Genomic DNA, 115,343 nt, shown 5'->3' with positions numbered 1-115,343 from the left:
CGGTAAGTTCGCGGTTTACCACGGCTACCGGGCGACGACAGGATGTGTTCAAAAAAAACCGGGCGGCGCGGGAGGTTTTTACTCGCGGTGGCATTTTATACCAGCCGGGTGAGCTTTTGGTGCAGCGGGATTTGGCGCGGACTTTGCGGCAGATTGCACAAAATCCGCAGAGTTTTTATACCGGGGACATTGCGCGGGCGATCGCAGCCGACATGGCTAAAAACGGTGGCATTATCACTCTGGAAGATTTGAAAAACTATACGCCGATTTGGCGGAATCCGGTTTGTGGCAACTTTCGCACTTACGAAATTTGCGCGATGTCGCCTCCTTCTTCCGGCGGCGTTCATTTGTTGCAAATCTTAAATATTCTGGGAGATACGGATCTCAAGAGTTTGGGGAGGCAAAGTCCAGATACTTTGCACTTGCTGGCGGAGAGCATGAGGATTGCTTATGCTGACAGGGCTGAGTATTTGGGCGACCCGGATTTTGTGACGGTACCGGTCAAAGCTCTGACTAGCACCAATTATGGTAAATTGAGACGATCGCAAATCCAAATGTCAAAAGCCAGACCCTCTAGCGAGGTAAAAGCTGTTGACGCTGAAACTTTGAACCGTCTGCTGTGGGAGTCTCCCGAAACTACCCACCTCACGGTAGTTGACAAAGATCGCAATGTTGTAAGCTTAACCTTTACCGTGAATGGGGGTTTTGGGGCTGGAGTCGTGGCCGCGGGTACGGGAATTTTGCTCAACAATGAGATGGACGATTTTGCTGCTGCGCCGGGAGTGCCGAATTTGTCGTCTGGTTTGGTGAGCGGTGAGGCAAATGCGATCGCCCCTGGAAAAACTCCTTTATCCAGCATGACACCGATGATTGTCACGGAAAATGGCAAATTTCGCCTCGCTGCCGGTGCTCCCGGAGGTAGTACGATTATTACCACGGTGTTGCAAATTGTTCTGAATGTGTTGGTTTACGACATGAATGTCGGCGATGCTGTGTCTGCACCGAGAATTCACCACCAATGGCAGCCGGATCGCCTGATGGTGGAACGGGGAGGTTTTGAGGCTGCGACGCTTTCGGAGTTGCGGCGACGGGGACACCTGATTGTCGAACGCGACGGCTGGGGCAATGCCAATGCGATCGTCCTGACAGCAGACGGTTGGTTGGAAGGGGCTGCCGATCGGCGCGGGGAAGGAGAAGTAAGGGGATTTTAGTCAACAGTCAGTCGATTAGAGATTTGAGAGGGGGGCGAGACTTCGGCGACTCGACGATTTTAGATTGACTCCACAGATGAATCTGTGATGTTGAACTAAGGTCAAAAATTTTGCTCTCTCCACGACAGGATTCGGGGGCTTGTATCCGTTTTTTGGGCAATGTCATCTTTCATGAGTCATTAGCTATTAGTCATTAGTCATTAGTCATTAGTCATTAGTCATTAGTCATTTTGGCGATCGCCAACGGTATCAAAACCCGTTTTTTTGTCTCCAGTGCGTAAGTCCTGAAATTATTAGTCTGTGTACGTGTATTTTTGCATCCGTATTTTTGCACTGATGTTTATTGGCTGACTAACTGCCAACATTTACAAAAAAGAATAATCACCAAAAGCGTAAATTCACTTATGTGTAAAGTTATTGTAAAGGCACTAGACATTGATACTTATATAATGTAAAAATGAAGTTGTGCATAGGATCAGGTTTGTATCTTCCAGGAAAAATTTATGATAATTACTCACAAAATTGCTGCCTTAACAGCTACATTAACTACTGCTATGAGTTTGTTGGCAGCGCCAGCAATGGCATTTTCGGTAGGGGCAACTAATAACGCTGAGACTTTAAAAAATAATTTATTGGGGGCTAATACAGCCGGGCTGAGTAATTTCTCTGTTTCAACTACGGGTAATTCGGCTGCTTTTGGTACTTTCACTAATGACCCCTTCGGTTTGACATCAGGTGTTGTTCTGAGCACTGGTAGAGTCGCCGATATACGGGGTAAGAATCGGAAAGATAACTTCACGACCAAAAATATCAGCGATTTAAGCACGGACTTTGGGTCTGAAGGTGAAGAGGGGGATTTGACTCAGCTAAACCTCAGCTTTTTTGCTAATAGCACGGTTGAAAAGTTAGTCTTTCAATATGTATTTGCTTCTGAGGAGTTTCCTGAGTTCGGCAATTCTGAATTTAATGACGATTTTGAACTGCTGCTGAACGGCACTAATTTGGCAAAATTGAGCGACGGAAAAACAGTTACGATTAATAATCTTGTTCCAGATCCCTATAATCGCTCTACATATCACCCAGACTATATTGACAACCCAAGTTTGACAGGTATTGCTGCTAACATCGTTAAGCTCGACGGTTTTACTAAAGTTTTAGGTTTTGAGGGTTTGCTCAAGCAAAATCAGACGAATGTTCTCAGCATCCGCATTAAAGATGTGGGCGATGGCAAGTTAGATTCTGCTGTATTTATTAAAGGCGGTTCTGTGGAGACGGTTCAAGCTGAGCCGGTTCCCGAACCGATGACTGTGGGGGGTTTGATGGCGGGAGGCGCTATGCTGGCTGCTGGACGAAAGTTACGCAATCGCCGTGGCGGAAGTAATTAATAAGGGAAGGAAGAAGGAAGAAGGAAGAAGGAAGAAGGAAAAAACAGAACAGGAACCATTTTGGCGGTTGCTGTAATATGAATCTCGGTTAGCCGTCTTGGAGACAAAAACGGGGTTTGATGAACGAAAAGACCTTGTTGCAGTTCTTGAACCGGGAAAAAAAACTCGGTTTGTGCGATCGCGATCGGGTAATATCATCTCAAGTAATGTAACCGCTATGGGTACGCAGCGAGGAATGCAAGTCCTCATAAAATTCTGACGACGAACGTCCTCACTACCAACCAATTTTATTGCGGTTGTTCTAGCGGACATAATATAAGTTTTTATCCAAAATTCGCGGCGAAGGGCGAATTTTTGTGTATTTTTGGTTGCCGCAAATATTTCGGGTAAAACCCGACCCTGCAACAACTGACTAAAAACTAAATCATTTAGGGCTTGCTGAAAAAGTCCACAAATCAAATCTAGGTGCCAAACAGCTTGAAAAATGGGAGATTCGGAGATTGGTTCCCAAATTTACTCCACAATTTTCCACCGAAATCCAAGGATTTTGAGCCGAAAAACGTCATAACGAGAGCACTTTTTTGTGTTTAAAAATCTTGAAACCCTTGGCAGTCATAGCTTGTAGTTCTATTCAGCAAGCCCCATTTAGCTATGAACAGTACCGTCGGGTAGAATTGTACCTGTTAATGTAGTTCGAGTGAGTTTTACCATAACTCGATCGCCATAACCGATTTTAGCCCCTGTTAAATCCGCACCGCTCAAGTCTGCACCGCTCAAATCCGCTCCGATTAAATTTGTTTCTGTCAAATTGGCATTGATCAAACAAGCCCCTAACAGGTTTGCCCTGAACAAGTTAGCTTTGTGCAAATTCGCGCCTGTGAGGTTGACGTTGTGCAGAAAAGTATCGCTTAAGTCGGCTTCACTCAGGTTTGCATTGCTCAAGTTTCTTCCTGAAAAATCCTTTTCTTTTAAGGAAGCTCCTTTGAAGTTGGAACCGCTCAAATCGGGAGCTTGTGGCCCAGCTTGGCGGTAAGACTGAGATGACTGAGATGGCGGCGGCTGCGATTGGTAGCGGGACGCCTCTGAATATGGCCCTGCAGGGTTTCCCCCATAGTTTCCCGCATAATTTCCAGCATATTTTCCTGAAGAGGGTTCAGAAGAGTAGCGGGGTTCTTTTGGGTTGGCCGGTGGTGGCTGGGTGTTTTGGTGCTGGGTGTTTGAATACTGAGTATTTCTGTACTGATTGTTTTGGTACTGAGTGTTTTGGTACTGAGTGTTTTGTGGCTGAGTGTTTTGTGGCTGAGTGTTTTGTGGCTGAGTGTTTTGGTACTGAGTGTTTCTGTACTGAGTATTTTGTTGCTGGGTATTTTGTTGCTGGGTATTTTGTTGCTGAGTGTTTCTGTACTGAGCGTTTTGTTGCTGGGTATTTTGTTGCTGGGTATTTTGTTGCTGAGTATTTCTGTACTGAGCGTTTTGTTGCTGGGTATTTTGTTGCTGAGTGTTTCTGTACTGAGCGTTTTGTTGCTGGGTGTTTTGTTGCTGGGTGTGTTTGTGCTGGGTGTTTTGTTGCTGGGTGTGTTTGTGCTGAGTATGTTTGTGCTGAGCGTTCTGATTCTGACCTCTTGGTTGAATCGATCGCAATTGTTCGCGAGCTTGATTAATTTCCTTAATCTTTTCTTCAGCTTTCTGTAGTAGTCTGGGATTGTCTTTGGGGATGCGATCGGGGTGCCAAATGAACGCTAAATCCTTGTAGGCTTGGCTAATTTCTTCTCTGGAAGATCCCGGCAACAGTCCCAGCACTTTATAGTATTGGTCGAGGTCGTTCATTGTACCACCTTTCGCTTTAAGAAATTAGAAATTAAAAATTAAGATCGGAGCAAAAGCCGTTCTCAAAGCTTGCTTGTCCGATCGTACATTAGATGAACAATAACTCAGCTAAGCCGCTGCTGGCAAAAATTCTCGAATTCGCTGCAAGTATGTTGCGGCATCCTCCAGCATCGGAAAGTGAGCCGTATTCGGAATTATAACAAATTCTACTTTTTTGCTGAGGGAGGCTGCTTGCTCTCCCATGACGGCGGGGATAATTTGGTCGAATTCTCCGGCCACAAGCAGTGTGGGAACACTCAGCCGCGCAAATTCTTGGGGCATTTCCTCGGCGGCTCTTTTGCTGACTGCCGTCACCATTGTACCTATAGCAGCTTCCTCGTCTGCCATTAAAAAATCCTTGAGAAACGCCAGACTGACCTCTGTGGGCAGGGAACGGCGCAAAAACCGGGCCATAAATAGCCGATCGGCAAAGGGGATGGATGCCAACCAAGAGGGTCTAAATTTTACCACATAGCCACCGAATTTGTGAAAAGTTGTAAAAGATTTTTCGTCGTATTCAAAAATCCCGCTGCAAGTGAGAATTGCTTTTTCTACTTTTTCGGGGTAAAGGTTGAGAAATAAAGTAGCAATTGATGCACCTGTGGAGTGAGCATTGAGAAAGACGCGGCTTAAATTCAGAGATTCTAATAATTCAGCTAAGTCGCGGGCGTAGGTTTCGAGTTCGTAGCTTGACTCAGGAGGCTCTTTTGGCAAAGGCGATCGACCAAAACCTCTCATATCATAAAGCAAACAATCAAAATCATCAGCAATAGCCCGTGCCGTGCCTTCCCAGTAGCGCGCTGAGCCCGCCCAGCCGTGCAGAAATACCATCACTGGTTTGCCGCTGTGTGCAGCACTGTTATCTGCCGTTATCCACTCGTAATAATGTTCTACACCGCGAATTGAAATAAAAGACATGATATTGATTTGGATTCTTAGATTTGAGATTTTAGATCTTAGCTCATAATTGTTCAGTAAATACCCAAAATCCCGACTTATTTAAAAAAAAATCAGGAATCTCAAGATTATATCCATCAAAAAACTCGGCGTTAACCTGCGTCAATCCGCCCACATCTGCGGTCAAAAATCATACACATAGAAACCACCAGAAATCACAAAGCAATTTAATTTTGCATCCATCAAAAAAATCTGCGTTAATCTGCGTCAATCCGCCCACATCTGCGGTCAAAAATATCCAAAAATCTCAAACAGCAGAAGCAGCCAGCCAAAACAAACCATCCACCAACAGCGTGCTCAAAACAGCACCGCTGAAAGCGCGCCAGTGCAATTGTGCGTCGCGCAAACTCAACAAACCGACGGTTAGCAACACAGCAATTAAAAGTAGAGCGCAGCCTATGCCCCAAGGAGTGTCAATTTGCCCGATCGCACTTTGAAAAATCGGCATAGCGAATTCCGGTTCCGCGTGCATCACTTTGCGCCAGTAGGGCATCAACCCAGTCAAATAAAAATATAAATCAGTAATAGCCGTGCCAAATAGGGAGCCTAAGTAAAAATAACTGCCAACTTTTCCCCAAGATTTGTTCAAGCACCAAATAGCAAAAGGCAAGCCAATTGCTTCTATAGGTAGATGTAAAATAGGTTCCCATCTAAACCAGCCCCAATAGATGGAACCAGCCAGCCAACATCCGGCAAAGCCTAATAATAAGTCTCCCCAAAGTTGGGTTTTGGGGCGAAAAATTAGAATTAAACTGAGGACGAACCAGGGAATTGTGGAAAGCAAGCTGATGGTAGGATACAAGCGAACTAAGGGTGCTTGCACGAAGACGGGAATTGAGACTAAGAATGCTGAGGCGCAAAATATTAGCCACTGTTTGATGCTGTTTTTTCTGCCTGAAGAAAGAGGATTTTCTAGGCTAGAAACAGTGACAATAGGTGCGATCGCCGATGATGATACTAAATCTAAATTAAACAACTGATTGGACTCCGTACTGTTTCAATAGGTGGACTAAAAATTTTGCTGCGGTTGTGGGTTTTGCCGTTTCAGTACCGGCACAGGTTTGACTGATGTGCCAGCCTGTTGCTGTTTGGGGCGATCGCCACAAATCTAAATGTGCGAGCTCTGGATCTGCATAAAAGCTGTCTCCACCGCTGCCGAGAATGGCTGAACTCCAGTGCGTGAAGCTATCGTGGCTGATGCGGTGGATGGGAAAAGTGCCCCCCAGGGGTACTCCCCAGCCGTCTAGGGCGAAAAATGCCCCGACTTGGCCACCTAGTTGCTGCCACATCCAAGCCGCCCCGATCGCCCCGGCTACTCCTGCCGAAAAGCTGACAAATACTAAACTTTCTCCTGCTAATTCTTGGTTGCACAAAAAGTGCAATATGTCAATGGCTGAAAAAGGCGGAGATTTATGAGCGGGAAAAATCTTGACAGGGTAGAATGTTTGGGTATTTTGCCGGGGTTCTGCGTCTCCCCAAACCTCCGAAAGTCCCGCTAGGAAGCGATCGTTTAGTTTTGGGTCGTGGATTCCGGGGCAAATTACCAGTCTCATCGTGCTTCAAGAAAATTAATTAAGAGCTTAACATAACTTTACTTTATTGTACACCATAATTAATTATATGCCATACGGGGGGATAGGATGTTAAACTAATAACAGAGTCGTGTTTGAAGGGTATCCCCCCAAAATAAACGCTGGGAACGCTCCGAGACACCGAAACCGGAGGCAAGGTGAGGAAGTCTTAAGAAAACATAAAACTTAATGCCCTGTGTCCCAGACCCTGCGGCGTATTCTCTTGCCTTTCCTATCAGATTCCGATCCCCCCAGCCCCCCTTCTTAAGGGGGGAGAAAGAGTCTCAAAGTCCCCCTTCTTAAGGGGGATTTAGGGGGATCTCCGGGGAGTCTAGAAACCGGGTTTCTCTTCGCAATTCTGATTCATCCTTCCTGCGACTCTCCAAATCATTCAAATTGAGGAATACAAAGTGGTTGCTTCTCCCGAAAAAATTGAGTTCAAAACATCTGATGCACCGGCAAACAGCGATCGCGTTGCTGTATTGCTGATGGGTTACGGCGAAGTCGAAAGCTACGACGATTTTGCCAACTACAACGAACAAGCTTTAAATTTGCTTACGGCAAAGTTTGCGCCAGTACCGCTTTGGATTTATCCGCCGCTGGCCAAGATTTTAGCAATCTTTGACTTGCACGAGTGGAGTCACCAACACGGTCAATTCGTTTCGCCGCACAATGCAATTTTTGAACAGCAGCGGGCGGGTATTGAACAGAATTTACAGGAGAAATGGGGCGATAAAGTAAAAGTGTTCAAAGCTTTTAACTTTTGCGCGCCGTTTTTGCCGGAACAAGTAATCCCTCAAATTAAAGCAGAAGGATTTGACAAAATTCTGATTTATCCGCTGTTGGTAGTTGATTCTGTTTTCACCAGCGGCATTGCTGTGGAACAGGTGAATAAAGCTTTAGCACAAACCTTTGATGGCAAAGAACATTGGGTAAAAGGACAGCGCTACATTCCTTCTTTTTACGATGAACCTGCTTACATCCAGCTAATGGCGGATTTGGTTGAAGAGGAAATTAAGAACGATTTAGCTGTAGCGCATTTGCCTTCTCAGATTGGGATTGTGCTGATGAATCACGGTTGTCCGCACAAAGCGAAGGGCTTTACTTCGGGTATTGTGGAAAGTCAAGCTTTGTACGATCGCGTGCGGGAACGTTTGATGTATCGCTATCCTTTGATTTCGGTGGGTTGGCTGAATCACGACACGCCGCTGATTGAGTGGACACAGCCGGATGCGACGTTGGCTGCGAAGAATTTGATTGATTTGGGTGCAACTGCGATCGTCTTTATGCCGATCGGATTTGCGACAGAAAATCACGAAACTTTGTTAGATGTAGACCACATTATTGAGGGTTTGCAGAAACAGCGTCAAGGAGTTACTTATCGCAAATTGCCTTGCGTGAACGATCGTCCAGAGTTTCTGAAAATGGCGGCGGAGTGGGCTAATCCGCAGATTGAAGCGTTGTTGAGTGAAAGTGCGATCGCGGTGAATCCGAGTTTGGTTTCGGCGCAGCGCGAGCACAGTCATTCTCATGAAGGGCACGGGCATTCTCATGGGGAACACGGTCATTCTCATGGCGGGCACGGGCATTCTCATGGTGATCACGGGCATTCTCATTAATTAGGATCTCAGAAACCGGGTTTTTGCGACAATACTGCGTTGAAGACGACAGATTAAGTAAAAACCCGGTTTCTTTTGTTTGAGTGGGTAAATCGAGATTGATTTAGGTGAAAAGGGCGATCGCCCCTTGCTTTTTTTAGAGAAAGGGCGATTTCCTTTATTAATTTATGGTACTGTAAAACTTAACAATGGCAGCCACAATCTTGTTGGGGTTAGATAAAAATGGGAAGCAGTCTTACTGACCTAGTAATAAATCGCTGGCAATCTCTACCGAGTGACTACTCAGAAAACGATCTGGCAATGCACTTAATTCCTCTGATATGGGATGCTAGAGGTCTTAACTTCAATCAGATAAAAACAGGAGGTTTAGGTGCTGGAATAGGCTTAAAACCAGATTACTTAATATATAACAAATTAAACGAGCCACCTAGAATAGTTGTTGAAATTAAAAAGCGTACTAGCTTATTTCATGCCGCTCCAGACCTAGGCTTTTCCGATTTTTGCCAGCAGCAAAACCTTTATAAAGAAGCAGTAGGCTACCCCATTAGCGCAAAGAACAATGGCATTAAGCAGTACCTCGACAATACAAAAGTGCCACCTGAGTATCTAGCTGCTTACGGATGGGTATTTAATGGTGACTTCTTTCAAGTTTGGCGGCGTGTTGATGGGCTGGTTTTCCCTTTAACTCCTGTGCTAAAAGTGACAGCAGCAAATTTTCCTAAGCTTTTGCGTCAATTAGAGTATTGCTTGACTCCTCAGCGGGCTTTGGTAACAGCCATTTGGAATCAGAAAGGAGGCGTAGCAAAAACGACTAACACCATAAATCTAGGCGCAGCACTCGCTACAGAAGGCAAGAAAGTTTTGCTGATTGACTTAGACCCGCAAAATGATTTAACCCGAGGGTTGAAAGCCCACATTAAAGTTAAAAACTACTTGGAAAAGTGCAGTGATCAACTTGAACTTAAAGACTACAACACCGCCAAGGATATTTTGAGCGAGGCCGTTCACATCCGCAAGTTCAAGACTACTGATAACCAGCATTTTTCCTTGTCAGTTTTGCCGGGAGAAGAGGACGAATTGAGGAGTTTTCGAGATAGCACTAACTTGCTAGACCAGCTCAAAAGGTCATACATCAAGACAATTATTAATCTGCTTAGTGAGGACTACGACTACATATTCATTGATGCTGCGCCTACAATAGATGTCTTGTCAGTGGGGATGCTAGCTTCTTGTGACACTATTTTGATACCTGTGGATTATGACAAAAAATCACTCCATCATGCAGCCGAAGTTGACAAATTCATTCCTACATTGAGAAATTCAAGAGTTAATAAGGAGAAATTACCTGTTGTCCCCTGGAACCTTGGTTTAGTGTTCAGCAATTGTCCGGCTGAAAAGGGCAGTGTCCTCCAGAATCACATCAACGATACAATCAAAGAACTAAACTTTACTGGGAAACCATACAAGACTGAGTTAAAAATTTACGCTCAGACTAAAGTTGCAGAATTTTCACAAGCCCCAGTAATTTGCTGGCATAAATCCCCCATTACCAAACTCTACAAAAACCTCGCCCAAGAGGTATTTCTCCAGCACAACTTTATCGATAACTAGCAGGTAATTATGGCAATTTTTCACGAAGAAGAATTCGAGAATGAGATTCCACTGGGACAAGTTTTGCGATTACCGTGTAAGTTTATTCAGGGTAAGTCAAATGTAGCTGCAAAACAAATCGAAGCCATAGCAGAGCAGTTGAGTAAAACTGACAAAAATATTTTGCCTATTGTAGTTAAGCTCTTAGAGGAAGACAACTACCAATCAGTTTTCAATACTCAGATATTAGATGGAGCCCGTTTAGCTAAAAAAGATTTCGTCTGGTGTATCATTGTTGATGAGCCAATGCTGGAACAGATACAAATAGAAGCTGGGCTGGTTATTACTCCGCCTACAGTAGCAACTAACATCGTTGTCGCTTCCGAGCAAGAAATCCAGGAAGCACTAGAGCGCATCAAAGCTCAACAGCCTAGTTTTAAAAAGATTAATCCCTTGGAAACAGCCAAGAAAATCATTGAATATAGGAAGATAAAGAAGCCGAAGAACCTAACTTTTTTGACAACTTTAAAATGTGGAATCGGGAAAGCAAAAATTTCCGAAATATCCGATTTTTTAACCGTTGCGTAAATCCTGTGAATATCGCGCTAAGATGAAACCTAAAGTTTTCCCAAAATTTGAAAACTTGATACACTGTTAAACTCAACTATCTCCCTATCTGCAATTCTATTAGCAAACGGAAGTTGTATCAATGACACCATACACATTAAGCTTACCCGTTCAACTACAGCAAGAAGCCGAAAAATTGGCGGCACTCAAAGGCATTTCCCTCGATCAGTTTATTCTCGGGGCTGTAGCCGAAAAAGTGGCCGCTCTCAAGCACCATTATTCACTTGATGAATTAATCGAGGCGATCGCACCTGAAAAAATCCATAATGAGATTGATAGTGGAGTTGCTGTGGGTAATGAAATTTGGTAGCATAAAGGTGCTAGCAGAATCCCCACATTGTGAGAGGAAATAGACGCATCTATTGCCACCGAGCAAATTATCGAAGCTGCAAATTTCTAAACCGCTACTGCATCTGGATATCGATTATGACCCTCAAAGAACAACTTCTCCAAACCATTGAAACACTGCCTGATGACTTGCTAGCACAAACGCTGCAATTCGTCCAAACCCTTCAACATCCCATTCACAAAACTCCAGGAACTTGTGGCGGTGCAGCGCGAATTCGCGATACTCGCATTCCCGTCTGGACGATTATCGCCTACCAACAACAGGGCGCAACTGAAGCCGAACTTCTTTATAATTATCCAGGAATTACCATTCAAGATTTGCAAGCGGTTGCGAACTATTACGATCGCAACCGAGAAGAAATCGAGCTGTGGCTTGCTGAAAATGAATAACTGCTAATGCTAAAGTTTTACTCAAATGAAAATTTCCCGATCGCAATGGTCGATTTACTGCGATCGTGTGGCTATGATGTTTTGACATCCTATGAAGCCGGACAAGCCAATCAAAAAATTCCCGATGATAAAGTCTTGATGTACGCGACAAATGCAGGGCGCACAGTCATTACAGAAAATCGTCAAGATTTTATCAATCTCCACTTTACAACCTCAAATCATGCAGGAATTGTAATTTGTAAAGCCGATCGAGACTATGCAGGCAAAGTGCAGGTACTCCACGACTTTTTCACTCAAGATAAACAGCCAATGGACAATCGTCTGCTTCGGGTGATGAAACAGAACCTTAAAGGTAGACTCCAGACATTTATACTTCAGGAATACCCCAAATCTTCTTAATAATAATTGTTCAAGCCACACCATAACCAATATACGGACTTAGGGGTGATCGCCCCAATCAATTTTTATGGTGCGCCGCCGTGAGATTTTCTAGCTAGTTGAAATAGCTAACGGTGGCGGCGTACCCTACGCTATGGCGATCGCCCCAACCAACCGATCAATCTCCGCCTCAGTTGTAAAATAGTGAACACAAGCCCGCACGCAATCAGGATTCAGAATTGTCCGCACCATAATTCCCTGTTTCTCCAACAAATCAACTAACTGCTTGTGCGGCATCTTATTCATCAATCTAAACGAAACTAAACCAGCTTCCGGTGCAGATGTTCGCAAACATTCCACATCGGGAAGTTCCGACAAACATTCCCAGAGATACTTGCTCAAACGGCAAATTTCTGCATACCTTTCCTCGATCGTACCCCATGTATGTTGAAGGGCGATCGCACTTCGCAAACCCGCATACAAAGGATAAGCCGAAGTCGCAATCTCGTAGCGCTGCGATCCAGCCTTCCATCCCAGGACTTTAGCACTAGAATCAGTGACAATTCCCCGCCAACCGATAAACACCGGATGCAAATCTGCCAAAGCCGCCGCACTCACATAAAGCCCACCCAAGCCTTCCGGGCCGCACCACCATTTATGACCAGTAAAAGCATAAAAGTCAACCCCAGACTCAATCAAATCCAAAGGCAAAACCCCCACAGATTGAGCCGCATCAACTAACACTTTAACTCCTGCTTGATGGCAGACATTCACAATCTCAGTCAGAGGCAAAACTTGACCAGTATTCCACAAAATGTGACTAATTACCAACAACCGAGTATTTGGCTGCAAACTATCAGCAATTACCTCAACTGGAGATCCTTCATTCAAAGTTGCCGCCAGCGGACAAATCGCAACCTCAATGTTGAAACGGCGCTGAAGTTCCATTACACTAGCTACAATGCCCGGATGTTCGCAATCAGAAAGCAGCAGTCGATCGCCCGCTTTCCAATCAATGCCCCACAGCGCAATATTGCAGCCGACGGTGACATCCTCAGTCAGGGCGATGGTTTCAGCAGGTACAGCTAACTCAGATGCGATCGCCCGTCGCGTCAGCATCGCCTCCTGAACCACCCAAGCCCCCACCTCCCCGGAAAACGGCCCTCCAAGCTGCACCCGCTTGTAAGCCTCATAAATCGCCTCTAAAGCAGACTCAGGCAGCGGCCCTTGTCCGCCGTAGTTAAAATAAGCTTTATTGGCCAAAGCTGGGAATTGTTGTCGGTGAGTGTCCTTTGTCATATTTTCTGGGGAATTATTGATAACGTTAATATTGCATAAATGTCGATCGTCAAAAACCTCTCTAACAAAGGCTTCTTCTTCCTTCTTCCTCCGCTAAGTAATCGCACAGAATTAATTACATACAGCTTCTTTACGGAGGAAGGCTTGTAGCCAAAATTTTGTGTAATTAATTGTGTTCCACTACTTAGCATCTCTTTTGGGCATTTGTAGTGCTATTTGAACACAGTAAGTCGTCCTGAAACCTACTTTTTAGATGCCGCATAAATCCTCCCGACCAATGACCAATGACCAATGACCAATGACTAATGACTAATGACTAATGACTTCTAATTATTCTATGCCTTGCAAACACTAAATGTTAATAACAGACAAACTGCTACTTTCCTACCAGCGATGCAATCTCAGAGCATTTTTAGACACCTGCGGAGACTGGAAACAACTAGATCCTCCCAGCGACTTTTTGCTGAAACTGATGCGCGACAGCGGGACGTATCAGCAGCAGGTTTTAGAACACGAAACTTACCAACAACCATCATATCCTAGAGGGGATTGGGAAGCTGGGGCGGCTGCTACTTTGAGTTTAATGCAGCAAGGGGTCGATCGCATTTATCGAGGAGTTCTGATCCAGGGCGAATTCGGCCAAACCAACGGCGCAACAAATTCTATGGTAGGAATTGACAGTCAATATTTCCCCGAATTTGGCGAAATCCCCGAAACTCCCGTTGATATTTCATCCTCCAATCTTCCCTCTTCAAACATTACCCTAATCAGCCGCCCCCATTTATTAATCAAACAGCCGGGACAATCAAAATTTGGCGATTGGAGTTATATTACTGCGGATATTTGGCTTAGCAAGCGACCAAAACAAGAGTATCAAATTATCGCAGCTTTTCACGCCCAAGTTTTAGCTTCCGTACAGGAAACAATGCCCGAGACTGCGTGGATGATGCTGCGAAAAAAAGGGTGGTGGCAGGTGAATCTAGACCAGCGAACTCCTCAGATGTTCGAGATTTTAGATGACTGCATTCAGATGATCGACAATCGGGATAAACCAGAAGTGTTCATCTCCCGCCAAAAGTGCACTCTTTGTGGTTGGTATACTGTCTGTCATGCCGAAGCTGAATCTATTAAACATCTTTCTTTATTGCCGGGAGTCACTGCTGGCCGCTATGCTAGACTAAAAACTCTCGAAATTACTGATGTAGAATCTCTCGCTAATGCTAGTTCTGCATTGCTTGCTGATTATCCAGAATTTCCCGATGGAGTGGCTTTTGATGTGGTGCGGCAAGCTCAATCTCATTTGCTAAATCAACCGTTGTTGCGAGAGGAAGGAAGTTCGGCAACGGATTTTGTAACGGATGTAACGGATGTAACGGATGTAACGGATGTCAGGAAGAAGGAAGAAGGAAGAGGGAAGAAGGAAGAAGGAAGGCACGACACGGATACAGGGATTAACGATCGAGAAGAACGTAGAAGTGAGAATTCAGAAGAACTTAACTCATCTGAAATAGTACCAGATATTGTAGACAATATCTTGAATGACATCGCAATTGAGGAAGTAACAATTAGAGAAAACAAACCGGCCACATCTTCTATACCTGCGCCAATTCTCCGCAAGAAACCAATTCCGTATTCCCAATCTGTCTTTTTGCCGATCGCCCCAATCGAACTCTACTTTGACATTGAAGCGGAACCGGAGATGAATTTAGATTATCTCCACGGAGTCTTAGTTGTCGATAGGTACAACAAAACTGAAAAATTCCACGGTTTTCTGGCAGAATCAGCAGCAGAGGAAGGTGCAATTTGGGAGCAATTTTTAGAATTAATGTGGGCTTATCCTATTGCTCCGATTTTCCACTTTTGCGACTACGAAGTCAAGACTTTTAAACGCCTAGCAAGACTTTACAACACTCCAGCTTATTTGTGGAAACCAGTGCTGAAACGGTTTGTAGATATTCACAAGCAAGTGACACAAAAAGCGATTATGCCGGTGGAAAGTTATGCACTCAAACCTATTGCCCGCTGGCTGGGTTTTGACTGGCGTGATGCTAAGGCTAACGGTGCTCAGTGTGTCTGTTGGTACGATGATTGGCTCAAAACTGGCGATCGATCGATCTTAGAGGCGATCGTCCGCTACAATGAGGACGACTGTCGCGCTACTTACGTAGTTAAAGATTGGTTGACTAATTTTTTGCTGTATCAGAAACAGTGATTTTATGATTAAACGAACCGCGAAGGCGCAAAGGGTGCGAAGTTAGAAAGAGAAGAAGATAGTAAGATGCGAAAGTCAGCAAAAATAATTATATTTATTTCCTGTTTTGTGATAGCAGCAATTGTGGCAATTTTAATAAATTTGTCAGTCCAATCTTTCGCCCTTACCAAAATAGATTTTATTGGCAGAGCAATATTTCCTACTGGTTCTCCGTTTCAGGGGACGGAGATTGGCGGACTTTCGGGGATTACTTACGATGCCGAAAAACAAGTTTATTATGCCATTTCGGATGACCGCAGCAGCAAGAGTCCGGCGCGTTTCTATACTCTCAAAATAAATTTGAAATCGGGTAAATTGGAAAAAGACAACATTGAATTTACTGGTGTCACTACTTTATTAGATGAAAAGGGCGAAAGTTTTCCGAGTTTAAGTTTAGATCCAGAGGGGATAGCTTTTGCGGGCAATAGCGTGTTTGTTTCTTCGGAGGGAGATGTCGATCGCAACATCAATCCTTTCATCAAAGAGTTCTCCCTCGATGGTAAACTCCTGAAAACGCTGGCAATTCCTGAACTGTTTTTGCCCGACGACAAAGGCAGTAAAGGCATCCGCAACAATCTATCATTTGAAAGTTTAACTTTAACGCCCGATCGCAAATACCTATTTACAGCTACCGAAAACGCCTTGGTTCAAGATGGCGCCGTAGTTTCCCTCGAAACCGGGAGTCCGTGCCGGATTTTGCGCTACGATGCGGTGAGCGGCAATCCAGAAGCATCGTTTCTCTACATCACCGAACCGCTACCCGCTGGTGCGAATCCTGTGGGAAAATTAACTAGCAACGGTTTAGTGGATTTGTTAGCGATCGACGATAACCGCTTGCTGAGTTTAGAGCGTGCTTTCTCCCTGGAAACCGGCACAACTATCAGAATTTTTGAGATTTCTCTGGAAAAGGGCGATCGTATTGAAGCACTCGAAAGCCTCAAAAACCGTCTCAGCGAGGTTTCTCCCGCTCAAAAACGTCTGCTGTTGGATTTGGAAACCCTGAAAATTCCCCTAGACAACATTGAGGGGTTGACATTTGGCCCCGCCCTGGCGGATGCTAGCAGAGGTCTGATTTTGGTGAGCGACAACAACTTCAGTCCCCTGCAAGAGACTCAAATTTTGGGCTTCCAAATAAAAGTTCAAAAAACCTCTTGACAAAAGGTGAAGTTATAGGCATAATAGAAATTGTGCCTGAAAAAACGGCAAAACGAGGGACAGTAGTTCAATTGGTTAGAGCACCGCCCTGTCACGGCGGAAGTTGCGGGTTCGAGCCCCGTCTGTCCCGTTCAAAATAGAAAATGTTCAGATTGCTGAAAAAAGCTATCGCAATTTCTTATTGATTAGATATCAATGGGTAGTTGAACATTTCACTACTCAATAAATGGGTAGAGATACGGAAGTCTCTCGATATCATCTCAAATCAGGTGACATCTGGAGACTTTCGGTATGTCATCCGCTTACAGAAACAGCCTTGGACGCATCAAAATCCAAGCAACGGGGTTTTGGCCGTTGAGGCGGGTTGTAACGAATTATTCTCGCAAAAAAACCCGGTTTCTGGCCACCCGGGATTTCACTACTAAGAAAAAGTTGCGGAAACTTGATGTTATATTTTAGTTGTTGGTATATGAATTACCTAAATTTTAGCTACATAACGGGTTGATTAGGAGAATGCTTACCAAAACCCATTTATAGCAATCATTTGCGTAAACGATATTAGAGGAGGAGGGAAAATGCGTGACTCAGCCTTCGAGGGGTTAGACGAAAAGAGCTTTTTTGACCGAGTACAAGCGAAATTTGTGGAAAAAGCACCTGATTTATCGCAATCTCTCAACATTGCGATTATCGGCAAGGTAAGTTCCGGAAAAAGTTCCCTCATTAATGCTTTGTTGAAACTGAGCAGAAGAAAAGCTTTAGAAATTGCCAAGGTAGGAGCAGTTTCGGGCGTTACTAAAGATTTAACCATTCTAAAACTTGATGAAAAGGTTTATTTAATTGACTCACCAGGTCTTGACGATGTGCGTGCAGAGAATAGTGAAGTCACCAAGAAATTTTTGAGGCATATTGATGTTGGCATATTTGTAGTAACTGGTTCCTCAGATGCTTCACAAAAGAAAAGCCTAGATGACTTGAGGCAGCATTGTGATGAATTTTTTGTCGTTCTTAACAAAATTGATGAGTGGGATGATCTCGATCCAACGGTTGTAGACGATGTAGTCAATCAGTGGAAAAACGATTTAAAGGTAGACAAGATTTATCCAACTTGTACGAAGGGTTACGATCCTAAAAGCCGTAATCCCAAGATGGATATTAGAGGAGTTTTTCCGCTACGCAGTGACATTGAGGAATTTCTAGAAAAAAAGGGAAAAGACCTGCTGCTGGCAAGACACATGGCTGAAAAGCAGTCTTATGGAGTCAAAATAATTGCGGTAGCTTTGATAGCAGTGGCAGGTCAAGCATTTATTCCGGGCAGCGCAGCATTTATTACCGCAACACAGGCAGTTGCCATAGGGTCTTTGTATTACTTATACACTGGCAAAGTTTTGTCTTCTAAAGCTGCGCTCGCTATCCTGCCAACATTTTTAGCTGAAACAGCGGGTTCCAGCTTCTTTTTGTTTGTTAAATCATTTCTTCCACCTACAGGTGTTTTTGATGTGGCGGCGGCTGGGGTCGCAGTTGTTATCACTCTTGCACTATTGGCAACCGTTAATTCTATCCTTTCTAGTGATGCTAAGCTTGAGCAGGAAGAGCTTCTACGTTCAAAATTTAGAAGCTACCATGAACAAGCTAAAGATGTGTTGAGGGATTTAGCATTGACTGACATACGCGATCTGCCTGAATGGAAAGTGCTTGTTAGCAAATTTTTGGGTGGTCTCTAGTTTCCGCCTAGTCCAGCGCGAAGTTGTGGCACCCACTCCACCTCCATCAACGACTCCTAATATTCATTGCCCTTTCCTAGAAATCTCCTCACAAGTTCTGCAAACTATTTGCCTATAATTTAATTTAAAGATCGACTCCCAGCAGCGCTCAAAGGTGCGAGGAAATAAAGGGTCGGGCGATCTGATATGTCAGAACCAGGACGATCGGCACGAGGATCGGAATCGCAACTAGCAGTCCCCATTTGCCAAACCTAAGTTTTTGACCGTCCGATTTGAACAGGAAAATCACAGCGACAATTCCCATGACTACCCAGAGGCCGCCAAAGCCCATGAAGACTGTATATCCTGCATCTTGCATTGTTTTTACCTGCTTTCGATAGCAATCAATCTTTAATGTTAGTTGCAGTTGGTTCCTGCTGAAATCTGCAAATCGGTCGATCGCACTTACTAATAATGACTCATTTTCAGTTAGACCGGCAGCGGCCTTCAACTTCGCACTCAACCCGCGCAGTTCGATCGCTCATAATAGTTGCTAAGTCCTGCCTTCCGGTCAATTTCAGCCGCCAGTCAGCCCAAATTCCGTACAGCCAATTGGCGATCGCCCCGATCACTGGTAACTTAGTCACAGCATAAACCCATCCCATACCTAAAATCTCGTAGGTGCGGCGAAAAACCTCTACATTTTTAATTGCCGTACCGTCGGGTAATATCGCGTGAATCCGACCCATTGCCGTTTCGTAGTCGATTCCGCCGTGGGCCTCCGGGTTGTAGCCATCATCCGCGATATCCACAAACGACACTAAACCTCGCCCCGCGTCCTGTTTTTTTAAGAAATTAACCTCCCGCACGCACAGAGGACATTCACCGTCGTACAGCAATTCTATCTGCCAAGCAGCCGCAAAAGACTCGGGTGAGGGCGCAACAGATTCGGAAAACTCAGTTTTAGGAGCAGACATAGGGAAATATATTTTAATGTCGTCGATCGCACACAAACATTTTACAAGGATAAATAGTTATCAGGTGCGCCTTGCGTACTCCTAAAGCAGTTATTTGTGCTGTGAAAAATAGTCCCAAAGGTGAATCCAGTCTTGGCCGCCCGCAATGCTAATATCATCAAGATGCCCTCTGCTGCCTTGCCGGAGACTTTCGCCCGATCGCCCGATAGTCGAATATCAAACAACTCGAAGCAAAGCACCTGCCAAGCACAACTGTTAATTCGGCAACAAAATATAATAAAATTTAAAGTCTTAAACATCAGCTATTCCCCCAACCAGCAAATCGCCCCCAATCTAAAAGCAAAAATCTACATGAATGTCAGAGTCCGTCTAGCCCCCAGTCCCACCGGAAACCTACACATCGGTACCGCCAGAACCGCCGTATTTAACTGGCTGTTTGCCCGCAACCAAGGCGGCCAATTCATCCTGCGGGTAGAAGACACAGATGTCGAACGTTCTAAAAGCGAATACACCGACAACATCCTCGAAGGACTCACCTGGCTGGGTATGGAGTGGGACGAAGGCCCGAGTTTTCAGTCGCAGCGTCTGGAAATATACCGCCAAGCAGTCCAAACCCTTCTCGACAATGGACTAGCCTACCGCTGCTACACCACGTCGGAAGAACTCGACGAAATGCGGGAAGCACAAAAAGCCAACAAACAAGCCCCCCGCTACGACAACCGGCACCGCAACTTGACAAGCAAAGAGCGCGCAGCTTTTGAAGGCGAAGGGCGACAAGCTGTGATTCGGTTTACCATCGACGACGATCGCACAATTTCTTGGAACGACATGGTGCGCGACACCGTAACCTGGAAAGGTAGCGACCTCGGCGGCGACATGGTAATTGCCAGGGCATCCAGCGGCGGCGTCATCGGCCAACCACTCTACAACCTCGCCGTAGTTGTCGATGACATCGACATGGCCATCACCCACGTCATCCGCGGCGAAGATCACATCGGCAATACTCCGAAACAAATATTGCTCTACGAAGCTTTGGGCGCGACAATCCCAGAATTTGCCCACACGCCACTGATTTTAAACTCCCAAGGGCAAAAGCTTTCTAAACGCGACGGCGTAACCTCGATTTCTGACTTCAAAGATATGGGCTACCTGCCCGAAGCTTTAGTTAATTACATGACTTTGCTCGGTTGGACTCCGCCGGATTCAACGCAGGAAATATTTACACTGTCGGAAGCAGCAGAATTATTTACATTCTATCGAGTCAACAAAGCCGGTGCAAAATTTGACTGGGATAAACTCAATTGGCTTAACAGTCAATATCTCCACAAAATGCCAGTACCGCAATTGACAGATTTGCTGATACCTTATTGGCAGAAAGCCGGTTATGAGTTTGACTCCGAGGCAGACCGCCCCTGGCTCGAACAAATAGCTGCTTTGATCGGCCCGAGTCTCGTTCGCTTAACCGATGCTGTGGATATGTGCAAGTTGTTCTTCTCCACCACGGTGGAATACGAAGAAGAAGCCCTCGCACAATTGCAGCAACCAGGGGCTGCACAGGCTTTACAAGCAGTTGTAGAAGCGATGGAAACTCATTCGTCCCTGACATCAGCGGAAGCTCAGAAAATCACTAAAAAGCTCAGTAAAGAGAAAAATCTTAACAAAGGGCTAATTATGCGATCGCTCAGAGCAGCCCTGACAGGTGCAATGCACGGCCCCGACCTGATAGAATCTTGGGTAATCCTTCACCAGCGGGGGACGGCTAAAACCCGCTTGCAAGAGGCTATTAGCAACTTGAATTTGCCACTTGTTGGTGTCGCGGCCGAAACTCCTGCCCCAGAACAACAAAACGCGGAAACTGCAACCGAAACTTCTGTCGCACAACACCCGGCAGCGGAAGTTTCACCAGCCGAAATACCGACTTCAGCACCAGAGGTTTCAGCAGTCGAAATATCGGCTCCTGAAGCAGTGGCGGCGGAAGTTACAGCAGTCGAAATACCGACTTCAGAAACAGGCGAAGTGTCGGCTCTCGAACCAACCGACGGGGAGGTTGCAGCAGTCGAAATACCGGCTCTTGAAACAGTCGCAGCAGCAGTTGAAATACCTGCCGCCAACCAGCAAAAAACTATTGCGAGTGGAGAAATGACTTCATCAAACGAACCAGAAACAACCGTTATCATCACCGAAATTCCAGCCGAAAATGAAGCAGACAGTTCGATCGGTACAACAAAAGTCATAATTACCGAAGAACCGCCAAGTCAGGTCCAGCAGATCAAAGAACAAATTATCTCAATTTTGTCCGAGTTTCCCGCTTACATCGGTAGCTTTTACGAGCAGTACAAAAGTCCCCTGACAGTTGTCGGTGTAATTATAGCCTCGATTGTCTCTTTGAAAGTGCTTTTGGGGATAGTAGACGAACTCAACGACATCCCTCTGCTAGCACCCACATTCGAGCTAATTGGTATCGGATACACTGGGTGGTTTGTCTACCGCTATTTGCTGCGATCGTCCAATCGGCAACAATTAGGTCAAGAAATTCAAGCCTTGAAAGAACAAATTTTTGGCAAAAAGTCCTAATTTTTGCTGTAATTTGTTGAATTTGCGCCCGACATTGACAATTTTAAATAAGTTGTTAGTGTCGGGTTTTTAAATGACTAATAACTAAACCCCAGCCGCAGTAAAAGCCGCCCAATAATAAGGATTGGCAAAAGGATGGGGTTTGCGGTTGCGAATTTGCTGCAAAGAAGCCTCCGCAATCAGGCGAGAACTTTGAGAAAGCCGATCGAACATTTGCGAAATTTGAGGTTGAAAATCCGCCAGCAACACCTCCAATTCCTCGCTAGTCAAATCCCGCAGCCACCTTTGAGCGTCCCCCAGGGCGATCGCCACATCTCCCACCTGCAACCGAGAAAACCGTCCCAGATTTTCATAAAACTTGCTCGTCAGCAGCAGCGTAGAAACATCGTTCACCTTCCAAAGACTGCTAACCACACTAGACGTGCCAGCATACAACAAACCCGCCGACAAACCCACAAAATCTCCTCCAGCACCGCTAACTCCGCCAGCGGCCATTTCGCAACCCGATAAAGTAACTAAAAAATATTGCCGAAAATCCAGATTAAAAATTTCCTCCAAACTCAGAGCATCATTCCTCAAAAACACGGCAGATTTCAGTGGCCAAGCCAAATTAAGCAAACTCAAACAAGCAAAATGAGCGCATTTTTCCTGCTGCAACTGCCCTATTTGCTGGGGCAAATTCCCATTATTAACAGACATTTCTGGGGAAAAAGCCTCTTTAATTGCCGGCTTATGGCGCACAACTTCTGTACTGGCAAAATACTGGGAAATCTTGCCGATTTCAATGTTGCTGTAGAACGCATCTCTGGTGAAAGTTGGAATTGCCAAAAGGTGCTGCAAACCTGGTCTGTACCGACCCATAGCCGCTCCGTGTGCACTTTGTCTCAACAGCAATAGCTGACAGCTAGGAGCATAGCGAATTCCTCCGGCAAATCGATCGATCAAATAAGCAGCAGGCGCTGCAACGTCGCCAAAAGACGAACTTTGAGAAAAATCCGAAAGGCTGTACGTTTCCACATCAAAACCGCTGCGATCGCTCCACCCAGATCTAAAAATTCCCCCACCATCCTCAAACCCGTCTCTCCCCGCCAAAGGCAAAGCGTGGAGTGGCAAAGCGTGCAAAAATCGGTGCGGCACAAAAATCAGCCGATCGCAATTATCGGGAATCAGCGCCACCACTCGATCGATTTCCAGCATCGTAGCCAAGCGTTTGAGGCGAGCCGGGAGATGATTGATCCAGCGACCTTTTTGTTCAGAATAAGCGGTGAGGTACTCCTGGCCCCAACTTTCGGCAGCCAAAGCATTTTCCGGCGAACACAGGTGAACGGCGGGATATTGTGCAGTCTTTACCACCACAAAAGCCACCAGCAACTCCCCCAAACTCGCCCATACCACAGCAGCGCAATTGTCATCAGGCAACAATTGGCGAATTTGCTCAAAAGCGATCGGTTCAACTTTGTGAGCTAGGCTGAAGAAAGGATCGTTTGCCTGCACCTCCCGCGCAATCAACCTATCAAACTGCTTCCACAATTGATTTAAGTGCATGAAGTCCGAGTTCGGCAGTAGAGAACCGCTGCTCAAACCTTGGCTATCGCCCTCAGAAACCAAGGTCGTGTTCGGCTCAGGTTCTCCCTGTTCTTGGTGCCGCTGTTCCCCCGCTATTTCCAGTTGCAGCGACTCCAACTCGCTTCGCACCGCTGCAGGAATTTCGGCTTTTGGAGTCAAGTGGCATTTAACCAGCAGTTCTACCAAATTCCGGTTTTTGTGGCGTTCGGCGTATTCCAGAGCCTTAGCGTAATATTCAGGTTGGCTAGCGCCGAGTTCCAGACAAACTTGCACCAGGCATTTATAGAGTCCAGCCCAGGTGCGGGTTAATTTGACTTTTGCGGTACTCGTCTGATCGCCAAAATCGACTGTATCAACCCCAACTTCGCAACGCAAGAATTCCACAGTATCGACAGCAGCAGTCAAAACCCCGTAGGCGCGAAGCAAGTCGCCACGAACTCGGTAAGCTTGACCCAAATAAAATAAAATTTCAGCCCAGCGGTGGGGATAGGTTTCGCGAGTGTAGACTTGACAGGCGCTGTGATAGCAGCCGATCGCGCTTTCCATGTGAGACAAGTTTTCCGCCTCCGTCAGTTGCGAATAAGCCCTGCCGAGATAAATTTGCAGCATTGCCCAGCGGTTGGGATATGCCTGCCTGGTGTAGACTTCGCCCGCATTTTGATAGCAGGCGATCGCGCTTTTGAGGTTGCGGTTTTTTTCCCCTTTGACGTGTTCGCAGAAAGCGCGGCCGAGGTAGGCACACAGCATTGCCCAGCGTTCGGGAGATTTTTGGCGGTTGCAAAACAGCAAAGCATTTTGATAGCAGGCGATCGCCATTTCCAAATTTTCGGCTTTTTCCCCTTTCACCCGCCGACTGTAGATCCTACCGAGGTAAGTTTGGATCGAAGCCCAGACTTCGGGAAATTTGATGCGGGTGTAGACTTGTAAAGCATTTTGATAACAGCCGATCGCCATTTCCATATTTTCCACCGGATCGCCTTTGATGCGATCGACAAACACCCGGCCCAAATTCCTTTGAGTCGTCGCCCACTGCTGCGGAAAAGCTTCCCGAGTCCGCACCTGCAAAGCTCTCTGATAGCACGTAACCGCGTATTCGAGATTTTCAGCTCGGTTGCCCTGCAGCAACTCGCAGTAAGCATTTGCCAAATTATTTTGAGTTGTGGCCCAACGCCGGGGAAACACCTTGCGGTTGTAGACTTGCAAAGCATTGTGGTAGCAAGCGACTGCCAGTTCCAGATTTTGGGCTCGGTTGCCCCGCAGTCGGCGGCTGTAAGCACGGCCGAGATTGTTTTGAGTGCTCGCCCACTCTTGCCCGAAAGGCTCGCGGGTGCGAACTCGCAGCGCGTTTTGATAGCAGGCGATCGCCTGTTCTAGATTGTCTGCCGGATCTCCCCTGAGACGCTCGCTGTAAGCGTTGCCCAGATTGTTTTGCAGCGTCGCCCACTGTTCCGGGTACTGTTCGGGCGTGCGTACTTGTAGGGCATTTTCAAAGCAAGCGATCGCCTGTTCGATATTTTGAGCCTTATCACCTTTGGGACGATCGCTATAAGCGTTGCCCAGATTGTTTTGCATCACCGCCCATTCTTGGGGGAAGTCTTTGCGGGTAAACACCTTAGCAACTGTTTCGTAACCGGCAATTTCGATTTCCAAGTTATGAGCCTTGCTGCCGAGGGGAAACCGCCCAATTTTGTTGCTCAGATTGCCGATTAACGCTGCAATGCGCCTAGTCTCGGATTCTGTGGCTGCAGGGAGCACTAAAATGGCCCAGTGGCGCAGCAGTTGTGCGAAATTCTGGTCGAGTTTGTCTAAATTGTTTCTCAGCAGCGAGTATAGGTGCTGCGAATCCGCGCCGCGCGCCACTGCCTGCAATACTTCTGCTAAAAAAGCCAGATAGGCTGCCCCGGTTGCGGGCAATTTATAATTCCCTTTTGCAGATTCTAAGGGTGCGATCGCCCTTTGGAAAAATTTTGCAGCTTTCAGCAAGCTTTCTCGCGTCAGTGCCACTTCTTCCAAATAAAGCGTTTGCACGAACCCAAAGTCGATCGACTTTGGGTTCGTCCTCAAAATCAAATCTATTCCTGAGTCGCCAGGATTTTCCAGCAGCGCTTGGAGCATATTAACATCAGTTTTGCGACGCTGTTCGTCCATCGTGCATTCCGCCAAACTATTAACCATAGGAGCGCTGCTTCCGTGCAACCAATTAAATCCAGAAATCGGGAAATTTGAATCCCTAATTCTATTTACCCTCCTTTCGACTTAAAATCAATGGTAGGTGTGACTTGTTCAACCTAAATGAGTAGTAATATTCAAGGATTGCTAGCCTAACCCCCTTGTTAGTATAACTGAGTACACTTTTTGAAGCATCAATCAAGAAGAGTTGACGATCAAATAACTCTCTTAGCAAAATATCCAACCAATTGAACTCGCTGCGACACAAATTTTTGTCTGCTTGACAAGGACTAACGGGACTTAGACATTTTAAGGCCCCTTTAGGGCTGAAAACCTATCTGGACAAGCAAAATAGGTTGATGACCTAAAAACGCCTGAAACCTTTGTACATACTAGATTTATGCCTATTCGAGCTAAAAGTCTTTCTAGCTCTGGGTTTGACGCCATTTTAGCTTCTGTTTTTGTCTAAGTCCTGCTCATTAGCTTGATATAGTTTTACAATAGGTCTAAATATAGTCGTCTTCAAAGGACTTACATCGGCTTGCGGCCACGCAGGTACAAAGAAGCTGGGCTTCATCAAGAAACCCAGCTTCTAGTGTATGATTTATCAATCAGGAATCTGCTGTAAGTTTCTATCGCCACAATACTTGACCAATCTTAATATAGGCAGGAGAATTTGCAAGGAGCACACAAAAAGATTTATGGAAAGCGACTAGCTGTTACTTTGGAGAACGAGTGGAAGAGGGACGAGTTCTCGCAATAGCTACGTATGTTGATCGGCGACGCATTTGTTTTCTGCTCAAGGGAAAAACAATAGGTCAATGGGTTCCCGAAGAATCTTTATACGGATCTGTTTCCTCCGTAAAAGCCGAAAAAGAAACTCAAAAAGAAGCCAAAGATGATGTGAATACACTGATACAAATTGTCGAAAATGATAAACAAATTGTTGAAACCCAAAGCGTCAACATCGCAGACATCTCAACTTTCATACAAACAATTATTAGTGGGCTTGAATTTGGAGCAAAACTTGTCGTAGAGCCTCTATCTTTCTCATATAAAGTGGTTATTAGTAATTTGCTAGAAGCCCTACCATCATTAGTAATTGCGGTTAAAAATAAAATATTGAAGGAGGTTAATGAAATATGGAGTCGAGCTTGGAAATAAAGGGTTTTGACCACACTAATTAAAGGTGAAAAAGTTAATTTTAGTACATCTAAGAAAATAGTATATCAGTTAAGGATTGACTATCCTGATGAAACCAATCATCAACTTGCAGAACGCATTGTTTTTGAGAAGGCTGTGTATACAAGCATTACCGGTTTTATACAAGGCTTAAGTAGAAGTGGTGCAGGTAAGCTTCCCGAAGAAATTAGTGATTTTATTGCAGGGAATAAAGGATTTGAAACTCTGCATCAATTACTCAATAGTCGTCTAGTTAATTTTTTTGATACCAATAGCTTGCTGGTAGAGATGATTTACCAAATTTCTCTTATTTATGGTATGGAAAGCGGTGAAGGTGATATTTTAGTCATTTTAGGTGCTTCCTTTACCAAACTAAGTGCTGATTTCTTGGAGATGCCATTCTTGATTGGTTCAGTCTCTGATATAAATCCGCTAGTACACCAGTCAAAAATATGTTGGTATTTATGGAAGTGGGTAACATTGCTATTAATTACTATAAAGCTAAAAAAGAAACTGGTAAGATGCCAATAGGTTCCTTAGAAGCTTTATTATCATTAGAGAATCAAGCGTTGGCTTATTTGACAGAAACATCGTCAAAAGGTCCCGAACTAGAGCAAGCTTTAGCTAATGCTATTTCCGTTGAGGCCGTTGCTGTTCCACAATTATTTTCGGCTAAAAGCTAAATTGTTGAGAGAGTACAGCGGATTGTAACTTGATAGGTACTTCTATAAGGCGAGAGGGTTTTTTTTCCTCTGGTTGTACCTACGCGACTGCAAGCCGCTGTAAGCAATAAGAGGGGGGTTTTAACCCCACTCCGGGTGAGGAAACTAACTAAGCTAGAGTATTTCCCAAGGAAACGATCGCACTTTCTACTGCTTCCAAAGCTCGATCGACTTCAGCGGCAGTGACAATCAGCGGCGGGACAAACCTCAGCACTTTTGGCCCTGCAGGAACCAACAAAACTCCAGCGGCGATCGCAGATTTGACAATATCGCCCGAAGTAAGTTCGATGTCAGCTTGCAATTCCATCCCGACAATCAAACCCCAGCCGCGCACCTCAGCAATCAAATGCGGAAATGTGGCCGCCAGCTTGTTGAGGCCAGCTTTCAACTGTTCCCCGCGCTGCTGCACGTTTTCCAGAAGGTTTTCCCGTTCTAAAGTTTGGCACACGCACAAAGCGACAGCACAGACAAAAGGATTGCCGCCGAAAGTGCTGGCGTGACTTCCCGGTTCAAATACATCGCAGGAAGATTTGCACAGCATAGCGCCGATCGGGATACCGCCGCCCAACCCTTTCGCAGACGTAAAGATATCCGGTTCAATGCCGAGGTTTTCGTAGCCCCAGTATTTGCCGCTGCGTCCCATCCCGACTTGCACTTCGTCGAGAATGAGCAAAATACCTTTTTCGTCGCAAATTTCCCGAATTCGCTGGAAGTAGGCGATATCTCCGGGGCGAACTCCGCCTTCGCCTTGCAGCGCTTCCAGCATAATTGCAGCTACTTGGCGTTCGTCTTTGTCGAGTTGCTCGATCGCACTTTCGATCGCACTAATATCGTTATAGGGCACATAGTGAAATCCGGGAACCAACGGACTAAAACCCTTCTGATATTTAGGCTGTCCCGTCGCCGTAATCGTCGCCAAAGTCCGCCCGTGGAAACTCGCAACAGCAGTAATGATTGTCGGATTCGAGATATTTAATTTTTCGTGGGCGTACTTGCGGGCGAGTTTAATTGCCGCTTCATTAGCTTCCGCACCGGAGTTGCAAAAGAAGGCTCTGTCAGCGCAAGAATGGTCTACAAGCCACTTCGCCAGCTCGCCCTGTACGGGGATATAATAAAGGTTAGAAACGTGGTGCAGGGTCTGAATTTGCTGAGTTACCGCTGCAATCATTGCCGGGTGGGCGTGTCCCAGAGTGCAGGTAGCAATACCTGCCACAAAATCGAGATATTCGCGGCCCTCGGTATCCCAAACGCGGCAGCCCAGGCCCCGTTCTAGGGCGATCGCAAAACGCCCGTAAGTTGTCATTACATAGCTGTCGAAGCTCTCAGAACTGAAGGGACTGGCTTCGGCTTGCACGGTTGGTTCTTTTAGTAAGGTTTCTGGACTCACGAATCGCTCCTTAACACATAATATGCAGACCTCGATTGTACGGTAAAAATCCAGGTTAGCGGTGCAGGCTGTTAGTTTTGTCATAAAATCATAACAGTAACCTCAATTAATCCCTCACAAATCTACTGATGAGTTATTACATTTCTCCTAACTTTCTCGATAAAGTTGCGGTACACGTCACTAAGAACTTTTTAAATTTGCCCGGGGTAAGAGTTCCCCTAATTTTGGGAATTCACGGCCGCAAAGGAGAAGGCAAAACTTTTCAAACCGAACTGGTTTTCCGGCGGATGGGCTTTGAACCGGTGATGATATCTGGTGGGGAATTAGAAAGTCCGGATGCAGGAGATCCGTCGCGTTTAATTCGCTTGCGCTACCGGGAAGCGGCGGAGCAAATTCGCGTGCGCGGCGAGATGTGCGCCATCTTTATTAACGATTTGGATGCTGGTGCTGGCAGGTTCGATACTACTACTCAATATACTGTCAATACTCAGATGGTCAATGCCACTCTGATGAATATTGCTGATAATCCAACTAACGTGCAGTTACCGGGAAGTTATGACAGTACGCCGCTGCACCGAGTACCGATTATTGTCACTGGAAATGATTTTTCTACGCTGTACGCGCCGCTGATTCGCGACGGGCGGATGGAAAAGTATTATTGGGAACCGAGCCGGGATGATAAAATTGGGATTGTTGGGGGAATTTTTGAGTCTGACAAATTGTCAAAAACTGAGATTGTCGGGTTAGTTGATAAATTTCCCGATCAGGCGATCGACTTTTTTAGCGCTTTGCGATCGCGCATTTATGACGAACAAATCCGCGAATTTATTCACAAAATAGGAATCGAGCGAGTTTCCAAGCGTTTGGTAAACAGTTTGGAAGCAGCGCCAGATTTCCATAACCCGAATTTCAGCCTCGCTCATTTATTAGAAATGGGCAGTTTGATGGTGGGCCAACAAAAGCGGATTAAGGAAATGCGCTTAGTAGATGAATACAACCAATCGCGGCTTTTTAACGTTCAAGGAACCCCCAATCCTCCTGCTGCTGCTGCGCCCACGCAAAGTCAATTAAACGACCCCTCCTCGAAATATTATAAGGCTTACGAGGAGCCAAGTTCTGAAGTGGGTAATGGTCATGCGGCGCGGCTGAGTTGCGAGGTATTGGAACAAGTAAAGCAGTTGTTAGCAAGAGGCTGCAAAATTGGCATGGAATATGCAGATAATCGCCGATTTAAAACTGGTTCTTGGCAAAGTTGCGCGACGATTAAAAATGAACAAGAAAAAGATGTGGTTGCATCTTTAGAAACTTGTTTGGCGGAACACGGCGGCGAATATGTGCGGCTGATTGGTATCGATCCAAAAGTCAAGCGGCGGGTAGTTGAAACAATTATTCAGCGACCGCAGGGTTAAAGCTAAAGTAGTTAAAGTTATGAAGGACACAACAGTGTTGTGTCCCTACAGGCAATATCTTCTTACTCTCGCCGTAGACTAATGGACAGAGAGAGATGATGCAAACCAGCGGCGAATTAATTCTACTTGGAAACGGTAGCCTTCACTAACTTCCTCAATCAATTCGCGTTCTAGAAGTAAATTGAGAGCATCGGATTGCTCGGGAAAGTGTTGCAAAATAGTTAATCGGCTGACTATTGCCCCTTCTTCTTGGGCTGCCAAAAACTGCAAAATAGCTAATCCTGCTGCATCTGCTTGATTACTTTGAATCTCGGCAAAAAATAAACTGCCAACACTTAAAGCGTCTGGTATTGCTACTTCCACATCGGCTAAAGTTGCTAGTCGGCGGATAGATGGATCTTGCTCGTTTTTTAGTGCGATAATTTCAGCGCAGAGGAGTTGGATTAGGAAAGGGTGACAGCGGGTGAGTTGCAAGACTCGCTCAACCGCATTGGGTTCGTAACGCAGGGTAAAATCATGAACGGGTTGCTCAATTAATTGACGCGCTTCTGGTTGTTTGAGATAGCTGATATGAACGACTTGGACATTGATTAAATAGCTAGCCCAACGCTGAAATTCTTCTATTGTATGGCTACCAGCTAGCAGGACTTTGAAGCGGGGACGATGTTGAATCAGGTGACGCAACATTCCCAAAACATCCTCCTGATCAAAGCGTCCTTTTGTGATGGCATTATCTAGCGCCTCGAATTCATCCAAGGCAAGCAGGGCAATATTTTGTTGTAGCGCTTCTTCTACTTCGTCTAGCCATTCATCAAAGCGGGTGAAAGGGTCATCTTGCAGTGTTTCGCGGTCAAGAGATGGGAGAGTGAACGCACTTTGGCGCTGGGCTGAGTTTGCCATACTCCTGGCGATATTGTAGAGAAAACCAGCATAATCACTCGCTGATGAAACTGGCCCTTGTAAGTCTACAAACATGGAAATGATAGTGCTGGGTAGCAAGCGTCCCAGGTTGTTGAGGAGGGATGTTTTGCCCATGCGTCGCTGACCGTAGAGTAACAAAGGAGGGCGGCGGCGGTCTAGGAGTAATTGCTCGATGCGCGTGCCGATATCAGTACGTCCGGTGAAGATTTCCTGCTGTTCTGTCAGAGGTACGCCAATGATATACGGGTTGTCAATTTCTTGGCGAAGTTCGACAGCTTCCGCCAGTTCTTGCACATAGTTGGTGACTATTTCATACCAACGGATAGCAATGGGGCGAAAGACTACCGCATATTTGTCACCGCTGCGGGTCAACTCTCGAATTAAACCATTTAATCTTTCTTTTACCGTACTGAGGGCTAAACGCTGGTTGTAAGAACTATTTTGGTTTAGGGCTGCTTTTATGTCCTCGCTGATGCGACTAAAGCTACTTAGGAGAGAACTAACTGGGCTTTTCAGTTCTCCAAGGGCTAGATTGCGGTGGGCGTTAGCGATAGCGGCTACATCTTTACAACCTTCTAAGCCGCTTGCATCAAATTCAATTTGTACTACTTGTGCAACCCAGCGCTGACGACTGGTATTTAAATAGTTGAGTGCAACTTTGCCCTCTTCGGGATTCCGCTCCATTACTAAGAGAACGTGCTGGTCTAAGTTTATCAGGGGAAGGTGCTGCCACTCATCCCAAAAAGCAGAATGCCAACGTAACAAACTGGGTTTAGTAGCTGTGCGTCGTTTGTCTAGTTGGTAGAGCAGAATATTCCATGCTGTCAGGAAAGGATAGAGTAGCACTGGCAGCCATAAGTTGATAGTGCCTACGCCCGAGGCCATGCCCAACGCCACGCCCCACGCCACGCCGGATCTCGCGCCGGACCCCACGCCCCACACCAAGCCCCACAACACGCCCCACGCCAGGCCGAACACCACGCCGAACACGCCCAACGCCACGCCCGACGCCACGCCCGACGCCACGCCGAACACGCCCAACACGCCCGAGGCCACGCCCGACGCCCCGCCCCACACCAAGCCCGACGCCACGCCCCACACCACGCCCCACGCCACGCCCGACGCCACGCCCGACGCCACGTCCAACGCCACGCCCAACGCCACGCCCAACGCCACGCCCCACGCCACGCCCCACCCCACGCCAAACTCCACGTCTAACCACACGTCCAACGCCACGCCTAACGCCACGCCCAACGCCACGCCCCACGCCACCCTTGCTGGTGGAAAACCCAATCCGCACAGCACCAAAGTAAGGGTTAAACCAGCCAAAACAGGCAAGATGAGATTTCCTTGGATTAGCAATCGCCACAAAGCCAGGTTCCGCCAGCGCTGTTTACTAATTAAAATAAGTAGAGAAGGCTCAAACTGTAAGTCGGGGTCAATGCGGGTTAAATGGTTACGGAAAGCTGAGGGGTGAATTATCATCCACCAGAGGAGTTGCAGGCTGCCCAGAATTAGGTTGGGATGCTGTTCAGGTGAATCGGTGTAAGCGTTGCGCGGCACTTTTGGCGATGTCATTTAGATTGGGAATTTTTATCAGTTTTCTCAGTAGAGTATCAGAGTTATTTGTTTTCTATCATTTCATAGTTTGAACATCTGGATAAGCCAAAATTTTTGAGTCAGCCGTTAATAACGGACATCCATAAATTTTGGCAGTTGCTACAATTAGTTGGTCAGCAGGGTCTCGGTGAAAACCTGTTAACTTGGTTGACTCAACAATGATAGGAATTGTCAGGTTCAGTAGCTGCACTCCTGGATAAGCCAAGGCAGCACTCAACCACTCATCAACTGCGAGTGACAGAGCGAGTCTGTTATTCTCTACCAAGTTAGCAACTTCCCAACAAGAAATCATACTCACTCCTAAACCTTGAGATTGGTATTGTTGTATCCACTCTCGATGCTGCTGGGTTAGTCGCGGATTCTTGTCCGCCCACCAAATCCAGATATGGCTATCCAGTATTATCATTGCAGCGCTTCCCATTCTTCGAGAGGTAAAGCAGGTTCAAAGGGGTCATCGTAGCGATCGACCGTCCCTTGCAAGGGATAATGCAAAGTATGGATAATTGTCTGATTAACCCAATTAAGATAATTATTTAATTCTTCATAATCCTGCAATTCTTGTAATTCTTCGGAAGTGAGTTCAGCTACATTTCTTTTAGCCGTTAATATTCCAATTCGCTCCAGGAAAAACCTAGAAGCGCGAAATACCAGCACTCCTTGTGCTAACTCCACCCTAACAGCTCCTTCTCTTGGCAAAGTTTTGGGTAAACGCTCCAACCTTATCGGTAAATTAGTTGTCATAGTCTCGCTCTAAAAATGTTAGTTTTATTTTATATAGATTGTAAATCAGCAAAGGGTTTTAGTTGCTCTAACCCAACTTCACGCCAATCATCCTCAGTTTCCCCCTCTTCCAGACTAAATAATCGTTCTCGACAAAGAATTTGCAGCAGCAGAGGCCAGCATTTACTTTGAGTCAAAATCCACTCGACATCCTCAGCCGGAAAAGGAATGGGCGAACTGGCTATCAACTCCCGTGCTTCAGCTTCAGTCAAAGCAGCCAGAGTTGTAGTATATCCAAAGATATTGAAAAAAGGCGAACTATGTCCGGTGCTAGTCGCTAAGTCGATCGGCGATTCTGGAGTTGCCAAGACAAACCCTAAATTCCCATTGGTTTGGTTAGTCGCCAAAGAGCGCAAACTCTCCCAAAACCCATCATCTAATTCGGGACAGCGCTGTAAACCTACACCAATTTCATCTAATAGGATGACTGTAGGCTGATGTAAATTACTGCTAACCACATCCATAAATCTATCTAAGTCGCAAGGGCTGGGAACTGACATTTTTAGGGATTCTAAAATGTAGCGCAGCAGCCCTTCCCGATTTTGCCGTCGCGAATCTTGAAAATCTACGAAAATCCAACGATAGTTTTCTGGAGAGGGCAACCAGTCAGATTTTTGACCGGGACGCAACTGTTCTGTTGGGGTGGTGGTAATATTTTTCAAGTATTGCAGCAAAGAAGTCTTGCCACTGCGCTTCTTGCCGATAATGGCAGCATTTTGCAGGGGACGGCGTTTCAGTAAGTCGAATAGGCGTTTTAGTTCCTTCTGCCGCCCGAAAAAGTAGCGCGGATGGGTGATGGGAGTTCCAGTGATGAAAGCTGAGGTTTCCTCGAAGATAGGCTTGGGGATAGTTTCGTCTATATGTACGATATTTCTCCACTCATACCCCAATCTCTCGCTAATTTCCAGAAAATATGAGTAATCAACAGGTTGTCCCGTCAGAAATTTCTTGACTGTGGATAGCCCAATGTCCAATTCTTCAGCCAAAGCCTTCTGACTCGGAAAGCCGTTGCGTCCTAAAGCCGATTTGACTTGTTCGATACACCCTGGAGAAACTTTGAGCGATCGCCCCATGATGCCTCTACAGAAAATTACTAAGTCGAATTATAGATTTAATCTCAACTAAAAGTCAACGAACAAGTCAACTCCTCAACCTTCTAACTCGACTCTGAATTCAACCTTGCTTGATTTTAAATAGGAGTGTAGAGTTGAATTTAGAGAAATAAATGTCAAACAAGAAATTACATTCCAACCAACCACTCCGTTCTGATGATTACCCAGAAATGAAGCGAGATGTCATTCAAGAATGTTTGCGTCAAGCTAAATCCTGTACTAACGTGATTCTTGGGTTAACAATAGTAAGTGCCTCCATCAGTATTTTCGGCATCGTACAGTTGTTTTCTGGAAAAGTCACAGAAGGCTCAGTTGCCACCGCTTGCGGATTAACATCAAACATTGTCAGCGTTGGGTTACTCAAGTTTACAAAAGAAACGAACGACCGACTCGAGCGCTTAGCCAAAGAATTCAAAGACGACGATTAAATAAAAATAGTTAAAGTAGGGTGGGCCTTCCGCACCTGACAAATTACCAATTCAACTAATGCGCGCTTTACAAGTCAAAGTAGGGTGCGCCTTCCGCACCTGACAAATTCAACTAATAGGCACCTGACAAATTCAAATTAAATTCTGCAAAAATTTATCAAAAGTTGCGCGATCGGGCATAGCACCTTGAGCACCCACTTTAGTTGTGCACAGAGCGCCCGCTGCTGCGCCCCACCGCACCGCCTCTGACAAGGACAGACCGGCATCTAATGCAGAGGCTAACCCGCCGTTAAAAGCATCGCCAGCAGCCACAGTGTCGATCGCCTCTACAGCAAAAGCCGGTACAAAAAAGGTTTCATCCGCCGTAACAGCAACAGCCCCGCGATCGCCCAATTTGACAATAACATTCTTGACACCACGCTCCTGCAAGTGTTTGGCAGCTACAATCGCTGTTTCGGTGTCATTCACCCGAAAACCGACTAACTGGCTGGCTTCCACTTCATTCGGCGTGATAATGTCAATTAGCGGATAAAGTTCCAGTGGCAAATCCGCCCTAGCCGGTGCTGGATCGAGAATAACTCGCACCCCCGCTTGACAAGCAGCTTTCGCAGCTTTTTGGACAACTTCCAGGGGAATTTCTAACTGTAAGAGCAAAGATGTAGCTGCTGTTAACAGTTTTTTGAGACGTTCTATATCTGCTTCACCGACATTATTATTCGCGCCCGGAATCACAATAATATTATTTTGGCCTGTCTCGTCTACGGCGATAATTGCCACTCCTGAATGAGTGTTTTGGTCTATTAATACATTGTCTGTATTTACCCCATAAAATTGTAAATTTCTCAATAATTCTTCAGCAAATTTGTCGTTGCCGACGCGACCGATGATGTGGGTGGAAGTGCCGAGACGGGCGGCGGCGACGGCTTGATTTGCTCCTTTGCCGCCGCCGGTCGTGAAAAAATTGCTACCGATGATAGTTTCCCCTGGCTGCGGCAACCGGGGAGTTTTTGCTGCTAGGTCGATGTTGATACTGCCGAATACGATGATGGTCATAATTTAAATTGGGAATTGCGCATGGGGCATGGGGGATTATAGAATTGGGAATTGGTAATGGGTAGCAACTCGCAAATAACCCATAACGAATAGACATCTCCCATAATTATCGTAGAACAGGCAGGATGCCTGTTCAAAATCTGCTGTTTAGGAGAAGTCTAATAACAACAGTCAACAGCCAACAAACAACAGCTAACAGCCAACACTCAACAGCAAACAACCAACAGTTAACAACCAACGGCCATCAAACGTGCTAGAACAGTTATGGTCTCCACCGGTCAATTCAATGGCTGCAATTACTCTCGATCGCAATCCCTGTGTCCTGCTAGTTGAAACAGACGAAGTTCTCGCCGGACACTTGAGTCTCGACTTAAAGTCCTCCGGCTACGAACCGGTAGTGGCTTCTAATACCGCCACAGGCCAACATTTAGCTCATGAATTGCAGCCAGCTTTGATTGTAATCGATCGCATACTTGGCCCTGAGTCGGGGCTGTCACTGTGTTCTTACCTCAGAAGTATTGGCAATCGGGTGCCGGTACTGCTATTGGTCGGTCGCGATACAGTTGACGATCGCGTAGCTTGTCTGGAAGCTGGCGCGGATGATTATTTTCTCAAACCTTACCGCACTGAGGAGTTTTTGCAGTTGGTGCGCTTGTATTTGCAGCCGGATAACACCAGCAACGAACAATTGAGGTTTGGCGATTTAGTTTTGGATTTGGCCTCTAGGCGGGCCCTGCGCAACGGACGGGCGATCGACCTGACGATGAAGGAATTTGAGCTGCTAAAGTATTTGATGGAACATCCCCGCGAGGTTTTGACGCGGGAACAAATTCTGGAAAATGTTTGGGGTTACGACTTTTTGGGCGAGTCGAATGTGATTGAAGTTTACATCCGCTATCTGCGCCTCAAGATTGAAGATGAAGGCGAAAAGCGCTTGATTCAGACGGTGCGCGGTGTTGGCTACGTGATGCGCGAATCTTGAAGCAGTCAGTTGACAGTTGAGAGTTGACAGTTGGTTCCTCTGTCCAATTGCCAATTCCCAATCTAAAATCTAAAATCTAAAATCTAAAATCATTATGAATTATTTAGGTAATTTGCTGAGTATTGCGGTAATTCTATTTTTGCTGGGATGTTCGCCGACTTTACCTGTTGCGAATACTGGTGCTACTGGTATTTTGGCGTCGCAGTCTCCGACGGCGACAACATCCGGTCAAGTGCTGGCTGTTTCTGCTAGAGCTCGGATAGCCGATCGCCCAATCGAACTCGAAGTGGCGAAAACAGTGGAACAACAGGCTATGGGTTTAATGTACAGAACTTCTTTGCCGGATGACAGAGGAATGCTGTTTGAGTTTAAATCGGCACGGCAGGTCAATTTTTGGATGAAAAATTGCAAGATTTCTCTGGATATGATTTTTCTGCGGAATGGGGTGGTTGAGGCGATCGAAGTTTCTGCACCTCCTTGTACTGCCGATCCTTGTCCTACCTACGGGCCCAACACTGTTGTCGATCGAGTTATTGAACTCCGGGGCGGGCGAGCTGCTGAACTCGGTGTCAAAGTGGGCGATCGTATTGAAATCGAGTTTTTCCAGTAAAACTTCGGACTCTTTCAGTAAAACCTGCAAAAAGACACAATCCCCGGTTCCCATCGCCCAGAGAGCCCCTACCTTCGGAATACCGGAGAAAATTTAGAAACTTTACAAAAATTGATTAAATCTGTTAAGATATTAATGTAAGATTCAGTACAAACACCGAAAGATTTGCTACGATGTCGATCTCAGTCAGTCAGGACTTGAGCTTGTTTCCGGAAGCTGTAGATTCTTGGTCGCAGGTATGAGACGAGTCAGCGACTCGTTACCAATCCTGAGAGACGATACTCAGCCTCAAGGTGTAGCAACACGAAAAGAAATTCTCTGGAAGTTCTGGCGATCGAGCTAAACCTATCTAAAGTAATATGCTACGAGCCAAGTTAATTGGCGGTAATTGGCAAACTTAACTTCTGGTAGCAGTTTCGGGTTTGATCGAAATATCTAATTTTGCCGAAGTAGATTTGCGGATTCTGCATTTTGGCAGATGAAGTTAAACTCTGAACTTGGTTTAGTAGTTTTAGGTAGCAGAATTTATTCTGATTCGCGCTGCAAAGATGCCGAGGTATTCAGTTTAGGTTCGATCGCGATCACTCTTTCGATCGGGCCGACATCAGCAAAATTGCAAAACCTTTCACTTTTTGGGAAAGGTTAGCTTTACAGTAGCACTCAGAATTACGTTTGGCAGTTCAACCGCTAATACTGTTTTAACAGCTATGCACGGTTAAAAGACAGATTTAAAACTGGCTTATTACTAATCACAAACATCAGGTTCACATCAGAAAATGGTGTCCTATACTTGGAGACAAAATTACATGGCACCCGCTACTTACACTAAATTAATTCGATTTTTACAAGAAGATTTGGCGATTTCTCCCGCTTCAATAGCCGTAGCCGAACGTCGCGGCGACAAACAGCGGCAGCGCGATAAAGACCCGAATTCGTTGCCGATGGTTCTGTGGCAGTACGGTTTAGTCACTCTCGATCAGTTGGATAAAATCTTTGATTGGTTGTCCGAAGCATATTAAAAGGATTTTAGATTTTAGATAATAAAATCCAAAATCCAAAATGCTTTAATAACTTAGATTAAGATTCTGCCAAAAGTTTCGCAGCAGCGGCAACGCCGGCACCAGGAGTATAGCCTTCATGGCCCAATTCTTGCAATACGACTTCCAAGGCGGAAATAGCTGCTAGAATATCGCGATCGCACACAAAGCCCAAATGACCGATTCGGAAGATTTTACCTTTCAAATGGTCTTGTCCGTCGGCTAGAGCAATATCAAATCTCTTTCTCATCAAAGTCCGCACTTTTTGAGCATCTACAGATTCAGGCGGCATCACCGAAGTAATCGCAGGGCTGGCTGCACCGTCAGCCGCGAACAACGGCAAACCTAAAGCTTTTACAGCAGCGCGAGTAGTTGTCATCAACCGTTTGTGCCGCGCGAAAACGTTTTCTAACCCTTCGGCTTTCATCATCTGCAATGTTACTTGCAGTCCAAAAAACATATTGACCGGCGGAGTAAAAGGAGTGGTATTTTTGGCAGCGTCTTTGCTATATTTGCCCAAATCCAAATAATAGCGGGGCAGCGTCGCAGTTTTGTAAGCTTTCCAAGCTTTCGGACTAACAGCCACAAAACCCAAACCTGGGGGAATCATGTAAGCTTTCTGAGAACCAGAAGCAATCACGTCAATTCCCCAAGCGTCCATCGGTACGTTGGCAGCACCTAAACTGGTGACAGCATCGACCATGATTAAAGCTTCGCCGTGGGCTTTGACGTGGCGGTTGATGGTTTCGAGGTCGTTGAGAACGCCCGTGGAGGTTTCCGAGTGGGTGATGATGACAGCTTTGATTTGCTTTTCTGTATCAGCTTCCAGTTTTTCGCGGAAATTTTCGGGGTCTAATTGTTGGCCCCACTCGGCTTTGATGATTTCGACATTTAAACCGTAAGCTTCGGCTACTTCGGCCCAGCGTTCGCCAAATTTACCGTTGGTGCCGACCAAAACTCGATCGCCCGCACTCAAGAAATTAATTATCCCAGCTTCCATCGCGCCGGTACCAGAAACGGTCAAACTCAGCACGTCACTTTTGGTTTGGTGCAGCCATTTGAGGTTTTCGGTACATTCTCCAAAAATCGCGTCAAATTCCTTGCTGCGGTGGCCCATCGGGTGTTTAGCCATCGCCAGCAAAGCCGCTTCGGGCACCGGTGTCGGGCCGGGAATCATCAGCATTAATTTGTTGTCCATAATCCTGTCCTAACTTTTTCTGTGGGAGTTAATAGAATAAATCAAAAACTGAAACTTTAAAGTCTGCACTCTAAGTTTTTTAACTTTTAATTTTTAACTCCCGTAGAGTTAGTTTCATTTAAAGACCAGCGGTATTCTACCGCTAAGTTCGATCGCTGGCAGCTTTGTTCTAATTGCTTTTGAATGGCAAGGGCTTTACGCAGTGTAATAATAAGTTGGTGAACTTGTTGCTGCTGCGGCGATTGTGGACTGACAGCAAACATTGTTTTGCGTTCTAACAATTGAAGTAGCAATTCATAATGAATGTACGAAGGCAGGGGAATTGGCTCCATGAAAGCTAACATACCTCAGCGAACAGACACCCCATTGCAATTGCATGGAGCATCACAGGTGGACATTAGATGCCTGATTTTTTATCGGTTTGCTAGCCGTACAAAAACCCCAGCTTTGCCGATCAAATTTTCGGGGGCTGGGTGCGTTGGCTGCGCTAAATTTCGCGATCGACTAACCAGAGCGAATAGATTTAATTGGTTTTTTGCCAGCTATTTCTATGAAATATAGCTGGGGACGCTAATTTGTCATAAATTAAGCGCCGGAGTCGATACAGGCTAGAAATTCTGATTATTTACATACTTAATCAATTTCTATCAGAATTCAGGGGTGTTTGTCAAGCGGTCTGGCCTTTTAGGTTTGCGGATGAGCCTTGGCTAGGGAGGCTAAAGCAGCGCCCGGATCCGGCTGTTTGACTAAAGACTCGCCGATGAGGACGGCTTGGACTCCGGCGCTGGCCACTCGGTTGAGGTCGTCTGCTGTGTGGATTCCTGACTCGCTGACGGTGAGGATGTTTTTTGCTTGGATGTCGGTTTGGCGATCGGCTAATAGTTGACCGGTGGTTTCTAGGCTGACGGAAAAGTTTTCTAGGTTGCGGTTGTTGATGCCGATTAATTCGACGCCTTGTAGGGTTAATACTCGATCGAGTTCTTCGAGAGTGTGAACTTCGATTAAAGCAGTCATGCCCAATGTCTTGACAATTTTTACAAAGTATTGTAAGTCTTTGTCAGATAGAATGCTGGCAATTAACAATACAGCATCTGCGCCGTGAATGCGGGCGAGATAGATTTGGTAGGGATAGATAATAAACTCTTTGCAAAGTAGCGGCAATTCGACGGCGGCACGGATTTTAGAAAGGTTGTCGAAACTGCCTTGAAAGAACTTTTCATCGGTGAGTACGGAGATGCAGCTAGCGCCGTTTTGTTGGTATGCTAGGGCGATCGCCACGGGGTCGAAATCTTCACGAATTACGCCTTTGCTGGGGGAAGCTTTTTTGACTTCGGCGATGATTGCGGGTGTGGTTTTACCGTTTTTGAGCGCGCCGAGGAAGTCGCGGATGGGGGGCGCAAAGGGGAGTCTTTTGTGAAGTTCGGCTAGCGGGGTGCGATCGCGCTTTTGGGCTACTTCTGCTTCTTTTTGCCAGACGATTTCTTCGAGGATGTGGCGGGGTTCGGAGTCGGGTACGGCGATTTCGTAGCTGAGGTAGAGTACGGAGACTGAGGTGCTGGGGGGACGGCGGCGGATTTGAAGCATGGTAAGGGGGATTAATGGCGATCGCGACAAGTTTACAACTATTATATAATAGAAGTCTTTATCTGGCAATTTCTCAACCAATTTTTAAGATAGTATTTACCATAGAAGTAGGGGAAGTGTTATTAAGGAATCAAATTATTAAACTGCTTGTTTTTGATAAAAAAAGTGAGGCAATACTTCAATGGATACCCGATTGAGATACCAAGAAATCATCAAAACCATACTTCGGGAACACGCTAACTTTCGCAATACTATACCTGACGGCTATCAGTCTCAAATTTTATTTGATGATGAACGAGGAGGCTACTTAGTCTTGGATATTGGTTGGAATGAGAACAAGTACCTTCACGCTACACCAATTCACATCAATTTAATTGGCGATAAAATCTGGATTCAATATGATGATACGGAAGAAGGAGTGGCTACCGATTTACTAGCAGCAGGTGTTCCTAAAGAAGATATTGTACTCGGTTTTAGGCATCCTCAAGTGCGGCAATATACTGAATTCGGAACTGGTTTGAGTGGTAAAGATGAAGGAATTGTTGCTGAATCTGCTGTTGTGCGATCGGCCTAAGTCGATAAATTATTCGGCAATTGAAATCGCGTCTAAACAAACGAAGTTTGCTTGGGCGGACTAAGAGATATGAAAGATTGTAATTAATTAAATATAAACAAACTCGGATTGACATCAAAAAACTTTCCCAAAGCCTCAGCTTGTTTTTTGGTAATTTCTAGCTGGTTATTAATGATTTGAGTTACTATCTCAAGTGTGTCCATAATTTCTACTAAATCCGCTGGCTCTAGATTTCTAGCATCCATCAAATGAAGAAGTCTTGAGTGGGGCGTTGAAGCATTTATTTGATAATGCGTTTCTTCAAAATCTTCAATGAGTTTGACTAATAGTTCTAGGAGAGTATCTTCTTCGGGGGTTAGATTGTTCCGAGAAAGCAAGCTTTCAACTATTTCTAAAAATATTTCGTTTTCATCTTCATTTTTGATAATGCGAGGTTGATATTGAGATAGCAAGCTGCTGTACCTGTCGGAGTCAAAAGTAAGGGTCATTTTTCCAGTTATTTTTGTCATATTCTGCATGAGTCAAAATGTACTTGATATAAACAATCTGCTTTTGATAGTTAAGACTTACAATTAAGCGATATTTATTTCCTTTGACATTGAAAATTGTAAAATTTCCAACTGCTTCAGCTTGAGGATAAATAGTTTGAACTTCAATAAGTTTATTCCAGTTGGCTTGACTAGCAATTTTGTACCAATCATCGAGGGCTTCGCAGGAATCAGCATGATTTTGGCAGTAGTCTCTTAATTTTTTGCGACTGATAACGTGCATTTAGCGATCGTTCAGATGTTTTGCATATACCTAATTCTATCAGATTTAAGTGCGATCGGCTCAAACCCCAATTTTACTAAAAGGGCGATCGGGCTTCTTGTTCTATGTTGGGGAATAGTTCGTTTTGACATACTCTTTTAGTATCGGTGCAAGGGTAAAAAATGTGCGTGAAGCGTAGCTATCCCGTAGGGAATCGTCCTTCTGGATTTTTTCAATTAATGAACGCCGTCCCAAGGATTGCATAACTTTCAAAAATTGCGATCGGGATAATCGCATATTCTCTGGCACTTTTGAGATGGAAACTGGCGCGGTTTCACTAGCTAGCCATGACATTACCTGTTTTTCTGACTCGGATAAGCGATTAAATGGCTGATGCAGTAAAGATTCTAAATCACCTAAAAATAGTGGCTCGTCAGATAAAAATTCTGATAGGCTGCCGTCAAATAAATCTTGAATCATTGTAGCAACTATTTTTAACCACAAGGGATTGCCTCTGTATAGTTCAATTAGTTCTGACCATTTTTCATGTTCCGCTAAACCTTTTTCTCTGAGGATTTCCCCCGCTTCACCACCTAAACCATTCAGTTGTAACGATCGCACTGGTTGGTTTTTGCCTTCTAATACGGCAATTTCTCTGGGTGTTTCCCAACTAAGCAACACTAAGCAACTGTTATGAGATAATTCTGCTACTTGTCGAAATAGCGTGCCGTAATCTTCGTATCCAATTTGGTAATTGCCAGCGAGTTGTCCGCTGCTATTTACCATTTGTACGTCATCGAGTATCAGCAGACAGCGGTATTTTTGCAAGTATTCCAGTAGGGGCAATCCCCCTGCGATCGTCCCATCCTCTGGCGCGGATACGGGGGCACCGCCCCTACAGAATAATTGAATTATATTTGTTTGAAGTATTGACAGGGGTGGAGATGTGGCGAGACTTCGCCAGATGACGAAATCAAATTCATGTTTGATTTGTTGGACAAGTTGTGCGGCGAGTGCGGTTTTGCCAATGCCGACTATGCCGTGTATGGCGAGTAGGCGGGTGTTTTCGTGGAGAATCCACTGTTTGAGGGTGGTGAGAGAGGTGGTGCGATCGTAGCAAATGCCAGATTTAGGCATTTCAGCTAAGAATTGACGCAATTTTGGTTCATTGTTGCCTTTGTTTAGAGGTTCTTCATCAATTGGTGAGTTGGGGACTTTTGGGGAATGTGAATTATTTTCACAGAAGTTGACTTCACCAATTTGTACAATATCTTTATTGAAGTTCCAGAAATTTGAGAATTTTACTTGCTCCAATCTGACTCTAAAATTTCCTTTATTGACTTCTTCGCCTAATACTTCTGATAGTAGCTTCCATAATGCAGAGGCAATATCTTTAATGTGACCTTCACTACAGTGAGATTCATCGGCTATTTTTGAGTATTTCTGACCTTGTAAAGTTCCCCGCAGTATCACTTCTTGCAGATTGTCTAAGTGTTTTCCCGTATTGATAAAAACTAGGTCGTCGGCAAGTTTTAAGACTTCTTGAACGTCCATAGGTCGGGTTAATGCTGGGGTTTTGCTTATTATATCCTACTCGATCCGACTTTTTCCGACCCGATCGAGTTTGTCCAGCTTTTTCTGGCGTGGGTAAATGGCAAATGATATAAAAGTGCTTACTTTATCCGACTTTTTCCGACTGGACAAGACTGAGATTTTAGAGTCACAATCATATTTAAGAGGCACTATTATAGCTTTCCCATAGGAAAAAAATGACTACACAAGCATTATCCCTCCCCCAAGCAAACTTAGAAATGGTTCTCTGGCAAGTAGATGCCGATTCAATGAGTAGTAGCGATTTGTATGTCTGGTTAAATGATCTCGGCTTGCCCCACGAAGTCACCATCAGATTGCACGAGTTGGCTACCTACACGAAAAAATCTGGTAACAAAGTTTTGGCTGTAGGGAAAATTATTCTGCTCAAAATTATCGAGTTTGTCAAAGCACATCCTAATTTAGCTACGGGCATTGCTATAGGAGTTGCTGTGGGACTATTGGTACGTTCAGTACCAGTTATCGGCCCAGTGTTAGCGCCATTGGCAGCAGTGCTAGGTATAACTGTTGGTGCGATCGCTGGACATAGACTAGATCAAGGCTACCGTCAAGTAGATGGGATAGTTGGAGTAGCACAAGACATTATTGAACTCGCCAAATTGTTTTTTCAACTACTGATTGATGTTTTTAATGCAGTTTTTATCAACGTTATCACTGCTTAAATAAGAAAATTTGAAACAATCAGGAGGCTTAATATGTCAGGAAATAAAACCCTAACTAAGGAGCAAATCCTTAAAGCGATCGAGGAATTGGCAAAAAATCCAGATGATAAACTCGGAATTTTAGCTGAGATTGGGATTGGTGTGGTAGGTGCTGGTGCTGCTGCGGGTGCTGTTGCCGCTTTCGGCGGTACATCCATATTATTTGGGCTAATAGCGGTTGCACCCCCAGTAGGATTGGTTGTTGGCGCTGCTGCTTTAGGTGCAGCAGCTCTCGTTGGAGCAAAGAGGATCATCTTTGATGGCAATTTCAACGAAGGGAAAAAAGCAGAAATGCTCCAACAGTTAAAAGAACAGCTAAGAGAGGTTGAAGCAAAAGAAAGAGCATCTAAGGTTAGAGACAGTGACAAGACAAAATTTATCGTTTCCTTGAAAGAACCAGTTAGGCTTAATCTAATTACCCCTCAAAGGGCTCAGGATTTAATGAGGGCTGTCGAAAGTGGTCAAATACCTATCACAGATGCAATTAAGATGGTTCAGGCTATAGTTGAAGCAGCTCAACCCCAATAGTCTTTTAAATCCACGACCTGAGAATGCTAAGCATAGGCTATGTTGTTCTGGTATTTCTGATAATTAACTTAGCTGCTGAAAAAGCGATCGCCCTTATATGATTGAAGTGCGATCGCTCTTTTTTCGAGTATCACTAATTCTGTTTCTCCAACACCATAGGAGATTTTTACCGCTTTGACAACCATTCATCAGACAAGCTATACTCAGTAGGAAAAAATTGGAGATCGGTTTTTGGTATAATCAAAGAATCGCGATCGCAGACAAGCCAATGGAATCTATTGAATGCAGTAACTGTGACAAATCACCAAATTTGGGATGAACTTGCTCAACTATTAGCACCGATCGCCCTAAATCACCTCGTCACCCAACATTTAGAATCCTGTAATTACAAAATAAGAGGTTACTGGGATAGCAATAATAAGTTCTATGAAGAAATTGCTTTTATTCATCCCATCTGTGCTGAGTTGATCGGGCGATCGCTCGGCACAAACATTATCAACAATCATCCGACTTCTGACTGGATTAAGCTTAAATTTTTACTCAAAGCAGATTTATCTGCTAGCGAAAACAACCTAGTTAGCGATGATGACGATGAGGAAATTGGCGAACTAACTCTGATTTTAGATACGAATCAGACAGTTATTGATGAAAACTGGCTAATTGATGTCGAATCTCCTTTTGTTGTTGCCAAAAGTCAGCCGGATTTGCAGCAGACAAGCTAGTTTGCTAATATGTCAGATTTGACATATAATCTAAAAAAACCTAAAATATAGATGGTAGATTCGGAAAGCAAACCCCTTGTCTGGCTTAGTGGGGAAGTAAAAACACCGCCTTTTTCTACTGAGGCGCGTATTCAAGCCGGATTTTTCCTGCGAAAGCTACAGGATGGCGAAAGCCTATCCATGCCTTTCTCTCGCCCTATGCCAAGCATCGGAGCTCATTGTCACGAGATCCGTCTAGCCGATTCAGGGACAAGCAAGGATTGGCGCATCATTTATCGAATAGACGTAGATGCTATCATTATACTCGATGTCTTTAACAAAACCACGAACAAAACACCGGATTTTATCATTGAAAAATGTAAAAAACGGTTGAAACAATACGACCAAATTTGAATTGATATCAGGAAGGTATTTTTATGGACACAGCTAAACGCCAACGCCTACAAGCAGCGGGATGGACTATCGGAACAGCAGAGGAATTTCTAGGACTTTCAGCAGAAGAAACAGCCTTCATAGAAATGAAACTTGCACTGAGTAAAGCCATCAAACAAAACCGGATTAACCAACAGATGACGCAGCACGAACTTGCTCAAAGAATTAAGTCCAGCCAATCAAGAGTTGCTAAAATAGAAGCTGGCGATCCTTCCGCTTCCCTCGATCTCCTGATTCGCACCTTGCTTACCTTTGGTGCTACACGCCAAGACATAGCTGACGTGATTCTTAACAGCGGTTCCTCACAAATATCTCATCTTAACTGAATTACTAAAAGTACGCACCAGCGTTCGCTTTCGCGTTCCCCTAGGGTAGCTATCCCGTCGGGAATTGCACTTTAACTTAAACCTTAACCGCCGCCCATCTACCAGCGCCCCAACCAAGATAGCAGGCATTCAGGGCGCTCCACTTCGGCAAATTCCTAACCTTTGGTAGATGCCGATTCCATCGCTTAGGCATAGAATCTGACTTGACCTATTGACTAAAACTCTTGTGAATACAACAGAAAAAATCACCGATGTTTGGAGTAAAGTCCAGGCAATGGCCAATGATTTCCTGATTTTATTACCAAATATTGTACTGGCACTGATTGTTTTCGCAATTTTCTGTTTTATTGGCCAAACCCTGAAACGAACGGTCAGAAAACTAACCAGCGCTCACCGTCAAGCTCGCAATTTAGGATTAGTGCTGGGACGATTAGCACAAGGAGCAACCGTTCTTACAGGATTGTTTATTGCTCTGTCGGTTGTCATTCCCTCCATCAAAGCCAGCGATCTTATTCAGCTATTGGGAATTAGTGGTGTGGCGATCGGGTTTGCGTTTCGCGATATCCTGCAAAATTTTCTGGCGGGTGTTTTGATCCTGCTGACTGAACCTTTCCACATTGATGATCAAATTGTATTCAAAGACTTTGAGGGAACTGTAGAAAATATTCAAACGCGGGCGACGATAATAAAAACCTATGATGGTAGACGGATTGTAATTCCCAACTCGGAACTATTTACTAACTCTGTAATCGTGAACACAGCCTTTGAAAATCGCCGTTTGCAGTATGACATCGGCATTGGCTATAGCGATGATATTGATACTGCAAAACAATTAATTTTAGAGGCAATTCATGAAGTAGATGGAGTGCTGAAAGATCCGGCTCCCGATGCGATCGTCGTAGAATTAGCTGGTAGCAGTGTTAACATTCGGGCCCGCTGGTGGGTGCAGCCACCTCGCCGTGCCGAACTCTTAGATTTTCAAGACCGCGTATTAACTAACATTAAAAACAAGCTAGTAGCAAATGGGATCGATCTGCCCTTCCCAACTCAGCAGATTTTGTTCCACGATCAGACAGAAGACACAGATGGCGATCGCAAGCGTCAGCGCGAAGGCTGGCCCGCCGGACAAGCTGAAGTTCCCAAATCGCGCAGTATCAGCCGCGCCCTCAGACAACTGGCCGCAACAGAGTTTCAACGCACTAAATCTGAGGATGGAAAAGTAATTTCCAACAACAAATATACTGAGGAGCAAGATCGGTGAAAAATACGAAATTGAGCAACTTGTGGGAGTCCTTAAATTCGAGTTTCTGGTTTGTTCCCAGCGTCATGGTTTTTTTGGCGATCGCACTTTCGTTTGTCACCATCGGGATTGACCAAAATCAAAAAACCAAGCTGATTGGAGAATTGGGTTGGGCCTATACTCTAGGCCCGAGCGGCTCGCGCGCGATTCTTTCGGCGATCGCCAGTTCAATGATGAGCGTTGCTACTACAGCTTTTTCAATTACAATCGTTGCCCTTCAACTTGCATCTTCGCAGTTTGGCCCTCGCTTGCTGCGTAACTTTATGCAAGATAAGGGCAACCAAATTGTGCTGGGAACGTTCATTTCCACCTTTGTGTATAGCTTGATGGTGCTGCGAACAATCAACGGGTTAGAAGAACATGAGTTTGTCCCCCACCTAGCAGTAACTTGCGGCATTGGTTTGGCGATCGCCAGCATTGGCGTATTGATTTATTTCATTCATCATTCTGCCTTATCAATTCAGGTCGATCATGTGATTAAATTAGTTGGTGAGGAACTTGATAATGCGATCGATCGACTGTTTCCAGAAAGTATGGGAACCAGTAAAGCTAAAAACAAGCAGCAAGACAATCCATCGGATATTTCCGCCGAGATTCCAGCTAATTTTGAGCAAGATGCCCGTCCAGTTTCAGCAAAGAATGGTGGCTACATTCAAGCCATTAATAATGACCAACTAATGCAAATTGCTAGCGAGCATAACCTGCTGTTACAAATTCAACAGCGTCCCGGTCGCTTTACTGTCGAAGGAAGTGAACTTGTACAAGTCTTTCCTGGAAAACAAGTAAACGATGAACTTACATCCAAGATTAACGGTGCTTTTCTGATTGGATCGCAGCGCACGGAGCGGCAGGATGTAGAGTTTTCGATCGACCAACTCGTTGAGATTGCAGTACGCGCTCTTTCCCCAGGAATCAACGATCCGTTTACGGCTATCCGCTGTATTGACCAACTGAGTGCGGCCCTTTGTCGTTTAACCCAAAGAGAAATTCCCTCTCCCTACCGCTACGACGACAGCAACCAGCTTCGGATGATTGCAGAACCCATCGCCTTTACTGACGTGCTCGATGCAGCCTTTAACCAAATTCGACAGAATGGAAAATCGAATGTAGCTATCACGATGCGGTTGCTAGAGGCGATCGCAGTTGTGGCCCGTTTCACCGATCGAACCACACACCGAACAGCACTCAGGCGACACGCCGATCAGACTGAACGCGCCAGCCAGCAGGCAAATTTCGATGAATTAGATCGCAAAGACATTCAAGAGCGATATTTAGCAGCATTAAAAGCTATTAAGCAGGATTGAGCTAGGAGGAAAAATGTGGTAATTTGTAGTTATGGCAAGCCCTTCAAAGTACCATTTTCCCTTTTTCCTCTGCCATCAAAGCAAAATTCCGCAGATTTTTCCCAGCAAAATATTTGCCCTCCTTGACAAAATCGCCGTCGCATATTACCGGAATTCTTTCCTGATAAGCTTTCAGTGCCAAAATCAAATCATTGTCTTGCAATTCGAGATAGATTTTCTGCAACTTACCCACCACAAATCCCATCATTGCAATTTTACCAATTTTCTCCCCTCCTTGGCGATCGACTTTGACAATGAATCCTTGAATCTCAGTATTTTCTAAACAAGTAATTAAATCGCTTAAAATCTCTAATTGAGAACGCTTTTCTACCTGTTCCAGCTTTTTGACAGCATCTCCCATCCTAGCTGGATAATCCGCAAAATCCCGCGTCAGAGGCAATCCGATATCAAACAACTCTCCCGCCTCATTTTTCTTGACCCAAATCGCCCCTTTATTGTCATAAATTCGGCTGTGTTCTTGCCAGCCATGTTTTTGTAAATATGCTATGATTACATTGACATCTAAATTCTTAAAAACTTCAAAATCCCGTACAGTTACTTTCATGGGATATCTCCTTGGCTAATGCGCTGCATAATGGACTGTAGAGCCTCTGCTGTAAACTGATTGTTGCGGGGCAACTCAACAGTCACGCGACTGGTATTTTGAGTTTCCGGCATTCCCCGCAAAGATAACCAGTAGGCACAATGCCTGAGCAACATTTCCTGTTCTGACTGTTGTATCCATTTCCCGATATTTTCCGGTACTAAAACCACAACTAACAGGCGGGGAATAAAGGCAGTCACTCTCAAGTCGTTGTAATTTTTGACATTGAGCGGATATCGAACACATTGGGCATTGAGTACATCTCTTGACGTACATTTTAACTGCAATTCGAGACGGTGTGGCTGCACTGGATCGCGATCGACAGCCTTGATACAGAGGTCAACGCTATCATAATCATTTTCGGGTTGATCTACCGAACAGCCAGCGACTGCTGCCACAGCCCGCACGTAAGCTTTACTAAATTGTTCTTTTCGCTGATTCAGTTCCATTTAAACACAATTCTCAAAAAGGGGCGATCGCGATCGCATATTGATGTCAACAAATACATCAAACTCAGTCTCCTGTTGCTCCAATGAGTCCCTCGATCCCCCCTAGCCCCCCTTAAGAAGGGGGGGACAAGAGCATTCAAAGCCCCTCTTAAAAGGGAGAAAAATGGATTTCAAAGTCCCCCTTCTTAAGGGGGATTTAGGGGCTCTCCGAGGATTTTGGTTTTACACAGAGATGTGTACACGGTAGCTTAAGAAGGGGGGGAGAAGAGCATTCAAAGTCCCCCTTCTTAAGGGGGATTTAGGGGGATCGAGACTCAACTACAAACGAAATTAATCAACGGTTAAAACTTGAATTGACAGCCTTCGGAAGCCACCGCCCAAATTAATGACCGCCCGCCGCCCCAGCCGCCCGTTTGAAAGCTTCATCCAGCACTTCCGAAAGCGTCGGGTGCGTGTGAACTCGGAATGCTAAAGAGTTCACAGAATCGCGCTGGGCGATCGCATTTGCAGCCTCCTGAATCAAATCCGAAGCGTGCAAACCAAAAATGTGAACTCCCAACAATTCCCCATTATCTGTCCGGTAAATCACCTTAGCCATACCGTCAGTTTCACCCTCCGCAATAGCCTTAGAATTTCCCTTAAAATAAGTCTTGACAGAAGCAACCTCAAACCCTTCGGCTTTTCCTAACTCCTTCGCCGCAGGTTCATTCATTCCCACATAGCTAATTTCCGGGTGAGTAAAAGCCGCCGCTGGGATACTCAAATAGTCAACTTCGCGAGTGCGGCCGCAAATGTTTTCGACTGCTGCAATTCCCTGGGCAGATGCAGCGTGCGCTAACATCATTTTGCCATTAACATCGCCGATCGCCCACAAATTCGCGATCGGTTCTCCCGCTACCAAAACCTGCATCTTATCGTTAACGGGGATATAACCGCGCATGGTTTCCACGCCAAGAGTTTCTAACCCCAAATTCTTGCTCACCGGAACTCGGCCAGTCGCTACCAAACAAGCGTCAACTTCCAAAATTTCGACAACTTCCTTCGTTTTGAAATCAGCTAACTCAATAATTACCGGGGAACCGGGAATAATCTTCTTAGCCAACAAACCCACTTTTGTTTCAATATCGCGGGGTGCAATTAACACTCGTTCGGCTAATTTAGCAATATCTGGGTCAAAAGTCGGCATCAATTGATCGAGAGCTTCAATCATCGTAACTTCGCAGCCGAGGGCTGTGTAAATATCCGAAAACTCTAAACCGATATAACCGCTGCCAATAATTGCGATCCACTTCGGTAGGGATTCCAATCTGACAGCATCATCGCTGGTAAATACAGTTTTGCCGTCAATTTCTATCCCTGGAGGGACGAAAGGAATCGAACCGGGAGCGAGAATAATATCCTTGGCGGTAATAGTTTTCTCGCCTTTATCTGTTTCGACGGTAATTTTTTGAGCACTGGCAATTTTGCCCCAACCTTGGATGACATCCACGTTCAAACGTTTGAGGCTGTTGGTCAAGTCGCCGCGAAGTTTGCTAACAATAGTATTAGCGTGATTGGCGATCGCTCCGCGATCGAAATCCACGTTTCCCAACTGAATACCCAACATCTTGAGGTGGTGGGCATTCCGCAAATCCCGCACCCGCCCGGAAGCCGCCAGCAGCGCCTTAGAGGGAATGCAGCCGCGGTTGACGCAAGTTCCGCCCATATCGCCCGCTTCGATAATTGCCACTTTCAGCCCGCAGCTAACCGCGTGTATGGCCGCGCCGTGTCCGCCCACGCCAGCGCCGATAATTGCTAAATCGTAATCAAATCCCTGAGTCACCTTAAAATCTCCTAATGCCTTTGAAATCTTAGGACTCAAGCAACAAACACCGTCTCTCCGTCCTTTCGAGGTGGCGCGTTGCCATCGCAACCTTTGAACAGCGGTAATAATTGCATAAGTCCTGTGTCCTTATTCTCGACTAGACTAGGGTTAATTAGACAACGAAAGAGCCCTAACTGAGATTTTTTCAGGGTCGATGATTTTGAGCTGGGTCTACACAAAGTCTCAAATCACTCAGTAGGCGGGTGTACAGTTAAATACAGTTTGAAGGCTGACAATGCCCGCTGCGGGTTTGATATTGGGGCAGCAACTTGGGCCGCAGGCATTCCCACCGCCCGGTTAAATTCTGTCCCCCTGCTTGTTTTAGTCGGTTTTCATGTCTAATATCTGCACGCGCCGGGGCGGACAGAGTTTGTTGGCAACTTTTCGACTCTATGGAGTGGCTTATGACGGATGACGATGACCAGAAAGATTTACGCCGGGCCTCGGCTCAATCATTTTTTGAGTCCCTGGATGAATTGTTCGATTCTATAGAGTCGAACAGCAGTCAAGCTGCACAACCTAAATCTCCACCGCCTCCGGCGAAGTCTTCGAGTCAGTCTTCGAGTCCGCCGAAGATGACTAGACCTGCGAAAATTAATTTGTCGGATTTTGAAGATGCGATCGCCGATTTGGAACAGTTTATCCAGAGCAAACACCAGAAACGCCCTGAATCCAATCAATAGTGGGATGACACATTTTCAAGTATTGACTGTTGACTGTTGACTGTTGACTGTTGACTGTTGACTGTTGACTGTTGACAAGCGAAAAATTTTAGACCGAAGTTCCAGCTCCCAGATTCATCTGTGGAGTCGATTTTTAAATCTAAAATCTAAAATCTAAAATCGACTGGCTGTTAACGGTGCTTTAAGCTTAAGCTGTTTAGGTTGCAACCTACAATATATTCATATTTCGTTGAGGATTGTTTTACAAGAATCAAGCCAGATAAATTAGCTCAATTTACTATTAATAGCCTTATTTTTAGGCTTTGAGTGCTGCGGTAATTGCCTCGATCGCACTTCGATCGCGCGATCGCCGATCGCACTCAAAGGCAACTCCCATTCATCAATATCCATATCATTGCGGAACTTCACCGCAATATCAGCACCGTTAATAATCGCTCCCAACAGCCGCGGCCCGGATTTATGCGACTCGTCCTCCTCAGATTCCAGCAACTGATCTGCAGCCTCAGACAACATACTAGACAAAGTGTAACCAGGCCGCGCCACCAAAATCATACCGTCCGTGTACGGTTCCAGCGTCAGCGCGTCGTTGCACTCGCTCAATGCCGGAGAATCCACAACCACAAAATCAAAGCGGTTGCGAACATCCTCAAACAATCTCCGCATTTCGCTTGATTCTAGTACGGCGGAGGCTTGTCGCAAAAAGCCCGGACTTGGCACGACGTATAGGTTCTCTACCTCTGGAACCAAAAGGACGCACTCGCTAAAATTGCCGTAATAGTGCAAAGGTTCCACCGCCGCCAGAGGATCAGCGGCGATTTTTAAAGATTCAACGTTAGAAGGCGATCGCAAATCTGCTTCAATTAGCAAAGTCCGTTTACCCGATCGAGCCGATGCAATTGCCAAATTATAAGCACTAAAACTTTTCCCCTCCAAAGGCGCCGCCGAAGTCAGCAACACCACCTTCACAGGTTTGTTCCCGATCCGGCGCAAATTAGTACGCAACCGCTCGTAAAATTCCAAATAGGGAGAATTTGCCTCCAAGGCGAGCGGCATTATTTCATCGCCGTAGGAATCAAACACCGTCACTTCAGGCAAAACTGCCAGTATCGGCACCTCTTTTTCCACCAAAGCCGCCCGCACTTCTTCCCAACTGTAAAACTTGCCGTTGAGCATCCCCAACAAAAATATCAACCCCCCGCCCAGCAGCAATCCCACAAATCCGCCCACCGCCAGCATCACGGGCAAACCTCTCTTGTTTGACTCAACGTCATCAGTTTGCGGCCATTGGGCGATTCTCAAACTCCCCGTTGTCTCAGCTACCGCAGCCTCAGCATCTACCAAAGCCGACTGCATCTTGTCGTAGAGAGCTTTTTTGAACCCCACTTGCTGGGCTAACCGCGCTTGTTCTAACTGCTTGTTGGGGATTGTCGCGTGTTCCCGACGCAATTCTTGTTCAGTTTTCTCGATTCCTTGGAGTTGCTGTTGCACCGTATCCCGCTGCGTTTGCAAACCAATCAAAGTTTGAGCTAACTGCTGTCTGGCCGGATCTAAAGAAGAGTCTACCCGAATTCGAGCGGCACTTCTGAGCGGAGCCGCCACCCCGTTACCGCCGAGTACCTCAGATTGCCGCTGCTGCAACTGCTGCTCAAAAGCAAGTTTTTGTTTGAGCAATTCTACAATTTTCGGGTGTTCCTCCTGCAAGTCGCTGCGGAGAATTTTGAGCTGAGATTCGATCGAAAACAATTGCACTCGCAGTTGGGCAATAATTGGATCGGCAGAGAGTGCTTGAGCGACGTAAGCTTGCTCCACATTCAATCCCAAGCGATCCTGCAAACTATTAATTTGAGCTACAATTCCTCCCAACTGCACGCGGAGTTGCCGCTGCTGCTGTTGGCTGCTGGTAATCGCTAGCGGCAAAGCACCGCTCTGAGCTGCTAAAATTGAAGTTCCTTCTCGTTTTTCGTATGCTTCAAGTTTTGCTTCCGTCTCTCGGAGTTCCTGAGTTACTTTCGGCAAACGCTGGTTAATTTGGTCGATCGTTGCTCGCAGTCTAGAAGTATTAAATGTTTCGCTGTACTCCACCATTTCCTTCATCAGCGCCTTTACTACCGCTTCTGCTTTTGTACGATCGGCATTTTTGTACAATACTTGAATCAAAGCGCTGGGGTCATTATTCTTACTGGGCATCTTTACCTGCACGTCTTTTACCAGCTTGTTAGTCAAAACTTCTACTGCTTTTTTTTCTTCTTCTTGATTTACTATTGCCGCTTCTTCTTCTTCTTCTTTGTTTAATTTTTTTTCGGCTTTGATGAGTTTTTCTGCTGCTGGTTTAACCACCATTGTATCCAGCAGCATATCTTTAGTTATTTCTTGTCCTTCCTGTTGAATTTTAGTAGTAGTCGATGAAAAAATCACGTTCGGTCTGTCGTAGGCCAGCGTACCTATGGCAACGTAAACTGGCGCCGCCTTTGGCTGCAAAGCCACTACTCCCGACACTCCCACAGTCACCGCGAGAGTAGCCAGTCCCACCCACTTGTATTGGTCGAAAGCAATTAAATAACGTTTGACAACAGATAAAGTCATAAGGATTTTAGATTTTAGATTTTAGATTGCTAATTGTTAACGATAAATCATAACTAATGACTGATGACTTCTGCCAACTGCCAACTGCCAACTGCCAACTGCCAACTGCCAACTGCCAACTGACTACCTATCATTACGTGACGGGCCGAACAGATCTGTTACCCCATTTCTCAACTGCTCAAAAAACAGAATAAATCCCAAAGTATCCCGGAATGGTCGAGTAAAAGTATTGATTACATAACCAATGCGCTCTACCAAATTCCTACCAATAACAATCACATCATTATCTTCGAGCATCGGGTTCTGAGAAACATTGCCCTCCAAAGCAGCTTTAGCATCTATCGAACGGTTGATTGCTCTACCTTGCTTTTCGTCGAACCGAATCAGGGCTATTTTCCGCAAGTCAGCAAGATTAGCAGGCAAGTTGTTGAGAGCATCCAAAAACCTGCTGCCATTTTCTACGTAGAACGAAGTCAAACCACCACTAGCGTAACTCAAAACTCGAACGTAGATCCGGGGCTTAATCAGAGTAGACCGCGAAACAAGAGCTTTGTCGTAGTCTAGGTTTTTGGTACTAGCGTCCAATTGGGGGATGACAATCACATCTCCCGATGCCAAAGGAAAATCGAACAAATCGTTAGCGTTTGCTAGGGGAGTGTAGAGGTCGATTGGTTCCTCCACCGAGGAGCCGTCCATCAGCGTCCGCCGCACTCGCACCGCCCGCAAATCGGCTTTTCCCGTGACTCCCCCCGCAATCACCAAAGCAGCCGAAATTCGACCAGAACCCGCCGGAAGCGTGTAAAAACCCGGTTTGCCAACTTCTCCGGTGACAGTGATTTGGACGGGGACAGCAGCAGCAGCGAGGCTGTACCTGGATGCTAAATCTTGATCGGATTTGCGATCGGGCGTAACCTGTTTATACGGTACAACGATCGCATCTCCATCTTCCAAACGCAAATCCGGCGGAGCAATACCAGTTTGCAGCGGAGTCAAAATATCAACAACTTGCTCAGCCACAGCACCTCCCGGCAGAGTCCGCCGCACCCGCACCGCCCGCAGTTCCGCCGTCGGAGTAGTCCCAGCAGCAGCCGCCAGAGCAGCAGGAAGCTGGGGGGTTTGCAGCGGATAAAAACCCGGTCTGGCCACTTCCCCCGTCACCGTCACCACCACGGGGCGCTGAACCAGCAAAGCAGCCGAGACTTGAGGATTTTTGATAAATTGGCCAAAGCGCTCCCGGAGGCGCTGCTGTGATTCTTCGACAGTAAGATCACGCACATTTACTGTTCCGATTAGCGGCAGTACAATTACCCCTTCAGGGCTGATTGCACCCGTAAAACCTAGCTCTGGGAAGCGCTGAACTTGAACAGAAATCTGGTCTCCCGGGCCCAGGCGGTAGGGCCGATTCCGAAAAGCTGGGTTAATATCCCGGTTGAAGTTGGCTGGCGGCGGTGGCGGTACACGCAATGGCGGTGGCGCCACGAGTCGCTCGTCTCTTGGAACAACAGATTGAGCTAAAGCCGTTTCCGAAAAATTTTTGCTATTAAAACCCCAGAATACAGCAGCAAAAGATAGAGTCCAAGCAGTTGAATACAGGCCTGCCAAGGAAAAAGCGAGGCGATTTTTAATTGTGGATTTTTCCCGCTTTTTGAGAGGATTTAAAAAAGTAATATTTTGAATAATGACCTGATTTGTAAGTTTCATCTAAATATAGCGACGAGAAAAAACAATAAGATATTTTAGGGGCGAGTTGAATCCGGATATTTACCAGAAAAAATTGGTTTAAAGCCGGAACCCTTATAGGGAGAAATTAAAATCAGACTATTCATTACTCCAATCCTCTTCCTTCCAGGTAGAGGTCGCTATCAACTGTCAACTGTCAACTATCAACTATCAACTATCAACTGTCAACTATCAACTGTCAACTGTCAACTGTCAACTGTCAACTGTCAACTGAATAGGAAGCAGTTGATTTTGGCAAAACCAGCCCACGCCCTAGGCTGATTTATTTGCACCTACCTGCTTACTCAAACCGAAAAGTTTCTGTCATTAATTTAGCCTGGACATTTTCGGCAAGAGATTCCACCAATGGTTGAGCTATCTTAATGTCGCCCTGCGGTTGAATGGGAAGGATGATACTGACAGCAACCCAAGAGGCGCGGCGGTTCGATAGCCGAGCAATGCTGTCTTCCCAAAACCAGCGACTGGTTGCTGGAGAACCCCCGTTAGGCCAAGCGTACCACTGCACGACAGCAAAAGTTTGTTGGGGAGTCCAGCTTCGGAAAAACCTCGCCTCGACAGTAGGCGGTGGCTGGTCGGGTATTGGTGCTAATTTAACAGTAAACCTCAAAGTGCGATGAGAATCGGTTTGCCATCGGTGAAATCCATCGATATCTAGCCATTCCACTTGGGGCTGGTTTTTGGGGTAATTTTGAGGCAACAGCAATAAAATGGCAATTGTTTTATCCTTTTTAATTTCTTCAACTAACCATCTGTGAGTGCCAATTTGGACGTTATTCTGAACGGCTATAACCTGCCACTCAGGAATTTTTATCCCGTTTTGGCGCACACTTCTTAATTGCTTAAGGTTGGCAAGGGTTGGCGGGTTTGTCCAAGGCCATCTTCCCGTCGCGTAGCCGGGAATTGCTACTGCTCCAACTAATACCAGCAAAAACACCAGTACCATAATTTTAGATAATTGATACCACCGCAGTAGTTTCTGTGCTGAAATCATCTGTTTCATTAATTGCCAGACTGACTTGGGAAATACTTGTCCATCCCGTTGAGGAGAAGTACCAATAACCCTAGTATACAAGCAGAATATAAATCTCCGCCCCATCCGGCGTGCAGCCAAGTAAAAAGCGCCTCTCTTTGGGTTCCGTGAAAGTAAGTTAGCAAAGTATTGCGAAAAATGTTGGAAGTGATGCTAATGATGGATGTAATCACTAGAAACAAAAGACTTTTTTTGCGAGAGTTCCAAACTCCCGTCCAATCCAGCAAAATTAAGCTGACGTAAAGACTGGTAAACAGCATTTTTAAGCCTGCACAGTGTGGAGCAACTTCTACAATGCGCTCGTTTACGTACAGATAAATTGCTTCCACTCTCACGTTGATACCAATCTTAATTAATATCCAGCCTGATGTTTCAGCAATGAATTGCTGTAAGGGCAAGGCGTAGGGTTCTATGAGGTAAGGAATGTGGTTCGGCGAGGCCAGAAATACGAATAAAAGCGGCATCGCCTGCAATTGTAAGCCGGGAATTCCTTTTAAAGATAAGCAAATGCTGGCCAGCATTACGGGGAGGGATAAATTTACTAAATCGCTCAAGCGACTCAGATAAAAAAGCGTGGCTAGTACCAGCAAAAAGCCTCCCAAAGGATGCGGTGAGTTGGGCAAGCTGCGCCAGCACTTTCGGTTCATCCAAGCAATATAAGCTGCGTAGGGCAAACCAATTAGTCCGTGGCTGAAATATTCGTGTTCGAGGCTGATGCTTTTGTTGAGCCAGCCGTCGTACCAGTGTACTAGCAGGGGGGCGTACAGCAGCACTAGGAGTACCGTGATACCTTCCCCTAGGAGGTATCGCTTGAAAACAATGCGAATTTTGCGCTGGATGTGCATGGTTTGAGAAGTTTTAAGATTGCCGCGCTGGATTCGCAACGCTTTCGGGTTTTAAACTGTGAGTTAAAGATTTGTTAATTCCCCACCAAAACGCTTTGAGAACCGCACCCTACTGCTTGAAACACCTCCTGCATAAATTTTATGAACAATTAGCAATTCAACGATCGCCCGATCGCCTGTACAACCTGCTCGATCTGAGTATTGCTCAATCCGGGATACATTGGCAATGATAAAATTTGCTGGCACAGGATTTCTGCGTGGGGGAAGTCGCCCGGATTGCCTAAGTTTTGGTAGGCTGGTTGCAGGTGGCAGGGTACGGGATAGTGGATGCCTGTTTCAATCCCTTCTTGGGCGAGTTTTTGCTGGAGGGTATTGCGGTCGATCGGGCTTTTCTCAGTAATTTGGATCGCATAGATGTGATAAATGTGACCTGAACTGCTGTGATTGGCGATCGGTACAATGCCTTTGTGTTTCAGCGGCTCTAATAAAGTATTGTAATGTTGGGCGGCTAAGTTGCGATCGCGATTCCATTTTTCTAAGTAAGGTAATTTAACATTGAGTACAGCCGCTTGCAAATTGTCGAGGCGGCTGTTGGTGCCAATTTCTGTATGTAAATATTTGCTAAGAGCTCCGTAATTGCGGAAAGTACGCATGGTTTTTGCGAGCTCTGCATCGTTAGTAATTAACATCCCGCCGTCGCCAAAACAGCCGAGGTTTTTGCTGGGATAAAAGCTGAATGCTGCTGCTTTCCCAAAGGCACCCGCGCGGTATCCTTCTCTTTCGGCTAAGTGCGCTTGGGCGGCATCTTCAAATATGATTAAATCGTGCCGGTTAGCAAAATCTAAAAGCTGCGTAGGCGACACCATTTGACCGTAGAGGTGTACGGGGATAATTGCTTTAGTTTTTGAGGTTATTGCTGTTGCGGCTGCTGTCAGGTCAATCAGGGCGGTTTCCGGGTCACAATCTACCAGGATAGGTATTGCTTTGGCTTGAATGACGGCGATGATGGTGGCGATAAATGTGTTGGCGGGTACGATAATTTCGTCGCCCGGATTAATGCCGCAAGCTTGGAGTCCCAGGGCGATCGCATCTGTTCCGCAAGCCACTCCTACGCCGTATTGTACTCCAGAAGCTGCTGCAAATGCTGTTTCAAATTCGGCAAGTGCGTGGCCTAAAATAAAGTCTCCTCGCTCGATAATTTTTCCAATTTCTGCTACTATTTGGGGTTGAATTGGTTGGTGTTGCAGGGAGAGGTTGACAAATGGAACTTTGGGCGGGCGACTACTCATACACCAGAGGGAGATTAATTATTTATATTAACATTTAAGTGCGGATATTTTTTTAAAATTTTCTACCGCAGAGGGCGCAGAGAGCGCAGAGGAAAAGAGGAGAAAGCCGATCGCACTTTTTGGGAGTTGTCAATTAAATCAAGGTTTTTCGGTAATATAGAATGAGAGAATTTTGCAGCAATCGAAATCATGGAATACAAAAAACTCGGCAACAGCGATTTATCAGTATCTAAAATTTGTTTGGGTACGATGACTTACGGCCAGCAAAATACTGTGGAAGAGGCGGCCCAGCAGCTCGATTTGGCAATTTCCAAAGGAATCAACTTTATCGATACGGCCGAAATGTATCCGGTGCCTGGAAAACCGGAAACTCAGGGAAAAACAGAGGAATATATCGGGGAATGGTTGGCGAAACAGCAGCGGGATAAGGTTATTATAGCGACGAAAGTGGCGGGCAGAAGCACTCGGTTAAAGTGGATTCGGGAAGGAAAAAATCAGATCGATCGCCCAAATGTCGAAAAAGCCCTGAACGATAGCCTGAAGCGCTTGCAAACTGACTACATCGACCTCTATCAAATCCACTGGCCCGATCGCTACGTGCCGCTATTTGGCGCGCCAGATTACGATATTACTCAAGAACACGAAACTGTACCAATTTTGGAGCAGTTAGAGGTGTTTGCTGACTTGATAAAAGCTGGCAAAATCCGCTATTTGGGTTTGAGCAATGAAACGCCTTGGGGAGTTTGCGAGTTTTGCGAATTGGCACAAAAACACGGTTTGCCGAAAGTTGTTTCGATTCAAAATGCTTTTAGTTTGAGCAATCGGACTTTTCACATGAATTTGGCAGAAACTTGCCGTTTTAAAAATGTGGGATTGATGGCTTACAGTCCTTTGGCTTTTGGAATTTTAACGGGTAAATACTTGAACGGAATTCCCGAAAATTCGCGGCTGGCTTTGTTTGCTGGATTCGGTCAGCGTTACGATAAAACTAATCTGAATGATGCGGTGAAAGCGTATATTGAGATTGCGCGCAAACACGGTTTGACTCCGGCGCAGATGGCTTTGGCTTATGTGCGATCGCGCTGGTTTGTAAGTAGCACTATTATCGGTGCAACAAGTCTCGAACAGTTGGAGGAAAATCTCGGCAGTTTGGATGTGAATTTGGATCGGGAGATTGTTTCGGAAATCGATGCGGTGCACGCTAAGTATCCGAATCCGACACCGTAATCCTAATTATACCAAATCCGGGTTTATAGATGAATCGGCGGTTGAAACCGCTTCTACACACACAAAGTCCGCCTGCGCGGACTAAGAGTTTGAGGGAAAAGTTAATCCAGATTTGGTATTAGTAGGTTGGGTTGAGGTAACGAAACTTACGTTTCACTTCGCCCAACTTACCACTGGTTGGGAAAAGGTGTTTGAGTTCGATCGCGCTCAAGTATTAGATGCACTCAGAGGTTTTCTGGCTGAAGTGATGCAGCTAGCTGTAGATAAGGGTTACATCACAGCCGAGGAGAAGGATGAGTTTATTAGTCCGGCTTTTTCTGGTAATACCGATGCTGTGGTGTTGAGTAAGTAGTTGGTTTGGATGGTGTTTTGGGCGATCGCTCTGTTGCTGAGGTGTTACGAGTTGTTACAGTTTCATCCAGTCATGCAGTAAAAGTGAAATACTGCTAATTGTTAAAAGTGAGCGATATTTTTTAAAATTTTACTCTATGGAAGAAACAGTCCACGACAACTTTTTTAAAAATTTTACTGTAGTAACAGCAACTATATCTGCAGCAGATGATCTTCCTGAAAAATCCGGGATTTATGCTTTTTATCACGCTTTTGATTTTTTAGAAAATAACTTGTCTGATGGTGTAGATAATCGTTTAAGAAGTACAGTATTTAAAACGAAATTTTCGGAAAAACATAATAGAAGTAAGTTTATTGTCGATACTTGTGGAGAGTCAGTTGGTTTGTCTCAAAAAATGGTGCAATTTATCCAAGCGGTTTCTCAGCCTAAAGAACGAAGAATTTTAAAAAGTCTTCTGATCTCATGTAGCATTTTCCAACGCCCCGATTACATTGGCACAGCAAGCAACTTAAGAGATAGATTTATCCAACATTTGGATCGAGACGATGGCTTTTTATCAAGGTACGGAAACTCCAGAACCCCTGATGAATTTTTATTTGTTTGTTTACCTTGCCCAAAAAACATTTCTAGAGAGTTAGAAAGTCTGTTAATTCAACTATGTCAACCTAAGTTTAATACACAGAGAAGTTAGAAAATGGAATTAGATAATCAGTCTCCAGAGACGATAGAATATAAGGCAATCAGTGGTAAGTTTGGTGAAGTTAGGTACTTCATAACAACTCTAGATCAAAGTGATGCCGTTGAAAATATTAGATTTGCTGATGAAATTCAAGGCAGTTGGAGCTTTTCTGAAAGAGTTCAGAGAAAACTAGATGAAAACAGAGCGAATACAGAAATATTTTCTTATCTAGCACAGGGTGGAATTCGCTTTTTTAATTCAATTGTAGTTGTACTTTTGCCCAACTCGAATAACCAAAGAGAGTTTTGGGACTTTTCTGAAGTTAGTAGTCAGGGAAAAACAGTTGAAAAATGGGTCAATTTAAAGCTATATAAAAACGTAGCTAGAATTGTAATTGATGGTCAACATAGACTTCTTTCATTAAAGAGATACTGGAACGCCTATACTAAAAAAGAGCCTTTAAGTCCTCAACAAATAAATGAGAATTTTAAGTGCGACGAAACTTTTGACATACCAGTTGTTTATCTAGTATTTGGTAATCTTGGTAGAGTTGGTCATGCAGACTTAAGCGAAACAGTAAGAGATGAAATAATCAAAGCAACTCGCAATATTTTTACAGTGATCAACAAGACTGCAAAATCAATCGATAAACAAACTCAATTATTGCTGGATGACAGTAAAATATCAGCATTGATTCCTAGAAAACTTTTAGAGGAAGAAGTGCTTGAAGATAAATTTGTTAAATGGTCTTCCAAATCAAGAAATTTGACCCAATCAGAACCCTATCTAACAACTCTAGATTTGGTTAGCCAATGTACTATTGAACTATTGAAAGATTATCAGAAGCAAGCTTTAAAGAAATCATTCAATTCACCAACTGAGCGTAATATAGCTCTGGAAAATTATTACGAATCTCATCCTAAACTTCCTGAGATAAGTACAAAAGCATTGCTTAAGTGGTTTTTCACTGAACTTCAGCCATTCAAGGATTGGGTATCACAGATTAACTACGTTGGTATCAATATTCCTACTCAACCGGAGCAATCTAGATTAAGTGCCAGCCAAAAAGCAACTATAAAAGACTTACGAGATTCTAACGTTTTGTATACTATATTAGGGCAAAAAATTCTGTTTTCCGCTGTTTCAAGGTTCCTAATGAAGATAAGAATAGAGTACCGTATTCCTGCGATTCTTGATGCGATATCGCTTAGTGTTACTAAAATGGATAAAGAGGGATTTTTTAACAGAAATGCCCCCCATTGGTCTAGTGTTCTAGTGCGACCAAATGAAAAACTAACCATGATCACTACAGGATCTGGGACTGATAAATGTATAGACCTGATCAGAATGATATTGCTAGATTCCTCTGAGGGCGTGAGAGACTTGATAAAACGTACTAGAGATGATGTCAGCAGCGAGGTTAACTGGAATGAATCTTTGATTTCCGTTTGGAGAAAAGATTTTCATGTGATATTACCTGAAGTTGAATTTATTGATGAGCAGATAGAGAAATCTTCTGAATCAGATGATTCTTTTGCTGAAGTTCGAGATTCGCTTGACTCTTTTGAGGAAGATGAAGAAGAATCTGATGAAATTGAAGATGATGAGGATATTTTCAAAGAAACGGAAGAAGTAAAAGATTAAGCTATCAACTTGACGAGGTGTTCAAATATAGCGATGTAACAAAACTTTTTTCGACAATTGCCGAAGAAGCCGGATCTGCCGGATGTCCGCGCAAAATTTACGGCATTACCTCCTCTGGGCACGATCGCGAATATGCAGCAGATAGACTAGAAATATCATAGAAAGCGCGATCGCCCTTTCCATCCAAAAAATAGGACAATGGTAAAGGGCGATCGCACTTCACCCTAAAATCTTTCTCAACTAAACCCATGAGCACAATTCGCTTACAACTAGCCGAATACTTGAAATGTCGAGGTTTCACCCCCGAAAACTTAGTCGAAGCTGTCGGCGAAACACTCAATCCTGAAACCGTATACCAACTGATCGAAAAAGCCGAAAAGCTCAACCATTTAGACTTATCCGTCCTCGCCGCTATTATAGATGGCTTGAGCAAACTCAATGGTTTTCCAGTTGGCATCCCAGAAGTGCTAATATTTTTTCCTGACATTTCCGAGGAAGCATTGGCAAAATCGCCTTGGCGTCAACTTTACCTCGTCGATAATGAAATTCCCCCCTATGATTGGGGAGATGTAGACCCGATGAAACTTGGTCAACCCGTGCGCTATATACCGGGAGTAGGTGCTGTTATTCTTGAAGACGAAAGGGTATAGCAATAAGCGTGGCTAATAGATTCACCATCCGCGATATTTTACTGGTTGATTTCCCTCCTCAAACGCCTGCACTGCACGAACAGCAAGGAATACGCCCTGCAGTAGTAGTGGGGAGGCCAAGCAACACAGGTACGATCCGTTTTGAGCTTGTGATTGTTGTGCCGATTACCAGACAATCAGGAGATTGGACTGCACAAAATCCAATTTTATACCCAAGTCTTCAGGCTGGAGTGGGAAATCTAACCGCCGACTCGATAGTATTGCTGGATCAAGTACGCGCTGTAGATATTCGGCGAGTATTGCGGTATCTTGGCAGTTTAACCGCAGAAGAGTATCAGCCGATCGCAAATGGAATAAAAGCTATGTTTGGCTTTTAAATTATTCCTCCATTATCTAAACGTTTATCGCGCAAATGCTTAATGCGATTCCCTACGGGATAGATTCGCACGCGCGTACTTTTTGCTTTTTTTCCTGCAAAAACTCGGCAAAATCGCATACTTCAGCCACTAAATCTTCAGATAAATTATCCAAAATAGACTGTAAACGCTCTCGAACTCCCATCATTTCGCTAGCAGATTTTACTAATTGCAACTGATGCGGATAAACTGTTTCAACACCTATCGTTTCCATAAATGATTCTGGCTCATCCTGAGTTGCGGCAACAAAATCTCCGCCAACTTCTGCTTTCACCCAGCCGCCAAATAATTCGACTAAATAAGCTTCACCGTTCTTGAATACCTCAACAATCGCCCCCGCTGTTTCTGGGGGTGCAACTCCGCCATCTGCGAGAGCGATTTCTTCGGTTAAATTAACTGCATCAAATAACTGAAATTTGCTCATTGCTGTCCAATCTTTAACCCGCGAAGGCGGGTTTTGTTCGTGTAGACGCGGTTTCAACCGCCGGGTTTAATGTCCCAATAGCTTATCCCGCAAATGCTTGATACGATCGCGCAATTTACCCGCCTCCTCAAACTCCAACTTCTTAGCCGCCGCCTTCATCTGCGCTTCCAACCGCCCGATTAACTGAGGAATCTCATCCAAAGATAACTCATCAACCCGTTCGTAAACCTCCTCCAACTGCTGAGAATTCAGCTTGCGCGACACATCCAGAAACGCCAAAATCGCGTTAGTCGATCGCTTTTTCGCGATCGGCTGAGGCGTAATCCCGTGCATCTTATTGTACGCTAGCTGAATCCCCCGGCGCCGATCCGTTTCGTCGATCGCCTTAACCATGCTGTCAGTCAACTTATCCGCATACAAAATCGCCTGTCCCCGAATGTGGCGCGCCGCCCTTCCAATCGTTTGAATCAACGAACGTCCCGATCGCAAAAACCCCTCTTTATCCGCATCCAAAATCACCACCAGCGACACTTCCGGCAAATCCAAACCTTCCCGCAGCAAGTTCACACCAATCAACACATCAAACTTGCCATCCTGCAAATCTTGGATAATTTCGATGCGTTGAATCGACTGGATTTCCGAGTGCAAATACCGGACTCTAATCGCCCTTTCCTGCAAATATTCGGTTAAATCTTCCGCCATTCGCTTCGTTAAAGTTGTCACCAAAACCCGCTCATTCAGGCTGACTCTCTGATTGATTTCCCCCAACAAATCGTCAATTTGTCCTTCCGTCGGACGCACGAAAATCGTCGGATCGACTACTCCCGTCGGACGGATTACCTGTTCGGCAACTCTTCCTTCAGAAATCTCGATTTCCCAATCTCCAGGCGTAGCAGAAACAAAAATGCACTGATTCTCCTTTGCCCAAAATTCCTCTGCTTTTAAAGGGCGGTTGTCTGCCGCGCTGGGCAATCGGAAACCATGTTCGATCAATACTTTTTTGCGCGCTTGGTCGCCGTTGTACATCCCCCGAATTTGCGGGACTGTAACGTGGGATTCATCTATCACCAACATCCAATCTTTGGGAAAATAATCAATCAAACATTCTGGCGGTTCTCCCGCATTTCTGCCTGCTAAATGCCGCGAATAATTCTCAACTCCGTTGCAGTATCCTACCTCGCGCAGCATTTCCAAATCGTAGCGGGTGCGCTGTTCTATTCGCTGAGCTTCTAAGAGTTTTCCATTTTTTTCAAATTCTGCCAGTCTGTCTTCTAATTCGAGTTCTATTCCTTGACAAGCAGCTTCTAATTTATCATCAGCAGTCACAAAGTGGCGGGCTGGATAAATATTTAAAGCGGTTGTACTTGCCAGGATTTTACCAGTTACGGGGTCAACATAGCGAATGGCATCGATTTCGTCGCCGAAGAATTCGACGCGAATAATTCTATCTTCGTAGGCGGGGCCGATTTCTACAACGTCGCCTTTGACGCGAAATTTGCCTCTGCCTAAATCGATGTCGTTGCGGCTGTATTGGACATTGACTAAATCTCGCAAAACTTGCCGCTGGTTGACTTCCATTCCTACTTGCAAAGGGATAGCAGCTTTCAGGTATTCTGCGGGCATTCCCAAACCGTAGATGCAGCTAATTGATGCTACGACAATTACGTCGCGGCGTTCAAATAGCGATCGCGTGGCGGAGTGTCGCAGCATATCGATTTCATCGTTAATTGCTGCGGTTTTTTCGATGAATGTATCGGTGACGGCGATGTATGCTTCAGGTTGGTAGTAGTCGTAATAACTGACAAAGTATTCGACTGCATTGTTAGGAAAAAAATTGCGAAGTTCATTGCACAGTTGAGCTGCCAAGGTTTTGTTGTGTGCTAGAACTAAGGTGGGTCTGCCGATTTTTTCAATAACCGAGGCAATGGAGAAGGTTTTGCCGGTACCTGTCGCGCCGAGTAAGGTTTGAAATCGATCGCCCGCTTGGATGCCTTTGACGAGTTGCTCGATCGCTAGCGGTTGGTCGCCTGTGGGCTGGAAGGGCGCTTGCAATTGAAAAGATCCTGCCGCAGTTACCATAGGAAAATGTAGCTATTACCAATAAATCTTAACAAAAATGCAGAGATTCTGCAATTTCTTTAAGAAAATAGTTAGACTTTGTAATATTATTTTAATCATCGGCCGAAATAGAAAGCAAAAAGCCCAGAAAGCGGTTGTCCGAACCCAGCAATCAACAGCAATAAACGAGGAAAAGAATTATGGATACGAGGAGCACAGGTACAGGCAAAGGCAAAGCGATCGCCCGCCGCGGCAAAGCAAGTTCCAAAAGCCAAGCGACAGAACCCACGGATGCCAAAGCAACAGGAATTCAACTTTATCGGCCTCAACTCATGCATGACAACCGCCCCGTCGGCCCTGACGATTTTACCATCAGCGAGACCGTCTCGATCTCGGGGAATCGCCCGATCGGCACTAGCACCCTGCACCTCAGCGAAACCTACGGCATTGTAGGCAATCGCCCCGTGGAAGCCAGCGACTTGGAAGTGGTTGGTACAATCGGGAGGCGCCCGATCGGCTCCAGCGCCATGCAAGTCAGCGAAATGTTCAGTATGTCCGGTGCCCGCCCAATTGGTATCAGCACTCTGCACATTGACGAAGTTTACTCCACAATGGGAGGAAACCGCCCTATTGCTTCAAACGAAATTGACGATAGCTCGGCATTAATGGGCTTTTTAGATTAATTAGTCAGTTGTTATTTGTTAAGCTGTTGCGGCATTTAAATTGTCTGTCAAAAAACAATCAAACAATTAGTAGGGTGTCCCGCCCGCCTAGAATATGCAATTTAAATGCGCGACAGCTTAGTAGTTAGTTGTTAATTTTTAGTTGTTATCGGCTACCGATAACTAATAACTAATAACCACTGCCAACAGTCAACAGTCAACAGTCAACAGTCAACAGCCAACAGTCAACAGTCAACTAGCTACTTCTCGATACCCTGATATTTACTCAACAAAGCAGCAAAGCGCTTGTAATCCACAGGCTTCCTCACATACTCCGCCGCTCCCAATTCCAAACCCTGATTTTGGTCGTCCAAAAAAGTTATCATAATCACTGGAATATCAACCAAATCTTGATCGGCTTTCAACTCCGACAGCACCGCCCAGCCGTCCATACTTGGCATCATCACGTCCAGAATAATCGCGTCGGGCAGCAACTCCTTAGCCAACAGAAGCCCCCCTTGACCGCTAGCCGACGATCGCACCAGAAATCCCTGTTTCGACAAGCAGCGGGTCATCAAATCCCGCGCGTCTGGATCGTCGTCAATCACCAGCACAGTAGCAGCATCCGGCAGATCCAGCGGTTGCGATCGCACTGCTCTTTGCTTCGCTTCAGTCGCCGCTACACTCGTTTCTAAATCGTCGGAAGACTTCGGCATTTCTGCGATTTCTCGATCTTCCTGCGCTTCTTTCGGGCTTTTTACCGCAACCGGCAACCGGATCGTAAAAGTAGAACCGCAATCAAACTCGCTCTCAACCGTAATGTCACCGCCCATCATCTGGCAAAACCTCCGGCTAATTGTCAGCCCCAAACCGGTGCCACCGTACCTGCGAGTAGTAGAATCATCGGCTTGGGAGAAAGCCCCGAACAGCCTCGACAACTGATCGTCAGTCAGCCCGATGCCAGTATCGGTGACTTGAAACACGATCGCAGAATTTTGACACCCAGAGTTCACGATAGAAAGTCCTTCAGAATTGTCAGGAGGCAAAACTTCCGATTCTTCTTCCTTCCAAACATTAATCGTAATTTTCCCTCGATCGGTAAACTTAGCAGCATTACTCGTCAAATTCAACAGCGCTTGTCGCAACTTCGAGGAATCAGAATATATCGTGCCAATATCGCGATCGCAATTGACGATCAAAGTGTTGCCATTTTTCCCTACCAGTGGTTGAACCGTAGTCACAACCTGCTCGATCAACTTCCACACATCGAAAGTTTCCAGAAAAAGAGTCATCTTTCCTGCTTCAATTTTAGAAATATCAAGGATATCGCTAATAATATTTAGCAACTGTTTGCCTGCAAGATTGATGCTTGCCAAATCCATCACAAACTCTTCTTCGCCTAGTTCGATCGCCTCTTCTTGCAGCAGCTCGCTGTAGCCAATAATCGCATTCAAGGGCGTCCGCAACTCGTGAGTCATATTTGCTAAAAATGTGCTTTTCGCCCGGTTGGCAGCTTCCGCAGCGTTCTTAGCAACTTCCAATTCGCGCGATCGTTCCTCGAGCTGCCGCTGCCGCACTTCCAAACCGTTGAGCAAACTGCTAATTTGCTGAGCCATTGTATTGAGAGTAGAAGATAGCACCCCGATCGCGTCATTAGAAACAATAGGCGATCGAGCCGTCAAATCACCGCTCGCCATCAGTTCAGCAGTTTGCCGCAGCAAGCCGAGATTCCGAATAATTGCCGACACCGACACCAAACCGACTATCCCCGCGATCGAACTCAAAACCAAAGCCCCCAGCAGCCAGTGCTGAGTGCGGCTCACCAAAGCCAGAGTTTGCTGCACCAGCACCACCATTGCTGCCTCTGGAACCCCCGCCGCCGGAGCTGACGCAGCGTCTATTGTCAGCAAATAGTTCTTCATCTCCACAGAACCCATCCACCCGACTCCCACCGCCATCCAAGTTATCAGTACCAAGATGACAAACAGCCCGATCAAAGAAGCCCGAGTTCCCAAAGAAATCTGCCTCGGAGTAAGTGCCGCCGCCCAAGGATAGCCCTTGAGAAAAGGATCTGGCGGAACCGGTACGCCCGAATTCCAAATCTCTTCAATTTGACCGTCCAACCTCACCTTACCAATCCGCACAGTTTTCCAGGTATGCTGTGTTTGGGCATCTATTTTTACCTTGCCCGAGGGCGCTGCAAACTCAATATTTTTAGCAGCCGCCCTGACTTTAACCACATCTATCGAACCAGCTTTTTCTACTGCTTGCTTCCACAGGTAAACACCCAAATAAGCAGCTTCGATCGGGTCATCCGTGACTCGATTTTCCCCGTATCGGGCTTTATAAGCCTTGACAAATTTACGATTTTCCGGTGTATCCACCGTTTGAAAATAGTTCCATACCACCAAATGTCCAGCAATATTGGACGGCCCGATCGCCCGCACTTCCTCTTCTGCTATACTGACCGACATCACCTGCAAATCATCGGGTTTCACGCCAGCTTCCCGCAACTTTTGGAAAAAAGCCACATTGCTGTCCCCGTTGAGAGTGTTGACAATAGCATCCGGTTTCACTGCTAAGATATGTGCGATCGCCTCGCCCACTTCCTTAGAACCGAGTGGCAGATACACTTCCCCCGCTAACTCTCCCCCCTGTGCCGCCAGTTGAGCTTTCACAATCCGATTTGCCGTGCGGGGAAAGATATAATCCGAACCCAACAGGAAAATTTTCCGCTTCCCCTGTGCCAGCAAGTAATTCACCCCAGGCACAATCTGTTGGTTCGGGGCAGCACCAGTGTAGAAAATATTCGGACACTGTTCTAGCCCTTCATACTGCACCGGATAGAACAGCAACCCTTTGCCCTGGTCGAAAGCCGGCTGTACAGCTTTGCGGCTCGCCGAAGTCCAACAGCCAAATACCACCGCCACCTGCGCTTCTAAGAGCAATTGCTTAGCTTTTTGAGCAAAAGTCTGCAAATCGCTGGCTCCATCTTCTATAACCGCTTCCAAGGGGCGTCCGAGCACCCCTCCCGCCGCATTAATTTCCTCAACAGCCAACAGCGTCGCATCTTTAACAGAAATTTCGCTGATGGACATCGTGCCCGTCAGCGAATGCAACACGCCTATTTTGATCGGCTCACGAGTCGAGCCGGCTGCTTCGAGGGGGTTACTGCTCCTTGCTCCCATAGGGTTTTAGATAATTTTTACCGAAAAATGGGGTTTAAAGCTCCGCACTTAAGTGCGGCTTTTATCTAGGACTTTCCTTGATAAAAAGTGCTGAGATTTGATATAATCATACCATGATAGTAAGAAAAGCAAAGCTGAAAAACAAAACGATAGAGCAATACGAGAGATTAATACTGTGCACTTGATGAAGCCATCCGAACAGGCGAGTTCATTAGAAAAAAAAGCTTTAACAGTTGACAGTTGACAGTTGACTTCGGAGTGCGAAGTTTTTAGGCAGGGGATTTCAGCCCCTGCCTAAAAACAATCCACCTAAAAATGGGGGCTGAAATCCCCTGTGCTTTGGTCAGATTTTGGATGGACAACGCAGATGTTAGCAAGACCATCTTGTACGCACTCTGCAAAGATATGCCTGCATAGTTCGCTTTCGCGAAAAAGCTCAATTCAGCCGCCCGTCAAGCCAGTGCGGAACGCGCTTGGGCTTCTATATCTAGCTTCTATAGCCGCTGTAAAAAAGGCGAGAAAAGGAAGGGTTATCCCAAATGCAAAAAGCACTGTCGCTCTGTAGAAGACATCTCCTAAAACAATCAAAGCCTCTGTGTAGTTAAGCTCTAGGACGTAAATGTAATCATCCTAAATTAGCTAGTGTGTACGATAAAACCAGACTTTGAGATATGTATTGTTGATAATTGTACCAAAATATTGAGTTAGCTGTATTAATTTCAATCTGACGCTTTCACCGCTTTTTCTAATGGTAGTAGCGCTCCAATTCGCAACTTTACTCTTCCACAAATCGTTAAAATTACTGGCTCATATTTTTGGGGATTTAATCTAAATCTTTCTTGGAAAACTTGAAATCTCTTGACAGTTATAATTCCATGTTCGACAAAAAATTGGCGACCCAAAAACGCTTTGTTTTGTTATTTTTGTTCAGTTGTTAATTCTGATTTTATGTTTTTTTTAAATGGGAGTTGTTATTAAATCTTCTCCAACGTAAGCTTGATCTCCCTTAAATCTTTGTTGAGGGTCAAACTCTGAGCGATATTCCCGAAATAAGGTTATATCCCTTTTAGGTTCAGGTTCCCCTGCCACAACATAAACTATATCTCTATCATCTGGCATGAAAATTATTTAACTTTTAAATGTAAGTTTTTGCGGCATTTAAATTGTCTGTTAAAAAACAATCAAACTCTTGTGGGGTGGGCGTCCCGCGCGCCTAAAATATACAATTTAAATGCACGACAGCTTAGGATTACTCTTCTTGCCTGAAAAGTATTTTTCTTGTTCATCACGAGTTCCAGGTCTTTCTCTGACTTGTTCGTAGGTATCTACTATTAATTAATATTCTGTGAATATTTCCTTAACTATTGCATGGTCAGCAGCGTTTTTTTACTTGTTCCAGCAAGCTAGATGGTAGCAATTCTCGCAGGCGCCCAAACCAATAGTTAAATGTATCATTAGCTGTAGACTCACTTACTCCAAACTGGATGCCCCGAAGTTGAAATGTTTTCCTCCGCCTAAGATAGAACCAAGTTAAAATTATTTATTCGGGAATAGATAGTTTTGGTTTTCGACCGACTCCACCAGCAATAATTCTCACTTTCTTGGATTCTAGTAAAGCTGGTTTTTCATGATGTAATCGTTCGGCATTTGGGAGCAATTGTTGTAACTGTTCATACACCAGACCAATTAATCGCTGTGTTTCTTTATGATTCTCTTCAATATGATTCAGGATGTCGCTCATGTTTCTGTGTAAACAAATGTCTTTTATGTTCTTTTACTACATAATGTTACTATTTTGGAGAGGGCTTCTGTTAGTGATTGGTAAATCTCTAACTAAATGCGTTTTATTTTGATGAATACGGCGGCTTGTTTGTCCACGTCGTGGGCAAATTTGTGTTTTATTTTTGACGATAAAGGCTCAAATAATTGTTGCTTCTGTCTCTAAGCTATCCTCGACGATTACATTAGGTATATTCAGTATTTTTGTCATTAATTTTTTCATATTAAACTTAAATGCTCGCTGTCTTCATAACATTTTAGCATATAGCAATCCTAAATCATTTGTGTAATTCTTGTAGGGGCAAACCCCCCGTGGTTGCCCCCATGAGGCCGGGGTAGGCACTCTTAGCACTACCCCTACATCTTTTTACGACTCCTTCCTGCAAGGATTGCTATACTAAGTACGGAAAAACCATTAATTGCTTGAATTGCTGCTACAAACTAACAGCAATCAATATTTCTTTACAATGTTCGGACTCTGGACTTCACAAACGATCGTCAAAAATTGATGGTTTTTGAATCCTGAATGTAAACTTTTGCGTAGATATACGTATACCGGGGAGAACATTGGCCTCCTCAGCTTCACAGAATCTTCATAATTATCCCGTAATAATACGGTAAATTTATAAAGAGTACGTAAAGATTGCCCTTAAAGGTAGCCAAAACCACGATTCTGTAAGTTAAACTGGGAGCCAGCCCAACCACACTTACGTAATGACCACACAATCCTGAAAAAACGCAATTTTATATATCCTAAAGGCGTTGAAGGGATGTCATAACCAAGGGGTGTTAGTCGGACATATCGACAAACAGTTTTTAAGCCAACTAAATTGCAACTCAACCAATAAAAATTGCTCATAACCGGGTTAGTTGTAATTCAAAAAACATTGAAACATTTTTTTTACAGGGTAAGTTATGAAAAAAAAAGTAGGGGTTAAAAATCACATTTTTAAAACCAGAGAAGCCTTGGAAAATTTCCCGGCTATTCAGAAAATCTTTGAGAAAATCGGTGGCGAACAGACATTAGTTGCCCAATTAAATACAGCCTGTGAAATTTGCGAGTTTCAGCTAGGAGATCAAATCACTCAATATCAAACATCAGATAGCAACAATTTCGTTGAAAAGGAACACAGCGATCGCAATTTTTATTTAGTTTGCGAGGGAAGAGTCAGGCTGCTAGCGGTAGAAGCGTCTCACCAGCAGGAGATTTCGGCGGTGGTACTGGAAGTCGGAGCAATATTTGGGACAGATGACCGATTTATTGACAGCGGACTGGCTTACAGGGCAATTGCGGCCGGCACTTGCCAAATCGGTCGAATTGCGGACACCACAATGCAGCTTATTTTAGAGGAATTCCCGCAACTGCAACAGCACTTGCAGCAAGAATTTCAAGAGCGACAGCGGTTAATATTTTTCAAGACACAAACAGATTTGCGCTCGCTCGCTCCCCACCAACAACAGCTTCTGTGGCCGCACTTACTTCCTTACATAGAAGAAAGCCGAATTCCTGCCGGAGTTTCCCTCGCTGATCACTGCCAAAACTCCAACAATCATTTTTGGCTCCGCAGCGGTCAAGTTCAAGGTCAAGCACCGCCGATTATCGGCAGTAACTGGGAACATTCAGACGTAAAGAGCGACTGGATAGCGGTAACAGATCTGCTAATTTACCAGCTTAGCAGCGAACAGTGGGAAATCGCCAAATCCACAATTAGTTCCGAAAGCAATTCCCGTCCTAAAATCATCCGCAAACCTCCAATTTTAAGCTTAGTAACGCCGCCCAAAGATGCCATATCTACCTCACAAACCGAGCCATCAAAATTAACCGCAGTTGCTCAGAAAAAGCCCGCAACCGGAATCTTCAGCTTTCCCAAACCCAAGCGGCGCCGCTGGTTGAGCAGCAGACACCCATTCATTCAACAACAGAGCACAGCAGATTGTGGAGCTACTTGCTTAGCCATGATTAGCGAATATTGGGGTAAAAAATTCAGCCTAAATTACTTGCGCGAATTGGCAGAAATCGGCCGCAGCGGCGCGTCGCTCAAGAGTCTGGCCAAAGCAGCCGAAAGGATGGGATTTCAAACCCGTCCCGTGCGAGCTTCTTTAACTCCGCTGCGAAATCAAAATCCCTGGATTGCTCACTGGCAAGGCAATCACTACGTGGCAGTTTACCGCTTTAAAAATCAACAGGTTTTAGTGGCAGATCCGGCTGCGGGGAAGCGGTGGATGAGCATTAAAAGTTTTACCGAAAATTGGACGGGGTACGCTCTAATTTTAGACCCGACAGCGGAACTATACCGCAATCACACTGCCGAACATCAAGGCATCAAAGTTAAAGATTTTGTTGGCATAGTCTGGCCCTACCGGGGTGCGATCGCCCAAATTCTGCTTCTCTCCTTGTTGCTCCAATTATTTGGTTTAGTTACTCCCCTATTTACCCAAGTAATTCTCGATCAAGTGGTTGTCAGCAAAAGCGTAGTAACTCTGCACGTTTTTGCGATCGGACTGCTGCTGTTTAGTGTTTGGCGAACGCTGTTGGGTGCAACAAGACAGTATTTGCTGGATTATTTGTCGAACCGCATTGACCTGACTTTAATTAGCGGCTTTATCAGTCACACTCTCAGTTTGCCGATTAAGTTTTTTGAATCTCGTCAGGTGGGCGATATCTTGACGCGGGTTCAGGAAAATCAAAAAATTCAGGCATTTTTGACTCGCCAAGCTATTACGGCTTGGTTGGATGCTTTGATGGCTGTGGTTTACATCGGGCTGATGGTTTACTATAACTGGCGTCTGGCGTTGTTGGTGCTGGCGTTGATTCCGCCGATCGTGATTTTGACTTTAGTCGCAACTCCATTTCTGCGAAAAGTGTCGCGGGAGGTTTTTACCGAAAGTGCTAAGCAAAATTCATCTTTGGTGGAAATGATTACTGGGGTGGCGACGGTTAAGGCAACTGCTGCTGAGCGAGAAATGCGCTGGCGCTGGGAAGACCAATTAACTTGCATGGTTAATGCTAAATTTCGCGGGCAGAAGTTGGCGAATTCTTTGCAGGTGATCGGGGGTGGGATTAATACTTTGGGGAGTACGGCTTTGCTGTGGTACGGGGCAATGCTGGTGATTCAAGACGAGTTGACGATCGGTCAATTTGTCGCTTTTAATATGATGATTGGGAGCGTGATTTCTCCTGTGCTGTCTGTAGTGGGACTTTGGGACGAGTTTCAAGAAGTGCTCGTTTCGATCGAGCGTTTGGATGATGTATTCTCTGCCCAACCTGAAGAAAGCCCTTACAAGCCAATGCTGGTGCTGCCTCGCATTCAGGGAAACGTCAAGTTTGACAATGTTTCTTTCCGCTATTCTCAGGATGAGGAACGCAATACGCTGCAAAATCTTTCCTTTGAGGTGCAAGCTGGAGAAACTGTGGCAATTGTCGGCCGCAGCGGTTCCGGTAAGAGCACTTTGGTAAAGCTGCTGCAAGGTTTCTATTATCCAGAAAAGGGGCGGCTAACAATTGACGGCCACGATATTCGGCACATTTCTTTGCAGTCGCTGCGAGTTCAGTTGGGTGTTGTTCCTCAAGATTGTTTCTTGTTTTCGGGAACGATTTTGGAAAATATTACGCTGTATAAAAACGGCAACGATGCTACTTCTGCAAGCTTGGAAGAGGCGATAGAAGTGGCGAAGCTAGCAGAAGCTCATGCTTTTATTCAAGATATGCCGCTGGGTTATCAAACTCCTGTGGGGGAAAGGGGAACGAGTTTGTCTGGGGGCCAGCGGCAGCGAATTGCGATCGCCCGCGCTCTTTTGGGCGATCCCCGAATTTTGGTTTTGGACGAAGCAACTTCTTCGCTGGATACCGAATCTGAGCGCAGGTTTCAGCAAAATCTCGCCCGCATTAGTCGCGATCGCACTGCGTTTATTATCGCTCATCGTTTGTCTACGGTGCGTAATGCCGATCGCATTTTGGTTCTAGAGAAAGGCATTTTAGCCGAACAAGGCAACCATGACGAATTGATGGCTGAACGCGGACTTTACTATCACCTCGCTCAGCAACAACTCGATATTTAAAGTCAGTTGACAGTTGACAGTTGACAGTTGACAGTTGACAGTTGTCATTAGTGCTGTCCCCCTCGCGAACATTAGTCATTAGTCATTAGTCATTCGCAACCAACACAAGACTAAAGATAATTTCCAATTTCCAATTGCCAATTCCCAATTGCCGATTCCCAATTACCAATTACCAATTGCCAATTGCCAATTTCTAATTACTAATTTGGAGTAAATACCATGCTTTCAGAAGATGACAAAGAATTATGTGCGGCTCCTGATGAGATAGCTGAAGTCTATGGGGGCGTAGCTTCAAGGCAAGAAAACGAAGCCCGAAAAAAAGACCGCTCTTTAGAAGTAGTCGAATCTCAAAATCGCTCTTTTCAAACTGATGACGGTATCAATATTGCCAAGTTCCGGCAGCCTGATGCTAATAATTGGTCTACTTCTTTGCACTCGGTACTCGACCAGCCACCAGTATCTTTCCCGCAGCGGTTGATATTAGGAGGAATGGTTTTTTCCGTAGCTTTTGGAGCGTGGGCAACTTTGGGGAAAATTGACGAGGTTGGTCATGCTCAGGGCAAATTAGTTCCCAAAGGCGCTGTTTACAAAATTCACCCGACGGATACGGGAAAAATTATTAACCTCGCTATCAAAGAAGGTCAAAAAATCAAAGCTGGACAATTATTGGCCGAATTAGACCCGTCGAATGCCCAGAGCGAGGTGGAGCGTCTTGATAAAATTCTGGACGCTGATCGAATTCAATTGGTACAAGAGGTGAGTTCGATCGAGAGAACTCGACTGGAAGTTGAAGCGAGCGAAGCTATTGCTGCTGCAGACCAGCGGGGGGCTGAAGCTGCGATCGCCCGTGCTCGCGCTTCAGCCGCCACCACGCAGTCTCAAATCGAGCAATTGCAAGCAGATTTAGTGTCTCAGCAAGCGCGGCAACAACAGCTCAAACCTCTGGAAAAGAATGTGCAAGACTTGCTATCGCAACTGAAAACAGATATTAACTCCCAGCAAGGGCGGCGCGATCAGGTGAAACCATTGCAACGCAAGACTCAAGAATTGCTCGCCCAATTGCAAGCAAAAGTGACTGCTCACAAAGAGCGGATCGCGCGTCTCAAACCTTTGGTAGATGAAGGAGCACTGTCAAAAGACGTATTGTTTCAAGCTGAGGAAGCTCTACGAGAAAGCGAAAATGCGGTGATTAGAAGCCAGTTGGGGGAGACAACTCAGGCTGACGATCGAGTATTTGAAGTCGAGCAAACCGTTCGCGACAGGCAAAGTGCTGCTATCAGGAGTCAACTGTCTGATGCAACTGGGGTTAAGGAAAGGCTGTTTGAAGTCGAGCAAAGTTTGCGCGATCGAACTAGCGCCATTTCTAGAACCCAAGGTGAATTAGCCCAACAACTCGCAGAAGTCGATCGACTGCAAGCCGAAGCCGCCAGCAAACAAGCCGCAGCGCGCCAAACGCAGTTAGAAAAAGAGCAAAAAATTCAGCAGTTGGAAATGCAATTAAATCAAGTCAAATCCAAAATTGCCGAAACCCAAACCCTGCTCGCTCAAGCAAAAAATCAGCTCAAACAAAGATTTCTTTACGCACCCGTCAGCGGAGTGATTTCCGCGCTCAACATTCACAACACCGGCGAAGTAGTTCAACCGGGTCAAACTATTGCAGAAATGACTCCGGATCACGCTCCGCTAGTGCTGGAAGTCAGTTTGCCAAACCGAGAAGCGGGATTTGTCAAAGCTGGAATGCCGGTGCAAGTCAAATTCGATGCTTTTCCTTATCAAAATTACGGCGTGATTCCGGGAAAAGTTTTATCTATTTCGCCGGATGCCAAAACAGACGAGCGATTGGGTGTTTTTTACCGGGTGGAAGTGAGTATCGATCGAGACTCAGTGAAAGCCAAAAATCAAACCTGGAAACTCAAAGCTGGCCAAACAGCTACTGCGGAAATTGTCATTCGCCAGCGCAGCATAGCCGACATTTTGCTTGACCCTCTCAAGCAGCTACAAAAGGGCGGCATGAGTTTGTAGAACGTTAGTTAAGTGGTTGTTGTCCTTTGTCACTCTCTATACACAAAACAGGATAAAACAATGAATTCCCAATTTCACCATTCTGCCAATCCTTCTCAAATTGGAATCAAACCAGAACAATTGGATGAGATAATTTCAGCCATCCTGGCAGGAAAGTATTCTTGGGCTTGTTTTTTACTTTTGCGGTGCACGGGTTACAATCCTCTGGACTATATCCCTTACCGTACTTCCAACCGCTTGCTTAAGGAAAACAGTCAAATCAGCAAGTCGAGTAAATCCGAAACTAAGCCTGCATTGGGGAAAATTGCGGATTTAGATTATGTGGAAGTGGTGAGGGAAAAACGAGCCGGAGTTCGAGGGGGTGATGCAATTCCGATGGGTAGCGAGTTGCAGTCAGATACCGCAGGTTTTGTAGCTGAAGTCGCAGGCGCAGGTTCACATATCTCGGCGCCGGGGGTTGATGTTCACAATCAAGGATTTTGGGCTGGATGTAAGACGCGCTGGTTTAATTGGGCGGGTAAGTAATTTAGTCGATTGACCGACAACCCGATTGCGGGCGTTGGGTGTACCAATTTTTTGGTTGACTCACCGCGGGCGATCGGGTTTTTGAGTATCTAACATCCGCGCTTTCGATAAATCTGCCAAAATGGCAACACGCTGGGGCGATCGTACTTGATAATTTGTTATCTGGTACGCCTTTTATTGTCATTGTTCGCTGTGCGTCGCAATCGCAGAGACTAGGTGATTGCGACACGCAGTGAACAATGACAATAAAGGGGATGAGTAACCCTGATTTAGTATTATAAATTGAGCCAAATACTACAATCTTCCCGTCTCGTCAATAAACTATCAAACGAGGCTGGTTTTTGGATGTCAAAATATATCGATCGGCACATCGATTAGGACATTCACTCCGCTCATCAATAGAGTCTAAAATCCTTGCTTCATAAACGGTTGGATTCGGATACCATAACTGTCAACTGTCAACTGCTATATATCGATCGCCTCTAGTTTGCGAGCAAATAATTAACATAGATTCATGAAGCTGACTTTACAATTTAATTTTCACAAATCTGCCAAATTGGCAACACAGCTCTAATTAGTCCAGATATATTAGGTACATCGAAAGAAAACAACGTTCCTTCGAGCAACTAATCAAAAAAAAACAGGAAAAAGCAATGATTATCTCAGACCTCAACCACGTCGAAATCGTCTCCGAATCAACCCAAGTAGAAGGCGGATACTACTACAACTTCTACGAAAATGATTTCGTCAAACTGCAGATTGTCTCGAAGCCAGAAATCAAAGGCAATAGCGCGATCGCATTAGCAGATTCTAATGCCTACGGCAAAAATACTTTCGCTAAGAGTGTCACCTACACTGAAACCGCTCAGGGTTACTATTCCACAGCTTCCAGTGCCTCCGTAGCTGGTTCCCTAGGTTCCTACTTCTACTGGTAGTAGTTCTACCCTACAAACAGATAGCAGAAACCGCTGCAAGATCGATATCTTAACAACTTTCAGCGGTTTTCTATCTATTCCGTGAATGTCAAGGGTAACTATAGCAGTTGACAGTAGACAAGTGACAGTTATGGTATCCGAATCCAACCGTTTATGAAGCACGGATTTTAGACTCTATTGATGAGTTCCTGAATGTCCTAACCGATGTGGCGGTTGCTATACAACACAGTATTCAGGTTGTGATGAATAGAGTGGATGGCAAAATTAATGATTATTTGCGACTTGGATTACCAGGAAGAATTGATTGAAGAAACTAATATTGTCGGCGGTGTCTATGCCTACGCAGATACCAGTGCATTCGCTAGTAGCGGTTCTGGTTCTGCTAATGGTGATGCTGTGGCTGTTGGTCAATCTACTTATGCTAAAACTCGAACTACTACAACAGTCTCGCAAGGTTTCACTGACTCCCAGGCTCAGGCTTACGCTTATGCTAAAACTGGAAAAAATTATGCACGAGCTGAATCAGACAGTTTTGCTCTGTTTATCGGTTATTGAAGAATCACAATTTAAGCAAGTTTGGTTTAAGAAAGTTTAGTTTAAAAACCGAGGCTCATTATGTTGATATCGGATTTGTCCTACCTCGAAAATGTTTCAGAAAACGACTTAATTTTAGGTGGTACTGCATAAGAATTGGATGCCTTTTCATCAGTGGACAGTGGAAACACTTTGACTACTACAGACATTATTTTTAGAAACAAAGGTCAAGTTACGAAAGCAACGGGTATAGGAACAGCTATGGCGATTGGCACTAATCCTCTAGCTGGTGTTGATGTTTACTACGCAGGCTTTGATAAAGTCAAAGTAAAAATTAAATCAGAAACAGGAGCAAACTATGCTTATGAGACTGTTACTGTAAAGGCGATGGACTTGCCATACTAACTTTGATGGCTTGTACTAAGGGCTTAAGCCCTTTTTAGCTTTTAATGATTGACCACTGCATCACGGGTACGAACGGGTTTCAGCCGAGGAAAGAGCCGATCGCCCCAACTCGCTGAATGCCAATTCTAATTACTTCCGCATCATGGCAGGTGCAGGGCGATCGCGATCGCCCTGCACCTGCCATGACTCCGCATCAATTCGATCGCGATCGTATTCAAATGGGCTAAATCCGTCGCCTTCCAGGCTGATGCAAGCCCCTCCAACCGCCATTCCAAGTCCCCTCCCATCCGCTCAACCACAGTCATCAAAATGCTGCCAAACCCCGCTCTGTTAATCACAATTCAGGAACGGGAGCAGCGGTGTGTCAGGAGGCGATCAACACCAGTAAGCGCGCCCGGATACAAAGAGTATAAAAATTGAAAACTTGCGTAAGTTTTATAATTTCAAACAAATCTGCCAAATTGGCAACATACCTCTAATTAGTCCAGATATATTTAGGTAAATCGAAATAAAACACGGTTTTTGCTCATCTTTAGCAGTCCGCCCTAATATTTTTTGAGTACGGGCGAGTGCAAGGAAGGTGCAGTTTAAATTTATACAAGCCTTTTGAGAGTGATGGTGATGGCTAAATCAAATGCCATTGGCAATCAGTAGCGATCGCCCAGATTGGTATTGGTAACAGTTTGGTCGCGTCCTATTTTCGGGATGCACCAAGGTTCATTTATTAAAAACATTTCAGTCTTTAATCTGAAGTCAAGAGCAATTGTTTCACACTCTTTAAAATCCTACATTGGCATTCATTGAAATTGGGAATGTCGGTGTTCGTGCAAGTGCTTTTCGTCTTTACATACAGGTAAAAGGAGATAAATCGCGATGCCTCCATTAGATTCATTAGCTCCTGAGCCCTTAAATAATATTGTTGGAAACAACAATAGTTTAAACACCTTGAATTCGTTGGCGAATAACCCTGGTGCGGGCAGCAGCAGTAGTTCCAGCACATCTAGTGCCTTTGTAGATGACAGCGGTGCAGGCAGCACCAGCAGCGCGACAGCCACTTCCCCAGCGGAAACCAGTACCAGTAGTGAGACTGCTTACGCTGCGGGGGCTACCTCTAGCAGTGGCAGTGCACAAGCGCAAACTTCTTCCGTTGCTCCGCCAACTACTAGCGCCACAGCTTCGGCTCCAGCAGCAACACCAGCGCCAACACCAGCAGCAACACCAGCGCCAACACCAGCGCCAACACCAGCGCCAACACCAACACCAGCGCCAACACCAACACCAATACCAGCGCCAACGCCAACACCAGCGCCGTTAGGAGACAGCAGCGGTGCTAGCAGTAGCAGCACCGCGACAGCGACTTCTCCGACAGGGAGCAGCAGCAGCACTCAGACAGCATCGGCTCCCGGCGGTACTTCTAGCAGTGCGAGCGCCTCAGCTAGCAGTGGTTTAGATACTCCGCCAACTACTAGCGCCACAGCAGCAACACCAGCGCCAACACCAGCGCCAACACCAGCGCCAACACCAGCGCCAACACCAACACCAGCGCCAACACCCACACCTGCACCAGCACCAGCACCTGCACCAGCACCTGCACCTGCACCTGCGCCAGCACCTGCGCCAGCACCAGCACCAGCACCAGCACCCACACCTGCACCAGCACCAACACCCACACCTGCACCAGCACCAACACCCACACCTGCACCTGAGCCAGCTCCGGCTGCTACAGACTCTGCACCGGTAATTAATATCACAGCGCCAACACCCACACCTACGCCAACACCCACACCTACGCCAACACCCACACCGTCAAATAATGACGGTGCAACGTTCACCCCCGCGACTGGCGGCACTTCTAGCAATTCAAGTTCTTCTAATTCCTACTCAGACATTACGGGTACTGGCGGCGAGAGTACGATAATTTCTGAGCCAACAGATAACAGTAACAGCAATAATTCGATCGCACTTCCCGATCACAATACGAACAACAGCAATGCTGAGACAACCCCGCCTCCAGAAATGATCGCCCCAGAAAACTATCCGGGCGCATTAACTATCAGCTACGACAGCAACGGCGACGGATATTGGCTCGGCACCAGCGATAGTGATGTGATTACTTGCGGTAGCGGGATCGATCAAATTTTTGCAGGAAGCGGCGACGATATTGTCACAGGTAACAGAGGTGATGATGCGATCGATGGAGGCGATGGAAACGACACTTTGCGGGGAGGAAAAGGTCAGGATTTACTGATTGGCGGCAACGGCGACGATTTTCTGTGCGGCGACTTCGGCACCGATACGTTGATTGGAGGTAGCGGCGCTGATACCTTTGCCTTTAGACCCGAAACAGCTAGTGCAGAAGCTAATCCATTGTTAGCAGATCTAGTCGTTGATTTCAATCCCGCTCAAGGCGATAAAATTGGGCTGACAGGGGGACTTTCGGTAACAGACTTGACACTCGTCGCGTTTGATACGGATGGTGACGGTACGACAGACGCGACTCTGGTCAAGTTTAGTTCAAATAATGGCGATCGAATTTTAGCTGTTGTTTTGAGAACAGTTAACGCAGCGGGTGCAACAACTTTGAGCAATTCTGATTTTATTAGTTTGCCAAATGACATCTTGTAGCCAAGGGTTAAATTATTAACGCTAATTACCAGCGGCTAGCGTCGGGGGATGAAGTTAATAAAGTTATATAGGTTGAGAGAGAAAGATGAAAGATTTTTACGGGCCATTGATTGAAGCAAGTGAAATCATCGAACAACTCAGACAAGAGCAGCAAATAAAGACATTTAGTCAAAAGGTTTTGCAGAAAAAAGTTATTGAGAAAGCAGCCCGGGAACGGGGGTTAACTGTGACTCCCGACGAAATTCAAGCTGTGGGCGACCAACTCCGCCGCGAGAAGCGTTTGGAGAAAGCAGCGGATACGATTTCTTGGCTGGTAGATCAGATGATTTCTGTAGAAGACTTAGAAGCCGGAATTTGCGATCGGCTCCTCAGCCAAAAACTAGCCGAACACTTGTTTAGCAAAGAAGTAGGAAAGATTTTCGTTCAAAACAAATTGCAATTTGATCAAATAATTCTTTATCAAATAGTTGTTGCCAACCCGCAGCTTGCTCAGGAACTATTTTATCAAATTCAAGAAGGAGAAATTAGCTTTTTTGATGCGGCTCACCTTTACGATATTGACGAAAATCGTCGGCATATATGCGGTTGCGAAGGCAAAGTTTATCGGTGGGGTTTAAAACCAGACATAGCCGTCGCCGTCTTTAGCGCTAAACCCGGAGAAGTGATTCGTCCAATTAAAACAGAGCTAGGATATCACTTGTTCCTGGTTGAAAAGTTTCTCCCGGCGGAATTAACCCCTGAACGGTATCAAGAAATATTGCACAATCTGTTTAACGAATGGTTGGCTAACGAAATCAACTATTTATTGTACACTTCTAAAGTGTAGGTGGCACGCGGAGCACAGAGAACCCTAAGTAGTTTGACGGGCGAATTATAGCGCTCTCGGTGGGGTTGTGCATGGAGCCCTCATATAGAGGTTCTACCTAAGCCCTATAACTGTTGCGCTTAACTTGGCAATTTGGATTTAACTATATTGCAAAAATTGATAAACTGGCGAAAAGTAGTCAGTTGTTCTGGATGAACTTGAATTCTGGTCAATAGCTGTTCCAAATAAAATGGCTTGAGTACATCTCCCGGTCGTTTCTTAGAATACGTAATATTTTTAGCTTCAAATAACGCTCTCAAATAAGCTCCGTGAAACTGAGCATGAGTATTAAACTCTTGATATCAGCCCATGTTTTCGGGACAGTTCACTGAAACATCATAATATCTAGTATAATCTAATAGAGCTTTATCTTGAGGATTTTTAGAATAAATTTTGCGATTGCCTAGCAGCCAACTTTCCAAGCATCGATTCTGAAATATCAGCACAAGTTCTGCATTGTTTAATTTCAATTTTTGCTGACTTAAAAACTCATCAATTTCAGTTTCGAGTTCAGAAACAGTATTTTCCTCGGCATCCAGACACACTACAAAATAGCTGTATTTTCCGTTTGAGTTGATTTTCTCTATCGCAGGCGGGATAAAATTGTATAATGAAGGATATCCTTCGCCACTAATCAAGTAATAATTTTTTTGAGTCACATCATCGCAATTGTCAACTCGCTGCAATTCCGGTAAAAGATGAGCCAACCAAGCAGGATAAACTTTTCTCTCCGATTGTGTTCCTTCAACTAAAAAATACAGATTCATTCAACTTTGATTCCTTCGCTATATTCTTCAAGATTAATCAGTTGCATAAAAGCTTGATGCCTTGATTTTCCCAAGTTCAAATCTTTTGCATCTATGGCAGTTACGATCCCACCTTTGCGAGTGACTATTTTCCAGTGTTCCATCCCAATATTATTGATTATGTAAGGATGATGGCTGGTGAGAATGAATTGAATATTTCTATTTTCCACAATCAAATCTGTCACAACATCGATACAGTTAATTCCCAAGCTGTTTTCAAATTCATCAATCAGGATTACCGTGCCTTCGGGCGACAAGTACAGTTCGCTAATATGAATGAGAGTTTTCAACATTCCTGAAGAAATATTGTTTTGGAAAATCCAATCGTTAACACCCTTTTCTTTGATTTGAATAGGAAAACGGGTAAAAGATGGATTTGCGTTATCTTCTAATGCTTCTAGTTTAATATCTTCTACCTGCTCGAAAACATCGATAAATTTAGTTTTTATTTTATCGAAAATATCGGGACAAGGGCGAGCTATTAAAGCCAGTTTAAGAAGAATTGGCATATCACTTGCTTGAACATTTTTCAAAGCAAAATTATTATTGGAAATTATCGATAGTACCCTTACAGGTATACCATAAATTCCATTTAACAAGCTAGAATTGTCGCTATAAATGATTTCATTAAAAGCCTGCTGGACAGGTGAAATATCTTCTTCTTGATTTAAAATTTCAACGGCACTTTGAAACGGCGATAATTTGGGCGTTGTCTCGCCTTTGAATTTAATTTCATTATTGCTTCTTTCTATAATTACATTTCCCTCTCTGGATAGATGTTCTCGAACTATTCTAAATTTATTAATTTCGTCTTCCTCAGTAGGAATGATAGCAGGGACTTTTTGCGTTTCAAATTCGCCTTGCCAGCGATATTCTACATTGTTTACTGTCGAGAATGTAACGTCCCATGCTAAACCGTTTAACGAAGCACCATTAGCTATTCGCTGTAAATTCAAAATTCCTTTTAAAATTTGTGTTTTGCCGACACCAGAGACACCAACTAATAAAGCCAAGTTGGAAAAATAGATCGGTTCAAAACGCCACTCTCGTAAATTATCCCAAAAAGCTACTTTTTTAATTCTCATTTTCCCCTCCTATCTATTAATTATCTGCGTCCATCAGCGTTCCTCTGCCTACATCGGCGGTTAAAAACCGACATAATTTTGCCGCCACCAAGCCCGCACAAACTTAATCTCCTCAAACGTATAACGTTCTTCCAAAAACTCATAAATGGCTCTCAGTTTTTCATCCCCCATAACTTCAATTGCGTACACTATCGCCTGCTGGCGTTCCGATTCCACCAACAAATTTATATCAACTTCCCTGCCCATTTCCATCAATTCTATCAGATGCCCAGAAATAGTATTAGGACTCATCCCCCGCGCATTGGCTATTCCTTGAACTGTCAAACCTTGTCGGTATAATTCCCAGGTTTGCATCTGCGAATAAGACGCAACGTTGGAAAGATTGGGAAGATTAGCGGCATCAGAAGATGCAGCACCACTTGGCAATCCTTGTTCTTGGCAAAAAGTGCGTATGGCCTCCAAGAAAACCTTGCCGTACTTATCTCGCTTGTTGCTACCAACGCCGTAAACTTCCTCGAATTCGGTGAGATTCTGCGGGCGTTTTTCTGCCATATCTCGCAAGCTTTTATCGGCAAAAACTACGTAAGGTGGCACAAATTGTTCGTCGGCAATTTGCTTGCGTAGCGTCCGCAGTATGGCAAATAAACCTTCGACTTCTACTGCCAAGGAACGAACTTTTCCCTGTACTTCCCGCTGCGGTTCAATGGCGATTTCCACTGTGCGCTGACGTTTCATAATTTCCCAACTTTTTTCATTCAGTTTCAAAATGGGAAAGCCGTCTGTTTTTTCGTCTAATAAACCTTGATTTATCAGCGAACGGCTCAATTTTTTCCAATCCTCTGGACTTTTATCTTTGCCAATTCCGTAAGTAGAAAGCTGCTGGTGCTGGTATTGCAATATTTTTTGATTTTTTGAGCCTCGCAGTACGTCGATAATATGATTCATGCCAAATTTCTCTTGGCATCTCGCGATGCAGGAAAGAAATTTCATTGCTTCTATTGTCCAATCTTCTACTGGTTTTTTGTTGCAACAGTTATCACAATTGCCGCAGTTGCCGGGAAATGAATCGCCGAAATAATTTAATTGGACTGTGCGGCGGCACTCGCTGGATTCTGCGTAGTTAATTACTCGCCGTAACTGTTGGCGGGCTATTCTTTGTTCTTGTTCGTCTGGTTTTTGCTCAATGATGTATTCGATGGTTTTGACATCGCCGAATCCAAAAAACAAGGTGCAATGGGATGGTTCGTTGTCCCGGCCGGCGCGGCCTGATTCTTGATAGTATCCTTCGAGATTTTTGGGTAAGTCGTGGTGAATTACAAACCTTACGTCGGGTTTGTTGATGCCCATCCCGAAGGCGACTGTTGCTACCATTACTTGTACGTCGTCGCGAATGAAGCGGGTTTGATTGGTGGCGCGATCGACATCGTTCATGCCGGCGTGGTATGGTAGGGCTTGGATGCCGCTTTGCTGCAATTTGTAGGCAACTTCGTCAACTTTTTTACGGCTGAGGCAGTAGATGATTCCTGAACCGCCTTTTTTTTGGATGATTTGTAAAACTTCGGCAAAACTGTGCTTGGTTTTGGGGCGAACTTCGTAGTATAAATTGGGGCGGTTGAAGCTGGCGACGTGGATGTAGGGATTTCGCAGAGTTAGCTGCTGGATGATGTCTTGGCGGACGCGCTCGGTGGCGGTGGCGGTTAGTCCCATAATGGGAATGTCGGGATATCGATCGCGCACCCGTTCCATTTGCCTGTATTCTGGTCGAAAGTCGTGCCCCCATTCCGAAACGCAGTGGGCTTCGTCGATCGCAAATGCCGAAATTCCTAACTTATTTGCTACTATATCTAAAAACGGTAAAAATCTTTCACCCAGCAAGCGTTCGGGTGCAACATAGAGCAATTTAATCTTACCTTCGAGAATCGCTGTTTGGCGCGATCGGGTTTCCTGACTGCTCAAAGTGCTGTTGAGAAAAGTCGCCCCAATTCCATTATCCTGCAAAGCTTCCACCTGGTCTTGCATCAGAGCAATTAACGGCGAAACAACCACAGTCAATCCCGGTTTCAACAGTGCCGGTAATTGAAAACACAAAGACTTGCCACCGCCCGTCGGCATGACAATCATCATATCCCGTTTTTGTAAAGCAGCTTCGACAATTTCCTGCTGTCCCGGACGGAAAGAGTCATAGCCAAAAAAATGTTTAAGAGCTTGTTCCAGGGACAGTGGCACAGAAGATATTGGCGGATTAGACACTGACATTTGCAGTAGTTGGTTGTTGGCTTCTCAACTATTCTATGCGTTTTGAGCGCAAATACAGTTACAATAATTGAGAATCTCAATTTAAGCAGAAAAACTGATGCCGAAAGCAATTTGGAATGGTGCCGTTTTGGCCGAGAGCGACAAGTGCGAAATTGTAGACAACAACTATTATTTCCCCGCCGATGCCATCAACCGTGAGTATTTCAAGGACAGCAGCACTAACACTACTTGCGGTTGGAAAGGTGTTGCTAGTTACTACAGTGTCGAAGTCGGCGGACAAGTTAATAAAGATGCTGCGTGGTACTATCCTACTCCGAAAGATGCTGCTAAAAATATTGCGGGGTATATTGCTTTTTGGAAAGGAGTTAAGGTAGAGGCTTAAAGCAGTTTTGAGTTAATCTAATCAGAACCCAACTTCTTGAACAAGTCTGGGTTCTGGGCCTTATTTCACTATTCTCAAGAACAGGCAAGATGCCTGTTCCACAAAGAGTGAATTTTATTGTATCTCCAAAATTAATCTTTTTCCCAAACGGCGACAGCTTCCGAACCCAAACCACGGCGAACAACAATCGGTTCGCTTTGTGTCAAATCGAGAATTGTAGAAACTTGATATCCCGGATCTGAACCGTCATCGACAATCACATCTACTAACTTAGAAAAACAGTCAAAAAGTTCAGCTTTGCCAAAACTTTCTGCTTTTCCTGCTGGCACGGTTGCTGCACCTTCATCATCGGTGGTAATGTGAGCGGATGTTGAAATAATTGGATTTCCCAAGGCTTCCAACATTGTAAAACAAAGCCGCTGGTCGGGAACGCGAATTCCAGTGGTTTTCCGCTTCGGGCTCATTACCAACCGTGGCACTAACTTGGTAGCGGGCAGCAGAAATGTATAAGGCCCCGGTATTAACCGCTTGATAATTCTGTATGCTTCATCGCTGACTGCAGCATAGTCGGTGATATTTGACAGAGAGGAACACAGGAACGTTAAAGGCTTATCATTGGATAGTTGCTTGATCTGCCTGACTCGTTCTACCGCAGACTTGGAGTTGAGATCGCAGCCGATCGCGTAAACTGTATCTGTCGGATAAAGCATCACGGCCCCATCTTTTAGAGCTTTTGTAATCTTCTCGATCCGGTCTCTTTGGGGTGCAACTGGATGCACTTCGTAAATAGTTGCCATGTTAAGATATTGCAGGCTAAGTGGGCGATCGAAATATCGAGTGAAACAATCAATGCTAAAAATTAATTGTTAACAATGAATAAAATAGCTTATTTTGACTGTCCAACCGGCATTGCTGGCGATATGTGCATCGGAGCTCTCATCCACGCCGGCGTTCCTTTAGACTACCTAATCGAAAAACTCAATTTGCTCGGCATTTCGACAGAGTACCAGTTGCGGACGGAATTAGTCCACCGGAATACTCAACAAGCAACTAAATTTTATGTCGATTTAAGTGCCGATGTATGGTTAAAACCAGAAAATCCCGCTACCGAACTCGATCCCTCGGAAACGGAATCCCCGACTTTTGACGCCCGTCACCACCACCATCACGGGGAAGAACATTCTCACAGTCACGGGGAACCAGATGCCGAAATTAGCCACACTCATCACCGCAATTTGCCCGAAATTGAGCAAATCATCGTCTCTGCAAAATTGCCTCCGCGCGTGGAAGCCTGGAGTTTGGCCGTATTTGGCAAATTAGCAGATGCAGAGGCTGCAGTACACGGTATCCCCGCAAGCGAGGTTCACTTTCACGAGGTGGGGGCGACGGATGCAATTATTGATATTGTCGGTACTTGTTTGGGTTTGGATTGGTTGGATATTCAGGAGTTTTACTTTTCGGCGATGCCGACTGGTGGCGGTACGGTGAAGGCGGCCCACGGTAAGTTAGCGGTGCCGACGCCGGCGGTGATGCGGTTGTGGGAAACGCACCGAGTGCCGGTTTACAGCAATGGGATCGATCGCGAATTGTGCACTCCTACGGGAACTGCGATCGCCTGTACTCTCGCCGCTAGTTTCGGGCCGCCACCGTCGATGCAAATTCAGGCGATCGGTTTGGGTGCAGGTTCTCGAATGCTGGCAATTCCTAATATTTTGCGCCTCTGGATTGGGGATAAGGAAGAGGGGGAGAGGGGGAGAGGGGGAGAGTGGGAGAGTGGGAGAAAGACGGCTACTAATTCCCAATTCCCCATTCCCGATTCCCAATTACCGATTACCAATTCCATAGAAACTATTGCGGTATTGGAAACACAAATTGATGATTTGAGTCCGCAGGCGATCGGCTATGTTTTTGATGCTTTGTTTGCCGCCGGAGCTCTGGATGTTTTCACTGCCCCAATTGTGATGAAAAAGTCGCGCCTGGGGGTTTTGCTAACTGCGATTTGTCATCCCGACTTTCAGGATGCTTGCGAAGCAGTTATCTTTCGCGAAACTACTACTCTGGGAATTAGGCGATCGACTCAACAAAGAACGATTTTACACCGAGAAATCCAGACAGTTAAAACAGAATACGGCGAAGTGCAAATAAAAGTTGCGAAGTCTGGAAAAACGATTGTTAATGTACACCCAGAATACGAAGATTGCGCGGAAATTGCCAGACTTAAAAATATTAGCTGGCGGGAAGTTCACCGCTTGGCGCTGCAAAGTTGGTACGATCGCACTTAATCAATTACAGTGACTTACCAGAAAGAATTGGTTTAAAGCCCCAAGCCTTGTAGGGAGAAATTAAAAGAAGACTATTCATTACTCTAATCCTCTTCCTTCCAGGTAGAGGTCGCTATCTTGCGGTCAACCCTTCGACTTCGCTCAGGGCAAGCTTTAACAGTTGACAGTTGACAGTTGACTTCGGAGTGCGAAGTTTTTAGGCAGGGGATTTAAGCCCCAGCCTAAAAACAATCCACCTAAAGGTGGGGGGCTTAAATCCCCTCTGCTTTGGTCAACTGTCAACTGAAAAGAGGAATTTAGTCCCTGACGGGCTGACAACCCGTCCGACCCAGCAGGCTGGAGGAATATCTAAATCAGAGGAATCAAAGCCTCTGATATCGGTTTTGAGATGGCGAGATAAATTCAGCTTTTTCGTCAATTCAGACGTAGTTTAGTTTTTGGCTAATTAAACTAATATTTAAGCACACTAAGTACGGAAACCCCAAGAGTACCCGTCCCCATCACTCGGGGCAACCGCAGCAACCTTTTTCTTCAAGCTATCAAAAATTTGGGTTTAAAACCCTGTCCTTCTAGGACAGCTTTAATTTCTTAAAACTTTTTTCAAAAAGTCTGGTAAGTTCCGATATCTGGGGTATAGTATAAAAGTCAAGGTCAAATTCCTTTGCCATCGTGAAACAGGATATGAGACACACTTTCAGGCATAAACCGGGGGACCGAGAGCAGCGAAAACTCTTTAAACAGCTAGAGGCTGAATTCAGTAAGCCTTAAACCAGTCAAAAAAAACTATTTTTAGGATTGTTAAGTAGGGTAGGGCATACCCAAACTCTAGATAAATATTCTAGTACGCTTTTGGAGACAGACCCGCGCTTGGTGGCTGCGAATCAGGCTCGTTAATTGGTAGGATTCTACGGTTGAAAAGTCGGAGTATTGCCTTTCATGACGCAACACTTAAAGGTTAGTCGCTGAATTAAGAATCCCCGCACCTTGATAGTCGGGGAGTGTCAAAGAAACATACTTCATTCCCGATCGCATTATGGTTGCTTTACCCGATCGCCCATCGATGAGTGCAGAAGAATACCTGGCTTGGGAACCCACCCAAGAGGAACGCTACGAGTATTGGGATGGCGAAGTCGTCGCCATGAGTGGCGGCACCCGCAATCACAATCGAATTTCAGGAAATTTCTTCAGAATCCTAGATGATGCCCTTGTCGATCGCCCTTGCGAACCTTACATCGCGGATGTCAAAGTCCAAGTGGAACCAGGACAAAAGTATTTTTATCCTGATGTTGTAGTAACTTGTGAGGAGCATGATAACGATCCGCAATTAGTGCAATTTCCTTCCTTAATTATCGAAGTTTTATCGCCTTCCACAGAAGCAGCAGATCGCGGCATTAAATTTGCTAAATACCGCCAATTTTCAACACTGCAAGAGTATGTCTTGGTGCAAGTCGAACAGCCAGGAGTAGAGATATTTCGGCGCAATCAACAGGAGCAATGGGTTCTCTCCGAGTATGGTTTGGGCGATTCCTTGCAACTTGAATCGGTGAATCTAGAAATTGCGATCGCCGATTTATATCGCCAAGTACAATTTTCTTAAAAATTCCGCTGTTAAGGGATTTGATATTAATTATCCTAGGGATATTTTTAATTATTTGAACGAACCGCGAAGACGCGTAGAGCGCGAATAAAGAATAGTATCTTATTCTTTCTCTTTCTTCGCCTCCGCGTGCCTCGCGGTTCATTTAATCTTACTCCAGATTCGTAAAAACCAGGTTTCTGGGCCCCGATGCGTAAGTCAAATTTAAACTGAGATGTTGCACCATTCTCAATAAGCTTTTTATGAACAGGCTTTCCGGCCTGTTCCACAAAGAGGGAATTTTCTTGTGGAACAGGCCGGAAAGCCTGTTCTTGAGAATGGTGCAAGATGTGAGATTTAAACAAACTGACCCGTTGGAGTCGATCGCACGCGGCGAATCCCAATCACCGACGGCATCGGCGAACGACGCCTGTCATTCTCAATATTACTCGGCCACAAACTGCCGCGAGCAACACTACGAGTCTGATTAAAAACCGCACCGTTCAAATCCAACATTTCAATTTGCCGACTCAGTACAGTACCATCATCGATCGGGCAATCTTCCCCCGGATGCTGCACCGAAAGCAACAGCGTATCTCCCACAAAAGTCGGCCCCGTCATTTCGCACCGATTCGGGCCGTAAGCAAACGGAATTACTGTTCCTGCATTCGGCCCAGAAGTCGGAATATAAAACAGCCAATTGTTGCCGAAAACTCCAGTAAAATCTGACACATTTCCAGTCTTGTTGTGGTCGATCGTCGTTGGCTTTCCAGCCGCACCCACATCAAAACCGTTATGCGTGCTAGTAGACATATCAGTGACGGCCCAAATGTTACCTTGAGGGTCAAAATCCAAATTGTCTGCACTAGCAAATCCCGACCCAGCTACCGAACCCGCTTCTCCACCTTGAGCCAAACGCTGCCAGCGGAACGTCAAACCTGCACCATCAGGACTGTCTTCAATTATTTTGTAAAGTCCTCCCGACTGCTGAGTGCTGTTGACTGCGCTACCGTATTTAGCAACAGTAAAAATGCGAGAATCTGGATAACCGTCGCTTCCGGGTGCGGCGTCAGTATAAGCAATGAAAACTTCCTGAGTAGTAGGATTAACTTCCAAATCTTCTGGCCGCGCCGTCGGAGTGCCACCCATCAAATTAGCAGCTAAGAAAGCATCAACTAAAACCGCACCTTGGCTGCTGTAGAAATTAGCAAGAGTTTTATTTTGGTAACCAAGAAGTGCTGTTGCTTCATTGGTTGTATCTACTACAAAAGAACCGCCCTCCTCGGTTTGCCCAGCAATTCCGGCGCGTTTGGGCAAGCGAGTATTTGCATCTCTTTGAGCTTTGCCAAAAGTTGCTAATTCTGCCTCGCCAACTTTAGAAGGACGCACCGGATTCGTCTGGGAATTTAATGTCAATGGCAGCCATCTTCCAGTACCGTTGCGGTTATATTGGGCAACGTACAAAACGCCGTCTTCAAATAACCGGCTGTTGTTTTTATCTGCGGGATTTGTGACACTACCGTTGCTGACAAATTTCCAGGTGTGTCCGCCGCGTCGATCGTCCCCCATGTACACTACTAATCTGCTACCTGCTGCTGCGCGAATCGCGACGTTTTCGTGGCGGAAACGGCCTAAAGCGGTGTGTTTGCGGGGGCGGAAACTCGGATCTTGAGGATCGACTTCTACCATCCAGCCGTATTTTTCGCCCACTAAGCCGAATTCCTCACCAGTAGTGCCCTTGGCGTAGCTGGTTTGGCCGCCGTTGGGTTTGATGTTTTCCTGAACTCCCACGAAGAATAGTTCGCTACCTTGGAAGTTTTCTTCGGCGGAGAGGATTGTGCCCCAAGGGGTTGTGCCGCCGGAACAGTTGTAGGCTGTGCCGATGATGCGGTTGCCGAGCCCGTCGCTGTTGACTTGGGCGAAGACTTGGGTAGCTGCAGGGCCCGTGCCCGTGAGGTACTCGTTATCGCCTTGTCTGGTGCCCCAGGAGGTGACATCTTTGTATTTGTCGGCACGCTGGCTGTTGATGCCGAGGCCGGAAAGTCCGTGAATGCGTCGGTTGAGGGAGTCGCCGGCGATCGCCCCAAAGCGTCCGTTAGCTTGTTTGGTGATGCGAACGATCGAACCGCCGAGATTGTACAGGAATTCGCCGAGGGTATCGCGATTCTTTACCGATAAGTCTATACCGAGGACGGCGCGATCGGTTGCTGGAAATGGTGCCAGATCAGACGGCGCTTCCGGCGTCACTTTCGACATCGGAAAACCTACATACTCGTGGTTAACCCAGAGATAGCCGTCGTCACTGCTGCCACGAAGGGGTAGGAAGGCGGTGTAGTCGTTGTTGTAGCCGAAATAGTCTGCCGGATTGGGAAAAACTCGATCGCCCCAGCGGAGAATCACATAACGTTCGTATTCCGGCGGCACAACCACATCGTCAACAATGTTGTAGCTGGTTAATTTAGTATTCTGCGAGGCCGCCATCACGGTTCCCTGTCCGTTTAAGCCCGTCGGCATAAAGCTGGACAATTCTTGATAAATTGGCAGCGGGTGGGGAAGTCTTAACGGAGTGAAAGATAGCGGCCCTATAACAGATTCCGCCGAGGTGGAATTGATGCCGAAGAGTGTTTGAGTTAGTTGAGGGGCAAGCACAGTGGTAGCTGCGCTGCTGCCGAAGAAAATTAGCAGTTGTCGGCGAGTTATTTTAGACATAAATTCCTTTTCAAACCAACATCCCTAATCAGATGATTCCGTATGAAACTTTATCACTGTTAAATTAAGGGAAGTTAACCTGAAGGTTAATTAAACTGGAATTATATTTTGGTTAATAATTGGTTATTGGTTGTTTGTTGTGTGCTACCAATTTCCAATGCCCGATGCCCGATGCCCGATGCCCGATTTCAATCATCTCGAAAACCCGGATCATTTTTTCGGGATGTCGATCGACTGGGCGCAGGTACATTTATCACTTGCGAAAACCCAGAATTTGCGGGCGAGATATTGCCATCTCTGAATCCCAGCAGCAATTGAGCATCCGCAAAATATCTAGTCCACTGTTCGATTCTCGAATCTTTTTGCCAGTCGCGGCGGGATACTCTCGATCGCAAAACTGGAACCCTTTGTCGGCGGCGATCGGCTGTAATGATGATTGTAACTTCTGTTAATGCCGGATTTTCTTGAAACTCGCGGGCGATCGACAATGCGGCTAAATCTTCCGCCTGCTGCACTAAACTCGCAAAAGATTGACTGCCGTCCGAATCTAAGGTAAGGTAGCGCTCTTTGGTTTCAGCCAAAGCTATCGATATACTTGCTGTTAAACTGATAATGGCTAGAATAACCGCCGACAATAAGCGTAGGTACAAATTCATTATGTTCTCAACTAAATACTAACACTTGTCAATGATAGTTAATAAAATTTAACACTAAGTTAATATTTGATTAAAATAATATTTTGTGTCACCACATTTCCCTAAAAAAATGTCCTGTAGACTCAATTTACCACAAAAAATTAGGCTTTTAGGGGCGGATTTTACTCGAAATATTTGTCGGTAGTAAAGGATATCGATCAACCCGCCCCCGCGTTACTCTTCTTCCTTCTTCCTTCTTCCCTCTTCCTTTTTCCTGACATCCGCTACATCCGTTACACAATCCGTTGCCGAACCTTCTTCCTTATGAAATCAACAAAATGTGCGATCGCCCTCGGTAGCAACTTAGGCGACTCCCTCGCCACACTCAAAAGCGCGATCGTAACCCTCAACAACACCCCAGGAATAGCAGTAAAATCTAATTCAACCTGGTATCAAACCGCCCCCGTCGGGCCGCCCCAACCCGATTACATCAACGCCTGTGCCATCCTAGAAGTGGCACTAGAACCCGAACAATTGCTAGCAGCTTTATTAGAAATTGAAATAAAATTTAATCGAATTCGCCGAGAAAAATGGGGGCCAAGAACACTCGACCTAGATTTGCTGCTGTACGACAATTTAATCTTAGAAACTCCGACACTGACTTTGCCTCATCCCCGGATGACCGAAAGAGCTTTTGTATTAGTACCTTTAGCAGAAATTGCCCCGGATTGGGTGCATCCGGTGACGAAAAGTGCGATCTTCCAACTGCTGCAAACCGCAGACTGTTCCGGAGTGCAAAAATTGCAACTGTAAAAATTGAGCAAAATTCACAAAAAATGCAACCCTAGGTAAGGATCGCGAATTAAATAACTTACAATTTTAATTGTTATTGTGGGATGGGCGTCCCGCCCGTCCTTTTTGGACAGGCGGGACGCCCATCCCACAAACTTGTGGAAGTTATTTAATTCTCATTCCTAAGCTGCAAACAGTGATAGTTATCAGTCATTCCCCATCTAAAATCTAAAATCTAAAATCTAAAATCCTATGAGATCGCATATCATGTCTTAAATCGGTGCACTCTAACATTATTCGCTTGTCACTTATGTCGATCGGTCAAGAACTACCCCAACTCCTCAAACAGCGCCTATTTTACCAAGGGCGCAAATTTAACTTTGACGTAGCCACCCTCCGTCTTCCCAACGGTTCCGAAGGCGAGTGGGAATGTATTCGCCACCCCGGCGGAGCACTTGCAGTTCCCGTCACCCCCGAAGGTAAACTTGTCTTGGTACGCCAATATCGCTTTGCCACAAAAGGGCGAATTTTAGAATTTCCCGCTGGTACGGTAGAAATCAATGAAAGCCCCGCCGAAACTATCAAACGCGAAATCGAAGAAGAAACCGGATATCGCGCCGGAAAATGGCGGAACTTAGGGCAATTTTTTCTCGCCCCCGGTTATTCCGACGAAATCATTTATGCTTTCTTAGCCCAAGATTTGGAAAAACTGGAAAAGCCGCCCGCACAAGACGAGGATGAAGACATTGAAACAGTTTTATTCACCCCGGAAGAATTAGACAAAGCTATCTTAGCTGGGGAACCCATTGATGCAAAATCTATTTCTAGCTTTTTCTTGGCACGTCCATTTTTGACTTAAATAGGACTGACTAAAAAAACCCGGTTTCTTATAAAAATCGTGCATCAAACCGATAAATCTTAACTTAGAAACCGGGTTTTTGATACCGCGTGTGTCCAGGAATGTAAAATCTAAAATCTAAAATCTAAAATCTAAAATCTAATGTCCGATCTAATTTTATTTTGGCACCGCCGCGACTTGCGTATTTCTGACAACATCGGACTGGCAGCAGCGCGCCAGCAAAGCCCGAAAGTAGTCGGAATTTTTTGTCTCGATCGCAATATCCTAAATCGGGATGACGTAGCGCCAGCTAGAGTCACCTACATGATCGGCTGCTTGCAAAAACTCTCCGCGCGTTACAGGGAAGCAGGCAGCCAATTGCTGATAATTCAAGATGACCCGATTCTAGGAATACCGAAATTAGCAACAGCTATAAATGCTCAAGCAGTATTTTGGAACTGGGATGTAGAACCCTATGCAAAACAGCGCGATCTCTCCATATCAAACACCCTCCAACAAGCAGGAATTCAAGTCCAAAATTTCTGGGATCAAGTCCTGCACGCCCCTGATGAAATTCGCAGCGGTACAGGGACTCCCTACACAGTTTATACACCATTTTGGAAAAAATGGAATAGTAAACCCAAAGCCCAACCAGTAGAGACACTGCCGATAACTTATCTGGAATTAATGACCGGATTAACCGCCGAAGAACAAGCAATCGCCAACGAAGCAGGTGCAATGGAAACAGTGCCAACAGCCTCTAGTTTGGGATTTATTTGGGAAAATCCATTAGTAATAGAACCCGGAGAAGATGCAGCGCAACAAAAATTAGAAGAATTTTGCGATCGGGCAATTTACCAATATCAAGAACAGCGCAATTTCCCCGCCATTAACGGCACATCCCAACTCAGTGCAGCCCTAAAATTTGGTGCAATAGGCATCCGCACTGTTTGGCAAGCTACCCAGATAGTAATGGACACTTGCCGCAGCGAAGAAGCATCTACAAACATCCAAACTTGGCAACAGGAAATAGCGTGGCGGGAATTTTACCAACACGCCATGTATAATTTCCCAGAATTAGCAGACGGCCCCTACCGTCAAGCATTCAAAGACTTTCCTTGGGAGAACGATGAAAAACTCTTTCAAGCTTGGTGTAAAGGCAAAACTGGCTATCCTGTTATTGACGCGGCAATGCGGCAGTTAAATCAGACAGGTTGGATGCACAATCGCTGCCGCATGATAGTCGCCAGTTTCCTCACCAAAGATTTAATTATTAACTGGCAGTGGGGCGAAAAATACTTCATGCAAAAATTGATAGATGGCGACCTTTCTGCTAACAACGGCGGCTGGCAGTGGAGTGCATCGAGCGGCATGGACCCGAAACCTTTGCGAATATTCAATCCAGCGAGTCAAGCTCAGAAATTTGACCCGGAAGGGGAATATATTCGGTACTGGGTTCCCGAATTGCGCCGCGTTGATACGAAACTTTTGCTAACAGGAAATATTTCGCCTTTAGAACGCAGACTTCTTCATTATCCCTCTCCAATCGTAGATCACAACGAGCAGCAGCGCAAGTTTAAGGAACTGTACAACCAGCAAAAAAACGCAGGTTAGACAGCTCGATTTTTGGCGATAGTTACCAGTAAGGATCGCAAATTAAATAATTTACACAAGTTTGTGGGATGGGCGTCCCGCCCGTCTTTTCTGGACGGGCGGGACGCCCATCCCACAAGAAATATCAAATTCTAAGTTATTTAATTCTCATTCCTAAATTAAGTTGAGGGAGCGCCGTGTACCCCTCTAATTAAAAGATTGCATTAGTTATAATAAACTTAAATACATCGGAGGTTGAAATGGTAACGCTGCAATTAAGGCAAATCAGTGTACCCCCAGGACATAGAGTGCTGTTCCATGATGTCAACTGGCAGGAATTTGAAGCAATTTTAGAAGAGTTGGGAGAACACCGTGGCTCTAGAATAGCTTACAGTCAAGGAACTTTGGAGATTAGGATGCCACTACCAGAACACGAGAAAGCTAAAATCATTATTGGCTATTTAGTGAAAATTCTGTTTGAGGAACTAGAAATCGAATTTGAACCATTTGGTTCGACGACTTTCAAGCGAAAAAGTATCTTACAAGGAATTGAACCTGATGAATGTTTTTACATTCAGAATTACGCTCTAATGATTGGCAAAAAGCGGATCGACTTAACAGTAGATCCGCCGCCGGATTTAGCAATTGAAGTAGATCTAACTTCCAAGACTCAACTGGACGCTTACGAGGCGCTGGGAGTGCCGGAAATTTGGCGCTATGAAAATAACAAGCTTCAGATTAATGTGCTTCAAGATGGGAAATATGTTGAATCAAAAATTAGTCCTACTTTTCCCAATCTGCCAATTATTGAAGCTATTTCTCAATATTGCGAAGAAAGTCAAACAGCGGGCACGAGTCAAACTCTCAGATTGTTTAGGAAGTGGGTTAAAGACCAAATACAAAATTGATATGAAATCCCTATTCCCCGCACTTGCTGTCATAAAATGGCTTATTTACGATCGCCAAAAAGCAATTTTTTTCACAGCAAGCCTCCTAATTCCCTTGTATTTTTAATTTCGCTTTTGGGAAATCGAGAGAGAGTAAGGGTGTTGACCTTGAGATCGATCGCCCACAAAAATAACATAAGTCCCCTTGTCCCCATAACCGGAAAATTCTACATTCCCCGCAGCAGCATTCGCCGGCAGGACGCAGAAACGCCCCCTCGGCCCCTGAATCATCAAACTGGGAGCTCCAGCGGTTTGTACTGCAATCCGCCAGTAAGGCAAATCCTGCGTTACTTCAATGACGTGGTTCGGTGCTTGGGACACAAAACCGCAGTCGCCGCTATTGTTCGGGCCGCCGGAAACTCCAGAAACTCCCAGCGGTTCGGGAAATCCCGGAGCAATTTGTAGCGGTTGGCTCCGAAGGGCACCGGCATCCGCTAAAATCATTGCCAAGGCTACGGTCATGATCGAGCTAAACCACAGTTTGCCACGTTCGCCCGGATAATTGATCTTCATGTTTCCTCACACAATGGCATTTGGTTCTAGTTCTTTGACGGTAGGGGATAATGGCGGTTCCAAACACATTAATCTAAAATAACTTCCGAATTTTTTTATGAATCCTCAAAATAACTTCAATTGGCAGCAAGCGTTCGGAGAACTAAAAGCTAAAGTAGAACGATCGCCACTCATCACACAAAATTCAGACAGCTATCAAGCCGTCGGAACCTTCTACAATCAATTACTGGACAAGTTTCAAAGACTCCCCAAACCGGGACAGGTGGCAGCCTTTGCCGTCGGAGCGATAATTGTCCTGACAGTCTTCAATAGCATCGTACAGCTAATTTCAGCGCTGATGACTCTTGCCGTTCTCGGAGTGCTAATCTACATAGCGTATAAATTGGCAATTTCTCCTGATTCCTCAAACACTAACGACTAACAATAGGAAATTCTAAATATGGCTAGCCCCACCGCGCCCAGCGGCATCAATCAACCCGATCCGTCTTGGCAAACACAATCCAAGCAAATGCCACTGCTGGTTCGCAGGTGCGGCGCTTGGGCAGTGGAAATTTCGTTAATTGCGGCCAGCGCCCTCGTTCCCTTCAGTATTGGGGCATTGGTTAACCAGGAATCTCAAACCGTGCCGCTCAATTCCTCAGTAGCAGCAGCATCCGAAACCGTCGCCCGTACTTTGGGCATACCCGTGCGCGATCGCAGCCCCAGAGTCGCACCCCTAACTAATCTATTCTGGTCAGCGGCACTGCTGGCACCGGCAGTTTTAGCGGGGTGGCAACTGTTTTTGCTCGCCAGAACCGGTCAAACTATCCCCAAACGGTGGTTTGGCGTCAAAGTTGTCACAGCGTCGGGCACTCCTCCGGGTTTTGGGCAAGTGCTAATTCGCGAAAGTTTAGGGCGCTGGGGAGTGCCTCTAGGCGTCGCTTACGGCATTTGGCGCTTATCTGGTGCGTTTCCAGATTTGCTGATTTTAGGGGGGCTGAGCGGCTTGGCAGTGCTCGCAGACGGCGCTTTGGCATTGCGCTACAAACGCCAATCAGGACACGATCGCCTCGCGAATACTTTGGTGGTCAATGCTCGATCGAATCAACTGTCTGCCAATCCTGTCAAGAGTCAAGATTGGACTGAGGAAGACGCGCAAATTGCGGCTTTGGTAGTGACTCCACAAAGCGGCCTGAAAGCAAATGCCAGTTTGTGGAATTGGATGCGCCAACACCCAGGCACAACTTTAGTGATAGTTACCATCGGCAGCGCGGGATTGATTTTAACTTTGTTTGTTGGCACTCTCATCTACACTCAAAGTCAAGCAAATATGCGGGATTCGCGGCAGCGGAACGACGAATTATTTGTAGCTTTAGTTAGCAAATTGTCTCCCACATCGGCTAGCGGGGCATCGGGCAGGCGATCGGCAATTTTGGCTTTGGGCGCCGTGGAAGACTCCCGCGCCGTACCGCTGCTAGCGGATTTGCTAGCTCAAGAAGACAACCGCCCGATGTTGGACGCGATCCAGCAAGCTTTAGTCAGTAGCGGGCCGAAAGCTTTGCCTGAGTTGCAGCGGTTGAATCAAGCCCTCAGCAACGACCTCGATTCCCTGCGCTTTGGCGGCAAGGCCCCGGAACGCGAGTTAGCGGCCGCCCGCCAGCGAACAGTACAAAGGGCGATCGGCAAAATTCTCACAGTGTATAGCAGCCAACTCAACGGCGCGGATCTGAGCCGCACGGATTTAGCTCAAAGTCCTGCCGGCCCGTCTCAGTTTACTTTAGTATTAAACAAAGTTGACTTATCGGGAATTAAGCTGAGAAACGCCAATTTAACCAATGCCAGCTTGCAGGGAACTCGCTTTTACGGCACCGGCGAAGACAGGCGTCCGGGTACATTTGACGATTGGATTTCTGACTTGAGCGGCGCTAATTTGGAAGGAGTAAATTTGGTCGGGGCGTCTTTGAACAGTGCTGTAATGAACCGCACTACTTTTGTGCGCGCTGTCATGAACAAAGCTAATTTGTCAAACGGCAATTTGAATTCAGCTAATTTCAGCAGTGCTATTTTAATTGGAGCGAATTTGCAGGAAGCACTGTTAAAAAATGCAAGTTTTACCGGAGCAGATATAGGAAGCGCGAATTTGTCGCGAGCAGATTTGTCAGGTGCGCGTTTGGGCAAAGTGAAGGCTCAAGGCGCTCAGTTGTCCTTGACAAATTTGTCTAAATCGGAATGGCAAGGTGCTGATTTGTCCGGTGCTGATTTGAGCGGCGCTAACTTACAAAATGCCGATTTGACTTCGACTAAACTCGCCAACGTGAATTTCAAAGATGCTCGGTTGCAAGATGCGAATTTTCGTAATGCGGAGGTGAGTTCGGTTGATTTTAGGGGCGCGAATTTAGCGGGAGCGAATTTTAAAGGCGCTGTGTTTCTGGGGAAAACAGCTTCGGATCAATTTATTCAAAATCCGACTGGTAGTAAATCCGGTCGATTCCTAGGAGTTGATTTTGCAGAGGCTAAGAATTTAGATAAAAGTCAAATTGCTTACATTTGTTTGCAGGGGGGGATTCATCCGAAGTGCCCGCAGAAGAAGTAAGGATTGGTTGTTAGCGAGTAGGGTAATACAGTTGATCAAAGAACAGGTAGGGTAATTATGAGCGTTAAGCGAATCATTTATCTCATCCTAGCAATTCTGGGGCTTGTGCTGCCTTGGTACTATAACTTGCAGTTTTTTAGCAATGCTGGCTTGCTCGACTTTGTAAACGAGAGTTCGGCTAATCTTGCTGCGAAATCGGTAAGTTTAGATTTGTTGATCGCAACTGTAGCAGGAAGCACTTGGATGTACGCTGAGTCGAAACGATTGGATATAAGTTTTGTAGGGCTGTACATAATTCTGGGTTTGCTTGTTTCGTTTTCATGTGCTTTCCCGCTTTTCTTGTTTGTGCGGGAAACCAAGCTAGAAACATCAAGTGAAGTCTCAAGTTGAAAATTTGTTTAACCGGTTAGTGCCGCGCAGCACAATAATTCGGTGCAGGCGATCGAGTATTATATAATTTTCGGTAAAATCACCCTTATAGGTTTGTAGTGACGACGGAAGTGCTCATAATTTTATGAGGATTAAAGTCCTCACTACAAACCAACGTGATTGTTGTCGTTCGTGGTAGCACAATACTAATAGCAATTTCAGTCATTTTTTGCTAAAAACTTTTGGCTTTATTTTCGTTCCGCCTGCCCAATTTACTACTGCATTGTTTATTGAAATTGCTATTATATCGTTTCCGGTTGTATCGGTATTTTTCAAAGGTTCAAACAGTCCGTTGTCCCGAAAGCATAATTTTAGTCAACAGTCAACAGTCAACAGTCAACAATCATGAGGACTGCAACCGGAATTTATATTACGCAATAGCATCCAAAGTGACAAGATTCTCGAATTGCGCCAATAGCATTCCATCAGCATTATTTGCCACTCCAAAAATTTTAGGTAACTGACCTGTTTCAGCGAGAACTTGTCTCACTTCTGGGTTAGATACATCAGCTAGATTTTTGTTATTTAGAATGGCATTAATCGCAGCGATACCGACACCTTGACCAACTGCAGCGTTGAATTCAACAATTCTGCCTGCAGAACAAGCCAACCCTTCAAATCCCGAACACGGACTGACCACTGCCAGGTTAGGAACGTTTTTAATTAATGCGTGGCGGATGCCAATATTGAAGGTAGGCTTTGTAAAAGCAATAGTTTCAAACCATCCTAGACTGTTTGCTTTTTTCTCAATACCCTCGATGCCTCCACGTAGATCAAAATAATAGCTAAATGTTCCTAGTGCCTCATTAGCTGGTACGCCACCTAACAGCATTTGTGTGCCAGTTAAAGGTTCTACAACTCCCGTCACATTGCCGGCGTGTCTGATATAAAGTTCTGAGGCAGAAGTAACAGAAGTAGCCCCCAAACTCCTCAGCCAAGCTGCAAGAAATAATATCTCTTTTTGCATATTAGCCGTGGGTTTGCTCCCGCTTCTGGCTAAGGCTTCCGCTTCGCTGGCGGTGACGGCAAATAAAAGCGCATTCCACGAAAGTCTTTCATTTGGAAGTATTGCTATATTTCCCAGATCTAAAATCATGCCAGTTTCAGGAAAAGATAGCTTTCTTCCTCTAAAGGAGTGGTAAGCTACAGACAGAGTCGGCGATCGAACATCCATGTAATCGCTTCCCGCCCACAGAGTTTTGAGATTGCCTCTAGTGTCGATCATTTCCAGGCGTAGTTTTTCTGCTAGTTGGGCATCCTTGCCGGCAGCGTGCAGCAAAAAATTTTGAGCCTCTGAATCGGCAAGGTTTGTGAAGCGGTTTAGATAAATGTAATCGAATTCTTTCAGTGCTCTTGCACTGAGTCCTTGAGTTTCAAAAACGAGGGTGACTGGAAGTTCTGAGTTAGGCAGACCGAATGTTTCAAATCCCTGCAACTTTCTCACGCCGGCAGCTTGAGCTAATTCGGCATTGACAGTGGCATCAATAAATTGCTTGCCGGCATAAACTGTGCCTTTTGATGTGGTTATACTGGCAATTTTTTGACCTTCTTTATTGACTGATTGAATTTCTACTTTGCTGAGGATATCGACTCCAGCTTGTAACAGCATTTCTTTCAGGGCTGCACTGGCTTTGCCGGAATCAAGTGCAATTGTCGTAACACCGGATTTTTGCAGGAATTCTTTATAGATTGCCGGCGGTGAACCAAAGGTATCTAAATTTAAAGATTGTTTAAGTTCTTGACTAATCTGACTTCTATCTAAATAAGCAAGGCCGCCTCTTACCAAATGCCCGCCAATTCCTTCTTGCAAGCTTCCTTTAGACATCAGCAGAACTCGCGGATAACGCTTTGTCCGGCGACGATATTCTCTGGCGGCCGAGATAACAGCTAGAACTCCTGGAACTTCATCACCAAAACAGATGACATCGTAATAACGCAGATCCATGACCATTATTTAATAACCTCTCCTGATTTTCATGTTTTCGAGCTGGATCTCAATGTTTGCCGTCAAACTCTCTGTTTTTCCCAAATCTAGCTCTATCTTTCCTGATTTTTGCGATAAATATTCACATATTTCTGGACGCAGAAACCGGGTTTGTTCCCGAAAATTCTCTGTTGAGGGCGATCGATCGGGCGTTGAAAAACCCGGTTTCTGAGCGTCAAGACTGTGTAAGTATTGTGTCTTTACTGCCATCAGCTCAGATTCTCAGGATCAATCCCCAACTCCCGCAATCGCTGAGCTAATCGATCGGAACGTTCAGCTAATCGATCGGCGCGCTGCGATTCCTGTTGGGCGCGCTGCGATGCTTGTTCGGCGCGCTGCGATTCCTGTTGGATACGTTCTGCTGATTGTTTTACCTGTTCTTCAGGTGTCAGATAGCGTTTTCCATCGGCATCGTACCAATACAACCACTCCCTTGCTACCCCAGAATAGTTTCCCCTTTCACAACCAATTCCCAAACCTATTTCTGGCATCCAAATTGGATTTCCTGACTGTAACTCGTACTTTCCATTGACTAGCTTGTGTACTTCCAAATGAGGTTTTCGACGGCGGCGGGAAGAATAAATGACGTAATAAAGTATGCCTAAATCTTGATAAATCTCCAATTTTGTGCTGTATTCCTTGCGATAAGTTGGGGAAACAACTTCTAGCACGAAAAGTGGCATGACATTTTCATCCCACAGCACGTAACTGGGACGCAATTCTTCGTCGTAAAACCGTTCTACTCCTAAACTTAAGAAAGCATCTGGGACAATGGCAGGTTTATCTGGGTGATAATAGATACCCATATCTATGCCAAAAAACCAGTCCATGCGTTCTGCCCAAAGTATCAGCAAGGTTGCTTTTAACAACCCCGGTATTAGTTATTGCAGTTCGTTATCCACAGGCGTTTCATCCGAATCTGGTAGTTCGTCGGCTGAGGGCAAGTTCCTCGGCAAGTTGTACTTTAACATTGCGGCTTTCCTCAAAACTTACTTAAGATTATAGCCTTTCTCTGTTTGGTGATATTTACCTGGTAATGGGTAATTGGTAATTGGTAAATATTATTTATTGAACGAACCGCGAAGACGCTTTAGGCGAAGTCGCGCGTCAGCGCTAGGACGCGAAGGAGAAGCAGAGAAGAAAAGAGAATAGAACGATGATAGGTAATTTTAATTTACTGAAGTTGAATAATTTTTGTGAAATTTGGGATCGGACTGGCGCGATCGACTATACTAAGCTAATCATTCGGTTCTAATGGGGAGCAGCCATTAGAGGAAAGGGGGAAAGTTCGGTGCAAGTCCGGCGCTGTCCCGCAACTGTAATGAAAGCGATGTCGCTTTCTGAGTCAGGATGCCCGCCGATGTGTTTGTTTACATAGTCTCATCTGCGAGGTTCAGCGTGAAGGCCAGAAATCGGAAATTAGTCAGCCTGGGATTGATGGCTGGCTTGAGTTGTTATATTGTCCTAGCATCGGCAACGCCTGCCGCAGCTATGCACATTTCGGAAGGTTTTTTGCCGGTGCAATGGGCGGCGTTTTGGTGGATAGTGGCGTTACCTTTTTTTATAGTCGGTTTGCGATCGATCGCCCGCATTACCAAAGAACACCCGGAACTTAAATTACTGTTAGCTTTAGCAGGCGCATTTACTTTTGTGCTTTCTGCTTTGAAAATTCCTTCGGTAACGGGGAGTTGTTCTCACCCGACGGGTACTGGTTTGGGTGCGATTTTGTTCGGCCCTTCGGTGATGGCTGTACTCGGCGCTTTAGTGCTGCTTTTTCAAGCAATTTTGTTAGCCCACGGCGGCTTGACAACCCTGGGAGCAAATATGTTTTCGATGGCGATTGTCGGGCCGTTTGCTGCATATTTTATCTATCATTTGCTGATGCGAACTGGCAAGCAGCGGGCGGCAATTTTTTGTGCTGCGGCTTTGGCGGATTTGCTGACTTATGTGGTGACTTCCATTCAATTAGCGTTAGCTTTCCCCGCAGCAAGCGGCGGTTTTGTAGCTTCGTTTATCAAGTTTGCTAGCATCTTTGCAATTACTCAAGTTCCTCTGGCTATTAGTGAGGGATTGCTGACTTTATTGGTTTGGAATTGGCTGCATTCCTACGGGAAGCCGGAGTTGGAAACTTTGAATTTATTGAGACAGGAGTCATAAAGTCATGAGTCAGAAAAATACAAGAAATCACCAATCTACTGCGCGAGAAAATTGGATTTTGGTTGCTGCTGTGGTTGCTCTTGCTGTTCTTCCTCTAGTATTTGTCCGAGGTGAATACGGCGGTGCTGATGGGGAAGCCCAAAAGGCAATTACCGAAATTCAACCGGGCTATGAACCTTGGTTCAATCACTTCTTTGAACCTGCTAGCGGCGAAATTGAAAGTTTGCTGTTTGCAACTCAAGCTGCATTGGGGGCTGGCGTAATTGGCTACGCGATCGGGTTATATAAAGGCCGATCGCAATCTCGACAAAATTCCGATCGCAAAACCTTGGAATGAACCATCAGATTGATAGTCTGGCTTATACAAATAGGTTGCGCGGTTTGCCGCCAGCTCACAAACTATCATTTGCGATCGCCCTTTTAATCCTGTCTCTAGTTTCCCATGCAGCGGTGCAGTTGTCGATCGCCCTCTGGTTGACAATCTGGATCGTCGTTTATGCAGGAATTCCGGCGAAACTCTATCTGCGGTTGCTGTCGGTACCGCTGGTGTTTTTGCTGACGAGTTTGCCTGCTTTGGCGATGGGTGCCGTTGCGGGCGATCGAATCCCGGAAATTCAGTGGGATATTTGGCAAGGTTGGGGAATTAGCACCGGCACTTTTTATCTCTATGCGAGCCGCACTGGGATATACCAAGTGAGCTTGCTGTTTGCCCGCGCCTTCGCATCCACAAGCTGTATGTATTTCATCCTGTTGACGGTGCCATTTACCGAAATCTTGCAGATTCTGAGACAATTACGCTGTCCAGAGTTAGTCACAGAACTGCTATTACTAATGTACCGCTTTATTTTTAGCTTATTGGCGATCGCCGACGAACTTTGGACAGCACAAAACTCCCGCTGCGGCTACCGCACTTGGAAGCGGGGAATGCACAGTTTAGGCATTTTAATCGGTCAATTGCTGCTGCGAACTTTAGAAAATTACCGTCAAGTTTCCCTGACTTTAGCCTCGCGCGGCTTCAACGGAGAACTCCGCGTTTGGAATTCCTACCCTTACAAACCATCGCGCAGATATACATTTGAAGCCGTGTTTGGCTGCACGGTTTTAACCCTGTTAAGTATTGTCAGGATACCGGGCGGTTGAAACCGCGTTTGTACAGAATCGGCGGTTAAAACCGCGTCTATACAGACAAAACCTGCCTCCGCAGGTTGAAGAATCGGCGGTTAAAACCGCGTCTATACAGACAAAACCTGCCTCCGCAGGTTGAAGAATCGGCGGTTGAAACCATCTTATTTTCTTCAGTCCGCGGAGGCGGACATTGTTTGTGTAGACGCGGTTTCAACCGCCGTCTCATCTCGGACATTGTTTGTGTAGACGCGGTTTCAACCGCCGTCTCATCTTTGTGACAAAACCATAATATGACTTTTATGAACTAAATTAATGAACTTTATGAATTGACCTTACTAGAAACCTATTGAATAATAGCAATCAATAGCTACTCAGTAGGAATTATATTATGAATAAACGACCTCTCAAAAAAATACTTTATTTCCTCACCACATTATTCACCATATTTCTGGTCACAGTCACTCATGTAGCCGCCCAAGAACTACCATTCTACTGGGAGAATATCAACGTCTTAATCGACGTTCAGACCAACGGAGATATGTTAGTCACCGAAACCCAAAAATATGTATTCACAGCCGACTACAACACTGAACGATATCGCTATATTTCTTTAGATAAGGTCGATGAAATTAAAGATGTGATCGTCGCTGAAAATAATCAAATAATTCCTAGTAGCACTGGGATTGAAAACAATCAATTTTGGATTCGCTGGCAACATGAATTAAAACCGCCAGACTCACATACTTTTGTGATCAAATATCGTGTTGTAGGTGGATTGCAGTTAGATGGTGGGAATACTCTACTTTATTGGAAAGCTATTGCTGCGGGTCGTAAAGCACGGATCAATAGCGCAAAAGTTACGGTGCAATTACCTGAATTTTTGTCAGATAAATTGGTCTCATTTACGACTTTTGGTGCAGCAGCAGTTCCCCGTCAAGTAGATCCTAAAACCTTTGAATTTGTGGCAAGTCAGCCTATTCAACCGGAACAAAAATTAGAAGTGCAGATTGCATTTCCCCAGCCAGTTTTGAATATACCTCAACCTGGTTGGCAACAAAATGGTAATCAGGGAGGAGAAGGCTCTTTCATAGACAACATAATGGGTCTAGTCTTTTTTTTCCTAGTTTGTTTGACATTGTTTATTTGCTTTGTATTTTTTCCGATGATGATGCTTCTATTTGTGGGGAGTTTCAGCGTCATTATTTACAAAAAAAGCAAGGAAGCAATCAATAATCGACGCTGACCTGAGTGTAAAACGCTCAAGCTCAAAGGGACTTATCAAGTTTTGATTCCTGCAACTACTGGCGCTTCAGGAAAGAGGTATGTTACCCATCACTGTGGAAACTGCTCTTATCATAAGGAGTACGAAGAAGTAATTCCAATCATTACCACGAGTGGCGGTGGCGGTGGTGGTTAATATCAACGGAAATTAGACATCGGTTCCCCGGCTCTGCCGGGGAACCAGTAATTTTGTCAATGCTTGTAATCTGATATTTTGTGGTACGAACGATCGCACTCCCTACAAAATCATATTCCAAATATGACTTTTATGAACTTAATTAATGAATTTTATGAATTGACTTTCAAAAAAATTAGTTGAATACTTATCGTAGATAACAACATTTCCGTATATCGTAGCTTAAAGCAGGTTAAAAAACATGACTAAATTAGCAAGTTTGTTTCGCAAACTTTTACTCTTAACACTATCTGTAGCAACAACGATCGCAGCAGCCGGCGCGATCGCCCCACCAGCATCCGCCCAAACCAATCCGCCACCACCCCAAACCCAAGAAGTCCAACCAGCGCCAGAAGAAGGGTTTACTATCCCGATTTGGATTTTTCCCGTAGGCGCAATGTTCCTAGTTTTGATATTTATACCCAAAATTGGTTGGACTTTGGGATTAATCGCGATCGGCGAACGAGAAGTGGGAATTGTCACCAAGAAATTCTCCAGCAAAAACTTGCCATCCAGTAGATTAATTGCCCTCGATGGCGAAGGAGGTTTGCAAGCAGACACCCTTCCTCCCGGCTGGCATTTTGGTTATTTTCCCTGGCAATATAGCATTCGCAAAGAACCAGTCGTTGTCGTTCCTCAAGATGAAATCGGCTTAATTATTGCCAATGACGGAGCCACAATTCCTCCCGATCGCATTTTAGGAACAGTCGTCGATTGCGACAACTTCCAAAATGCCCGCAAATTCCTCACCAACGGCGGAGAAAAAGGACGGCAGCTAGCCATCATCACAACGGGTACTTATCGAATCAATACAGCTATATTTGAGGTCATAACTTCAGCAAATGCCGCTCAGAAAGGGATGGAATCGTGGGAATTGGAAGTATACAAACTTGCTCCAGAGCGTGTGGGAATTGTGACCATACTAGATGGCATTCCCATTGATGAAGGTGAAATAGCCGGCCCCATAATTCCAGGTCACAACAATTTCCAAAAAGCGCAATCCTTCATCAAGGGTGGCGGGCGCAGGGGCTTGCAAGAACAGATAATTCTATCGGGTTCGTGGAACCTCAATCCCTGGTTTGTGCAAGTTGAACAGGTAGAAATGACCGAAGTGCCGATCGGTTATGTAGGCGTAGTAATTTCCTTTGTGGGGGAATCGCAAAAAGATGTAAGTGGGGAAGCTTTTACCCACGGAAATCTGGTCAGCAAGGGCAATAAAGGTGTGTGGGTAGAGCCGCTTTATCCAGGCAAACATCCTGTCAATACAAAAGTGATGAAAGTCGAACTTGTTCCCACAACAGATGTAGTTTTAAACTTCACATCACGGTTCAGCGGAGAACACGGCTATGACTCTAAGTTAAGTGCGATGAAATTGCTTTCTTTTGACGGATTTACCTTTGAGTTAGAAATTTTCCAAATCATTCATGTCGGTACTTTAGATGCACCGAGAGTGATTTCGCGCCAAGGTTCAATGCAGAATCTAATTGACCAAGTGCTGCGTCCAATTGTGGGCAATTACTTCCGCAATTCCGCTCAAGAATATACCATACTCGATTTTTTGATCGCCCGCAGCGATCGCCAAGCAGAGGCGGCAGAACACGTTCGTCAGGCATTGCGCGCCTATGATGTACAAGCGGTTGATACCCTGATTGGTTTGATTTCGCCACCAGGGGAGTTGATGCAAACGTTGACCGATCGCAAAATTGCTCAGGAACAGGAGAAAACCTACGAAGCGCAGCGCAGTTCGGAGTCCCAGCGTCAAGAATTGGTGCGTGCAACTGCGATCGCCAATATTCAACATGAGGTGGTGGGGGCAGAACAAGGTGTGAAAATTGCTCAATTGACTGCTAGCGCTGCGATCGAACACGCCAGCGGTGAAGCACAAGGAATTCGCTTGATGGGACAAGCAAAAGCCGATGCTTATCAAGTTGGTGTCAGTGCTTTGGGTATCGAAAGTTACACGATGTTGCAAGCTATTCAGGCGATCGCAGATGGCAGCGTTCGCGTCGTACCCGATGTCGCAGTCAACGGTAGCGGCGGCGGTGGAGGTTTGCTTGACGGTTTGATGGCAACATTCATGCGGAATGAAACCACCACCAAAAATGGAGACAAAGCAGGAGAATTACCTGTAATTAATGGACACAAATCGGAGCCTCTTGTTGTGAATTATGTCGCTGAATTTACCAATAGCAAAGATTAATTTTGTATCAGTGAAGTCTCCGTAGTTACCGAAGTCTCCGAATCATTCACCTCTTGCTAAATTTGAGGCTGTTGCTGAAAATGATCTGGATTCTGTACTTGGTAAATTCTCCGATATTTGAGTTAAACGGTGCAAATTTTAGAGAGGTATTAATTCCTCTCTGAATTTCTTTAGTCAATGCTAAAACTTGGTAATTCATAAAAATACAGGTAGAAAATGATGAAATTTATAGTTAAACACAAACACATGAATGCACCAAAGTTGATGATAGTTGCTTTAAGTGCGATCGCCCTAGCATTATCGGTCAATGGATTATCTGCGAAAGCCGCAGAAACGCCACCCGCAAACAGTGGAAAAACATTTGGTGATTGGTGTCGCGAGTATGTTTCTTTGAGTTCAGAAACTAGACATACTGTGGAAGCACTTTTAGAAAAAGCAGGGACTGTTGACTGCGATGCAGCTAATCAGAAACTTTCGAGTTTCGCGTATCTCGTCCTCAGTAGCAATGAAATCACAGATGTCAAACCATTACAATCCTTGACTAGGCTGACTTGGTTAGACCTTAGCGACAATCAGATCACCGATATCAGACCATTGCAATCCTTGACTAGAATGGTTCGGCTAGAACTCAAAAACAATCTTCTCAGCGACATTCAACCCTTACAATCCTTCGCTAACCTGACTCAAATTAACCTAGATAACAATAAAATCAGCGATATCAAACCCTTACAATCTTTGACAAAACTGACTAAGCTCGACCTCAGCAACAATCAAATCAACGACATAAAATCATTGCAATCTTTGACTAACCTGACTAATGTCGTCCTCAGTGACAATAAAATCAGCGACATCCAATCATTGCAATCCTTGATTAAGCTGACTAATCTCACTCTCATAAATAATCAAATCAGTGATATCAAACCAT

106 protein-coding genes, 1 tRNA gene, 2 pseudogenes and 1 riboswitch (2 of these 110 cut by a window edge) are annotated in these 115,343 nt (G+C 45.3%); of the genes and pseudogenes, 64 read left to right on the top strand and 45 right to left on the bottom strand.

Translation table 11 applies throughout. The features are described 5' to 3' along the window. Both ggt and QUA58_RS01675 read left to right on the top strand, forming a co-directional pair. A protein-coding gene (ggt, locus tag QUA58_RS01680) for a gamma-glutamyltransferase (RefSeq protein WP_333247467.1) crosses the window boundary here: on the top strand, positions 1-1,211 show its 3' portion. Its footprint begins 523 nt before the window's first position; only the last 1,211 of its 1,734 coding nucleotides appear in the window; its start codon lies beyond the left edge, outside the window; it ends in the stop codon at positions 1,209-1,211. 503 nt (positions 1,212-1,714) lie between these two features. After that, positions 1,715-2,596: a choice-of-anchor L family PEP-CTERM protein gene (locus QUA58_RS01675; protein WP_333247466.1), complete on the top strand. Its 882-nt coding sequence runs from the start codon at positions 1,715-1,717 to the stop codon at positions 2,594-2,596. 645 nt (positions 2,597-3,241) lie between these two features. Here the strand turns inward: QUA58_RS01675 and QUA58_RS01670 are convergent. The 4 genes from QUA58_RS01670 to QUA58_RS01655 all read right to left on the bottom strand — a co-directional run bounded on the left by QUA58_RS01670 (position 3,242) and on the right by QUA58_RS01655 (position 6,972). After that, complete coding sequence (locus tag QUA58_RS01670) at positions 3,242-4,423, bottom strand: pentapeptide repeat-containing protein (RefSeq protein WP_333247464.1); 1,182 nt, start codon at positions 4,421-4,423, stop codon at positions 3,242-3,244. Between the two features lie 108 nt (positions 4,424-4,531). Then, positions 4,532-5,380: an alpha/beta hydrolase gene (locus tag QUA58_RS01665; RefSeq protein WP_333247463.1), complete on the bottom strand. Its 849-nt coding sequence runs from the start codon at positions 5,378-5,380 to the stop codon at positions 4,532-4,534. A 286-nt stretch (positions 5,381-5,666) separates the two neighbouring features. Then, positions 5,667-6,395, bottom strand: coding sequence for a DUF3120 domain-containing protein (locus QUA58_RS01660; RefSeq protein ID WP_333247461.1), 729 nt, complete (start codon positions 6,393-6,395; stop codon positions 5,667-5,669). Then, on the bottom strand, positions 6,388-6,972 hold the full coding sequence (locus QUA58_RS01655; RefSeq protein WP_333392798.1) for a hypothetical protein: 585 nt from the start codon (positions 6,970-6,972) through the stop codon (positions 6,388-6,390). The genes QUA58_RS01660 and QUA58_RS01655 overlap by 8 nt, the downstream gene beginning before the upstream one ends. Positions 6,973-7,400: 428 nt before the next feature. Here QUA58_RS01655 and QUA58_RS01650 point away from each other — a divergent pair, with 428 nt between their 5' ends. From QUA58_RS01650 to QUA58_RS01625, 6 genes are all read left to right on the top strand, one after another. Then, on the top strand, positions 7,401-8,609 hold the full coding sequence (locus QUA58_RS01650; RefSeq protein ID WP_333392797.1) for a ferrochelatase: 1,209 nt from the start codon (positions 7,401-7,403) through the stop codon (positions 8,607-8,609). Between the two features lie 222 nt (positions 8,610-8,831). Further along, entirely contained in the window at positions 8,832-10,220 is a 1,389-nt protein-coding gene (locus tag QUA58_RS01645) for an AAA family ATPase (RefSeq protein ID WP_333392796.1), read from the top strand. Positions 10,221-10,229: 9 nt separating this feature from the next. Beyond that, positions 10,230-10,787 carry a hypothetical protein gene (locus tag QUA58_RS01640; protein ID WP_333392795.1) on the top strand — a complete coding sequence of 186 codons (558 nt, stop codon included), beginning with the start codon at positions 10,230-10,232 and terminating at the stop codon, positions 10,785-10,787. 121 nt (positions 10,788-10,908) lie between these two features. Next, complete coding sequence (locus tag QUA58_RS01635) at positions 10,909-11,136, top strand: AbrB/MazE/SpoVT family DNA-binding domain-containing protein (RefSeq protein WP_333392794.1); 228 nt, start codon at positions 10,909-10,911, stop codon at positions 11,134-11,136. 116 nt (positions 11,137-11,252) lie between these two features. Next, positions 11,253-11,564 carry a DUF433 domain-containing protein gene (locus QUA58_RS01630; RefSeq protein WP_333392792.1) on the top strand — a complete coding sequence of 104 codons (312 nt, stop codon included), beginning with the start codon at positions 11,253-11,255 and terminating at the stop codon, positions 11,562-11,564. A 6-nt stretch (positions 11,565-11,570) separates the two neighbouring features. Further along, positions 11,571-11,963, top strand: coding sequence for a DUF5615 family PIN-like protein (locus tag QUA58_RS01625; RefSeq protein WP_333392791.1), 393 nt, complete (start codon positions 11,571-11,573; stop codon positions 11,961-11,963). A gap of 126 nt (positions 11,964-12,089) precedes the next feature. Here QUA58_RS01625 and QUA58_RS01620 read toward each other — a convergent pair whose 3' ends face one another. Next, the gene (locus QUA58_RS01620; RefSeq protein WP_333392790.1) at positions 12,090-13,241 is read right to left on the bottom strand and encodes an aminotransferase class V-fold PLP-dependent enzyme; all 1,152 of its coding nucleotides are present in this window, start codon (positions 13,239-13,241) and stop codon (positions 12,090-12,092) included. A gap of 355 nt (positions 13,242-13,596) precedes the next feature. On the opposite strand from QUA58_RS01620, the gene QUA58_RS01615 reads away from it, so the two are divergent. The 4 genes from QUA58_RS01615 to QUA58_RS01600 all read left to right on the top strand — a co-directional run bounded on the left by QUA58_RS01615 (position 13,597) and on the right by QUA58_RS01600 (position 18,368). Continuing rightward, entirely contained in the window at positions 13,597-15,453 is a 1,857-nt protein-coding gene (locus QUA58_RS01615) for a TM0106 family RecB-like putative nuclease (protein ID WP_333392789.1), read from the top strand. A gap of 66 nt (positions 15,454-15,519) precedes the next feature. Continuing rightward, positions 15,520-16,647 (top strand): esterase-like activity of phytase family protein, encoded by a 1,128-nt coding sequence (locus QUA58_RS01610; protein ID WP_333392788.1) that lies wholly within the window; start codon positions 15,520-15,522, stop codon positions 16,645-16,647. Positions 16,648-16,703: 56 nt separating this feature from the next. Further along, positions 16,704-16,777 (top strand) — tRNA-Asp (locus tag QUA58_RS01605). A gap of 445 nt (positions 16,778-17,222) precedes the next feature. Continuing rightward, the gene (locus QUA58_RS01600) at positions 17,223-18,368 is read left to right on the top strand and encodes a GTPase (RefSeq protein ID WP_333392786.1); all 1,146 of its coding nucleotides are present in this window, start codon (positions 17,223-17,225) and stop codon (positions 18,366-18,368) included. Between the two features lie 148 nt (positions 18,369-18,516). Here QUA58_RS01600 and QUA58_RS01595 read toward each other — a convergent pair whose 3' ends face one another. Then, on the bottom strand, positions 18,517-18,726 hold the full coding sequence (locus QUA58_RS01595) for a hypothetical protein (RefSeq protein ID WP_333392785.1): 210 nt from the start codon (positions 18,724-18,726) through the stop codon (positions 18,517-18,519). Positions 18,727-18,832: 106 nt separating this feature from the next. Further along, positions 18,833-19,324, bottom strand: a complete 492-nt coding sequence (locus QUA58_RS01590) for a DUF393 domain-containing protein (RefSeq protein WP_333392784.1) — start codon at positions 19,322-19,324, stop codon at positions 18,833-18,835. Between the two features lie 351 nt (positions 19,325-19,675). On the opposite strand from QUA58_RS01590, the pseudogene gltX reads away from it, so the two are divergent. Continuing rightward, a pseudogene (gltX, locus tag QUA58_RS01585) lies at positions 19,676-21,109 on the top strand (glutamate--tRNA ligase); the annotation flags it as partial. 354 nt (positions 21,110-21,463) lie between these two features. Next, the gene (locus QUA58_RS01580) at positions 21,464-21,898 is read left to right on the top strand and encodes a CAAD domain-containing protein (RefSeq protein WP_333247537.1); all 435 of its coding nucleotides are present in this window, start codon (positions 21,464-21,466) and stop codon (positions 21,896-21,898) included. Between the two features lie 84 nt (positions 21,899-21,982). Here the strand turns inward: QUA58_RS01580 and QUA58_RS01575 are convergent, their stop codons facing one another. Next, positions 21,983-25,639, bottom strand: a complete 3,657-nt coding sequence (locus tag QUA58_RS01575; protein WP_333392782.1) for a CHAT domain-containing protein — start codon at positions 25,637-25,639, stop codon at positions 21,983-21,985. Between the two features lie 729 nt (positions 25,640-26,368). On the opposite strand from QUA58_RS01575, the gene QUA58_RS01570 reads away from it, so the two are divergent. The 3 genes from QUA58_RS01570 to QUA58_RS01560 are packed head-to-tail and all read left to right on the top strand — an operon-like array spanning position 26,369 to position 27,498. Beyond that, positions 26,369-26,797 (top strand): hypothetical protein, encoded by a 429-nt coding sequence (locus QUA58_RS01570; protein WP_333392780.1) that lies wholly within the window; start codon positions 26,369-26,371, stop codon positions 26,795-26,797. Positions 26,798-26,803: 6 nt separating this feature from the next. Further along, positions 26,804-27,346, top strand: coding sequence for a hypothetical protein (locus QUA58_RS01565; RefSeq protein ID WP_333392778.1), 543 nt, complete (start codon positions 26,804-26,806; stop codon positions 27,344-27,346). Beyond that, positions 27,337-27,498, top strand: a complete 162-nt coding sequence (locus tag QUA58_RS01560) for a hypothetical protein (RefSeq protein ID WP_333392777.1) — start codon at positions 27,337-27,339, stop codon at positions 27,496-27,498. The genes QUA58_RS01565 and QUA58_RS01560 overlap by 10 nt, the downstream gene beginning before the upstream one ends. A gap of 148 nt (positions 27,499-27,646) precedes the next feature. On the opposite strand, the gene QUA58_RS01555 is transcribed toward QUA58_RS01560, so the two are convergent. After that, positions 27,647-28,924: an aspartate aminotransferase family protein gene (locus tag QUA58_RS01555; RefSeq protein WP_333392776.1), complete on the bottom strand. Its 1,278-nt coding sequence runs from the start codon at positions 28,922-28,924 to the stop codon at positions 27,647-27,649. Between the two features lie 128 nt (positions 28,925-29,052). Here QUA58_RS01555 and QUA58_RS01550 point away from each other — a divergent pair, with 128 nt between their 5' ends. Further along, positions 29,053-30,333, top strand: coding sequence for a ribulose bisphosphate carboxylase small subunit (locus QUA58_RS01550; protein WP_333392774.1), 1,281 nt, complete (start codon positions 29,053-29,055; stop codon positions 30,331-30,333). Between the two features lie 78 nt (positions 30,334-30,411). On the opposite strand, the gene QUA58_RS01545 is transcribed toward QUA58_RS01550, so the two are convergent. The 4 genes from QUA58_RS01545 to QUA58_RS01530 are packed head-to-tail and all read right to left on the bottom strand — an operon-like array spanning position 30,412 to position 34,727. Further along, positions 30,412-32,832 carry an AAA family ATPase gene (locus tag QUA58_RS01545; protein ID WP_333392772.1) on the bottom strand — a complete coding sequence of 807 codons (2,421 nt, stop codon included), beginning with the start codon at positions 32,830-32,832 and terminating at the stop codon, positions 30,412-30,414. A 58-nt stretch (positions 32,833-32,890) separates the two neighbouring features. Continuing rightward, positions 32,891-33,280 (bottom strand): type II toxin-antitoxin system VapC family toxin, encoded by a 390-nt coding sequence (locus tag QUA58_RS01540; protein ID WP_333392771.1) that lies wholly within the window; start codon positions 33,278-33,280, stop codon positions 32,891-32,893. Then, complete coding sequence (locus QUA58_RS01535; RefSeq protein WP_333392770.1) at positions 33,277-33,615, bottom strand: hypothetical protein; 339 nt, start codon at positions 33,613-33,615, stop codon at positions 33,277-33,279. The genes QUA58_RS01540 and QUA58_RS01535 overlap by 4 nt, the downstream gene beginning before the upstream one ends. A 29-nt stretch (positions 33,616-33,644) precedes the next feature. Next, positions 33,645-34,727, bottom strand: a complete 1,083-nt coding sequence (locus QUA58_RS01530) for an ATP-binding protein (RefSeq protein ID WP_333392768.1) — start codon at positions 34,725-34,727, stop codon at positions 33,645-33,647. 152 nt (positions 34,728-34,879) lie between these two features. Here QUA58_RS01530 and QUA58_RS01525 point away from each other — a divergent pair, with 152 nt between their 5' ends. Beyond that, a complete protein-coding gene (locus QUA58_RS01525) occupies positions 34,880-35,194 on the top strand; it encodes a TRADD-N-associated membrane domain-containing protein (protein ID WP_333392766.1) in 315 nt (104 codons plus the stop codon). A 132-nt stretch (positions 35,195-35,326) separates the two neighbouring features. Here the strand turns inward: QUA58_RS01525 and rbsK are convergent, their stop codons facing one another. Beyond that, on the bottom strand, positions 35,327-36,247 hold the full coding sequence (rbsK, locus tag QUA58_RS01520; protein WP_333392765.1) for a ribokinase: 921 nt from the start codon (positions 36,245-36,247) through the stop codon (positions 35,327-35,329). Between the two features lie 286 nt (positions 36,248-36,533). Between rbsK and nblR the strand changes: the two genes are divergently transcribed. The 4 genes from nblR (at position 36,534) to QUA58_RS01500 (ending at position 38,858) form a co-directional block, all read left to right on the top strand. Continuing rightward, on the top strand, positions 36,534-37,229 hold the full coding sequence (gene nblR / locus QUA58_RS01515; RefSeq protein ID WP_172189432.1) for a response regulator transcription factor NblR: 696 nt from the start codon (positions 36,534-36,536) through the stop codon (positions 37,227-37,229). Positions 37,230-37,323: 94 nt separating this feature from the next. Beyond that, positions 37,324-37,839 (top strand): DUF192 domain-containing protein, encoded by a 516-nt coding sequence (locus QUA58_RS01510; protein ID WP_333392764.1) that lies wholly within the window; start codon positions 37,324-37,326, stop codon positions 37,837-37,839. A 478-nt stretch (positions 37,840-38,317) separates the two neighbouring features. After that, entirely contained in the window at positions 38,318-38,485 is a 168-nt protein-coding gene (locus tag QUA58_RS01505; RefSeq protein ID WP_333247425.1) for a hypothetical protein, read from the top strand. Between the two features lie 160 nt (positions 38,486-38,645). Then, a complete protein-coding gene (locus QUA58_RS01500) occupies positions 38,646-38,858 on the top strand; it encodes a DUF2949 domain-containing protein (protein WP_265239307.1) in 213 nt (70 codons plus the stop codon). Between the two features lie 58 nt (positions 38,859-38,916). On the opposite strand, the gene QUA58_RS01495 is transcribed toward QUA58_RS01500, so the two are convergent. The 3 genes from QUA58_RS01495 to trpC form a co-directional block, all read right to left on the bottom strand. Continuing rightward, positions 38,917-40,074 carry an alanine--glyoxylate aminotransferase family protein gene (locus QUA58_RS01495; RefSeq protein ID WP_333392762.1) on the bottom strand — a complete coding sequence of 386 codons (1,158 nt, stop codon included), beginning with the start codon at positions 40,072-40,074 and terminating at the stop codon, positions 38,917-38,919. An 86-nt stretch (positions 40,075-40,160) separates the two neighbouring features. Further along, positions 40,161-40,406, bottom strand: a complete 246-nt coding sequence (locus tag QUA58_RS01490) for a DUF5340 domain-containing protein (RefSeq protein ID WP_106333603.1) — start codon at positions 40,404-40,406, stop codon at positions 40,161-40,163. A gap of 352 nt (positions 40,407-40,758) precedes the next feature. Further along, positions 40,759-41,658 (bottom strand): indole-3-glycerol phosphate synthase TrpC, encoded by a 900-nt coding sequence (trpC, locus tag QUA58_RS01485; RefSeq protein ID WP_333392761.1) that lies wholly within the window; start codon positions 41,656-41,658, stop codon positions 40,759-40,761. A 14-nt stretch (positions 41,659-41,672) separates the two neighbouring features. Between trpC and QUA58_RS01480 the strand changes: the two genes are divergently transcribed. Together QUA58_RS01480 and QUA58_RS01475 are read left to right on the top strand one after the other, a co-directional pair. Continuing rightward, positions 41,673-41,855 carry an element excision factor XisH family protein gene (locus tag QUA58_RS01480; protein WP_333392760.1) on the top strand — a complete coding sequence of 61 codons (183 nt, stop codon included), beginning with the start codon at positions 41,673-41,675 and terminating at the stop codon, positions 41,853-41,855. After that, positions 41,840-42,232 carry a XisI protein gene (locus QUA58_RS01475; RefSeq protein ID WP_106333600.1) on the top strand — a complete coding sequence of 131 codons (393 nt, stop codon included), beginning with the start codon at positions 41,840-41,842 and terminating at the stop codon, positions 42,230-42,232. Before QUA58_RS01480 ends, QUA58_RS01475 begins: the two co-directional genes overlap by 16 nt. An 83-nt stretch (positions 42,233-42,315) precedes the next feature. On the opposite strand, the gene QUA58_RS01470 is transcribed toward QUA58_RS01475, so the two are convergent. The 3 genes from QUA58_RS01470 to QUA58_RS01460 all read right to left on the bottom strand — a co-directional run bounded on the left by QUA58_RS01470 (position 42,316) and on the right by QUA58_RS01460 (position 44,536). Next, positions 42,316-42,720, bottom strand: coding sequence for a helix-turn-helix domain-containing protein (locus tag QUA58_RS01470; protein ID WP_194012177.1), 405 nt, complete (start codon positions 42,718-42,720; stop codon positions 42,316-42,318). Continuing rightward, entirely contained in the window at positions 42,704-43,003 is a 300-nt protein-coding gene (locus QUA58_RS01465) for a type II toxin-antitoxin system HigB family toxin (protein ID WP_106149330.1), read from the bottom strand. The genes QUA58_RS01470 and QUA58_RS01465 overlap by 17 nt, the downstream gene beginning before the upstream one ends. Positions 43,004-43,105: 102 nt before the next feature. Further along, positions 43,106-44,536, bottom strand: coding sequence for an NB-ARC domain-containing protein (locus QUA58_RS01460; protein ID WP_333090947.1), 1,431 nt, complete (start codon positions 44,534-44,536; stop codon positions 43,106-43,108). Between the two features lie 215 nt (positions 44,537-44,751). On the opposite strand from QUA58_RS01460, the gene QUA58_RS01455 reads away from it, so the two are divergent. The 7 genes from QUA58_RS01455 (at position 44,752) to QUA58_RS01425 (ending at position 49,906) form a co-directional block, all read left to right on the top strand. Then, positions 44,752-45,255, top strand: coding sequence for a hypothetical protein (locus QUA58_RS01455; RefSeq protein WP_194070087.1), 504 nt, complete (start codon positions 44,752-44,754; stop codon positions 45,253-45,255). Positions 45,256-45,342: 87 nt separating this feature from the next. Beyond that, the gene (locus QUA58_RS01450) at positions 45,343-45,822 is read left to right on the top strand and encodes a hypothetical protein (RefSeq protein ID WP_333090946.1); all 480 of its coding nucleotides are present in this window, start codon (positions 45,343-45,345) and stop codon (positions 45,820-45,822) included. Positions 45,823-46,115: 293 nt separating this feature from the next. Continuing rightward, complete coding sequence (locus tag QUA58_RS01445; RefSeq protein WP_333156900.1) at positions 46,116-46,544, top strand: hypothetical protein; 429 nt, start codon at positions 46,116-46,118, stop codon at positions 46,542-46,544. Between the two features lie 51 nt (positions 46,545-46,595). Further along, the gene (locus tag QUA58_RS01440) at positions 46,596-46,937 is read left to right on the top strand and encodes a type II toxin-antitoxin system RelE/ParE family toxin (protein ID WP_333090944.1); all 342 of its coding nucleotides are present in this window, start codon (positions 46,596-46,598) and stop codon (positions 46,935-46,937) included. A 23-nt stretch (positions 46,938-46,960) separates the two neighbouring features. Further along, entirely contained in the window at positions 46,961-47,302 is a 342-nt protein-coding gene (locus tag QUA58_RS01435; RefSeq protein WP_194070083.1) for a helix-turn-helix transcriptional regulator, read from the top strand. Positions 47,303-47,528: 226 nt separating this feature from the next. Then, positions 47,529-48,563: a mechanosensitive ion channel family protein gene (locus QUA58_RS01430; protein ID WP_333392758.1), complete on the top strand. Its 1,035-nt coding sequence runs from the start codon at positions 47,529-47,531 to the stop codon at positions 48,561-48,563. After that, positions 48,560-49,906 (top strand): DUF2254 domain-containing protein, encoded by a 1,347-nt coding sequence (locus QUA58_RS01425; RefSeq protein ID WP_333392756.1) that lies wholly within the window; start codon positions 48,560-48,562, stop codon positions 49,904-49,906. The genes QUA58_RS01430 and QUA58_RS01425 overlap by 4 nt, the downstream gene beginning before the upstream one ends. Before the next feature lie 43 nt (positions 49,907-49,949). Here QUA58_RS01425 and QUA58_RS01420 read toward each other — a convergent pair whose 3' ends face one another. The 3 genes from QUA58_RS01420 to lpdA form a co-directional block, all read right to left on the bottom strand. Then, positions 49,950-50,510 carry a hypothetical protein gene (locus tag QUA58_RS01420; protein WP_333392754.1) on the bottom strand — a complete coding sequence of 187 codons (561 nt, stop codon included), beginning with the start codon at positions 50,508-50,510 and terminating at the stop codon, positions 49,950-49,952. Next, positions 50,507-50,998, bottom strand: coding sequence for a DUF4365 domain-containing protein (locus QUA58_RS01415; RefSeq protein ID WP_333247404.1), 492 nt, complete (start codon positions 50,996-50,998; stop codon positions 50,507-50,509). Before QUA58_RS01415 ends, QUA58_RS01420 begins: the two co-directional genes overlap by 4 nt. Positions 50,999-51,380: 382 nt before the next feature. Next, a complete protein-coding gene (gene lpdA, locus QUA58_RS01410) occupies positions 51,381-52,820 on the bottom strand; it encodes a dihydrolipoyl dehydrogenase (RefSeq protein WP_333392752.1) in 1,440 nt (479 codons plus the stop codon). A 446-nt stretch (positions 52,821-53,266) separates the two neighbouring features. Here lpdA and QUA58_RS01405 point away from each other — a divergent pair, with 446 nt between their 5' ends. After that, positions 53,267-53,545 (top strand): hypothetical protein, encoded by a 279-nt coding sequence (locus QUA58_RS01405; RefSeq protein WP_333247401.1) that lies wholly within the window; start codon positions 53,267-53,269, stop codon positions 53,543-53,545. A 264-nt stretch (positions 53,546-53,809) separates the two neighbouring features. On the opposite strand, the gene QUA58_RS01400 is transcribed toward QUA58_RS01405, so the two are convergent. The 5 genes from QUA58_RS01400 to QUA58_RS01380 all read right to left on the bottom strand — a co-directional run bounded on the left by QUA58_RS01400 (position 53,810) and on the right by QUA58_RS01380 (position 61,032). Continuing rightward, a complete protein-coding gene (locus QUA58_RS01400; RefSeq protein ID WP_333247399.1) occupies positions 53,810-56,128 on the bottom strand; it encodes a lipopolysaccharide biosynthesis in 2,319 nt (772 codons plus the stop codon). Positions 56,129-56,251: 123 nt separating this feature from the next. Beyond that, complete coding sequence (locus tag QUA58_RS01395; protein WP_333247398.1) at positions 56,252-57,829, bottom strand: polysaccharide biosynthesis/export family protein; 1,578 nt, start codon at positions 57,827-57,829, stop codon at positions 56,252-56,254. 319 nt (positions 57,830-58,148) lie between these two features. Further along, positions 58,149-58,868 (bottom strand): cyanoexosortase B system-associated protein, encoded by a 720-nt coding sequence (locus QUA58_RS01390; RefSeq protein ID WP_333392750.1) that lies wholly within the window; start codon positions 58,866-58,868, stop codon positions 58,149-58,151. Then, positions 58,868-59,743, bottom strand: coding sequence for a cyanoexosortase B (crtB, locus tag QUA58_RS01385; protein ID WP_333392819.1), 876 nt, complete (start codon positions 59,741-59,743; stop codon positions 58,868-58,870). The genes QUA58_RS01390 and crtB overlap by 1 nt, the downstream gene beginning before the upstream one ends. 149 nt (positions 59,744-59,892) lie before the next feature. Then, complete coding sequence (locus tag QUA58_RS01380) at positions 59,893-61,032, bottom strand: DegT/DnrJ/EryC1/StrS family aminotransferase (RefSeq protein WP_333392748.1); 1,140 nt, start codon at positions 61,030-61,032, stop codon at positions 59,893-59,895. A gap of 189 nt (positions 61,033-61,221) precedes the next feature. On the opposite strand from QUA58_RS01380, the gene QUA58_RS01375 reads away from it, so the two are divergent. The 4 genes from QUA58_RS01375 to QUA58_RS01360 all read left to right on the top strand — a co-directional run bounded on the left by QUA58_RS01375 (position 61,222) and on the right by QUA58_RS01360 (position 64,934). Beyond that, on the top strand, positions 61,222-62,259 hold the full coding sequence (locus tag QUA58_RS01375) for an NADP(H)-dependent aldo-keto reductase (protein WP_333392747.1): 1,038 nt from the start codon (positions 61,222-61,224) through the stop codon (positions 62,257-62,259). Between the two features lie 112 nt (positions 62,260-62,371). Further along, positions 62,372-62,611, top strand: coding sequence for a hypothetical protein (locus QUA58_RS01370; protein WP_333392746.1), 240 nt, complete (start codon positions 62,372-62,374; stop codon positions 62,609-62,611). A 136-nt stretch (positions 62,612-62,747) separates the two neighbouring features. After that, complete coding sequence (locus QUA58_RS01365) at positions 62,748-63,302, top strand: GIY-YIG nuclease family protein (protein ID WP_333392745.1); 555 nt, start codon at positions 62,748-62,750, stop codon at positions 63,300-63,302. A 3-nt stretch (positions 63,303-63,305) separates the two neighbouring features. Then, positions 63,306-64,934 carry a DGQHR domain-containing protein gene (locus QUA58_RS01360; RefSeq protein ID WP_333392744.1) on the top strand — a complete coding sequence of 543 codons (1,629 nt, stop codon included), beginning with the start codon at positions 63,306-63,308 and terminating at the stop codon, positions 64,932-64,934. A gap of 97 nt (positions 64,935-65,031) precedes the next feature. Here the strand turns inward: QUA58_RS01360 and QUA58_RS01355 are convergent, their stop codons facing one another. Beyond that, positions 65,032-65,184: a hypothetical protein gene (locus QUA58_RS01355; RefSeq protein ID WP_333392743.1), complete on the bottom strand. Its 153-nt coding sequence runs from the start codon at positions 65,182-65,184 to the stop codon at positions 65,032-65,034. Here QUA58_RS01355 and QUA58_RS01350 point away from each other — a divergent pair. Both QUA58_RS01350 and QUA58_RS01345 read left to right on the top strand, forming a co-directional pair. Continuing rightward, entirely contained in the window at positions 65,183-65,584 is a 402-nt protein-coding gene (locus QUA58_RS01350) for a hypothetical protein (RefSeq protein ID WP_333392742.1), read from the top strand. The genes QUA58_RS01355 and QUA58_RS01350 overlap by 2 nt on opposite strands. An 8-nt stretch (positions 65,585-65,592) precedes the next feature. Further along, a complete protein-coding gene (locus tag QUA58_RS01345) occupies positions 65,593-65,961 on the top strand; it encodes a type II toxin-antitoxin system PemK/MazF family toxin (protein WP_333090919.1) in 369 nt (122 codons plus the stop codon). A gap of 52 nt (positions 65,962-66,013) precedes the next feature. Here QUA58_RS01345 and QUA58_RS01340 read toward each other — a convergent pair whose 3' ends face one another. Next, positions 66,014-66,481 (bottom strand): DUF2281 domain-containing protein, encoded by a 468-nt coding sequence (locus tag QUA58_RS01340; protein ID WP_333392741.1) that lies wholly within the window; start codon positions 66,479-66,481, stop codon positions 66,014-66,016. A gap of 9 nt (positions 66,482-66,490) precedes the next feature. Then, positions 66,491-68,503, bottom strand: a complete 2,013-nt coding sequence (gene uvrB / locus QUA58_RS01335; protein WP_333392740.1) for an excinuclease ABC subunit UvrB — start codon at positions 68,501-68,503, stop codon at positions 66,491-66,493. 179 nt (positions 68,504-68,682) lie between these two features. On the opposite strand from uvrB, the gene QUA58_RS01330 reads away from it, so the two are divergent. Next, positions 68,683-69,165 (top strand): hypothetical protein, encoded by a 483-nt coding sequence (locus QUA58_RS01330; RefSeq protein ID WP_333247374.1) that lies wholly within the window; start codon positions 68,683-68,685, stop codon positions 69,163-69,165. 239 nt (positions 69,166-69,404) lie between these two features. On the opposite strand, the gene urtA is transcribed toward QUA58_RS01330, so the two are convergent. The 3 genes from urtA to QUA58_RS01315 all read right to left on the bottom strand — a co-directional run bounded on the left by urtA (position 69,405) and on the right by QUA58_RS01315 (position 74,073). After that, positions 69,405-72,332, bottom strand: coding sequence for an urea ABC transporter substrate-binding protein (gene urtA / locus QUA58_RS01325; protein WP_333247372.1), 2,928 nt, complete (start codon positions 72,330-72,332; stop codon positions 69,405-69,407). A 1,372-nt stretch (positions 72,333-73,704) separates the two neighbouring features. Further along, positions 73,705-73,818: a hypothetical protein gene (locus QUA58_RS01320; protein WP_333247534.1), complete on the bottom strand. Its 114-nt coding sequence runs from the start codon at positions 73,816-73,818 to the stop codon at positions 73,705-73,707. Positions 73,819-73,872: 54 nt separating this feature from the next. Continuing rightward, entirely contained in the window at positions 73,873-74,073 is a 201-nt protein-coding gene (locus QUA58_RS01315) for a hypothetical protein (RefSeq protein ID WP_333247371.1), read from the bottom strand. A gap of 953 nt (positions 74,074-75,026) precedes the next feature. Between QUA58_RS01315 and QUA58_RS01310 the strand changes: the two genes are divergently transcribed. The 6 genes from QUA58_RS01310 to QUA58_RS01285 all read left to right on the top strand — a co-directional run bounded on the left by QUA58_RS01310 (position 75,027) and on the right by QUA58_RS01285 (position 82,591). Continuing rightward, a complete protein-coding gene (locus QUA58_RS01310) occupies positions 75,027-78,170 on the top strand; it encodes an ABC transporter transmembrane domain-containing protein (RefSeq protein ID WP_333392738.1) in 3,144 nt (1,047 codons plus the stop codon). A 219-nt stretch (positions 78,171-78,389) separates the two neighbouring features. Next, positions 78,390-80,192, top strand: a complete 1,803-nt coding sequence (locus tag QUA58_RS01305; protein ID WP_333392736.1) for an HlyD family efflux transporter periplasmic adaptor subunit — start codon at positions 78,390-78,392, stop codon at positions 80,190-80,192. A 60-nt stretch (positions 80,193-80,252) separates the two neighbouring features. After that, positions 80,253-80,717, top strand: a complete 465-nt coding sequence (locus QUA58_RS01300; RefSeq protein WP_333247366.1) for a HetP family heterocyst commitment protein — start codon at positions 80,253-80,255, stop codon at positions 80,715-80,717. Positions 80,718-81,370: 653 nt separating this feature from the next. Further along, entirely contained in the window at positions 81,371-81,652 is a 282-nt protein-coding gene (locus QUA58_RS01295) for a hypothetical protein (protein WP_333247364.1), read from the top strand. Positions 81,653-81,907: 255 nt separating this feature from the next. After that, on the top strand, positions 81,908-82,207 hold the full coding sequence (locus QUA58_RS01290) for a hypothetical protein (RefSeq protein WP_333392734.1): 300 nt from the start codon (positions 81,908-81,910) through the stop codon (positions 82,205-82,207). Positions 82,208-82,378: 171 nt separating this feature from the next. After that, complete coding sequence (locus QUA58_RS01285; protein ID WP_333392732.1) at positions 82,379-82,591, top strand: hypothetical protein; 213 nt, start codon at positions 82,379-82,381, stop codon at positions 82,589-82,591. A gap of 129 nt (positions 82,592-82,720) precedes the next feature. On the opposite strand, the gene QUA58_RS01280 is transcribed toward QUA58_RS01285, so the two are convergent. Then, complete coding sequence (locus QUA58_RS01280) at positions 82,721-82,861, bottom strand: hypothetical protein (RefSeq protein WP_333392731.1); 141 nt, start codon at positions 82,859-82,861, stop codon at positions 82,721-82,723. A 603-nt stretch (positions 82,862-83,464) separates the two neighbouring features. Between QUA58_RS01280 and QUA58_RS01275 the strand changes: the two genes are divergently transcribed. Then, a complete protein-coding gene (locus tag QUA58_RS01275; RefSeq protein ID WP_333392729.1) occupies positions 83,465-85,216 on the top strand; it encodes a hypothetical protein in 1,752 nt (583 codons plus the stop codon). 85 nt (positions 85,217-85,301) lie between these two features. Then, a complete protein-coding gene (locus QUA58_RS01270; protein ID WP_333392727.1) occupies positions 85,302-86,042 on the top strand; it encodes a peptidylprolyl isomerase in 741 nt (246 codons plus the stop codon). Positions 86,043-86,383: 341 nt separating this feature from the next. Here the strand turns inward: QUA58_RS01270 and QUA58_RS01265 are convergent, their stop codons facing one another. The 3 genes from QUA58_RS01265 to recQ are packed head-to-tail and all read right to left on the bottom strand — an operon-like array spanning position 86,384 to position 90,228. Next, positions 86,384-86,848: a hypothetical protein gene (locus QUA58_RS01265; RefSeq protein WP_333247354.1), complete on the bottom strand. Its 465-nt coding sequence runs from the start codon at positions 86,846-86,848 to the stop codon at positions 86,384-86,386. Further along, positions 86,845-87,972 carry an AAA family ATPase gene (locus QUA58_RS01260; protein ID WP_333392725.1) on the bottom strand — a complete coding sequence of 376 codons (1,128 nt, stop codon included), beginning with the start codon at positions 87,970-87,972 and terminating at the stop codon, positions 86,845-86,847. Before QUA58_RS01260 ends, QUA58_RS01265 begins: the two co-directional genes overlap by 4 nt. A 60-nt stretch (positions 87,973-88,032) precedes the next feature. Next, positions 88,033-90,228: a DNA helicase RecQ gene (gene recQ / locus QUA58_RS01255; RefSeq protein WP_333392723.1), complete on the bottom strand. Its 2,196-nt coding sequence runs from the start codon at positions 90,226-90,228 to the stop codon at positions 88,033-88,035. Between the two features lie 97 nt (positions 90,229-90,325). On the opposite strand from recQ, the gene QUA58_RS01250 reads away from it, so the two are divergent. Further along, positions 90,326-90,610: a DUF427 domain-containing protein gene (locus tag QUA58_RS01250; protein WP_333247349.1), complete on the top strand. Its 285-nt coding sequence runs from the start codon at positions 90,326-90,328 to the stop codon at positions 90,608-90,610. Positions 90,611-90,741: 131 nt separating this feature from the next. On the opposite strand, the gene QUA58_RS01245 is transcribed toward QUA58_RS01250, so the two are convergent. Next, on the bottom strand, positions 90,742-91,407 hold the full coding sequence (locus tag QUA58_RS01245; protein WP_333247347.1) for an L-threonylcarbamoyladenylate synthase: 666 nt from the start codon (positions 91,405-91,407) through the stop codon (positions 90,742-90,744). A 75-nt stretch (positions 91,408-91,482) separates the two neighbouring features. Here QUA58_RS01245 and larC point away from each other — a divergent pair, with 75 nt between their 5' ends. Both larC and QUA58_RS01235 read left to right on the top strand, forming a co-directional pair. After that, the gene (gene larC, locus QUA58_RS01240; RefSeq protein WP_333392722.1) at positions 91,483-92,892 is read left to right on the top strand and encodes a nickel pincer cofactor biosynthesis protein LarC; all 1,410 of its coding nucleotides are present in this window, start codon (positions 91,483-91,485) and stop codon (positions 92,890-92,892) included. Positions 92,893-93,925: 1,033 nt separating this feature from the next. Beyond that, positions 93,926-94,489, top strand: a complete 564-nt coding sequence (locus tag QUA58_RS01235; RefSeq protein WP_333247344.1) for a Uma2 family endonuclease — start codon at positions 93,926-93,928, stop codon at positions 94,487-94,489. 336 nt (positions 94,490-94,825) lie between these two features. Here the strand turns inward: QUA58_RS01235 and QUA58_RS01230 are convergent, their stop codons facing one another. Then, positions 94,826-97,177 carry a PhoX family phosphatase gene (locus QUA58_RS01230; RefSeq protein ID WP_333392720.1) on the bottom strand — a complete coding sequence of 784 codons (2,352 nt, stop codon included), beginning with the start codon at positions 97,175-97,177 and terminating at the stop codon, positions 94,826-94,828. 188 nt (positions 97,178-97,365) lie between these two features. Next, positions 97,366-97,833, bottom strand: coding sequence for a hypothetical protein (locus QUA58_RS01225; protein ID WP_333247341.1), 468 nt, complete (start codon positions 97,831-97,833; stop codon positions 97,366-97,368). A gap of 303 nt (positions 97,834-98,136) precedes the next feature. On the opposite strand from QUA58_RS01225, the gene folK reads away from it, so the two are divergent. The 4 genes from folK (at position 98,137) to QUA58_RS01205 (ending at position 101,943) form a co-directional block, all read left to right on the top strand. Continuing rightward, positions 98,137-98,625: a 2-amino-4-hydroxy-6-hydroxymethyldihydropteridine diphosphokinase gene (folK, locus tag QUA58_RS01220; RefSeq protein ID WP_333247339.1), complete on the top strand. Its 489-nt coding sequence runs from the start codon at positions 98,137-98,139 to the stop codon at positions 98,623-98,625. Between the two features lie 289 nt (positions 98,626-98,914). After that, on the top strand, positions 98,915-99,463 hold the full coding sequence (locus tag QUA58_RS01215) for an NUDIX hydrolase (protein WP_333247532.1): 549 nt from the start codon (positions 98,915-98,917) through the stop codon (positions 99,461-99,463). 141 nt (positions 99,464-99,604) lie between these two features. Then, positions 99,605-101,056 (top strand): FAD-binding domain-containing protein, encoded by a 1,452-nt coding sequence (locus tag QUA58_RS01210; protein WP_333392718.1) that lies wholly within the window; start codon positions 99,605-99,607, stop codon positions 101,054-101,056. 239 nt (positions 101,057-101,295) lie between these two features. Further along, entirely contained in the window at positions 101,296-101,943 is a 648-nt protein-coding gene (locus tag QUA58_RS01205) for a Uma2 family endonuclease (RefSeq protein ID WP_333392716.1), read from the top strand. A 102-nt stretch (positions 101,944-102,045) separates the two neighbouring features. Here the strand turns inward: QUA58_RS01205 and QUA58_RS01200 are convergent, their stop codons facing one another. Further along, positions 102,046-102,495, bottom strand: a complete 450-nt coding sequence (locus QUA58_RS01200; RefSeq protein WP_333247334.1) for a hypothetical protein — start codon at positions 102,493-102,495, stop codon at positions 102,046-102,048. 97 nt (positions 102,496-102,592) lie between these two features. On the opposite strand from QUA58_RS01200, the gene QUA58_RS01195 reads away from it, so the two are divergent. The 3 genes from QUA58_RS01195 to QUA58_RS01185 are packed head-to-tail and all read left to right on the top strand — an operon-like array spanning position 102,593 to position 105,457. Then, a complete protein-coding gene (locus QUA58_RS01195) occupies positions 102,593-102,916 on the top strand; it encodes a hypothetical protein (protein WP_333247332.1) in 324 nt (107 codons plus the stop codon). 18 nt (positions 102,917-102,934) lie between these two features. Further along, positions 102,935-105,067: a pentapeptide repeat-containing protein gene (locus QUA58_RS01190; RefSeq protein WP_333392715.1), complete on the top strand. Its 2,133-nt coding sequence runs from the start codon at positions 102,935-102,937 to the stop codon at positions 105,065-105,067. Between the two features lie 57 nt (positions 105,068-105,124). Beyond that, complete coding sequence (locus QUA58_RS01185; protein WP_333247330.1) at positions 105,125-105,457, top strand: DUF2834 domain-containing protein; 333 nt, start codon at positions 105,125-105,127, stop codon at positions 105,455-105,457. 409 nt (positions 105,458-105,866) lie between these two features. Here QUA58_RS01185 and QUA58_RS01180 read toward each other — a convergent pair whose 3' ends face one another. The 3 genes and pseudogenes from QUA58_RS01180 to QUA58_RS01170 form a co-directional block, all read right to left on the bottom strand. Further along, positions 105,867-107,441, bottom strand: a complete 1,575-nt coding sequence (locus tag QUA58_RS01180; RefSeq protein WP_333309448.1) for an FAD-dependent oxidoreductase — start codon at positions 107,439-107,441, stop codon at positions 105,867-105,869. Between the two features lie 9 nt (positions 107,442-107,450). Then, entirely contained in the window at positions 107,451-107,690 is a 240-nt protein-coding gene (locus QUA58_RS01175; RefSeq protein ID WP_333247326.1) for a hypothetical protein, read from the bottom strand. After that, a pseudogene (locus QUA58_RS01170) lies at positions 107,690-108,451 on the bottom strand (Uma2 family endonuclease). Before QUA58_RS01170 ends, QUA58_RS01175 begins: the two are co-directional and overlap by 1 nt. Before the next feature lie 258 nt (positions 108,452-108,709). After that, positions 108,710-108,856: riboswitch (cobalamin riboswitch) on the top strand. A 61-nt stretch (positions 108,857-108,917) separates the two neighbouring features. Here QUA58_RS01170 and QUA58_RS01165 point away from each other — a divergent pair. The 6 genes from QUA58_RS01165 to QUA58_RS01140 all read left to right on the top strand — a co-directional run. After that, complete coding sequence (locus QUA58_RS01165) at positions 108,918-109,637, top strand: energy-coupling factor ABC transporter permease (RefSeq protein ID WP_333247531.1); 720 nt, start codon at positions 108,918-108,920, stop codon at positions 109,635-109,637. 4 nt (positions 109,638-109,641) lie between these two features. Further along, the gene (locus QUA58_RS01160) at positions 109,642-109,974 is read left to right on the top strand and encodes an energy-coupling factor ABC transporter substrate-binding protein (protein ID WP_333247322.1); all 333 of its coding nucleotides are present in this window, start codon (positions 109,642-109,644) and stop codon (positions 109,972-109,974) included. Then, positions 109,971-110,777 carry a cobalt ECF transporter T component CbiQ gene (cbiQ, locus tag QUA58_RS01155; protein WP_333392713.1) on the top strand — a complete coding sequence of 269 codons (807 nt, stop codon included), beginning with the start codon at positions 109,971-109,973 and terminating at the stop codon, positions 110,775-110,777. Before QUA58_RS01160 ends, cbiQ begins: the two co-directional genes overlap by 4 nt. Positions 110,778-111,150: 373 nt before the next feature. After that, positions 111,151-112,005, top strand: a complete 855-nt coding sequence (locus QUA58_RS01150) for a DUF2207 domain-containing protein (RefSeq protein WP_333247318.1) — start codon at positions 111,151-111,153, stop codon at positions 112,003-112,005. Positions 112,006-112,420: 415 nt separating this feature from the next. Next, positions 112,421-114,418 carry an SPFH domain-containing protein gene (locus QUA58_RS01145; protein ID WP_333392711.1) on the top strand — a complete coding sequence of 666 codons (1,998 nt, stop codon included), beginning with the start codon at positions 112,421-112,423 and terminating at the stop codon, positions 114,416-114,418. A 216-nt stretch (positions 114,419-114,634) separates the two neighbouring features. After that, positions 114,635-115,343, top strand: the 5' portion of a protein-coding gene (locus tag QUA58_RS01140; protein ID WP_333392709.1) for a leucine-rich repeat domain-containing protein. Its footprint extends 77 nt past the window's final position; the window shows 709 of its 786 coding nt (coding positions 1-709); the start codon lies at positions 114,635-114,637; its stop codon lies off the right edge, out of view.

The sequence above is a fragment of the Microcoleus sp. N9_A1 genome (assembly GCF_036701795.1).
Taxonomy (GTDB): Bacteria; Cyanobacteriota; Cyanobacteriia; order Cyanobacteriales; family Microcoleaceae; genus Microcoleus.
The sequence above is the reverse complement of the archived record's forward strand: the minus strand, read 5'-3'. Positions and strand labels throughout refer to the sequence as shown.

What these genes read in the sequence shown, in the direction of transcription:
- QUA58_RS01435 (WP_194070083.1), top strand. Translation starts at nt 46,961, where the DNA reads ATGGACACAGCTAAACGCCAACGCCTACAAGCAGCGGGATGGACTATC.
- QUA58_RS01295 (WP_333247364.1), top strand. Translation starts at nt 81,371, where the DNA reads ATGATTATCTCAGACCTCAACCACGTCGAAATCGTCTCCGAATCAACC.
- QUA58_RS01160 (WP_333247322.1), top strand. Translation starts at nt 109,642, where the DNA reads ATGAGTCAGAAAAATACAAGAAATCACCAATCTACTGCGCGAGAAAAT.
- QUA58_RS01400 (WP_333247399.1), bottom strand. Translation starts at nt 56,128, where the DNA reads ATGACTTTATCTGTTGTCAAACGTTATTTAATTGCTTTCGACCAATAC.
- QUA58_RS01260 (WP_333392725.1), bottom strand. Translation starts at nt 87,972, where the DNA reads ATGAGAATTAAAAAAGTAGCTTTTTGGGATAATTTACGAGAGTGGCGT.
- QUA58_RS01655 (WP_333392798.1), bottom strand. Translation starts at nt 6,972, where the DNA reads ATGAGACTGGTAATTTGCCCCGGAATCCACGACCCAAAACTAAACGAT.
- QUA58_RS01545 (WP_333392772.1), bottom strand. Translation starts at nt 32,832, where the DNA reads ATGACATCGCCAAAAGTGCCGCGCAACGCTTACACCGATTCACCTGAA.
- QUA58_RS01670 (WP_333247464.1), bottom strand. Translation starts at nt 4,423, where the DNA reads ATGAACGACCTCGACCAATACTATAAAGTGCTGGGACTGTTGCCGGGA.
- QUA58_RS01610 (WP_333392788.1), top strand. Translation starts at nt 15,520, where the DNA reads ATGCGAAAGTCAGCAAAAATAATTATATTTATTTCCTGTTTTGTGATA.
- folK (WP_333247339.1), top strand. Translation starts at nt 98,137, where the DNA reads ATGAAATCAACAAAATGTGCGATCGCCCTCGGTAGCAACTTAGGCGAC.
- QUA58_RS01175 (WP_333247326.1), bottom strand. Translation starts at nt 107,690, where the DNA reads ATGGCAGTAAAGACACAATACTTACACAGTCTTGACGCTCAGAAACCG.
- QUA58_RS01575 (WP_333392782.1), bottom strand. Translation starts at nt 25,639, where the DNA reads ATGGTTAATAGTTTGGCGGAATGCACGATGGACGAACAGCGTCGCAAA.
- QUA58_RS01230 (WP_333392720.1), bottom strand. Translation starts at nt 97,177, where the DNA reads ATGTCTAAAATAACTCGCCGACAACTGCTAATTTTCTTCGGCAGCAGC.
- QUA58_RS01465 (WP_106149330.1), bottom strand. Translation starts at nt 43,003, where the DNA reads ATGCACGTTATCAGTCGCAAAAAATTAAGAGACTACTGCCAAAATCAT.
- QUA58_RS01530 (WP_333392768.1), bottom strand. Translation starts at nt 34,727, where the DNA reads ATGGGGCGATCGCTCAAAGTTTCTCCAGGGTGTATCGAACAAGTCAAA.
- QUA58_RS01455 (WP_194070087.1), top strand. Translation starts at nt 44,752, where the DNA reads ATGACTACACAAGCATTATCCCTCCCCCAAGCAAACTTAGAAATGGTT.
- QUA58_RS01165 (WP_333247531.1), top strand. Translation starts at nt 108,918, where the DNA reads ATGGCTGGCTTGAGTTGTTATATTGTCCTAGCATCGGCAACGCCTGCC.
- QUA58_RS01300 (WP_333247366.1), top strand. Translation starts at nt 80,253, where the DNA reads ATGAATTCCCAATTTCACCATTCTGCCAATCCTTCTCAAATTGGAATC.
- QUA58_RS01415 (WP_333247404.1), bottom strand. Translation starts at nt 50,998, where the DNA reads ATGGAACTGAATCAGCGAAAAGAACAATTTAGTAAAGCTTACGTGCGG.
- QUA58_RS01595 (WP_333392785.1), bottom strand. Translation starts at nt 18,726, where the DNA reads ATGCAAGATGCAGGATATACAGTCTTCATGGGCTTTGGCGGCCTCTGG.
- QUA58_RS01420 (WP_333392754.1), bottom strand. Translation starts at nt 50,510, where the DNA reads ATGAAAGTAACTGTACGGGATTTTGAAGTTTTTAAGAATTTAGATGTC.
- QUA58_RS01365 (WP_333392745.1), top strand. Translation starts at nt 62,748, where the DNA reads ATGGAAGAAACAGTCCACGACAACTTTTTTAAAAATTTTACTGTAGTA.
- QUA58_RS01150 (WP_333247318.1), top strand. Translation starts at nt 111,151, where the DNA reads ATGAATAAACGACCTCTCAAAAAAATACTTTATTTCCTCACCACATTA.
- QUA58_RS01380 (WP_333392748.1), bottom strand. Translation starts at nt 61,032, where the DNA reads ATGAGTAGTCGCCCGCCCAAAGTTCCATTTGTCAACCTCTCCCTGCAA.
- QUA58_RS01390 (WP_333392750.1), bottom strand. Translation starts at nt 58,868, where the DNA reads ATGAAACAGATGATTTCAGCACAGAAACTACTGCGGTGGTATCAATTA.
- QUA58_RS01630 (WP_333392792.1), top strand. Translation starts at nt 11,253, where the DNA reads ATGACCCTCAAAGAACAACTTCTCCAAACCATTGAAACACTGCCTGAT.
- QUA58_RS01620 (WP_333392790.1), bottom strand. Translation starts at nt 13,241, where the DNA reads ATGACAAAGGACACTCACCGACAACAATTCCCAGCTTTGGCCAATAAA.
- QUA58_RS01195 (WP_333247332.1), top strand. Translation starts at nt 102,593, where the DNA reads ATGAATCCTCAAAATAACTTCAATTGGCAGCAAGCGTTCGGAGAACTA.
- QUA58_RS01550 (WP_333392774.1), top strand. Translation starts at nt 29,053, where the DNA reads ATGAGTTATTACATTTCTCCTAACTTTCTCGATAAAGTTGCGGTACAC.
- QUA58_RS01490 (WP_106333603.1), bottom strand. Translation starts at nt 40,406, where the DNA reads ATGGAGCCAATTCCCCTGCCTTCGTACATTCATTATGAATTGCTACTT.
- QUA58_RS01645 (WP_333392796.1), top strand. Translation starts at nt 8,832, where the DNA reads ATGGGAAGCAGTCTTACTGACCTAGTAATAAATCGCTGGCAATCTCTA.
- QUA58_RS01440 (WP_333090944.1), top strand. Translation starts at nt 46,596, where the DNA reads ATGGTAGATTCGGAAAGCAAACCCCTTGTCTGGCTTAGTGGGGAAGTA.
- QUA58_RS01305 (WP_333392736.1), top strand. Translation starts at nt 78,390, where the DNA reads ATGCTTTCAGAAGATGACAAAGAATTATGTGCGGCTCCTGATGAGATA.
- QUA58_RS01245 (WP_333247347.1), bottom strand. Translation starts at nt 91,407, where the DNA reads ATGGCAACTATTTACGAAGTGCATCCAGTTGCACCCCAAAGAGACCGG.
- QUA58_RS01500 (WP_265239307.1), top strand. Translation starts at nt 38,646, where the DNA reads ATGGCACCCGCTACTTACACTAAATTAATTCGATTTTTACAAGAAGAT.
- trpC (WP_333392761.1), bottom strand. Translation starts at nt 41,658, where the DNA reads ATGCTTCAAATCCGCCGCCGTCCCCCCAGCACCTCAGTCTCCGTACTC.
- QUA58_RS01525 (WP_333392766.1), top strand. Translation starts at nt 34,880, where the DNA reads ATGTCAAACAAGAAATTACATTCCAACCAACCACTCCGTTCTGATGAT.
- QUA58_RS01635 (WP_333392794.1), top strand. Translation starts at nt 10,909, where the DNA reads ATGACACCATACACATTAAGCTTACCCGTTCAACTACAGCAAGAAGCC.
- larC (WP_333392722.1), top strand. Translation starts at nt 91,483, where the DNA reads ATGAATAAAATAGCTTATTTTGACTGTCCAACCGGCATTGCTGGCGAT.
- QUA58_RS01375 (WP_333392747.1), top strand. Translation starts at nt 61,222, where the DNA reads ATGGAATACAAAAAACTCGGCAACAGCGATTTATCAGTATCTAAAATT.
- QUA58_RS01310 (WP_333392738.1), top strand. Translation starts at nt 75,027, where the DNA reads ATGAAAAAAAAAGTAGGGGTTAAAAATCACATTTTTAAAACCAGAGAA.
- QUA58_RS01480 (WP_333392760.1), top strand. Translation starts at nt 41,673, where the DNA reads ATGGCGATCGCGACAAGTTTACAACTATTATATAATAGAAGTCTTTAT.
- cbiQ (WP_333392713.1), top strand. Translation starts at nt 109,971, where the DNA reads ATGAACCATCAGATTGATAGTCTGGCTTATACAAATAGGTTGCGCGGT.
- QUA58_RS01590 (WP_333392784.1), bottom strand. Translation starts at nt 19,324, where the DNA reads ATGTCTGCTCCTAAAACTGAGTTTTCCGAATCTGTTGCGCCCTCACCC.
- QUA58_RS01280 (WP_333392731.1), bottom strand. Translation starts at nt 82,861, where the DNA reads ATGGCGGTTGGAGGGGCTTGCATCAGCCTGGAAGGCGACGGATTTAGC.
- QUA58_RS01475 (WP_106333600.1), top strand. Translation starts at nt 41,840, where the DNA reads ATGGATACCCGATTGAGATACCAAGAAATCATCAAAACCATACTTCGG.
- QUA58_RS01625 (WP_333392791.1), top strand. Translation starts at nt 11,571, where the DNA reads ATGCTAAAGTTTTACTCAAATGAAAATTTCCCGATCGCAATGGTCGAT.
- QUA58_RS01290 (WP_333392734.1), top strand. Translation starts at nt 81,908, where the DNA reads ATGGCAAAATTAATGATTATTTGCGACTTGGATTACCAGGAAGAATTG.
- QUA58_RS01210 (WP_333392718.1), top strand. Translation starts at nt 99,605, where the DNA reads ATGTCCGATCTAATTTTATTTTGGCACCGCCGCGACTTGCGTATTTCT.
- QUA58_RS01275 (WP_333392729.1), top strand. Translation starts at nt 83,465, where the DNA reads ATGCCTCCATTAGATTCATTAGCTCCTGAGCCCTTAAATAATATTGTT.
- urtA (WP_333247372.1), bottom strand. Translation starts at nt 72,332, where the DNA reads ATGGGAGCAAGGAGCAGTAACCCCCTCGAAGCAGCCGGCTCGACTCGT.
- uvrB (WP_333392740.1), bottom strand. Translation starts at nt 68,503, where the DNA reads ATGGTAACTGCGGCAGGATCTTTTCAATTGCAAGCGCCCTTCCAGCCC.
- QUA58_RS01395 (WP_333247398.1), bottom strand. Translation starts at nt 57,829, where the DNA reads ATGAAACTTACAAATCAGGTCATTATTCAAAATATTACTTTTTTAAAT.
- QUA58_RS01215 (WP_333247532.1), top strand. Translation starts at nt 98,915, where the DNA reads ATGTCGATCGGTCAAGAACTACCCCAACTCCTCAAACAGCGCCTATTT.
- QUA58_RS01330 (WP_333247374.1), top strand. Translation starts at nt 68,683, where the DNA reads ATGGATACGAGGAGCACAGGTACAGGCAAAGGCAAAGCGATCGCCCGC.
- QUA58_RS01535 (WP_333392770.1), bottom strand. Translation starts at nt 33,615, where the DNA reads ATGACAACTAATTTACCGATAAGGTTGGAGCGTTTACCCAAAACTTTG.
- QUA58_RS01180 (WP_333309448.1), bottom strand. Translation starts at nt 107,441, where the DNA reads ATGGATCTGCGTTATTACGATGTCATCTGTTTTGGTGATGAAGTTCCA.
- QUA58_RS01505 (WP_333247425.1), top strand. Translation starts at nt 38,318, where the DNA reads ATGAAGTTAAACTCTGAACTTGGTTTAGTAGTTTTAGGTAGCAGAATT.
- QUA58_RS01250 (WP_333247349.1), top strand. Translation starts at nt 90,326, where the DNA reads ATGCCGAAAGCAATTTGGAATGGTGCCGTTTTGGCCGAGAGCGACAAG.
- QUA58_RS01145 (WP_333392711.1), top strand. Translation starts at nt 112,421, where the DNA reads ATGACTAAATTAGCAAGTTTGTTTCGCAAACTTTTACTCTTAACACTA.
- QUA58_RS01185 (WP_333247330.1), top strand. Translation starts at nt 105,125, where the DNA reads ATGAGCGTTAAGCGAATCATTTATCTCATCCTAGCAATTCTGGGGCTT.
- QUA58_RS01355 (WP_333392743.1), bottom strand. Translation starts at nt 65,184, where the DNA reads ATGGGTTTAGTTGAGAAAGATTTTAGGGTGAAGTGCGATCGCCCTTTA.
- rbsK (WP_333392765.1), bottom strand. Translation starts at nt 36,247, where the DNA reads ATGACCATCATCGTATTCGGCAGTATCAACATCGACCTAGCAGCAAAA.
- QUA58_RS01205 (WP_333392716.1), top strand. Translation starts at nt 101,296, where the DNA reads ATGGTAACGCTGCAATTAAGGCAAATCAGTGTACCCCCAGGACATAGA.
- QUA58_RS01270 (WP_333392727.1), top strand. Translation starts at nt 85,302, where the DNA reads ATGAAAGATTTTTACGGGCCATTGATTGAAGCAAGTGAAATCATCGAA.
- QUA58_RS01540 (WP_333392771.1), bottom strand. Translation starts at nt 33,280, where the DNA reads ATGATAATACTGGATAGCCATATCTGGATTTGGTGGGCGGACAAGAAT.
- QUA58_RS01315 (WP_333247371.1), bottom strand. Translation starts at nt 74,073, where the DNA reads ATGAGCGACATCCTGAATCATATTGAAGAGAATCATAAAGAAACACAG.
- QUA58_RS01495 (WP_333392762.1), bottom strand. Translation starts at nt 40,074, where the DNA reads ATGGACAACAAATTAATGCTGATGATTCCCGGCCCGACACCGGTGCCC.
- QUA58_RS01225 (WP_333247341.1), bottom strand. Translation starts at nt 97,833, where the DNA reads ATGAATTTGTACCTACGCTTATTGTCGGCGGTTATTCTAGCCATTATC.
- QUA58_RS01265 (WP_333247354.1), bottom strand. Translation starts at nt 86,848, where the DNA reads ATGAATCTGTATTTTTTAGTTGAAGGAACACAATCGGAGAGAAAAGTT.
- QUA58_RS01665 (WP_333247463.1), bottom strand. Translation starts at nt 5,380, where the DNA reads ATGTCTTTTATTTCAATTCGCGGTGTAGAACATTATTACGAGTGGATA.
- QUA58_RS01200 (WP_333247334.1), bottom strand. Translation starts at nt 102,495, where the DNA reads ATGAAGATCAATTATCCGGGCGAACGTGGCAAACTGTGGTTTAGCTCG.
- QUA58_RS01510 (WP_333392764.1), top strand. Translation starts at nt 37,324, where the DNA reads ATGAATTATTTAGGTAATTTGCTGAGTATTGCGGTAATTCTATTTTTG.
- QUA58_RS01350 (WP_333392742.1), top strand. Translation starts at nt 65,183, where the DNA reads ATGAGCACAATTCGCTTACAACTAGCCGAATACTTGAAATGTCGAGGT.
- QUA58_RS01600 (WP_333392786.1), top strand. Translation starts at nt 17,223, where the DNA reads ATGCGTGACTCAGCCTTCGAGGGGTTAGACGAAAAGAGCTTTTTTGAC.
- crtB (WP_333392819.1), bottom strand. Translation starts at nt 59,743, where the DNA reads ATGCACATCCAGCGCAAAATTCGCATTGTTTTCAAGCGATACCTCCTA.
- nblR (WP_172189432.1), top strand. Translation starts at nt 36,534, where the DNA reads ATGGCTGCAATTACTCTCGATCGCAATCCCTGTGTCCTGCTAGTTGAA.
- QUA58_RS01460 (WP_333090947.1), bottom strand. Translation starts at nt 44,536, where the DNA reads ATGGACGTTCAAGAAGTCTTAAAACTTGCCGACGACCTAGTTTTTATC.
- QUA58_RS01405 (WP_333247401.1), top strand. Translation starts at nt 53,267, where the DNA reads ATGACGGATGACGATGACCAGAAAGATTTACGCCGGGCCTCGGCTCAA.
- QUA58_RS01470 (WP_194012177.1), bottom strand. Translation starts at nt 42,720, where the DNA reads ATGACCCTTACTTTTGACTCCGACAGGTACAGCAGCTTGCTATCTCAA.
- QUA58_RS01580 (WP_333247537.1), top strand. Translation starts at nt 21,464, where the DNA reads ATGACTTCATCAAACGAACCAGAAACAACCGTTATCATCACCGAAATT.
- QUA58_RS01235 (WP_333247344.1), top strand. Translation starts at nt 93,926, where the DNA reads ATGGTTGCTTTACCCGATCGCCCATCGATGAGTGCAGAAGAATACCTG.
- QUA58_RS01640 (WP_333392795.1), top strand. Translation starts at nt 10,230, where the DNA reads ATGGCAATTTTTCACGAAGAAGAATTCGAGAATGAGATTCCACTGGGA.
- recQ (WP_333392723.1), bottom strand. Translation starts at nt 90,228, where the DNA reads ATGTCAGTGTCTAATCCGCCAATATCTTCTGTGCCACTGTCCCTGGAA.
- QUA58_RS01675 (WP_333247466.1), top strand. Translation starts at nt 1,715, where the DNA reads ATGATAATTACTCACAAAATTGCTGCCTTAACAGCTACATTAACTACT.
- QUA58_RS01615 (WP_333392789.1), top strand. Translation starts at nt 13,597, where the DNA reads ATGTTAATAACAGACAAACTGCTACTTTCCTACCAGCGATGCAATCTC.
- QUA58_RS01190 (WP_333392715.1), top strand. Translation starts at nt 102,935, where the DNA reads ATGGCTAGCCCCACCGCGCCCAGCGGCATCAATCAACCCGATCCGTCT.
- QUA58_RS01560 (WP_333392777.1), top strand. Translation starts at nt 27,337, where the DNA reads ATGCCAATAGGTTCCTTAGAAGCTTTATTATCATTAGAGAATCAAGCG.
- QUA58_RS01360 (WP_333392744.1), top strand. Translation starts at nt 63,306, where the DNA reads ATGGAATTAGATAATCAGTCTCCAGAGACGATAGAATATAAGGCAATC.